Here is a 115,343-nt window from a genome sequence, read left to right as displayed (position 1 = left end):
GCCGCGAGCCGACATGCCGACCTCGCCGCCCGGTGGCTGCAGACCCAAGGCCGTGGCTACTACACGATCGCCTCGGCGGGCCACGAGGGCAACGCGATGCTGGCAACCGCGCTCCGGCCGACCGATCCAGCTCTGCTGCACTACCGCTCCGGAGCGTTCTTCATGGCGCGCGCCCGCCAGGCCGAGATGAGCCTCGACGAGGCGCTGGAGGCCTTGCTGCTCGGTGTCGTCGCCAGCACCGAGGACCCCATCTCGGGCGGGAGGCACAAGGTCATCGGCCATCAGGAGTTGGCGATCATCCCGCAGACCTCCACCATCGCCTCGCACCTGCCTCGGGCCCTAGGGGTCGCGGTGGCGATCTCCCGTGCGGACAAGCTCGATGCCGAGATCGCCTGGCCGACCGACTCGATCGTGGTCTGCTCCTTCGGGGACGCCTCGGTCAACCATTCGACGGCCGTCGGCGCGATCAACGCGAGCGCCCATGCGGCCTATCAGAGCCTTCCTCTGCCGGTGCTGTGGGTGTGCGAGGACAACGGGCTCGGCATCTCGGTGCGCACCCCTGCGGGCTGGGTGGCCCATCGGCATCGCGACAACTCCTCGGTGCGCTACTTCGAGGCGGATGGTTCGGATCCGGCCACGGCTGTCGACCGGATCTTCGAGGCCACCGACTATGTGCGGCAGCGACGCCGACCGGCCTTCCTGCACCTGCGCACCGTGCGACTGATGTCTCATGCCGGCTCCGACGTGGAGACCGCCTACCGCAGTCCTGCCAAGATCGCAGCCGACCTCGACCGCGACCCGCTGATTGCCACCGCCCGCCTCCTCTCAGCTCGCGGCAGGTTGTCCGGACGGCACATCGAGGCCCGCTACGAGGACATCCGGAGCCGGGCGATGACCATCGCGAAGGGGCTGCTCGACCACCCGACCCTGGCCAGCAGCGCCGCCGTCACCCGACCCCTCGAGCTGCCCCGGGTCGTTGTCTCTGGTCCACACCGCGCCCCGGTGCCCACGCGGGCTGCGACGTCAGGCGACGGCGCGACCCTGGCCCAGGTGATCAACCGCGGTCTCGCCACAATCCTGCGAGAGCAGCGAGACACCCTCCTCTTCGGCGAGGACGTCGCACGCAAGGGCGGGGTGTACGGCGTCACGCGCGGCCTTGCTCGCGAGTTCGGGCCCGCCCGCGTCTTCGACACCCTCCTCGACGAGCAGACGATCCTGGGTCTCGCGCTCGGGCTGGGCGTCTCCGGGCTGGTCGCGCTGCCCGAAATCCAGTACCTCGCCTATCTGCACAACGCCGAGGACCAACTCCGCGGCGAGGCCGCCAGCCTGCGCTTCTTCAGCAACGGCCAGCACCGCAACCCGATAGTGGTCCGGGTGGCCGGGCTGGCCTACCAGAGGGGCTTCGGCGGCCACTTCCACAACGACAACTCCGTGGCCGTGTTGGCCGACATCCCCGGCCTCGCGGTCGCGGTGCCGAGCCATCCGCGTGGGGCGGAGGAGCTGCTCCAGCAGTGTGTGGGCGTCGCCCGGGCCGAGGGCGCGCCGGTGGTTTTCCTTGAGCCGATCGCGCTATATCACCAACGCGACCTCTTCGATCCTGGCGACGGTCGGTGGACCGAAGCCCCGGGTCAAGCCCAGGCGACCGCCGAGACCGCACCGTTCGGCCGCAGCCTGACCTACGGCGACGGGCAGGACCTGACCCTGGTCTCCTTCGGCAACGGCGTGCCGATGAGCCTGCGGGCCGCTCGTCGACTCGGCGAGGAGCACGGGGTGGCCGCGCGGGTGGTGGATCTGCGCTGGCTCCGCCCGCTGCCCGCCGCAGACCTGCTCGCGGAGGCCTCCGCCACCGGCCGGGTCCTCGTCGTCGACGAGACGAGGAGGTCGGGCGGCGTCTCCGAGGGCATCGTCGCCGCTCTCGTCGACGCCGAGTTCGACGGGGCGGTGCGTCGGGTGACGAGCGCGGACTCCTTCGTGCCACTCGGACCGGCAGCCGACCAGGTCCTGCTCACCGAGGACCAGATCGTGGAGCAGACGCTCAGGTTGCTCAGTTGAGATCTGCCGGGTCGGTGTTCGCGCCGCAGAGGACGACACAGACCCGTTCGTCATCGGCGACCCGATAGCCGGAGGGGCTTACCAGGCCAGCGAGCGCAGTGGCGGCGGCGTGCTCGACGGCAATCCGGTAGTGGTCCCAGAGCCCCTGGCGCGCCGAGACGATCGCGTCGTCGGGCACCAGGACCGAGCGCGAGCCCGACAGGCGGGCCGCGGCGAGCGCCATCTCCGAGGCCCGGCGGGCGCCGAGCGAGTCGGCAGCGACGGAGTCGACCGTGACGTCCACGATGCGCCCGGCCTCCAGCGCTGCGTGGAGCGCTCGACAGTGCTCCGGCTCGACCGCGACGGTGGTCATCCCGTGCACCCGGGCCGCCGCCGAGACACCGGAGAACAGTCCGCCGCCACCCGTGGCGACGACCACCGTGTCGAGGTCGGGGATCTGGGCACGAATCTCGTCGAGCAGCGTGCCGGCCCCGGCAGCGATCAGCGGGTCGTCGTAGGCGTGCGAAGCCAATGCGCCGCTGCTCGCGGCGAACTCCTGGCAGGCCGCCAGCGCGTCGGCGTACTCCACACCCACCTGCCGCACGTCCGCGCCGTACGACCGCAGCCGCCCGACCTTGACCACTGGCGCCGTCTCGGGCAGGAACACGGTCGCCCGCACACCATGGCGCCGGGCCGCCCAGGCGCAGGCCAGGCCGGCGTTCCCGCCCGAGGCGATCGTGACGCCCGCCTCCGGCATGGTCCCGGCGGCACGGTGGGTCCGGACGAAGTTGAGCGCCCCGCGCGCCTTGAAGGAACCGGTGTGCTGGAGGAACTCCAACGCGAACCAGACCCGGCCGGCCAAGCTTCCGATCAGGTAGGTTCCGGTCGGCCTCCGCGACGCTCACCCGACGGACCTCGGCGTCGATCCGGGCTGCTGCCGCGCGGACATCGTCGTAGGGCAGCGCGGCGTCGGGCAGCGCGGCATCGGACAACGCTGAGTCCTGGGCGGGGTCCGGTCTCGTCGTCATGATCGCCGATCAGTGTGGCACGTGACCTCTTGCGCGGTCCGCGCACCCTGCGGCAGACTAATAGGAACCTTTCCTGTCTAATTCTCGGAGTGAAGAGCGGCAGCCCTGGCCGGCGACTCGGAGGGAGCGCACCGTGACCAGTCGCACGATCGCTTGGGTGAGCGTGGTCGCGGGCGCCGTGCCCCTCATCCTCGGCGGCCTGACCGCTCCGGCAGCTGCGGTCGCCCCGACTCGGGGAGCGCAGATCCGGGTCAACCAGGGTGGCTATCTCACCGACGAGACGAAGCCCGTCCGGTTGATGGCTCGGGCACCAGTGGCCCGCGGCACGACCTACCAGGTGCGCAACGAGGACGGCGACGTCGTGCTCACCGGCACGGTGCCGGCCAAGCCGATCGGCAGGTGGAGCAAGCGCTACCCGGCGATCTACCGACTCGACGTCAGCGACCTGCACGCCGCGGGGCGCTACCGGATCACCGTGGGTGGCGCTGTCGACGCCCGATCGCCCTGGTTCCCGGTCACCGCCGACCCCGCCGAGGTCTATCGCCCGTTGGTGACCGCGGGGACCACCTTCTTCCAGATCCAGCGGGACGGGGCCGACGTGATCCCCGGAGCGCTGGACCGCCAGCCTTCGCACCTCCTCGACCGGCGAGCCAAGGTCTACCGCTGGCCGAGGATGGAGCGTGGCTCCGACCTGATCCTCGACCGCCGTCTGCACCGAATCGGTGGGCCGATCGATGTCGAGGGCGGCTGGTTCGATGCCGGCGACTACGTGAAGTTCGTGCACACGACGGCCTACGCCGACGTCATCTTGTTCACCAGCGCCGACCTGCTGGGTGACCAGGCACCGGCCGAGCTGGAGTCGGAGGCCCGCTTCGGTCTGCGCTGGCTCTCGAAGATGTGGCGGCCACGCACGAAAGCGCTCTACTTCCAGGTCGGCATCGGGTCGGGCAACCGGGCCGGCACCTTCGTCGGCGATCACGACGTGTGGCGGCTCCCCGAGGCCGACGACACGGACACCGCCCACCTCGACCGGTTCATGACCCATCGCCCGGTGTTTCGCGCCGCCGCGCCCGGCAAGCGGATCAGCCCCAACCTGGTCGGTCGGATGTCCGCAGCGTTCGCGTTGGCGGCGCACGCCGACGCGACGACCCATCCGGTCCGCGCACGGCGTGAGCTGCGGACGGCACGCCAGCTCTATGCCCGTGCGGCGATCCGGCACCCACCGCGCCCCTTGGTGACCGCGCTGCCGCACGCGTTCTACCCCGAGTCGAGCTGGCGCGACGACATGGAGCTCGGCGCCGCGGCCATCGCCCGCGCCGCCCAGAGCCTCGGCCAGCCCGCGACGCCGTACCTGCGCGATGCCGCCCGATTCGCCCGCGACTTCATCGCCCAGCACGACCCCGACACGCTCAACCTCTACAACACCTCGGCCCTCGCCCACCTGATGCTCGCCCACGCCATGCGTGAGGTCCCTCACCGGCACCTCGCGACGACGCGCGCCACCCTGGTCCGCGACCTCGCCCGGCAGATCAAGATCGGCCGGACCCATGCCCGACACGACGCCTTCGGTGCGGGCGCACCCCCGGACGAGTACGACGTCAACTCGCACTCCTTCGCCCTGATCGCGACCGTCGCGTTCTACGACCAGCTCACCCACTCGCAACGCTTCCAGCCTTTCGCCAGCCAGGTCCGCACCTGGCTGCTCGGCGGCGATCCGTGGGGGGTCACGGCCATGGTCGGCATCGGGCAGCGCTTCCCGCTGTGCATGCAGCATCAGGTCGCCAACCTCTCCGGCGGCACGGACGGCGCTCGGCCAACTTCTCTCGGACCGATCGCCGTCGGCGCGGTCGTCAACGGCCCCAACGGAGCCTCGGAGTTCGACCGCCACCTCGGTGGCTTCCAAGACGGCATGCGGCACTGCACCACCAAGGGGCGCCACCTGCCGAGGTACGACGGTCAGGGAAGTCGCTACCTCGACGATGTGCGGGTCTGGCAGACCAACGAGCCGGCCCTCGACATGACCGGCGCAGCGATCCTCGCCGGCGCGGCCCAGCTGGCCGGGCGATGAAGGGCTGTGCGATGAAGGCCGGGCGATGAAGGCCGGGCGATGAAGGCGGGCACCCCGCGACTCCTGCGCGGCATCAACGACCGCGCGGCACTGGACGTGCTGCTGGAGCAGGGTCCCCTGTCTCGGACCCGGCTCGGCGAGCTGACCGGGCTCTCCAAGCCGACCGCGGGCCAGCTGCTGTCCCGCCTCGAGCAGGACGGCCTGGTCGTCTCCGTCGGCAGCACCGAGGGTGGTCGCGGCCCGCGCGCACAGCTCTACGCCATCAACCCGCGGGCCGCGCTGGTCGCCGGACTCGACGTCACCTCGTCCCGGGTGCTCGCAGCGGTCGCCGACATCACCGGCCGCGTCGTCGGCGAGCACGAGCTGCCCACCCCGCGCCGACCACGGCCCGACGTCGAGGCGCACGTCGAGCAGGCTGTCGCGGGAGCCTGCGCGGCCGCCGGACTGACCACCGACCAGGTGCGACACTTGGTGATCGGCACCCCTGGCGCCCTCGATCCGCGCACCCGACGGCTGCGCTACGCCCGGCACCTACCCGGCTGGCACGACCCCGAGCTCCTCCCCCGCCTGGCTGATGCCTTCGGCCACCCGGTGCAGGTCGAGAACGACGTCAACCTCGCCGCGGTCGCCGAGCGCAAGGTGGGCGCAGCACGCGAGGTCGACGACTTCCTGCTGCTGTGGGCCGACGAGGGCCTGGGTGCCGCCCTGGTCATCGACGGTCGTCTGCACCGCGGTGCGACGGGCGGTGCCGGCGAGGTCGGCTTCCTGCCGCTGCCCGGCACCCCCCTGCGCCGCGACGTACGCCGCGGCAACGCCGGCGGCTTCCAAGAGCTCGCCGGCGGCCGCCAGGTCCTCGCTCTCGCGCGATCGCTCGGCCTGCGGGCGAGCACACCCGCCGGTGCCGTCGCCGCGGCACTCACCACGCCAGGACCGGGCGACGAGCTGATCGACCAGCTGGCCGAGCGCTTCGCGGTCGGGATCGCGGCCATGGTCGCCGTCGTCGACCCGGCGCTGGTCATCCTCACCGGCGGCGTCCTGGTCGCCGGCGGAAGCCGACTGCGCGACGCCATCGACGTCGAGCTCGGCTCCCTGGCCGCCGCGCACCCCACCGTCGCCCTCTCCGGGGTCGAGGGCGACCCCGTCCTGTCCGGTGCCCTGCACACCGCCCTCGGCCTGGCCCGAGACGAGGTCTTCGACACCGTTCGCCATCCCATCACCACGTCGGGCGACGCCCGGCACGTCAGCAGGAGGTCACCATGACCGCAACCAGGAGACTTCGCCTGGCCGGCACCGCGCTCGGGGTCACCCTCGCGCTCACCACGACGGCCTGCATGGGCACGTCCCAGGGCGGCGCGAACGACAACCCCGATGCGGACGTCACCCTCACCTTCTGGCACGGGTGGAGCGCCCCGAGCGAGGTGAAGGCGATCCAGGCCACCATCGACGGCTTCGAGAAGGCCCACCCCAACATCCACGTCAAGGCTGTCGGCGGGATCACCGACGACAAGATCAACCAGGCGCTGCGCGCCGGTGGCGCCAGCGCACCGGACGTGGTGTCGTCGTTCACGACCGACAACGTCGGCCAGTTCTGCACCTCGCACGCCTTCGTCGACCTCAACCCGTTCATGGAGAAGTCGAACATCGACCCGCAGGAGACCTTCCCGGCCGCCCAACTGGAGTACACCCAGTTCGAGGGCAACCAGTGCGCGCTGCCGCTGCTCAGCGACGCCTACGGCCTCTACTACAACAAGGATGCGTTCAAGGCAGCCGGGATCACCGAGCCCCCGAAGACGCTCTCCCAGTTCGACCGGGATGCGGTGAAGCTCACCGAGGTCTCGGGGGACACCTACTCCCAGCTCGGCTTCATGCCGCTCTACCACGGCTACGAGTCTTCGATCACCCACTTCGCGACGCAGTGGTCGCCGACGTACTTCACCTCCGACGGCAAGTCCAACGTCGCCGACGACCAGCCCCTCGCTTCGGCGTACCGCTGGCAGAAGGCACTGGTCGGCAAGCTCGGTGGCTACGAGAAGCTCGAGAAGTATCGCAGCACCTTCGGCGACGAGTGGAGCAACAACAACCCGTTCATGACCGGGCAGGTCGCGATGGCCATCGACGGCGAGTGGCGGGCCGGGATGATCGACGACTCCAACAGCAAGGTGGACTACGGCGTCGCGCCGTTCCCGGTCCCCGACGGGATGGCCGATCAGTACGGCAAGGGCTACATCACCGGCACCATCGTCGGCATCGCGAGCACCAGCAAGAAGCAGAACGCCGCCTGGGAGTTCGTGAAGTACCTCACCAGCGACACCCACGCGGTCGTCAACTTCGCCAACGCGATCCACAACGTGCCGTCCACGTTGGCCGCCCTGCAGTCGCCGGATCTGAACCCGGACCCGAACTTCCAGACCTTCATCAAGATCGCGGCCAACCCGCACAGCAACACCACGCCGTCCAGCCCGAACGGCGGCGCCTACCAGCTCACCCTGCAAGACCTCGGCTATGCCTTCGAGTCCGGCAAGCAGACCGACCTGCAAGCCGGGCTCGACAAGGCTGCGGAGCAGATCGACACCGACATCGCGCAGTCCCAATGAGAATCGGCCCAGTAGGTCGGACCGAGTGAGTACGACGACCAGGAACCCCACGTTGCGGGCACGGCGACGCCGTGAAGCACTCCGCAACGTGGCGTTCCTGTCGCCATGGCTGCTGGGCACCGGGCTGTTCTTCCTCTACCCACTGATCACGACGGCGTGGCTCTCGTTCACCCACTACGACGGTTTCGCAGCACCGACCTGGGACGGGGTGAGCAACTGGCGCTACGTCTTCAAGGACTACCCGTTCTTCTGGCCGGCGCTGCGCAACACACTGTGGTTCGTCGTCGTGCTGGTGTCCCTGCGGCTGGTCATCGGTCTCGTGCTCGGCATGACGGTGATCCGGCTCCGGCGCGGGAGCTCGGTGTTCCGGACGATCTTCTACGCGCCCTACCTCGCTCCCCCGGTCGCGGCGACGTTGGCCTTCGTGTTCCTGCTCAACCCGGGCACCGGGCCGGTCAACTCCATCCTGGGCAACCTCGGCCTGCCGGAGCCGGGCTGGTTCAACGATCCGACCTGGTCCAAGCCGGCGCTGACCCTGCTGGCAGTGTGGGGCGTCGGCGACCTGATGGTGATCTTCATGGCCGCGCTGCTCGACGTACCACGGGAGCTGTACGAAGCGGCCGAGCTCGACGGCGCAGGGCCGATCGGCAGATTCCGCCACGTCACACTGCCGACGCTGCGACCGATCCTCGGCTTCGCGGTGATCACCGGCGTGATCGCCACCATGCAGTACTACACCGAGCCGATGGTGGCCGGCCAGGTCGCCAGCGGCCAGATCGGCGGATCCGGCCAACAGGTCGAACCGGGCTATCCCGGTGGATCAACGCTCACCCTGCCGCAACTGGTCTACAACCTCGGCTTCCAACGCTTCGACATCGGCGCGGCCTGCGTGATCGCGCTCGTGCTCTTCGGCCTGTCGATGGTCTTCGCGCTCTTCTTGATGAGGCGCGGCAGCGTCTTCTTGGGAGGCGACGAGTGAACCGCCAGAGCATGCTGCAGTGGATCGCGGTCCACGCCTTCGCGATCGCCGCCGCGCTGTTCTTCGTGATGCCGTTCGTCTTCGTCGGGCTCACCGCCTTGATGAGCGACCAGCAGACGCTGACCCGAGAGCTGTGGCCGACCCCGTTCGCGTGGCACAACCTGGTGACCGTCTGGCACACGCACGGCTTCGCGAGCTGGTGGCGCAACACGATCATCTACGCGACCGTCGGCACTGCGCTGACCCTGCTGTCGAGCATCCCGGTGGCCTATGCGCTGGCCTGCTTCCGCTTCCGGGGCCGCAACCTGGCGATGATGGTGATCATCGCGACGATGATGCTGCCGCCGCAGGTGGCCATCGTGCCGCTCTACCTCTTCTGGGCGCAGAATCTGCACCTCACCGGAACGCTGTGGCCGCTGATCATCCCACTGGCCTTCGGCGACGCGTTCTCGATCTTCTTGCTGAGGCAGTTCATGCTCACCGTGCCGCGGGAGTATCTCGAGGCGGCCAAGGTCGACGGCTGCAGCGACTTCCGGGCACTGTTGAAGGTGGTGCTGCCGATGACCAGACCGGCGATCGCCGCAGTGGCGCTCTTCCAGTTCTTCTACTGCTGGAACGACTACTTCGGGCCGCAGATCTACACCAGCGAGAACCCTGCCGCCTGGACGCTGAGCTATGGCCTGCAGACCTTCAAGAGCGCGCACCACACCAACTGGAACCTCACCATGGCCGCCACCGTGCTGGTGATGGCGCCGGTGATCGTCTTGTTCTTCTTCGCCCAGAAGGCATTCATCGAGGGCGTCACACTGACGGGAGTCAAGGGATGAAGCTCGCGGTGATCGGGGGCGGGTCCACCTACACCTCCGAGCTGGTCGACGGCCTCGGCCGGATGCGCGATGTGCTGCCGGTGGACGAGCTGGTGCTGGTCGATCCTGCTGCCGAACGGCTCGAGCTGGTTGCCGGCCTCGGCAGGCGGATCCTGCAGCGGCTCGATCACCCTGCCTCGCTGGTGACCAGCACCTCCCTGGCGCCTGCTCTCGACGGGGTGGATGCCGTGCTCGTGCAGCTCCGGGTCGGCGGCCAGGCCGCCCGGCTGCAGGACGAGACCTGGCCGCTGGAGTGTGGCTGCGTGGGTCAGGAGACCACCGGCGCCGGCGGGCTGGCCAAGGCGCTGCGCACGGTGCCGGTCGTGCTCGACCTCGCCGAGCAGGTCGCCGCCGCGGCTCCCCAGGCGTGGATCGTGGACTTCACCAACCCGGTCGGCATCGTCACCCGTGCGCTGCTGCAAGCGGGGCATCGCGCCGTGGGGCTCTGCAACGTGGCGATCGGTTTCCAGCGACGGTTCGCGGCGATGCTGGACGTGTCACCCGACCTGGTGGCCCTGGACCACGTCGGGCTCAATCACCTCACCTGGGAGCGCGCGGCCCGCGTCGACGGCGTCGACCGGCTGCCGGAGATCCTGGACCGGCACGTCGACGAGCTCGCCGCCGACATCGAGCTGCCGGCGGAGCTGATGACGACGCTCGGGGTGGTGCCGTCGTACTACCTGCGCTACTTCTACGCCCACGACGAGGTCGTCCGCGAGCTGATGGATGCCGAGCCGCGCGCGGCCGCGGTGGCCGCGATCGAGCAGCGGCTGTTGGCGATGTACGCCGACCCGACGCTCGACGAGAAGCCGGACCTGCTCATGCAACGGGGCGGCGCCTACTACTCCGAGGCCGCCGTGCAGTTGACTGCGGCCCTGCTCGGCCGAGACGCCGGGCCGTCGGTGCAGGTGGTCAACGTCGGCAACGACGGCACGCTGCCCTTCCTCCCTGACGACGCGGTAGTGGAGGTGCCCGCCGTGGTGGACCGTGCCGGGGTGCGGCCAGCGCCGATAGACCCACTCGCTCCGCTGTACGCCGGACTGGTCGCCGCCGTGACGTCGTACGAGCATCTGGCGCTGGACGCCGCCCTGCACGGTGGCCGGCAGCGGGTCTTCGAGGCGCTGCTCGCTCATCCGCTGGTGGGGCAGATCGACCTCGCCGAGCAGCTGACCGACCGACTCGTCGCCCACAACCACGACCATCTGGCCTGGGCCTGAGATGGACAACTCTCCACCTCGCGCCGCCGTGTTGGCGATCGACGCCGGCAACAGCAAGACCGACGTCGCCCTGGTGTCCAGCGACGGCCGGTTGCTCGGGCGGGCGCGCGGCGGCGCCTTCCACCCACACCGGATCGGAGTCGAGGCCGCCGTCGCCGAGCTCGCGCCGCTGGTCGACAAGGCCCGCATCGAGGCAGGGCTCCCCGCCGATGGCGGGCCGGTCGCAGAGCACGTGTGCGCCTGCCTGGCCAATGCCGATCTCCCGCTCGAGTGCGAGGCGCTGCACGACGCCATCGCTGCGTGGTCGTGGAGCACCACCGTGGAGGTCTTCAACGACACCTTCGGCCTGCTGCGGGCCGGCTTGGACGAGCCGCGCGGAGTCGCGGTCGTGTGCGGTGCCGGCATCAACTGTGCCGGCATGCTCCCGGACGGCCGGACCGCCCGGTTCGCGGCGGTGGGCCACATCTCGGGCGACTGGGGTGGCGGGGGCAACCTGTGGCAGGAGGCGATGTGGTGGGCGGCCCGCGCCGAGGACGGCCGCGGGCCGGACACGCGTCTGCGACAGGCACTGCCCGACCACTTCGCGCTGGACTCGATGGCAGCGCTGATCGAGGCCGTGCACTTCGCGACCCTCTCCGAGCAGCAGTGTCTCGAGCTCACTCCCGTGCTCTTCCAGGTCGCCGAGACCGGTGATCAGGTGGCCGAGGGCCTGGTGCGCCGCCAGGCCGAGGAGGTGACCGGGCTGGCCGTGGCTGCGATGCGAAAGCTCGGCCTCACCGACGAACCGGTCGACGTCGTCCTCGGTGGCGGCGTGCTCACCGCCGGTCACGCCCAACTGCTCGACGAGGTGCACCGTCTGCTCGCCGAGGCAGCCCCGCACGCGACCCCCCGAGTGGTCCGCACTCCCCCGGTCGTCGGCGCCGCCCTCCTCGGCCTGGATCTCCTCGGCGCCCCACCCGCTGCCGCCACTCGGCTCCGGGCAGCCTTCGACGCCGGCTGATCCGCCGTATCGTGACAGGGTGACATCGACTTGGACAGCGATCGACAGCCTGGACGAGCTCGTCGCGATCATCGGCGAGCCGACTGACCGAGTGCGCAACAAGGTGCGCACCCACTTGGCGGACGTCGACCGGCAGTGGCTGGCCGCCTCACCGTTCTGCGTGGTGGGCACCGCCGATGCCGACGGCACCTGCGACGTGTCACCCAAGGGCGACCCGGCGGGCCGGTTGGTGCATGTCCTCGACGACCGGACCATCGCCATCGCGGAGCGACCGGGCAACCGGCGGGTGGACGGCTATCGCAACGTCTTGCGCAACCCGCATGTCGGGCTCAACTTCTTCGTTCCCGGCCGCGGCGACACTCTTCGCATCAACGGACGCGCGCGACTGGTCAGCGAGGCGCCCTTCTTCGACGAGCTCGTGGTGAAGGGACACCGGCCGGTGCTCGCGCTCGTCGTCGAGATCGACGAGGTCTTCCATCACTGCGCGAAGGCCTTCCTCAGGTCGGGCCTCTGGGACCCGGAGACCTGGCATCCGGACGCGCTGCCGCGACGCGCTCTGATCGCCCATCAGCTCGAACCCAACGGGATGACCGTCGAGGAGCTCGACACCTACTACGGCACGCAGTACTCCGCCGGGCTCTACCAGAGCTGATCGGCGCCTGCGCGCTGTGTCTCAGCGTGACTCGAACGCCAGCCGACCCGCGAGGACGGCGAAGCTCGCGGCGAAGACCTTGCGGACGGCGTCGACCACCCGGGGCCGCCGAAGAACGTGGTCGCGGACGAGCGCGGCGCAGATGCCGTAGCCGGCGAAGACCACGAAGGTCATCACCATGAACACCGCGCTCAGGCCGAGCATCGCCGGCACCGCGTCCTGGCCGCTCGGCACGAACTGCGGGAGGAACGCGAAGAAGAAGATGGTGAGCTTGGGGTTCAGCAAGTTCACCGTGACTCCGGTGCTGAGCACTCCCCAAACCGATCCGCCGCCTCCCTGGTCCTCCACGGACAGCACTCCCCTGTCGCGCCAGGTCGCCCAGGCCATGTAGAGGAGATAGCCGACGCCGGCGTACTTCACCACCGCGAACGCGACTCCACTGGCGTGCAGCAGCGCAGCAAGACCGGTGATCGCCGCCACCATGTGCGGCAGCGTCCCCAGCGTGCAGGCGAAGGCAGCGAGCAGGCTGGCCCGTGTCCCTCGGGTCAACCCAGCAGCGATCGTGTAGAGCGCACCGGTCCCCGGGGTTGCGACGATGACCAGAGACGTCAGCAGGAACGCGATAGTCACCCGATCGATGGTAGACGACCGCGTGGTCTCCAGTCCGCCGCCGACCTCCGCTCCCTCCATTCATTTTCACGTTAATTCTCATTGATACGAAATCACCGGAGGGCGTTGACTACCGCCATGTCGACCAAGCGCCCCTACGCGATGCGGGCGCGAGCCAAGTCGGTGGAGGAGACCAGGCGCCGCATCCTCGACGCGGCGGTGCGTCTGGCGGACGACCGACTGATCGCCGACATCAGCCTCAGCGCTACCGCCGAGACAGCGGGCGTGAGCGTCCAGACGGTGCTCCGCCAGTTCGGCACCCGAGCGAGGCTGATCGAGGCCGCCACCGAGCACGCCCTCACCATGGTCGGCGAGGAACGACGGACCGTCCCGGGCGACGTGGACGCCGCCGTCTCAACGGTCCTCGCCCACTACGAGGCGCGCGGTGACGCGACGCTGCTCCTGCTCGCCCAGGAGCAGACCGACCCAGTCGTGCGACGCATCACCGACGCCGCCAAGCAGCTCCACCGCATCTGGGTCACCGATTCGTTCGCACCCCAACTGGCCGCCAACGACGACAACGAGGAGCTCGTCGACCTGCTCGTCGTCGCGACGGATCTCTACACCTGGAAGCTCCTCCGACGCGATCGCGGCCTGAGCAGACGCCGGGTCCACCAGCGCATGACTGCCCTCGTGCGCGCCGTACTCACGGCCGTGCCCACGACACAGATCGGAGAAGAAGATGGCTGACTTCCTGTTCGTCACCTGGGACGGCGGCGGCAATGTCCCGCCGGCCATCGCCGTGGCCCACGAGCTCCAGGCTCGTGGTCACCAGGTTCGCTTCCTCGGTCACGCGAGCCAAGAGAAGGCGCTCACCGAGGCGGGGATCCCCTTCGTCCGTCCCCAGCACGCTCGGCAGTTCGACGGCCGCGTCCCCCACTCCCCGCTCGAGATGATGGCCACCTTCGGCGACACGGGGATGGGGCGCGACCTGCTCGACACCCTCAAGCAGCAGCCAGCGGACCTGGTCGTCATCGACTGCCTGATGATCGGGGCGATGGACGCGGCGCGGCGGTCGGGTGTGAAGTACGCCGTCCTGGAGCACATGTACGACGAGTATGTGCGACGTGTCGTCCTCGGTGGACCGATGGGCGGCTACTTCAGGCTCAGGCGCCTACCGCCTCGCCCGGCGATTGAGGCAGCCGCGCTGAGGATCGTGGCGACCCTGCCCGAGCTGGACCCCGTCCCCGCCGACCCACGCATCGCCCAGGTCGGACCGATCGTCCCGGCAGCGACACCAGCGGAGCCCTGGGACGACCCGATGGTGTTGGTGAGTCTCAGCACGTTCGGCTTCCGTGGGATGGAGGACTGCCTCCAGCGTGTCGTCGACGCGACCGCCGACCTACCCGCCCGGGTCGTCGTCACGACCGGGCCGGTCATCGACCCTGGTTCTCTCCGACTCCCCGCTCACGCCGAGGCGCACCGGCCTGGTCGGCGTCAGCGACGCCCCGCGCTGAACGCCGCTGCGCTGTGCGAGGCCCCTCCGGTCGAGGGCCGGCTGGAGCGGCGACGCGAGCTCTTCTGGCCCGGCGACCGTTGCCCGGCAGGCTGCTTGGCCGAGGTCTTCTGCTGCTGACCGCCCGTCCCGCGCTGACCGCCCGTCCCGCGCTGACCACTCGTCCCGCGCTGGCCACTGGTCCCACGCTGACCACTCGTCCCACGCTGACCGGGCCGGCGGCGACGCCGCCCCTTGCTCCCGGACCTGTTCTCGGATCCGGTGCTGCGGGTCGGCTGAGCAGGGCTCGCGGCGGCCTCGGTCGGGTCCACGAGCAGCCGCTCGCCGGGTGCAAGCTCGGCGAGCACCGGGTGTCGCGCATCGCTGAGTCGGGTGGTGTGCGGCCGGATGCCAGCGGCCCGGGTGAGGGCTCGCACGTCGTTGACCTGCTCGCTCGTCATCAAGGTGATGACGGTGCCGCCCTTGCCGGCTCGTGCCGTCCGGCCCGATCGGTGCAGGTAGGCCTTGTGCTCGGTCGGCGGATCGGCGTGGACCACGAGCGCGACGTCGTCGACGTGGATGCCGCGCGCGGCGATGTCGGTGGCGACCAGGGTGGAGGCCCGGCCCTGGTGGAAGGCGTCGAGGTTGCGGGTGCGGGCGTTCTGGCCGAGGTTTCCGTGCAGCTCGACGGCGCGGACACCGCTGCGGTTGAGCTGTCGGGCCAGCGCCTTCGCACCGTGCTTGGTGCGGGTGAAGACCACCGTCCGACCCGGCGCGCTGGTCAGGTCGACGAGGACCGGGAGCCGATGCTCGCGCTCGATGTGCAGGACGTGGTGGGACATCGTCGCCACCGGCGCCTGCACCGAGTCGGCCTCGTGGGTGACCGGATCGACCAGGAACTGCTTGACCAGCGTGTTCACCCCGCGGTCGAGGGTCGCCGAGAACAGCAGCCGTTGGCTGCCGCGGGGCGTCTTGGTGAGCAGGCGACGCACCGCGGGCAGGAAGCCGAGATCGGCCATGTGGTCGGCCTCGTCGAGGACGGTGATCTCCACGTGGGACAGGCTGCAGTGTCCCTGGGAGATCAGATCCTCCAGCCGACCGGGGCAGGCGACCACGATGTCGACGCCGCGGCGCAGCGCGTTGACCTGTGGGTTCTGGCCGACCCCACCGAAGACGGTGCGTGAGGTCAGACCAGCGGCCTTGGCCAACGGCGCGAGGGCCTCGTCGATCTGGCCGACCAGCTCACGTGTCGGCGCCAGGATCAGGGCACGAGGTGCCTTGGCACGGGTCTGCCCACCAGAGCTGAGTCGAGCGACGAGAGGAAGGAGGAAGGCGTAGGTCTTGCCGGAGCCGGTCCGGCCACGTCCGAGGACATCGCGGCCGGCAAGAGAGTCGGGCAGCGTCGCTGCCTGGATGGGAGTAGGGGTCGAGATGCCGAGCTCGGCAAGAACGTCGACCAGGAGCGCAGGCACGCCCAGGGCTGGGAAGGTTGACATCAGGAAGTCGCAATCTGGCTAGGGGTGTCTCGCCGGCAGCCGGGATCCGATGGTCTCGGGGGCCACGCACGGAGCAGCAGTGTCAAGTGCTTCGACGTGCGGACAACTCGCGGCGAGAACTCAACGAGTTGAGGCCCTCATCCTATCTGGCCAGGCCGACGATCCCCGCATCGGCGCGCTGCATCCCCCATCTGCCGCGGTGCTGTGGTGGCTGAGAACTCGGAATACAGGGCAATTTGCCACGACAAGACCGCGGCAGACGCACGAAGACCGCGGCAGTCCGTCTCGCGGAGGCCCCGGATAGCCTGCGGACGTGGAAGGCATCCGCGGGCTGCTGCACTCGGCCAAGCTGATCGGTCCGGCCAACTCGCTGCGAGCGGTGCGGTTCGCCCGGCGCCGTGACGGTGTCGATCGGCGGCTGGCGCCGGTCCCCCGCACCCCGAGGAGGACCCCTGGGCGCCTCCGAGAGGCCCGCGTCACGGCGACCGGCACCGTCATCGACTTCGAGGACGCTCGTCTGGAGGTTCGCTTCCCTCGGGCCGGGCAGGTGTCTCTGGGGTGGGATGGCGCTCTGGACGAGCCGTCGTACGCCGTCCTCGCCGAGGCCGCCACCGACTTGCTCGACCTTCCCTCCCCCGAGCCTCCGTCGGTAAAGCTTCTCGAGACCGACGACGGCTGGCGTGTCATCGGGCCAGGAATCACCCTGGAGGTCACCGCGGCCGGGGCGGTCACCTTCCTCGACGACGACGGCAGGGTGCGCCGCAGCGACGAATCGCCCGCCTGGGACGGTGCCGGGTGGACACTGCGCACGCGGCTCACCGAGGACAACACCGTGCACGGTCTCGGCGGGCGGGCCCAGTGGGATCTGCGCGGTCGCAGGTACAGCTGCTGGAACACCGATCCTGGCGGCGCCTGGCTGCCCGAGGACGACCCGCTCTATGTGACGACGCCGGTCTATGCCGTGCTCGACGACCACGGGGCGGCGCACTGCCTGGTCGACAACCCGTGCCCCGGCACGGTCGACCTCACTCGCGACGAGCTCGTGGCCTCCTTCGAGTCCGGGCCGCTGCGGATCCACGTCTCCGTCGGCAGCCTCCCCGAGACGCTGGACGCCTACACGGCGCTCACTGGTCGGCCGACTCCCCCACCGCGGTGGGCATTGGGCTACCACCAGGCGCGCTGGGGCTACAACTCCGCGCACGCCGTCCGGGAGGTGGCGCAAGGCTTCCGCGATCGTGGTCTGCCGCTGTCGGCCATGCACGTCGACATCGACCACATGGAGCGGTTCCGCAACTTCAGCTTCGGCGAGCAAGGCTGGGCCGACCCTGCCGGACTCGTCGACAATCTCGCCGCCGACGACGTCCGACTCGTGGTGATCGTGGACGCCGGCCTCGCCCGGGACGACAGCTATCCCATCTATCGCGAGGCAGTGGCCGGGAATCATCTCTGCCGCCTTCCCGACCGCACAGGCGACGACGGACCCGTCCTGGAAGGCGTCGTCTGGCCGGGCCGGACCGTCTTCCCCGACTTCGCCCACCCCGCGGCTCGGCGGTGGTGGGGTGAACAGCTCGCGTTCTACACCGACCTCGGCGTCGCCGGCTTCTGGCACGACATGAACGAGCCCTCCTGCTTCGCCGCCTGGGGCGATCCGACCTTCCCGCTAGCGGTCCGGCATCGCACCGACGCCGGGGTCGTCGACCATCGCAAGCTCCACAACGTCTACGGCCAGCAGATGTGCCGGGCGTCGTACGACGGCCTGCGGAGGCTTCAGCCCGACCGCCGGCCGTTCCTGTTCTCCCGCAGCGGATGGGCGGGCTCCCAACGCTACGGCGGCCACTGGAGCGGCGACGTCGAGACGGCCTGGTCAGCGCTGTCTGGCTCCCTCGACCAGTGCTTGGGATTCGGCATCTCCGGAGTCGGCTACTACGGCCCCGATATCGGTGGCTTCACCGGCGAGCCCTCTCCGGAGCTGTTCACTCGCTGGTTCCAGCTGGCGTCCTTCTTGCCGTTCTTCCGAACCCACTGCGCCTGGCATCTGCCGCGGCGAGAGCCGTGGGAGTGGGGCGAGGAGGTGCTGTCCCACCTGCGCGGAGCGCTCGAGCGGCGCTATCGGCTGCTCCCCTTCTGGTACACGCTGGCGCTGGAGAACGCCCGCACCGGCGCACCGTACGTCCGGCCAATCGCGTGGTGTGACCCTTCCCGCCGGACCGAGAGCAACGCCTTCCTGCTCGGCGACGATGTCCTGGTGGCGCCGGTGCTCGAGGAGCGCGCGCGTTCGATCACCGTGAGGCTGCCGGCAGGGACATGGAGCCATGGTGAGACCGGCGAGCGGTTCTCTGGACGAATCGACCTAGCCGTCGGGCCTAGTGACACGCCGTGGTTCGTCCGCGCCGGCGCGATCATCCCGACCGAGGACGACGGTGACCTCGTCCTCCTGGTCGCGCCGCCCGATGACGAGACACCCCCTGGCGGCCACCTGCTGACCGACGCGGGCGACGGCTGGGACGAGCCTCATCACGAGCGCTACCGGGTCGCCGAGGCGGATGGCGCCCTCGTCGTCACCCGCGAGGTGATCCACCAGGGGGACTTCCCGTTCGGCGGCGTGACCGCCATGACTGTCGGCGGCGGCCAGGTCCACGTGAGCTAGCGATCTGCCAAGCGGGGAGGTATCCCTCAGGAACGCAGCCCTCGAGTCGTACGAGGAGGCGCATGTGATGGCCGACCTCGGGCGGGTTTGCGCGCACAACGGTCAGGCGACACTCGCCGGCGCCCATGACGGTGTGGACGTAGTCCAGGAGGGGGCTCGGAACCCAACCGAGGCGGGTGTCGTCTGTGGTGACCAAGACTGCGCGAGGGTCAGCCGGGTTCTCAGGCTCGGTTAGGAGCCGGAGCTCTTGCCCGGTCGATAGGTGCTCGATCTCGTCCGAAGCACCCTCGTTGTAGCGGATGCCGTGCACGAGAAACACACACTCCGTATGTCCATCGTCGGTGAGATTCGGCGTCTGGAGCAGTTCAATGGTGTCGCCTGCCCGACGACCTCCGGAGCGGGCCAGGAACTCCATTGGCGCAGCGTCCGCACCCAGGTCGAGAGCATCCAAGAGGGACAGCCGATCAGGTCGAGCCTCGTCGAAGACGCGTTCGGCGAAGATTGCGAACAAATGTGGCGCGACGTACTCCTGATCCAGGGACGAGAAGCCGAGGAAAGGCCGGAATCCTTCCAGTTCTGCTGCGCCTTCGAGGTAGCGAAAGTGATACGTGTCGCGGGTTCGCCACAGCAAGCCCACGGCGTGGTAGCGGCGGGTCTGTGGGTTCCGCCAAGTCACGAGCAACTGACTATCCGGTCGGGGCGTCGCACGCTCAGTGGCTGGGAGCGCTTGAGTGGTCACCACTAAGCAGCCTCCTTTAGTTTGTCTTTGGCAACTGTAGACAGAACCTTCGGCAGGGGTTCGACATTTCTGCGGTCTCGGAGACGATCCCCTCCCACGCGTCCGCGGTCACGGCCCGCAGCCTATCGAGCCAATACGCAGCGGTGCCCGGACTTGCCGCGGCGAGTGCTTGGAGGGCGAAGTCGACCAAGGTCACGGCACGACCGCCCTCGAAGCGATCTGCCATCCCCCGATTCGCCCAGACAACAAGCTCCCGGGTCCGACTCCAGTTGCCGCAGTCGCCGCATATCCAACAGGTTGAACCCGAGCGAATTCCCGTGGTCGTAGGACGGTGCCAACGTCACCACTCCATCCGAGCTGCGAAGGACCGCCCAATTCTCTTCGTGGCGGTCCCGATTGGCGACCAACGCGTCCAAGATCAGGTACCCACAGAACTGGTCGAACGCGGTGAACGCTCCGCCTCCCATCGCTGGCGCGGCTAGGGGGTGGAGCACCGTCCGTATGTTCGTGAGGTTGTGTCCAAGCCGCTCCTTCGCACGTGGCACCAGGCGTTGATCGATCTCACCGATGAGCACCGCACCGGTCTGCATCTCCACGCCCCGACCCGCGAGGTCGAAGGACAAGAGGCCCGGATGGCCATTGCGAGTTGCCATCTCGATACGAGCGGCCGGAACACCAATCTCATTGGCGATCTGCTCCACCGCCTTCTCGGCCCAGTCCTCACCTTGGCGGCGACCTTCCTTGGCAACGACTGGCTTGAACAGAGCGGACTCGTCCGATTCCGGGACCAGTAGCCAGACATTGGCGTCACTGCCACCGGGTTCGGGGAAGCGCACCACCCAGTCACTCACGTCGACGATCGGATGGGTGGTCACAGCGTCAACGTATCGGGAACACCGGAGCGTCCCGCTCATCTCCGTTGGCGCGATATGCGCGTCGAAAGAGGTCCCGCTCTCTAGGCACGGGCAAGAGGACGGCCGCAGGCAGCCACGCGGCTCACCGGATATGCAGGAACACGTTGTCCAGACGGCCGTTGAACTGGTCGGTGTCCGCCGCGATGCGCCCGTGCGGACCGAGCTTGCCACCCACCGACACGGTGATCTTGCGGCGGAACGACAACTCGCCCGCTGCCCCGACATCGGAGTCGACCCGGTGCACCGGGCCCCAGTGGTCGGGGTGCTCGCGCTGCCGCACCGTGAGGACCAGCCTCTCGCCGCCCTCCACGAACTGGCGGCTGCAACGGGCCCGATACCACTCGGTGGGCTTCAAGGCGACCTCGGACTCTGCCACCAGCACGCCGTCCGAGCCCTCGACCCGGCACCCGAACCGTCCGTGATCGACCTGCAGTTTGAACTGCGTCGCGTTGTTGAAGCGGCCGCGCTGCACGATGTTGTTGCCGTTGTCGTCCATGGTGCCCGTGTTGACCTCGTCGAGCTTGACGTCCGCACCGAGGCTGAACGGACGTCGGCCGGGCTCGAGGCCGTCGACCTTCCCCTTGGCACGCACGGAGATCACCGCCCTGGCGCCGTCCTCGAGGCCGTCGTACGCCGGGAACTCGGCGACCCGCGAGTGGAGTGCCCTCGCTCGACGAGCGATCACCTGCCCATCCCCGAGGGTCACCGTGGTGGAGGTGACTCGCGCGGTGCCCGCGTTGAAGGGCGACGTGATCGGGGCACCTTTCGGCACGTCGTCGAACAGCAACAACGCCTGGTCCCCAGATGGCTTGGCCACCGCGGGACCCGCGGTGACGACCACCGTCGCCACCGCGGCCACACCAGCTGCGATCCGGAGCCCGGTCTCCTTCACGGATCAGTTGATTCGGAAGAAGGCGTTGTCGACGCGGCCGTTGAACTGCTCGACTCGGCTAGGCACCGAGAGGTTGTCCTTCAGCCGTCCGCCGATGGTCAGCGGCCGCTCCTTGGCGATCTTCACGCGGCCCAGGACGGCGTTCTCGCTCACGGTCTCGACCGGGACCACGCGACCACGCTTGGTCAGCCGATTGACCGTCAGGGTCACGTCCTTGCCCGCGGCGGCCCGAGACACCGCGCAGGAGACGCGGTACCAGTACTTGGAGCTCACCGGGTCGGCGGAGCGGAGGAACACATCACCCTGGCTGCCCTTGACCCGGCACTCGATGTAACTCTTGTCCACCTGGATCTTGTACTGCGGCGCCTGACTGTAGAACCCACGCTGGATCAGGTTGTTGCCGTCGTCGCGGGGAGCGATCGCGGCCTCGTCGATCCGGAAGTCCGCGCCGAAGGCGAACGGGCGCTTGCGCGGGTTCAGCGGGTCCTTCTTGCCGCCGGGAAGGACGGCGACGACCGCACGCGGGGCGCCGCCGCCGGGGGCGTAGTTCGGGAAGTCGGCAACGCGAGACTTGGTGGGCTTCGCCTTGCGGGCGATGACCTTGCCGTGCTTGGCCTTCTTCACCGTGATCACGACACGGTGAGACTTGCCGGAGTTGACCGGGTGCTTGATCGACTTGCCCGGCTCGGTGTTATCGAAGCGCAGCCAGAGCTCGTCGGACTTCTTGGCTTGCGCCCCGGGTGCTGCCGCCAGCAGTGCTGCCAGGGCGACGGCTACGGCCACCAGCGGCCGCATGGACTTACGTGACATTCGGGATACCCCCAAGAGTGATCGCAGGTGGAGGATAGCCGTCGTCACGCCGGATTCACTCATCGCGAGAGAGGAATCTGCCCGCCCTGGCGGAAATGTCCCCTCAACTGTTGACAATCGGATGACCCCTTCCGTCACGCCGCCCCCCCAAGTCACGGTTGTCACAGTGACGTGACGACGCTAGGCCCAGAAGATCCGCTCCACCACGTCGTGCGCGCGGCGGGTCACCCGCAGGTAGTCGTTGACCATCCGATCAGACTCACCGGGTCGGTAGCCGAGCACGCTCGCGGTTGCGGCGCGCTCCCGAGCGTCGCGGGGCAGCTGGTCGGACGCCTTGCCCCGCACCAGCGTGGTCGCGTTGCGCATGTGGCTGACCGCCCGCCAGGCGGTCGCGAGGGTCTCGGCGTCGATAGACGCGACCAGCCCGGCGGCCTGGGCTGCTTCGAGCGCCTCCAGGGTCCGCGTGCTGCGCAGCGCGGCGTGGGCGCCGGCGTAGCGCATCTGGAGCAGCTGGACCGTCCACTCCACGTCGGCCAGGCCGCCGCGGCCCAGCTTGAGGTGAGTGTGCGGATCGGCCCCCCGTGGCAGCCGCTCCTGGTCGACTCGCGCCTTGATCCGGCGCACCTCGCGGACGTCGGCCTCGGCGAGCCCACCGGCGGGGAAGCGGAGCGGATCGATCAACTCGGCGAAACGCTGGCGCAGATCGGCGTCGCCCACCACCGGGTCGGCTCGGAGCAGCGCCTGGAACTCCCAGACCTTCGACCACTTCGCGTAGTAGGCGGCGTAGGAGTCCAGCGTCCTGACCAGCGGCCCCTGCTTGCCCTCGGGCCGGAGATCGGCGTCCACGAGCAGCGCCGGGTCGGTGCCGGGCAGTGCCAGCAGTCGCCGCAACTCGTTGCACACCGTCATCGCGAACACGGTCGCCTCGTGCGGGTCGGCGCCCGCGACCGGGTCGTGGACGAACATCACGTCGGCGTCACTGCCGTAGGACAGCTCGAAGCCGCCGTACCTCCCCATGGCGACGATCGCGATCCGGGTCGGCGGCTCGGGCAGACCGCGCTGCTGGACGGCCACCTGGGTCGCCACCTCGAGCGTCGTCTCCAGCGTCGCGTCGGTCACCCGTGACAGTCCGGCGCCGACCGCCTCGACCTCGACCTGGCCCAGCAGGTCGGCCGCAGCGATCCGGAACAGCTCTCGACGACGGATCCCCCGGATCATCCGCACCGCTTCCTCGGCGGACTGCTGGCGCCCCGCGGCGGCGCGCATCTCCGTGGTGATCGCCTCGGCAGTCAGCGGGTGCAGGTCCTCGCCGAGGAGCCGCACCCCCTCCGGCTCCCGCTGGAGCAGATCGGTCGCGTAGCGCGAGGTCGCCAGCAGGTGCGCCAACCGCTCGGCCACCTCACCCTCGTCGCGCAGAGTCTTCAGATACCAGTGCGTGCGGCCCAGCGACTCGCTGATCCTGCGGAAGCCGGCCAACCCGGCATCCGGATCGGGGGCATCCGCGAACCACTCCAGCAGGACCGGCAGCAGGGTCCGCTGGATCGCTGCGGTCCGTGAGACCCCACTCGTCAGCGCCTCGAGATGCCTCAGCGCAGCTTCCGGGTCCTGATAGCCCAACGCGGCCAGCCGGGCCCGGGCGGCCTCGGGCGATAGCCGCGCGTCTTCCCCGGGGATCCTGGCCACGGCGGCCAGCAGCGGCCGGTAGAAGAGCTTCTCGTGCAGCCTGCGCACCTCACGCCGGTGGTGGGTCCACTCCTTCTCGAGGGCCTCCACCGGGTCCTTCATGAAGCCCATCGAACGGCCGAGCTGGCGCAGCGACTCCTCACCGTCCGGCACCACATGAGTGCGGCGCAGCTGACGCAGCTGGATGCGGTGCTCAAGGGTGCGCAAGAAGGCGTAGGCGGCGGCCATCGCCTCGCCGTCCTCCCGACCGATGTAGCCGCCCTGGGTGAGCTCGGCGAGCGCACTGAGGGTGGTGGGTGCGTGGATCGTGTCGTCGGTGCGGCCATGCACCAGCTGCAGCAGCTGGACGGCGAACTCGACGTCGCGCAGTCCGCCGGAGCCGAGCTTCAGCTGCCGAGCGGCCTCTCGCGCCGGGATGTGATCGACGACCCGGCGGCGCATCGCCTGCACGTCCTCGACAAAGCCGTCCCGGCCGGCCACGCTCCACACCATCGCAGACACCATCGTGGTGAACTCCTCGCCCAACGCCAGGTCGCCCGCCACGGCCCGGGCCTTGAGCAGGGCCTGGAACTCCCAGGTCTTGGCCCACCGTTCGTAGTAGCCACGGTGGCTGGCCAGCGTCCGCACCAAAGGTCCGGCCTTGCCTTCTGGGCGCAGGGCAGCGTCCACGGGCCAGATGGTCCCCTCGGCGGTGTGGTCTGAGCAGACCTGGATGAGCCCGGCCGCGAGGCTGCTCGCCACGCGCAGCGCGCTCTGCTCGTCTGCGCCCTCGACAGGCTCGGCCACGAAGATGACGTCCACGTCGGAGACGTAGTTGAGCTCGTGTCCTCCGCACTTGCCCATCGCGATCACAGCCAGCCGCGCATCGTTCGCGGTGGGACCGACTCGCTCTCGGGCGATGGCGAGAGCGGCGTCGAGGGTGCCGGCAGCGAGGTCGGAGAGCTCGGCCGCCGCGTCGTCGACCCCGACATGGTGGGCTAGGTCGCGGGAGGCGAGCCGGACCAGGTGGCGGCGATACTCCACGCGGAGGGCGTCGACGGCGCCCGCACCCAGGGTGGCTGTCGGCTGGTCGTCGTGCGGGTCTGCGCCGACAGCGCGGAGCAGGGCGGCGCGGACGGCGTACGCCGCTGGGCGGGTCGCGCCCAGGTCGGGATCACGCAGCTCGGTCCACTGCTCGGGGTGACGGACCAGGTGGTCGGCGAGCGCCTGACTGGCCCCGAGGACCATCAGCAGCCGCATCGCGGTGCCTTCGTCGTCGGTCAGCGCCGTCAGCAGCGCTGCCGGGTCGGGAGCCGTCTCGGTGAGCCGGACCAGGGCTGCGAGCGCCTGATCCGGGTCAGCGGTCCGCGCCAGGATCGCCAGCAGAGGCTCGGCGGCCGAACCCAGTCGCTCCAGGCGGCTACGGGCAGCCGACGGATCCTGGAAGCCCAGCCGCACCAGGCTCTGGCGGCTCAAGACGTCGACCGAACGAGGCATCGGTGGCTCTAGCGGCTGGCGTGGATGATCTCGGCGAAGCGCTCCGCGAGCGGCCGCCAGGCCTTGTCGAGCTCAGGGCGGGCCCGGTCCACCCGGGTCAGCTCCTCCTCGGCATCGACGCCGACCCGCGCCGGTGACTCCGGGTCGTCCTCGACCCACCGGCGCAGCAGCGGCTCGTCGACCTCGGGGTGCCACTGGACTCCCCACATGGCATCGCCGTAGCGCACCGCCTGCACCTCGCCGCGAGCCGATCTCGCCAGCTCCACCGCGCCCGGTGGCAGCTCGACCACGACATCGGTGTTCCAGTGGATCCCCGGCCGAGTCGTGGCGACGCCGCTCATCAGCGGATCCTCGCCAGCGGCCTCGAGCCAGTGCACGTCGACCAGACCCACCTGGAGACCCAACGGACTGGTGTGCACCTCGCCACCGAGCGCGACCGCCGCCACCTGATGACCCAGGCAGATGCCGAGGGTGGGGACGCCGTCCTTGGCGGCCTGTCGGACCAGGTCCTTGACGCCGCTGATCCAGGCGACCTCGTCGTCGTGGTGCGCGCTCATCCAGCCGCCCATGACCAGCAGGGCATCGTGGTAGGCCAGGTCGTCGGGCAGTTCGTCGCCGGCCCAGGGCTGGCACACGTGCAGGTCGCAACCGGCATCTTGCAGCCACACGCCGAACCAGGCGGGCGGGTCGTCGGGCTCGTGCTCGATCACCAGGACTCGTGCTGACACGAGGACGAACCTACCGCGCCGATCGTGCCCCTCCGGCCCCAGCCGGTGGGAGTCAGCGGTGGAGTCGGCCGGTGACGTCAGCCTTGGGCGACGATCGCGAGCTCGGCACCGACGACGGCAGCGATGAGCAGCGCCGCCGCCCACCACCACTCACGGCGCCAGACCGCAGCCATGGCCGAGAGCACCCCGGCCAGCAGGGTCAGCGAGGGGACCAGCGAGCCCCAACCCGGGGTGAGACCGGGCTCGGCCACCGTCAGCCCACGTTGGAAGGAGCCGTAGGCGGCCCAGGCGAGGCCCACGGCAGCGAGTCCGAGCAGGCCGACCACCGCGAGTGCCACCACGCCCGGCAGCTGCTTGGGGCCGTTGGTCTCGTGGTAGCGCCAGCGGGTCAGCGACAGCGCCACCAGCAGTGCACCGGCGCCGAGGCTGCCCCAGGACAAGAAGTGCCGCAGTCCGGGGCCGAGGTTGGTGATCCCGGTCAGTCCCCAAGAGGAGATGGCCAGACCCAAGCCGGCCGCGACGGCGACACCACGGCTGGCCCAGCCGGGCTGTGCCTGCAGCGCCAGGCCGGCGCTGGCGTTGACCAGGAGGACCACAGCGAGCGCCGCGGCCACGTCGAGCATCCGTCCGTCGACGTGCACCCCGGTAGTGGTCCCGCGACGAAGGTCGAACGCGACGAAGAGCCACATCGCGCCCGCGACGAAGGCGAGCCACAGCAGTGGCTCGACCAGAGCGCGGGGGTAGCCAATTGACCTCTCCACGCCGAGTGCTGGGACGCTCATAACACCGGGAGCATACGGTCTCTTTCGTAGGCCGACACCTGAATCCGATATTCCGCCCATTCGGCTCGTTTGTTGCGCAAGAAGAACTCGAACACGTGCTCGCCCAAGGTCTCGGCCAGGAGCTCGGACTTCTCGGCGACGGCGATGGCGTCGTACAAGTTCCGCGGCAGCGGCTCGATCCCGAGGGCCTGTCGCTCGCGCTCGCTGAGCGACCAGACGTCGTCCTCGGCCTCGGGCAGCAGGTCGTAGCCCTGCTCGATGCCCTTCATGCCCGCGGCCAGCACCACCGCGAACGCCAGATAGGGGTTGCAGGCGGCGTCGATCGTGCGCAGTTCGATGCGGGTGGAGTTGCCCTTGTTGGGCTTGTACATCGGCACCCGGATCATCGCCGACCGGTTGTTGTGGCCCCAGCAGATGCCGGGAGGCGCCTCGCCGCCGCCCATCAGGCGCTTGTAGCTGTTGACCCACTGGTTGGTCAGCGCGGTGATCTCGCTGGCGTGGGTGAGGATGCCTGCGATGAACTGCCGCGCCGTCTTGGACAGCTGATACTCCGCGCCGGCCTCGAAGAACGCGTTGTGGTCGCCCTCGAAGAGGGAGACGTGGGTGTGCATGCCGGAGCCGGGATGCTCGGTGAACGGCTTGGGCATGAACGAGGCCCAGATGCCCTGGCTCAGCGCCACCTCACGGACCACGGTGCGGAAGGTCATGATGTTGTCGGCGGTGGAGAGCGCGTCGGCGTAGCGCAGGTCGATCTCCTGCTGGCCCGGGCCGCCCTCGTGGTGGCTGAACTCCACCGAGATGCCCATCGCCTCGAGCATGGTGATGGCCTCGCGCCGGAAGTCCGCTCCCTTGGACTGGGCGGTGTGGTCGAAGAACCCGCTCCGGTCCACCGGCACCGGGTCGACTCCGGGGCGCGGGTCGTCCCGGAAGAGGTAGAACTCGATCTCCGGGTGGGTGTAGAAGGTGAAGCCCAGGTCGGCAGCGGCGCCGAGGGTGCGCTTGAGGACGTGCCGCGGATCGGCGTACGACGGACTGCCGTCCGGCATCACGATGTCGCAGAACATCCTCGCCGTCGCGGGCCCCTCCTCACCGCGCCACGGGAGGATCTGGAAGGTCGACGGGTCGGGGCGGGCGAGCATGTCCGCCTCGTAGACGCGCGCGAAACCCTCGATCGCCGAACCGTCGAAGCCGATCCCCTCCGCGAAGGCGCCCTCCAACTCGGCAGGTGCCACCGCCACCGACTTCAGCGAGCCCAACACATCGGTGAACCACAGCCGCACGAACCGGACGTCGCGCTCCTCCAGCGCACGGAGCACGAAGTCTTCCTGCTTGCCCATGGGTCCACTATGGCCGAATCATGTTTCCGGCGTGTGACATGGGTCAGCGGCCGTCCGGCACCTGCTCCAGCTCGGCAAGCCAGGCCGTGGGTGCGGCGTCGGACGGCATCCGCCAGTCACCGCGCGGACTCATCGTGCCGCCGTGGCTCACCTTGGGGCCGTTGGGCAGCGCCGACCGCTTGAACTGGCTGGCGAAGAAGCGCTGCACGAACACCTCGAGCCAGTGCTTGATCTCGGCGAGGGAGTACGACGTCCGTCGGGACGCCGGGAAGCCGACCGGCCACTCCCCGAGCTCCGCGTCGTGCCAGGCGTGCCAGGCGAGGAAGGCGATCTTGCTGGGGCGGTAGCCCCGCCGGAGCACATGGAACAACGTGAAGTCCTGGAGGGCGTAGGGCCCGACCGAGTCCTCGGTGGCCTGCGGCTTGACGCCCTCCTGGTCCGGGATCAGCTCCGGGGTGATCTCCGCGTCGACGATGTCGGTCAGGGCGGCGTTGGCGGCGTCACCGAACTCGCCCGTCGCGATCACCCAACGGATCAGGTGCTGGATCAGGGTCTTGGGGACGCCCCCGTTGACGTTGTAGTGCGACATCTGGTCGCCGACGCCGTACGTGCACCAGCCGAGCGCGAGCTCGGACAGGTCGCCGGTGCCGAGCACGATGCCGCCGCGGTGGTTGGCCAACCGGAACAGGTAGTCCGTGCGCAGCCCGGCCTGGACGTTCTCGAAGGTGACGTCGTAGACGGGCTCGCCGTCGGAGAAGGGGTGGTCCAGGTCCTCCAGCATCTGCCGGGCGGCCGGGGTGATGTCGAGCTCGGCGAAGGTGACTCCGAGCGACGTGCCGAGGCGGATCGCGCGGTCCTTGCTCGCCTCGCCGGTGGCGAAGCCAGGCATGGTGAACGCCAAGATGTCCGAGCGTGGCCGGCCGGCCACGTCCATCGCGCGGGCCGCGACGATCAGCGCGTGGGTGGAGTCAAGGCCGCCGCTGACCCCGATCACGATCTTCGGCTGGCCGATCGCCCGCATCCGCTGGACTAGACCAGAGACCTGGATGTGGTAGGCCTCGTAGCAGTCCTGGGCGAGCCGGTCCGGGTCGGCTGGCACGAACGGGAAGCGCGCCACCGCTCGTCGGAGGCCGAGGTCCGCATCGGGGGGCTTCACCTCGAACGGCACCACCCGGAAGGAGCGTCCGCTGCCCTCGAGGGTCGTGATCCCCAGCGCGCGCCGGTTGTCGTCGAAGGTGCCCTGCCGCAGCCGGTCCTGCCGCAGCCGGTCCAGGTCGACGTCCGCCACGCTGCGGCGGGGGCCGCCGGGGAAGCGCTCGGACTCCGCCAGCAGCTCGCCGCACTCGTAGACCAGGGTCTGCCCGTCCCAGGACAGGTCTGTGGTCGACTCACCGCTGCCGGCCGCGGTGTAAAGGTACGCCGCCAGGCAGCGCGCACTCGCCGAGCGCACCAGCAGCCGACGGTCCTCCGCGCGGGCGATCGTGATCGGGCTGGCCGAGAGGTTGGTGATGATCGTCGCGCCGGCCAGCGCGGCCTCGGCGCTCGGCGGCACCGGCACCCACATGTCCTCGCAGATCTCGGCGAACAGACTCAGGCCCGGCACGTCGGCGGCCTCGAAGATCAGGTCCGGCCCGAACGGCACCTCCTGGCCGACCACCTCGATCCACTCCCCGCGCCGGTCGTCGCCCGGGGCGAAGTGGCGTCGCTCGTAGAACTCGCGATAGGTCGGCAGGTAGGACTTCGGCGCCACTCCCAAGACGGCGCCTCGGTGGACGACGACCGCGCAGTTGAGCACCCGGTTGCCCACCGCCAGCGGGGCGCCCACCACCAGCACCGGCATCAGCTCCGCGCTGGCCTCGACCAGCTCCGCCAGCGCACTCTCCACCGCATCCAGCAGGACGTCCTGCAAGAGCAGGTCGTCGATCGCATAGCCGCTCAGGCTGAGCTCGGGGAAGACCGCAACCGCTACGCCCTCGTCGTGGCAGGCGCGCGCCTCGCCGAGGATCGCTCGGACGTTGGCCGCTGGGTCGGCCGCGGTGACCGGCACCGTGCAGGCAGCCACCCGGGCGAGGCCGTGGGCGTAGGGCGAGAAGAAGTCCACGGACGCGATCTTGCCACCCGTGAGCGTTGGTCAGGTGGTTGCGGGCTCCGTGGCCTCGACATCAGCGACCGCCTCGGCCTCGGCGTAGACGACCTCGCCGTCCTCGCCGTCGGTGTATTCGGCCTCGTCCTCGTAGTCCGCGTCCTCGTCGTAGGTCCCGTCGTCGTACGCCGCGTCGGCCTCGGCGTCGTCGGCCTCGGCGTCGTCGTACTCCTCCTCGGCGGCCTCCGGCGCGATGGAGTCGTCGAGGGCCAACAGCCCCGCTGGCGAGACGTTGGTCAGCGTGGCCAGCATCTGGCGCACGTTGGCCAGCTGGGCGTTGATGCTGTCGCGTCGCTGAGTGGCGGCAGCCAGGGCGCGGTCGGACTCGGCCGCGATCCGGTCGGCGTGCGCTCGCGCCTGGGCGATGATCTCGCTGGCCTCGGCCTGGGCGTCCTCGACCTGGCGGCGGGCACCGATCTCGGCATCGTTGCGGATCCGCTGGGCCTCGTTGCGGGTCTCCTCGAGGTGGGCCTGAGCCTCGTCGAGCTGCCCGCGGGTGGTCTCGAACTGGACGGCGAACTCCTGCTCGACCCGGTCGCGGCGCTCCGCGAGAGTGGTCTCGAAGTCCGCGGCCGCCTGGGCCGCCTTGGCCTGCTGGCCCTCGTAGAGAGCGTCGGCTTCGGCGCGGCGGGTCTCGGCCTCGCGCTTGGTCTCCTCGAGGAGCTCGTCGGAGCGGCGGTGGGCGGCGTCGACCAGCGTCTTGGCCTCCTCGTCGGCCGACTCGCGGCGCTTCAGGGCGTAGTTGTCGGCCTCCGCCCGCACCCGCTCGGCAGTCTGCTCGGCCTCGCGCAGCCGCTCCTCGAAGTCGGCCTTCGCGTTCCCCCGGATCTCGGCGGCCTCCTCGTCGGCCAAGGCGAGGATCTGGCCGACGCGGGCACCGAGATCGGTGAAGGTAGGCGCGGCGGGCGGGTTGGGGACCTGCTCCACCGCGAGGGCCTGGGCCGCCTCCAGCTCCCGCATCCGGGTGGTCAACTCCACGATCCGCTGCTGGTTGGCGCCCGCCTGCTTCATCAGCTCGGTGATCCGCTGGTCGACCTCGGTGGGCTCGTAGCCACGCCGGACGAGCCGGAAGGACGGTTGGGGTGTGGCGGGGGGATTGTCGATCATCATTGCTGGTCCTCGAGAGGTTGGGGTGGGTGAGTGTGCTGAACGTGGTCTGGCTCGGGGACGGCCAGTGCTGAAATGACGCCCGACAAGTCGCCGAGCTCCCCCACGATCGCTTCGCGGCGCTGCTGCAGCCGGTCGACCTCGGCACGGGCCTCGTCGACGAGGTCACGGCAGGCGCGGCTGGCCTGCTCCCGCTCGCGGATGGCCTCGGCTCGGAGCCGGTCGGCCTCCTCGTGAGCGGCACCGACGATCTGCTGAGCCTCGAGCTGGGCGCGGGTCACCTCGGTGGCGACCTGCTGACGCAGGGTCTGCGCGCCCGCCTCTGCTTGGGCTTGACGCAACGCGGCGCTCTCCTCGGCCTCGGCCAGCCGACGCGCGGCCTGCTCGGCCGTGGTCGCCTCGTCCGCGAGAGCACGCTCCCGGATCCGCTCGGCCTCCTGCTCCGCGTCGACGCGCGCCCGCCTGCCGCTCTCCTCGAGCTCGCCTGCGGTCGCCTGCGCGGCGGCCACACGTTCCTTGTGTCGTTGGGCGGCGCGTTGGATCGTCTGCTGCAGCTGACGTCGTCGGGCGGCCAGCGAGGCCGCCAGCTCACGGTGGCTGACGGTTCGAGTGCGCTCGATCTCGGCGTTGGTGGCGGCCAGGAGCGACTCGATGGTCTGCTGGGTCCAGGCCGTCTGCTCTGCAGCCTCCGCGAGTTGCCTATCCGCCTCGCGGCGGGCATCGGCGAGGTGCTCGTCGGCCTGGCGGACGACCCGAGTGTGGTGGATCTCGGCGGCCGAGCGGAGCTGGGTCGCCTCCGTGTTCGCCGCTTCGACGGTGGCAGCCGCGGCGGCCTCGGCCTCGCTGCGCAACCGATTGACCTCGGCCTGCGCCTCGGCCTGCATCACCTGGATGGTGCGATCCAGCTCGGCCCGACGGGAGCGGTCGAGGTCCTCGAGCTCCGCCTCGCTCGCCACCCGAAGCGCGTCACTCTCAGCGGCGATCTGGTCGGCCTGGGCGCGAGCAGAGGTGACCAGCTGGTCGGCCGCGCGCTCGGCGTCGTGCCTGACCTGATCCCCGGCCAGCCGCTCGGCAGCGGCAGCTGCGCGCGCCTCGCTCAACAGCTGCTCGCGCTCCTGGCCAGCGGTCTTCATCAACAACGCCGCCTGCTCGCCGGCGTCCCTGATCAGCTCCTGGCCCTGCTCGGAGGCCCGCGCCAGTCGGGCCGTGGCCTCCGCGCTGTCCCGCTCGGCGACAGCATGCGCCGCCTCCGCCTCGGCCCGGAGCCTGCTCGCCTCGCGCTCGTGGGCCCGCACGCGGGCGACCATCTCGGCCGACTCCGCCTGCGCGTGGGCGATCAACTCGTCGGCGACCTGCTGGGCATGGCGAAGGGCCGCGCTGACGCTCGTCGCGGGCTGCTGCTCCACGCTCACCTACACCTCACCAACGGCTCCACCCCGCCATCATTCCAGAACCACCCGAAGCCGGGCACCCGGTTCCGACAGATAGAGGTCTCCTTCGGGCGATGAACCTCGGTCGATTAACCTCGATCGTGAGTCCGGGGACTTCAGCAGGGAGCCTCGAGATGGCGTCCTTCGGGACAGCAGGGAGCAGCACCATGACCGAGCAGTCCGCCGACACCCCCGCGCCCTACGGTTCGGGCTCCGCCCCTTCTGGATCGACCGGATCCTCTGGATCGGCCGGGGTGAAGCGGATCCGCACTCACCATCTGCGCGAGATGAAGCAGCGGGGCGAGAAGATCGCCATGCTGACGTCGTACGACATGTACACCGCGCAGATCTTCGACGAGGCCGGCATCGAGCTGCTGCTGGTCGGTGACAGCGCCTCCAACAACGTCTACGGCAACGAGACCTCACTCCCGGTGACCGTCGACGAGCTGCTCCCGTTGACCCGGGCGGTGGCGCGGTCGGCGCGGCGCGCGATGGTGATCGGCGACCTGCCGTTCGCGTCCTATCAGGCCTCGCCCGAGCAGGCCTACCACACGGCGGCACGGTTCATGAAGGAGGCGGGCGCGCACTGCGTGAAGCTCGAGGGCGGTGTCGAGATGACGCCGCAGATCGAGCTGCTCACCCGCGGCGGCATCCCGGTGATGGCCCACATCGGCTTCACTCCACAGAGCGAGCACGCCTTGGGCGGCTATCGGGTCCAAGGTCGTGGGGAGTCAGCCGAGCGGGTGCTGCGTGACGCTCGCGCGGTGCAGGAAGCCGGCGCCTTCGCGGTGGTGATGGAGATGGTGCCCGGTGAGGTCGCCGCCGAGGTGACCTCTGCCCTGGAGATCCCCACCATCGGCATCGGCGCCGGGGCCGGCTGCGACGGGCAGGTGCTGGTCTGGCAGGACGCCTTCGGACTGCGAGCGGGCCGGATGCCGCGGTTTGTGAAGCAGTACGCCGATGTGCGCGGCGTCCTGCTGGCCGCTGCCCAGCAGTACGCCGCCGAGGTGCGCGACGGGTCGTTCCCCGGGGCCGAGCAGACGTTCTAGTCCGCCGTTCGAGGAGTCAGTCCTCGTCGTTCCACTCGGGGTCGTTGTCCCACTCCTCGTTGCGCTCCTCGACCTTCTCCAGCGCGTGCTCGGCCTCTTCGGGCGTGGCATAGGGGCCCAGTCGGTCCTGATTGCGACATCCGGCCTCACCCTCGACCCGACGGTGGGTCAGGCAGAACCAGTACTCCTCGTCCGTGTCGCTCATGTCGCGAACCTAGCAGCGCGGCCGTATCCTGGGAGGCGCGGAGGGGTTGGCTGGGCGGCCGCGGCGACGTCGTACGACATCGTCGAGGAAGGTCCGGGCTCCACAGGGCGCGGTGGTGGGTAACCCCCACCCGGGGCAACCTGCGGGACAGTGCCACAGAGAACAGACCGCCGTCCGGCTCGCCGGGCGGTCAGGGTGAAACGGCGGTGTAAGAGACCACCAGCACGCCGGGTGACCGGCGTGGCTCGGCAAACCCCACCAGGAGCAAGGTCAAGAAGTCCCGGGCTTCGGCCCGGGGCGCGCGCACGTTCGAGGGCGGCCCGCCCGAGTGCGCGGGTAGACCGCACGAGGCGACCGGCAACGGTCGTCCTAGATGGATGGTCGCCCCCCGGTCAACCGGGGACAGAACCCGGCCTACACGCCAACCCCTCCGCCCACGTCGTCTGACGCGATGAGGTGCGGACCCGCGTCCCGCGTGAACGTTGTGGGACGATGCCGCTTGTGATCTGGAAGGTGCCGCACCCACTCCGCGGGCTCGTTGTGTTCCTCGTGATCTTCGCAGTCGGGTTGGCGCTGGGTGGGTTCGGCATGGGTGCACCCGAACTCCTGCTGTTGACGTTCCTGGCTGGCGCGGCCGGATACGCAGCGGCCACGCGTAGCGCTCGATGGCGGGACGACCGCTACCACGACGCCTACCTGTACAGCGTGCTCCGAGGCGACTGATCCGCATCGGCAGTCCGTGCGACACGGGCACCGATCTCGGCAACGTGATCGGCCAGCGACTCCTCGGACAGATCCGTGAACCGGCCAGCGTCCACGTCGTCCCAACCCATCTGAGCGGCAGCCCGGAACGCATCCAGTCGGGCCTGGAACTGTTGCTCGTCGCGTTCCAGCAGCCGCAGCCCCTCCCGCAGGACCTCGCTCGCGTTCTGGAACCGTCCCTCCGCCACCAGCGTCGCGATCATTGCCTCCTGATGCTCAGTCAGCACCACATTCCTCGTTGCCACCCCACCACCTCTCTATTGGCATTATCTGCCAACGGAGAGTTTGCGGCTAGAGAACCTCGGCCCATCCAGCGATTGCACACGCGGGGCCACTGCGCTCGGCGCACCTGCCATGCTTTGCCAGATGGATGCACCCGAGGAAGTGCTGCAGGCCGCCAATGCGCGAGCGCAAGCGCTTGCGACCGCGGACGCAGAGGCACTGACCAAGCTCCTCCATCCAGACTTTCGATGGGTCACGCATACCGGTCAAACCTTCGATCGTGACACCTACATCACCCGGAACACGTCGGGCACTGTTGTCTGGCGCTCCCAGAGACTCAGTCAGGTTGAGGTCATGGTGAGTGGCGACGCCGCCGTCCTCCATGCCGAGGTCACCGATGCGGTTGCTACCAACGACGGGATCGAAGAGTTCCAGATGCCCATGACTCAGGTCTGGGTCCGCGACGCCCTCCGATGGTCCTGTCTTGCGGGACATGCCGGTCCACGACGTACCTGAACCTAACGAGGCCAACTCGAACACACGGCACAGCCGGTGGCACAGTCCGCGCGCTAGGACCTCGCCTGGCTCAGGCTCAATCGAGGGTGAACTCGACCTTCCGGGCTGTCAGATCCGCCTTGCTGAGCCGGGCCTGCACGTCGGTGCCCAGCGGGAGTGGGCGGTCGGAGCGGACCGCGGCCTCGACGGCGGGCTCGTGGACGGTGACGTCGCCACGCTTGTCGTTGTCGTCGCGGACATCGACCACCACCGCATCGAAGAGCTCGCCCACTCGGTCGCGGAGGACACCGGCCTCGACCAGGTCGACGATCGCACGCTCGTAGGCGCTCGCACGACGGGTGGAGTCACGCATCAGCTCGGGCAGCTCGGCCAACCTGGACAGCACCCACTCCGGCACCTCGTGTCCAGCGCAGAGCGCGACGCAGACCTCACCGGCATAACGGTCGACCAGGCGCCGCAGCGGCGCGGTGACATGGGCATACTCCGACGACAGCGCAGCGTGCTCGGCGTTGGCTGGCACCTCTCCGTTGAAGGCGACGTAGCCGCTCCCCCGCAGCAGCCGGGTCGAGGCGACCAGCATCGCTGCGTGCGCGGGGACCTTCGGGTCGAGTGACCGGATGAAGTCGGGGTAGAGCTCCTCGGCCGGCCAGTCGATGTGCAGTGCTCGGGCCGTTCGATGCAGCCGCTTCACGTCCCGGGCCGCCGGCGGTGGCAGCGTGCGCAGCAGCCCGACCCTGGCATAGACCATCAACGAGGCGGCACCGAAACCGCAGAGCAACGAGATCTGCGCGTTCCACTCCTCGACAGGAAGGAGCGAGCGGAACTCCAGCCTCCAAGAGGCGCCGTCCATGACGATCTCTTGGTCGGGTGTGGGCAGCGAGACGCCGCCGCGCGCCGCCTCGCGCGCCAACCGCTTGCGCCCCAGCTCCCGGAGCAACTGCAGGGAGTCGTCGGCGGTCCCGTCGTCGATCATCCGCTGGGCCCCCGGGTAGTCCAGCTGAGCGCGAGAGCGCACCATCGCTCGCTCGACGTGGACGTCGGTCCCCTCCCCGGAGTCGTCGACCTGGATCGTCCACAGCAGCGCCGGGCGGGTCTGATCGGGCAACAGTGAGGCCGCGCCCTCGGAGAGCGACGTAGGGTGCAGCGGGATCTTCGAGTCCGCGCCGTAGAAAGTCTGACCGCGCCGGTGCGCCTCGGCGTCCACCGGGTCGCCAGGGGCCACGAAGGCGGCTACGTCTGCGATGGCATAGGAGACGACGTAGCCACTCCCGTTGCGCGCGATGTGGAGCGCTTGGTCCAAGTCGCGCGATCCGGCCGGGTCGATGGTCACCAACGCGAGATCGGTCCGGTCCAGGTCCGGCAAGCGCGGGGTCGCAGCGGCCGCTGCGGCCGCCCGCTCGACGTCCTCCGCGAACTGCGGGCTCACTTGCTGCTCGGTCTGGATCTCGGCGACGCCGCGGCGCAGCAGGGTTGCGTCGACGGCCTCACGCTGGTCGGGACGGACCCGCAACACGGGGTGGCTCGGCATGCGGCAAACCCTATCCACGGCGAGACTCCCCTCCACCCGCCGACCTGGGGCTGCCCTACGCTGACGCGGGTGCTGATCCTGCTGCCGCCCAGCGAGGGCAAGGCGACACCGAGACGTGGTGCGCCTATCGACCTCGACGCACTGAGCTTCCCCGCCCTCCTGCCCGCGCGCCAGCGGATCCTGGACGCCCTCGTCGAGCATTGCGCGACCGCGCCGGATCGCGCCGCGGCCACCCTCGGCCTCGGTCCGACCCAGGCGACCCTGGTCGAGCAGAACGCCGGGTTGCACACCGCCCCGACCGCCCGCGCCGATCGCATCTACACCGGCGTGCTGTACGACGCCCTCGGCCTGGCCGACATGTCCCCTGCCGGTCGTCGACGGGCGGCGACCCGGCTCGCCATCACCTCCTCCCTCTTCGGGGTGCTGCGCCCGACCGACCGGATCCCGTCGTACCGTCTCTCTGGCGACGTGTCCCTGCCCGGAGTGGGCGCGGTCGCCGGCATCTGGCGGCAGTGTCTGGGCGAGGTCGTCACCGAGACGCTCGGCCGCGGGCTGCTGCTGGATCTCCGCTCGACGACCTACGCCGCCTTCTGGCGGCCGCCGCGCGAGCTGGCCCGCCAGGTGGCCACGGTCCGGGTGCTGCACGAGGCCGGTGGGCGGCGCAAGGTGGTCAGTCACTTCAACAAGGCGACCAAGGGCCGCCTCGTCCGCGCGCTCCTGGAGGAGGGCGACGCTCCCCGCACGCCCGGCGAGCTGGCCGACGTCCTCTCTGCCCTGGGCTGGGACGTCGAGCTCGGCGACGCCGAGCGGCACGGCACCCGCGTCGACGTGATCGTGACCGAGATCGGCTGAGCCGGCTGTCGACTGTCGGTGGTCGGAGGCAGCATGGGTCACGACGTCACATCTGACCGAAGGAGCACCCCATGGACGTGATCCTCGTTCCCGGCCTCTGGCTGAACGCCTCCACCTGGGACCAGGTGGTTCCCCTGCTCGCCGACGCCGGCCATCGGCCGCACCCGCTGACCCTGCCTGGGATGGAGGCCAAGGATGCCGACCGGTCCGGCATCGCGCTGGCCGACCACGTCGGTGCGGTCGTGCAGGCGATCGACGACGCCCAGGAGCCGGCGCTCCTGGTGGGTCACTCGGCCGGCTGCGCAATCGCCTACGCCGCACTCGACGCGCGCCCTGACCGGATCGCCCGCATCGTCCTCGTCGGCGGCTGGCCCGCGGCCAATGGGACACCCCTCCTGACCGGGTTGCCGGCGCGGGACGGCGAGGTGCTGATGCCAGACTGGGCCGAGGTCGGCGAGGAGGCCAATGTCGTCGACTTCGAGCCGGCACAGCTCACTGCGTTCTACGACGCGGCCATCCCGGTGCCGGAGGCGGTGCTGACCACGCCGGTCCGGCTCGTCGACGAGCGGCGGTACGCCGTGCCGGCCACCGCCGTCTGTCCCGAATACACAGCCGCCCAGCTCCGGGAGTGGATCGACTCGGGCGAGTCGGCGGTCGCCGAGCTCACCCGGATCCGCGATGTCTCCTACGTCGATCTTCCCGGCGGTCACTGGCCCCAGCTCACCCAACCGGATCGGTTGGGTGAGGTGATCCTGACCGAGGCAGGCCGCTCCTGACCAGCAGGCCGCGCTGGCCGGTCAGCGCAGGCTGGCGCGGAACGCCTCCTCGGTGGGTCGAGCGTTGAACAGCCGCAGGCTCGCCATCGGCTGATCGCCCTCGGGACTGTCGGCGAACCACGACACCACGCTGACCGACGCCGGGGCCAGCTCCATCCGATAGACGGCATCGAGGGGAGCCTGCAGGGCGCGGGCGACCAGGGTCTTGATGGGCGTCACGTGGCTGACGACCGCCACGGTCTCTCCGGCGTGGCTGTCGATCACCCGTTGGAGCGCGGCCAGCACCCGCTGCTCCACCGTCCGGAAGGACTCGCCGTGCACGCCGGGCCGGGTGTCCAGGGAGCCGAGCCAGGCATCCAGCTCGGCTGGGTGTCGCTCGGCGACCTCGGCGAAGGTGAGGCCGTCCCAGGCGCCGAACTCCATCTCGGCGAAGCCAGCGTCGACCGCAACACCGCGACCCAGTTGCTCGGCGAGGATCTCGGCCGACTCCAACGCACGCCGCACCGGGGAGGCGACCACGGTCGTGATCTCCTCGGAGACGGGGCGGAGCCACTCCCCCGTGGCACGCACCTGGGCGCGGCCCTCCTCGCTCAGCGCGGGGTTGCTGCTGGCGAGTCCGCCAGAGAATCGCTTCTCCAGCGTGTGGGCGGTGACGCCATGTCGCACCAACAGCAGCGTGGTGGGCTGTCCGCCGGCACGCGACCACCCCCTCAGCCCTAGCGGTGAGGCGGCCGGTGGGTCACCCTCCGCAGGCTCGTCTCCGCCCTCAGAGTCGCGGCCGGCCACGGTGACCCCGTGTCGCTTTCCGTCGAGCGCCTCGTTGGCCAGCCGGTCTGCATGAGCGTTCCGCTCCCTCGGGACCCAGACATACCTCGTCCCGGGCGGGGCAAGCCGATTGGCTTCGACCGCCAGCGGTCGCATGGACGGGTGCTTCACCTTCCAGCGGCCCGACATCTGCTCCACGACGAGCTTGGAGTCCATCCGGACCTCGATCTCGGCGCCCGGAGCGAACTCCTCGGCCAGCCGCAGGCCGGCGATCAGACCGGAATACTCCGCCACGTTGTTGGTCGCCTCCCCGATGACGGTGCCGTCCTCGGCGATCACCTGGCCGGTGCGTGCGTCCTTCAACACCGCGCCGTACGCCGCCGGGCCGGGGTTGCCGCGCGAGCCGCCGTCGGCCTCGATCACGACCGAGCGGATCTCGCTCATCGCAGCCCCGACTCCGAGGTGCGGACCAGGATCCGCTGGCACTCCTCACAGCGGATCACTTCATCGGTCGCTGCCGCCTTGATGACGGCGAGTTCGGCGTTGTCCAGGGTGAGCCGACAGCCTCCACACTCACGGGCGCGGAGCGCGGCCGCACCCACGCCGCCCTTGGCGGCACGGAGCTTGTCGTAGAGCGCCAGCAGGTCGTCGGGCAGCCCCGCCACGATGGGTGCACGCTCCGCGGCCAGCGCGGCCAGATTCGCGTCGATGTCGGCGGCTTTCTCGTCTCGCGACCGCGCCAGCGCGACCAGACGTTCGTCCGCGGCGACCGCCTGCGACTCCAGGGATGCCAACGCGCCCTGGGCCTCCTCGACCTGCTCCATGATCTCGAGCTCGTCGTCCTCCAGGGCGCTGATCCGGCGCTCCAGCGTGACCAGCTCGTGACTCATCCGCTCCAGGTCCTTCGGATTGCTGATCAGGCCCTGGTCCATCCGCTGCTGGTCGCGGGCTCGACGGGCCTTGACGGACTCCACGTCGGCGTCGACCTTCTCCTGCTCGACGAGCAGATCCTCGACGCGGTCGCGGGCGGGCCCGAGCTCGGCGTCGAGTCCGGCCCGCTGTTTGCGCAGGTCTGCGATCTCGGCCAGCTCGGGAAGAGAGCCGCGTTGGTGACGCAGTTGGTCCGCGCGGGAGTCGAGCTCCTGGACGTCCAGCAGTCTCAGTTGGGCGAACGGATCGGCTTTCAGCGTCGGCTCCTCATCCATGTGCCGTGCGGGGAATGCTCGCGGCAACCGTACCGCCCGCAGCGCGAGGGCCGGCCGCGCCGGTCGGTCGTCACTGCGCCCGGAAGGTCCAGGGGTCGGTGACGATGGTGCTCACCCGGGTCTCGACCCGGTCGCCGAAGGCGTCCTGAAGCCGGGTCGCCAGCACCGGCAACCAGGTCCACTCGGCCGCCCAGTGGGCCACGTCGACCAGCGCCGGGCCACCCTTCTCGAGGAATTCGCTGGCCGGGTGGTGGCGCAGGTCGCTGGTGACATAGACGTCAGCCCCGCTCGTCGCCAACGCGTCCAACAGGAAGTCGCCGGCACCACCCACGACCGCGACCCTCGACACCGGTCGATCGGGGTCGCCGGCCACCCGCACACCATGCTCGGTCGCCGGCAGCGCCGCCGCCACCAAAGCGGCGAACTCCCGCAGGGTGGTGGGCGGCACCACTCCGACGCGCCCCGTGCCACTGCCCAGATCGGCGTCGGCGACGACGATCGGCTCCTGCTCGGCCAGCCCGAGGGCCGTGGCCAGCGCCTCCGAGACACCACCGGGCGCGAGGTCGGCGTTGGTGTGCGCGACCAGCAGCGCACAACCAGCATCGGAGAGGTGCTTGAGGGTCCGCCCCTTCGGCGTCGTCGCCGGGAAGCCATGAACCGGACGCAAGAACAGCGGATGGTGGGCCACCAGCAGGTCGGCGCCGAAGTCGGCAGCCTCCTCGGCCACCGGCCCCACTGGATCCACGGCGAGCAGGATCTTGCCGACCTCGGCCGCAGGGTCGCCGTACACCAACCCGACCGCGTCCCACTCCTCGGCCGTCGACGGTGGATACCAGCCATGGATCAGGTCGACGACCTCGCAAAGCAACGGCATAGCCGCAGGCTACGCAGTGCCGTCGAGCATCGGGAGCAGTGGGCGCAACAGGGATCGAACCTGTGACCGCTGGTTTGTAAGACCAGTGCTCTACCGCTGAGCTATGCGCCCCGTGCCACTCGGCGGGTCAGCCTACCGGCCGGCCTGGGTAGAGATGGCCGGGGTGGAAATAGGTCGAGCCGCTGGCGTCTCGGGTCACCAGCGGCTCGACAGGAAGAACGGTACACGACATCGCCGGCACATCAAGTGCTATCTCCACATTTCCCGCGGGGTTCGTGGACCGATCCCGACATCACTTCGCGCGGTTCGCGACGGAAACCGTAGGAATTCCGCGCCGAGGCCACGGCGAGGTCGGGGTCGGCACCCCTGCAGAACCCTCAGAAATGAGTCGAACCGCTGGCGTCTCGGGTCACCAGCGGTTCAACGAGACCAACAGTAGCCCGGACGTCGGGCCGACGCCAAGCATTCCCGCCGAATCCGGCGAAAAATCTCCGATGTGGTCCAGACCACTCCGATTCAGGACCTCGAGCGACGCTCCAGGACAGCGCTTCAGGACAGCGCCTGTAGCTGCGTCAGGTGCTCGCCTAGGTCGCGGCCGTCGGGCATCGCGTTGTGCACCGACCAGCGCACGATCCCCTCCTTGTCCAGGATGTACGACGACCGCTGGGCGCAGCCGACCCGCTCGTCGAAGACGTCGTACGCCTTCGCCACGCTGCCGTGCGGCCAGAAGTCGGAGAGCAGCGAGAAGTTCAGCCCGTCGGCGTCAGCGAAACTGCGCAGAGAGTAGATCGGGTCGCAGGAGACGGCCACGGCCTCGGTGTCGAAGGTGATGAACTCGTCGAGTCGGTCGCGAATGCCCGACATCTCCCCGGTGCACACCCCGGAGAAGGCGAACGGGAAGAAGAAGATCACCACGGCCTTCGACCCGCGGAACGACGACAACGTGACGTCCTGCCCGAACTGGTCGCGCAGCGTGAAGTCGGGCGCCGGTCCGCCGATGGTCAATCCACTCATGGATGGCATCTTGTCAAAGCGACGGTCAGGAGCTCGGCGGCAGGTCGACCTTGCGCACCTTGCCCGTGGCGTTGCGGGGCAGCTCGTCGAGGAAGACGACACGACGCGGCACCTTGTAGCGCGCGAGGTTGGCCCGCACCCAGTCGCGCAGCTCCTCCTCGGTGACCTCGGGGTCGGTGAGCACGACATAGGCCACCAGTCGCTGGCCATAGGCGTCGTCCGAGACGCCGACCGCCGCCGCCTCGTCCACGCCGGGATGGCGCGCCAAGCAGCGCTCGACCTCGGACGGGAAGACGTTCTCTCCCCCGGAGACGATCATCTCGTCGTCTCGGCCCTCGACGTAGAGGCGACCGTCGAGCCCGATCCGACCGATGTCGCCGGTCTCCACCAGCCCGTCGAGCATCTGCTTGCTGCCCCCGCCCGTGTAGCCGTCGAACACCTGCGAGTTCCCGACGAAGATACGTCCGGGCACTCCGGGCGGCAGGCGCTCACCGTCCTCGTCGACGATCCGCACCACCGTCCCGTGCGGCGACCGGCCGGCAGACGCCGGCGCCATGCGCAGGTCATCCGGGGTGGCGATGCTGCCATAGGCGACCTCGGTCGAGCCGTAGACGTTGTAGAGGTTCTCGCCGAAGCGGCCCATCCACTCCGTCGCCAGCTCGCCCGGCAGCGCGGAACCCGAGGCCACCACGGCGCGAAGGCAGCTGACGTCGTGCAGGTCGAGCACGTCGTCGGGCAGACCGAGGATCCGTTGCAGCATCACCGGCACCACGATCAGGCCCGCACACTGCTCGTCCTCGATCGCCCGCAGGCAGTCGACGGGGTCGAAGTGCCGGCGCAGCACGATCGGCGAGCACAACAGCATCCCGAGACCCATGTTCGCCAGCCCCCAGGTGTGGAACAGCGGGGCGGCCACATGGAGCCGCCAGCCGTAGCGCAGGGGGATCCGGTCGAGGAGCGCCACGGCGGCGCCGATGCCGACCTCGTCGCGGGCTGCCCCCTTGGGCTCGCCGGTCGTGCCGGAGGTCAAGATGACGAACCGTGCGGCCCTGCTCGGTGGGGCCAGATCGTCGGTGAGGTACGACGACGCGACGGCGCCGAGACCGTCGTGATCGCCCTCCTCGCGCCACGCCACGAGCGTCGCGCCCATCTCCGCCCCGGCGAGCAGGTCGGCGAACTCCTCGTCGTGCACCACCACCGTCGGGTTCTCCCGCTCGATCACGCCGGCGAGCTGCGGGCCGGCGAAGCCGGTGTTGAGGAAGAGCACATCCGCGCCCAGCTTGGCGGCGGCGATGGTCGCCTCCACGAAGCCGCGGTGGTTGCGGCACAGCAGCGCCACCCGACCGCCGCCGTCGACCCCTCGCGCGGCGAGGGCACGCGCGAGGGCATTGCTGCGCGTGTGCAGCTCGGCATAGGTCAGCTGGCCGATCTCGTCGATCAGGGCGACAGCGTCGGGTGCTCGCAGGGGCAGGGTGGCGAAGCCTCCGGCGGGGCCGGTCCCCCAACGCAGCAGCGCCGTGCTCATCGCCGCCAAGGTGAGCGGGTTGGTCGGTCGAATGACCCGGGACTCGGTGAGCACCTTGGCGGTGACGCCGACCGTCACTGCCCGTCCCAGCAGACCGTCCAGGGTGAACCGGCCCGAGGGCAGTGAGGGCAGCGGCATCGAGCGGCCGCCGTCAGCCCTGCGTCTTCGGCGCGACCAGACGGGTGGCGCCCCAGTCCTTGCTGACCGCAGCGGTGGTGGTCAGGGCCAGCCCGGCGATCTGGGCTGCTTCGGTGATGTCGGCCGCCTCGATCGCGCCCGATCGGCCCACCTTGGGGGTCAGCAACCAGATCACGCCGCCGCCTACCAGGTCGGTCAGCGAGTCGACCAGTCCGTCGACGAGGTCGCCGTCCTCGGCTCGCCACCACAGCAGCACGGCGTCCACGACGTTGCCGTAGTCGCCGTCGACCATGTCGGCGTCGAGGGCATCCTCGACGGCCATCCGCAGATCGTCGTCGGTGTCGTCGTCCCAGCCCAGCTCCTGGACCACCATGGCGGGCTTGAACCCCAGCCTGGCCCCGGGACCCGCCAGCCCGTTGGGTCCTGCTCCGCCCGCCTGTGCGGAGCCTCCACCCACCGTGGCGCTCACTGCGACACCTCCTGCCCCGCCGCCTCCGCGGGCCTGCTCAACATCACTGCGCACGCCGGTCGGCAGCGCATCGGTGGCAGTAGTCCACCGGAGAACCCTGCCCGTGCGCAAGGCCCGTTGGGCTCCCGGCCCGACCGTGGGACGATGTGGCGGTGACCAACCACAGCGCCTCCCACCACAGCCCGGGCCGCACGGTCATCCACCAGGGGATGCCCACCCAGCTGCCTGACATCGATCCGGACGAGACCCACGAGTGGGTCGACTCCTTCGACGCGATGGTCTCCGATCGTGGTCGGGACCGGGCTCGCTACGTCATGCTGCGCCTCTTGGAGCGAGCCCGGGAGCAGCAGGTCGGCGTGCCTGCGTTGAGCAGCACCGACTACATCAACACCATCCCGCCGGAGCGGGAGCCGTGGTTCCCCGGCGACGAGGACATGGAGCGGCGGATCCGACGGCTGGTCCGCTGGAACGCCGCCGTGATGGTCTCCTCGGCCAACCGCAAGGGTCTCGAGGTCGGCGGTCACATCGCGTCCTATCAGTCGGCTGCCTCTCTCTACGAGGTGGGCTACAACCACTTCTTCCGGGGCAAGAATCACCACGGCGGTGGCGATCAGCTCTATATCCAAGGTCATGCCGCGCCGGGCATATATGCCCGCGCCTACCTGATGAAGCGGCTCACCGCCGAGCAGCTCGGTCACTTCCGGCAGGAGGTCCAGCACGGCCGCGGGCAAGGCCTGTCGTCGTACCCTCACCCCCGGCTGATGCCCGACTTCTGGGAGTTTCCGACGGTGTCGATGGGGCTGACCGCCCTGAACTCGATCTATCAGGCGAGGTTCAACCGCTACCTGCACAACCGCGGCATCAAGGACACCTCCCAGCAGCACGTCTGGGCGTTCTTGGGCGACGGCGAGATGGGCGAGCCGGAGTCGCTGGGCGCGATCGGTCTGGCCGCCCGCGAGGAGCTGGACAACCTCACCTTCGTCATCAACTGCAACCTGCAGCAGCTCGACGGTCCCGTCCGCGGCAACGGCAAGATCATGCAGGAGCTCGAGGCGTTCTTCCGGGGCGCCGGGTGGAACGTCGTCAAGATCGTCTGGGGTCGGCAGTGGGACGACCTGCTCGCCCGCGACGTCGACGGCGTGCTGGTCAACCGGATGAACAGCACGCCAGACGGTGAGTTCCAGACCTACTCCGTGGAGTCTGGCGCCTACATCCGTGAGCACTTCTTCGGCGGAGACGCCCGGCTGCGCACGATGGTCGAGCACCTCACCGACGAGCAGATCGAGGCTCTCCCGCGGGGTGGCCACGACTACCGCAAGGTGTACGCCGCGTTCCATGCCGCCACGCAGCACGTCGGCCAGCCGACGGTGATCTTGGCCCACACCGTCAAGGGGTGGACCATCGACGCGCTGGCGGGCAAGAACGCCACCCACCAGATGAAGAAGCTCGACACCGGCGCACTCAAGCAGTTCCGCGATCGACTCGAGCTCCCCGTCAGCGACCGCGAGATCGACGAGGCCTACGAGGCTGACGGCTCGGCGCCGTTCTACCACCCCGGCGAGCCCAGCGACGTGCTGGAGTATCTCCGCGACCGCCGCCGTGAGCTCGGCGGCCCGGTGCCCGAACGCCGCGTCAACCCACGGCCGCTCAAGCTGCCCGGCGACGAGGTCTATGCCGAGTTGAAGAAGGGCTCCGGCAAACAGAAGGTGGCCACCACGATGGCCTTCGTTCGTCTGCTCAAGGAGCTGATGCGCGATCCGGAGATCGGACAGCGCATCGTGCCGATCGCCCCGGACGAGTTCCGCACGTTCGGCATGGACGCGATGTTCCCGACCGCGAAGATCTACAACCCGCACGGGCAGACCTACGAGTCGGTCGATCGCAAGCTGCTGCTGGCCTGGAAGGAGTCCGCCCAGGGCCAGTTGCTCCACGAGGGCATCTCCGAGGCCGGATCGGTGTCCTCCGCGATCGCCGCCGGGTCGTCGTACGCCACCCACGGCGAGCCGATGATCCCGGTCTACATCTTCTACTCCATGTTCGGGTTCCAACGCACCGGTGACTCGATCTGGGCGATGACCGACCAGCTGGCCCGAGGGTTCCTGATCGGAGCGACCGCCGGTCGCACCACGCTGACGGGAGAGGGGCTGCAGCATGCCGACGGACACTCGCCGCTGCTGGCGGCGACCAACCCGGCCGTCGTGCACTACGACCCGGCGCTCGCCTACGAGGTCTCCCATATCGTCCAGGACGGGCTGCGGCGGATGTACGGCTCCTCGCAGGAGCATCCCCACGGTGAGGATGTCGTCTACTACCTGACCGTCTACAACGAGCCGATCTCGCAGCCGGTGGAGCCCGAGAACCTCGATGTCGACGGGCTGCTGCGCGGCCTCTACCACGTGGCCGTGCCGCCTGCGGGTCTCCCCGACGGCGCCCCGCGGATCCAGCTGCTAGCAAGCGGCATCGGCTTCTCCTGGATCCAGCAGGCGCAGCAGATGCTCGCCGACGAGTGGGGGGTCGCGGCGGACATCTGGTCGGTCACTTCGTGGAACGAGCTGGCCCGCGACGGTGGCGCCGTGGAGAAGTGGAACCTGCTCCACCCCGACGAGCCGCGCCGCACGCCGTACGTCAGCACCAAGCTGGCCAACGTCGAGGGCCCGGTCGTGGCCGTCTCCGACTACATGACCGCGGTCCCCATGCAGATCGCCCGCTGGGTGCCCCGCGACTACCGCGTCCTCGGGGCGGACGGCTTCGGCTTCGCCGACACCCGCGCCGCCGCGAGGCGCTTCTTCAACATCGATGCCGAGTCGGTCGTCGTCCAGGCCCTCCAGGCCCTCGCCGACGCCGGCGAGGTCCCCGCCGAGGTCGTCAGCAAGGCCTTCACGCAGTACCGCATCGACGACCCCACCGCCGTCCGTGGTGTTGCGCAGGAAGGTGGCGACGCCTGACCCGGGTCGGGCCAGCCGACGGATGAGCACCGCCGTCGCCCGTCGGGGCAGGTGGGTGGTGGCTGCCGCGGTGTTACTGCGTCTCCCGCGGTCCTATGGTGGCAAAGTGGCCCGTATACCGGCCCCTCGCCCACGACAACACCGCGGCAGACGGGACCGGAGCGGCGGCGCAGAGTCCGTCACTCCGCGGGAGCGACGCGGCGGAGCTGGGCGAGGTCGTGCAGGTCCTGCTCGCGCGGTGGATAGCCGCCGTGCAGCAGGCGCTGGTGCGCCACGGTGAGACAGGGGACGTCACGGTCGCGGATGTGGCCGATGGTGAAGACCGAGGCGGGATAGTCGTACGTCGTGTCGTCGGGGCCGGCTTGGACGCCGTTGCCCTCCTCGTCGAGGACGACCGGGTGCACGTCGACCCAGCGGCCATGGCCGGCCGCGAGCTCGAGCCGCACCGGGAGCCAGTCGGTCTCGGGGAGGTAGCCGAGCTCGGTGAGGAGGTCGAGGCAACGCTGCATCGCCTCGGCATCCACGAGCAGGTCCAGGTCGCGGTGCTCCCGGGTCTGCCGGCCCACCAGGGCGGCCACGCCCCAACCTCCGGCGGCCCAGTAGGTCACCCCACGCTCGGAAAGACCGTCCAGCACGATCCGCACGTCGGCCCAGCGCATCGTCAGGCCGTCGGGACGTGGTCGAGCGGCTGCACGGGCGCGTGGCCCGCTTGGGCACGGTGCAACTCGATGTCGCCACCGCGGCGCAGATGCGCGCGCCACTCGTCCCGGTCGAACTGCGCCGGTCGGGTCCGTCGGACGAAGTCGCCCAGGATCTTCACGAACCGTTGGGGATGGTCCCGGTGAGGGAAGTGGCCGGCGTTGGGCACCAGCGCCACCGTCGCGTGTGGAGCAAGGGTCCGTGCCGTCTCGGCGTGCTTCGCGGGGATCACCCGGTCCTGCTCACCCCAGATCACGCACATCGGGATGTCGTCGGTCAGGTAGGCCCGATCGCTGGTCGTGATGATCTGACCCCGCCAGTCCACCACCGCCCGCGCCACGTGCCGGATCGCGGTGCGGGTGCGCGCGTCCTTCATCGAGTCGAAGATGGTCGCGACCTCGCCCAAGTCACGGGCGCCCGCCAGTCCCGAGCCAGCAAGGACGCGCAAGCCGTGCACGCCGACATGACGCAGCCCCGGCAGGGTCAACAGACCGGCGACCTGGTGGAACCCCGGCGTGGTGACGACACGCAACGCCGCGGTGACCTCGGGGCCGAACCCACCGGGCGCGACCAGGACCAGTCGCTCGACGAGCTCGGGGTACTGATACGCGAACTGCATCGCGACGCCCCCGCCGAGACTGTGCCCGACGACCGTCGCGCGCTCGATCTCGAGCAGCGCGAGCAGATCCCGCATGCCGTTCGCATAGCCCCCGACGCTGTAGTCGGCCCGCGGTTTGGCCGACTGACCGTGACCGAGCAGATCGGGAGCGATGACGGTGAAGCGACGAGCCAGCGACTCGACGACCGGCGCCCAGGTGGTGTGATCGCAGCCGAGGCCGTGCAGCAACAGCAGCGCCGGACCCGAACCGGCTCGCACGTAGGCGCGGCGGTGCCCGTGCACGGTCGCAAAGCGCACCTGCCCGGTGGCCTGCTCGGCGGCACAGCCCACGCTCGACCCCCATGATCTGACGCCGGATCCGCTGACCCGTCGTGAAGTGGCGTCAGTCAATCACGCTGCCCTCGCCGTCCGACAGCGGCCCGCCGACTCTTGTAGCCTTCCCACGTGTCCGCAGACCCCGTCGCGCCCTCTCGCGAGCGTGCCGCGACGGCGCTGCAGCGGGCTGTCGGAGCCCTCAGCACGACCGCGATGACCCGGATGCACACCGAGATGACCTGGTTCCGCTCGCTGTCCGCCGAGGAGCGCTCCTGGGTGGGCCTGATCGTCCAGGCCGGCATCAAGAGCTTCGTGGACTGGTATGTCCACGAAGCGGGCTCGCCAGGCGATCGCGCCATCGCGGCGACTGTCTTCGGCGCCGCACCGCGGGCGCTGACCCGGGTGATCACGCTGCAGCAGACCGTGGACCTGATCCGGCTCAGCATCGAGGTCGTCGAGAACAACGTCGACGGCATCGTGGAGGTGGCCGACGCTCCGGACGTGCATCGTGCGATCTCCGGCTATGCCCGTGAGGTCGCCTTCGCCACGGCGGAGGTGTACGCCCGGGCGGCCGAGGTGCGCGGCGCGTGGGACGCCCGGCTGGAGGCCCTCGTCGTCGACGCGGTGCTGCGCTCGGAGACCGACGAGGGCGTGCTGTCCCGCGCCTCCGCGCTCGGCTGGACGGCCGACGGGTCGGTCGTCGTCGTCCTCGGCCCGACGCCGGTGCAGCGCGCTGCGACGGACATCTTCGACGAGGTACGACGTCTGGCACGGCAGCTGGACATGGACGCGCTCTGCGCCATCCAGGGCGACCGGCTCGCCGTGGTGCTCGGCGGGGTGGTGGACCCCCTCGTCGCGGCGCGGACCGTGGTCGACCTGTTCGGCCCTGGACCGGTGGTGGTGGGGCCGCTGGCCGACGACCTCCAGAGTGCGCACGTGTCCGCGCGGTCGGCCGTGGCGGCGTACCGCGCCTCCGCCGGTTGGCCCGAGGCACCGCGGCCGGTGCGCAGCGACGAGCTGCTCCCCGAGCGCGCCCTGGCCGGTGATGGTCACGCCCGGCGACATCTGGTCGACGAGGTCTATCTGCCGCTGGTCAGCGCTCGCGGTGCGTTGGCAGGCACGCTGGGGGCGTACTTCCGCTCTGGCGCCACCATCGAGGGCACCGCCCGGGCACTGTTCGTGCACCCCAACACCGTGCGCTATCGCCTGCGTCAGGTCGCCGATCTGACCGGCCTCTCTCCGACCGATCCACGGGCGGCGCTGACCTTGCAGATCGCACTGGTGCTGGGCCGCCAGTCGGGCCGCTCCCCGGAGGACGATGTTTTGTAGGGTTCCTACAAAGATCTAGGGCCGCCTTCGTGCGTCTCGCAGTCCGCCTCCTTCCCCGAGGTTCGGCACAGTGGACTCGTGCTCGTGATCGTTGCGCCCGGGCAGGGCGCCCAATCCCCCGGCTTCTTGATTCCCTGGCTCGAAGATCCCGTCTTCGCCTCCCGGATGGAGTGGCTCTCGACCGTGGCGGGGCTCGACCTCGCCCACTACGGCACCGAGGCCGACGCCGACACCATCCGCGACACCCAGATCGCCCAGCCGCTGCTGGTCGCCACCCCGCTGCTCGCCGCGCTGGAGCTGTTCCCGCACCCCGCGGACGCCTTCAGCAAGATCGGTGGCGTGGCCGGACACAGCGTCGGCGAGCTTGCCGCCGCGGCCGGCGCCCGAGTGATCACCGCCGAGCAGGCGATGGTGCTGGTCCGCGAGCGCGGCAAGGCGATGGCCCAGGCCGCTGCGGCCACCCCCACCGGGATGACGGCGGTGCTGGGCGGTGACCGCGAAGACGTGTTGGCCACCATCGAGCGGCACGGCCTGACCGCGGCCAACGACAACGGCCCCGGACAGGTGGTGGCCGCCGGGACCCTTGAGCAGCTCGCGGCACTCGCCGAGGACCCGCCGACCAAGGCACGGCTGGCACCGTTGAGCGTCGCCGGCGCCTTCCATACCCGACACATGGAGCCGGCCGTCGGCCACCTCGCCCGTCTGGCGCGCTCGGTGTCGACCCACGATCCGCGCACCCCGGTGATCTCGAACAAGGACGGTCAGGTCGTCCACGACGGCCGTGAGGTGGTTGCGCGGATCGTCGGGCAGATCGCCAACCCCGTCCGCTGGGACCTGTGCATGGAGACGATGCTGGACCTCGGTGTCACCGGCCTGCTGGAGATGCCGCCGGCCGGGACCCTGACCGGCATCGCCCGCCGCGCGATGAAGGGCGTGGAGACCTTCGCGCTCAAGACCCCCGACCAGCTCGACGACGCGCGCGCCTTCTGCGAGCGGCACGGCGAGCCGTCGGTCATCGACACCACCCCCACCTGGCGGATGGTGGTCTCACCCGCCAAGGGCACGTTCCGCCTCGACGACACCGCGCGTGAGCAAGATGTGCTGCCTGCCGGTGCCATAGTGGGCTCCGTGGCCAGCCTCCGCGACCAGACCAAGGTCCTTGCCCCCCACGGCGGGCAGGTCGTCGAGTGGCTGGTCGAGGACGGCGACCTGGTCTCACCAGGCCAGCCGCTGGTCCGCCTGCACCCGGAGGGAACCGCCTGATGACCACCATCACTCCCCAGGTGGGCGCGCCGCACGCCGCGATCCTCGGCATCGGCACCTATCGGCCCTCCCGCGTGATTCCCAACTCCGAAGTGATCGACGCGATCGACTCCAGCGACGAGTGGATCCAGCAGCGCTCCGGCATCAGGCAGCGCCGGTGGGCCACCCCGGAGGAGACCGTGCAGATGATGTCGGTCGCTGCCTCGCGCATCGCGCTCGAGCGCGCCGGAGTCAGTGCCGAGCAGATCGACTGCGTGATCGTCGCGACAGTCAGCCACCTGCTCCAGACCCCCGCCGTAGCCACCGCGATCGCCCACGAGCTGGGCACCAACCAAGCCGCGGCCTTCGACATCTCGGCGGCCTGTGCCGGCTTCTGCCACGGCGTCGCGATGGCCTCGGACCTGATCCGGGGCGGCAGCGCCGGGCACATCTTGGTGATCGGCGTCGAGCGGCTCTCCGACCTCACCGACGTCTACGACCGGGGCACCGCCTTCATCTTCGCCGACGGCGCCGGGGCTGCGGTCGTGGGGCCGAGTGAGACCCCCGGGATCGGCCCCGTCGTGTGGGGCTCCGACGGCGAACAGTTCGACCTGATCCGGCAGCGAGAGGACTGGCGTGACGTCGTCGGCACCCCCGAGCAGCCCGGATCGGGCCAGATGCCGCACCTGATCATGGAGGGCAACCCGGTCTTCCGCTGGGCGGTCTTCACGATGGCCAAGGTCGCCCAGCAGGCGCTGGATCGAGCCGGCGTCTCTGCCGACGACTTGGACGTCTTCGTCCCCCACCAGGCCAACATGCGCATCATCGACGCCATGGCCAAGGCGATGAAGCTGCCCGAGGGGGTCCGCATCGCCCGCGACATCGCCGAGCAGGGCAACACCTCAGCCGCCTCCATCCCGCTCGCCCTCGACCGGATGATCGCCGACGGCGAAGCCAAGAGCGGCGACCTCGCCCTGTTCATCGCGTTCGGCGCCGGCTTGGCGTACGCCGCTCAGGTCGTCCTCGTCCCCTGACCACCCCAGATCGACCACCCAAATCGACCACCGACAGATCACCCACCACAGAAAGAGAAGGAAGCCACATGGCCACCACCGAAGAGATCCGCTCAGACCTCGCCGAGATCGTCAACGAGGTCGCGGGAATCGACGCCGACGACGTCCAGCTCGACAAGTCGTTCGTGGACGACCTCGACGTCGACTCGCTCTCCATGGTCGAGGTCGTCGTTGCGTGCGAGGAGAAGTTCGGCGTCTCCATCCCCGACGACGAGGTGAAGAACCTCAAGACCGTCGGTGACGCCGTCGCCTTCATCGAGAACGCCCAGGGCTGACCGCACCTCCGCTGGTGGCGGCGGGAGTCCCGCCGCCACCACACCCCTCACCACCTCACGGATCGGACACCAGTCACCCATGACCTCTCGCCGAGCAGTCGTCACCGGCCTCGGCGTCACCTCGCCCGTCGGCGGTGACGCCCCCAGCACCTGGCACGCACTTCTCGCTGGCACCTCCGGTGTCCGGCACCTCACCGACGAGTGGGCCGCCGACCTGCCCGTCCAGATCGGCGGTCGGGTTGCTGTCGAGCCCACCGAGATCCTCGAGCGGGTCAAGGCACGCCGCCTCGACCGCTCCTCCCAGTTCGCCATGGTCGCCGCACAGGAGGCCTGGGCCGACGCGGGCCTCGATGGCGCCGATGTGGTGCCCGAGCGCCTCGCCGTGAGCATCGCGTCGGGCATCGGTGGTGTCACCACCTTGCTCGGCAACTACGACGCGCTCCGAGACAAGGGACCCCGCCGGGTCTCGCCGCTCGCGGTGCCGATGCTGATGCCCAACGCCCCGGCCGCCAACGTCTCACTGGCCTACACCGCGCGCGCCGCCGTACACGCTCCGACCTCCGCGTGCGCCTCGGGCAACGAGGCGATCGCGATGGCCATCGACATGATCGCGCTCGGCCGCGCCGACGTCGTCATCGCCGGCGGGACCGAGGCGGCCATCCACCCGCTGCCGATGGCCGCCTTCGCCAACATGATGGCGCTCTCGAAGAACCAGGGCGACCCGACCACCGTGTCCCGGCCCTGGGACGTCGCACGCGACGGGTTCGTGCTGGGCGAAGGCGCCGGCGTGCTGGTCCTCGAGTCCGAGGAGCACGCCCGCGCCCGAGGCGCCCGGATCTACGCACTCGCGCTCGGCGCCGGCATCAGCAACGACGCCCACGACATCGCCCAACCCGACCCGGAGGGCCGTGGCGGCACGCGCGCCATCAGGCAGGCCATCGAGGCAGCCGGCATCGCGCCCTCCGACGTCCGCCACGTCAACGCGCACGCGACGTCGACCCCGCAGGGCGACATCGCCGAGGGGCTGATGCTGCACCACGTGCTCGGTGCCGCGGTCGACGACTGTGTGGTCACGAGCACCAAGTCGATGACCGGGCACCTGCTCGGCGGCGCCGGTGCGTTGGAGGCGATCGCCACCGTGCTCGCCCTCCGCGACCGCACCAGCCCGCCCACCATCAACCTGGACAATCTCGACCCAGCGGTGGAGCTGGACATCCCGACCGAGGCCCGCCCCCTCCCGGAGGGCGACATCGCGGCCCTGAACAACTCCTTCGGGTTCGGCGGCGCCAACGTCGCCGTCGCCTTCGGGAGCGTGTGATGACCGCGACCGCCACCGACCAGGAGGTCCCCGCCCCTCGCCCGGCCAAACTGCCCCGCGAGCAGGACCCACGCAACCCCCGGCACCGACTGGCCGCGCTCCTGGACCCGGACACGCTGGAGCTGATCACCCCGGACGACGACTCGGGCATGCTCGCCGCTGTCGGGCGGGTCAACGGCACCCCGGTCGTCGCCTTCTGCTCCGATGCGACCGTGATGGGCGGCGCCATGGGCGACCAGGGCTGCGCTGTGGTCGTCGACGCCTACCACCGGGCGATGACCGACGGCGTTCCGATCATCGGTCTGTGGCACTCCGGCGGCGCCCGCCTCGCCGAGGGGGTGCTCTCGCTGCACGCCGTCGGCCGGGTCTTCCAGGCGATGACCCAGGCGTCGGGCCGCATCCCGCAGATCTCGGTGGTGCTCGGCCCGGCCGCGGGTGGTGCGGCCTACGGCCCCGCCCTGACCGACATCGTCATTCTCGGCCCGGACGGGCGGATCTTCGTGACCGGCCCCGATGTGGTGCGCTCAGTCACCGGCGAGGATGTCGACATGCTCCGCTTGGGCGGACCCGAGCCGCACGGCCGTCGCTCCGGGGTCGTGCACGTGCTCAGCGACAGTGAGGCCGACGCTCTGCAGCGGGCTCGTGATCTTGCCTCGCTGCTAGGCGCCCAGGGCAGCCTCGACGTGGTCGCGGTGGTCGACCGTGACCTGGCGGCCTACCTCCCCGAGTCCCCCAAGCGCGCCTACGACGTCCACCCGCTGGTCGACGCGGTGCTCGACGAGGGCACCATGCAGGAGCTGCACCAGCGCTGGGCCCCCAACATCGTCACCGCTCTCGGGCGCTTCGGCGGCCGCACCGTGGGCGTCGTCGCCAACAACCCGCTCCGGCTCGGCGGCTGTCTCGACTCGCTCTCCGCCGAGAAGGCGTCCCGGTTCGTGCGGATGTGCGACGCGTTCGGCATCCCGCTCATCGTGCTGGTCGACGTGCCCGGCTATTTGCCCGGGGTCGGCCAGGAGTGGGACGGAGTCGTACGACGTGGCGCGAAGCTGCTGCACGCCTTCGGCGAGTGTGTGGTGCCCCGGGTGAGTCTGGTGACCCGCAAGACGTACGGCGGCGCCTACGTCGCGATGAACTCACGCGCGCTGGGCGCCACCAAGGTGTTCGCCTGGCCGGGCGCCGAGGTGGCCGTGATGGGCTCGGTGGCTGCGATCCGCATCCTGCACCGGCGTCGCCTGGCCGAGGTCTCCCCCGACCTGCGACCGCAGGTGGAGGCGGAGCTCGCGGCGGAGCACGAGCGGATCGCCGGTGGTGTGGAGAAGGCCGTCGAGATCGGTGTCGTCGACGAGGTGGTGCAGCCCACGCAGACCCGCGCAGCGATCGCCCACGCCATCCACGACGCCATCCAAGCCCAAGGCGTCCGCCGCGGCGCGCACGGGAACATCCCGCTCTAGGACCTCCCGCGAGAAGAGCGGTTCAGACGACCTGGTGCAGCCACCGCACCGGGGCGCCCTCACCGGCGTGCCGGAACGTCTCGAGCTCGTCGTCCCACGGCTTGCCGAGCAGCTTGTCGATCTCGCCCGCCAGCGTTCCCTCGCCCAGCGCGGCCCGCACGACCGCGGCCTTGAGCCGGTCTTCGGGGATCATGATGTCCCCGTGCAGGCCGGTGACGGCGTGGAAGACGCCGAGGTCCGGCGTGCAGGAGAAGCGGGCTCCCTCGCTGCCCGGCGTGGGCTCCTCGGTCACCTCGAAGCGCAGGTGGCTCCAGCCGCGCAGCGCTGAAGCGATCGCGGCGGCGGTGCCGGCGCCTCCGCTCCAGGAGAGCTCGGCTCGATAACTGCCGGACTGGGCGGGCTGCGGTGTCCAGTGCATGCTCGCGGCCATGCCGAGGACGCCGCCGACGGCCCACTCGATGTGTGGGCACAGCGCCGACGGCGCGGAGTGCACGTAGAGAACGCCCCTCGTCGTCGGACGAACAGCTGCGCTTGCGGTCACCGAGACCTCCTTCATCACCAGCGCGGAGATGCGCCTTCCCCAGCGGTCTCGTGCGGTGACGAACGATCGTCAAGTGACACATATGACGTTGTGTGCATCATTGTGACGCATGTGGCCCGGGAATGCCAGCGGTGTGACTCTCTCGGCTACCCGCGAGTGCAGGACCGTCAGTGCAGAGCAGAGCCCTGGCGGTAGTCGGCGAACGAGAGGTTCCAGTCGCCGTACCCGTTGGTCAACGTCATCCACCGATCGGTGCCGGTGTATTCAACGACGTCGCCCCGCTTGGACATGGCATAGAGCCAGCCGGCATTGGCCGTGGACATGCCGGTGCAGCCATGGCTGACGTTGGCGTAGCCCTGGGAGCCGACCGACCACGGTGCGGCGTGGATGAACTCACCGGAGTAGGTCACCCGCATGGCGTATTCGACGTCGTCGATGTCGTAGGCGTCGGCGCTGCCCTGGGGGATCCCGACGGTCTCGGAGTTCATCCGCTTGGTGCGGTACTTCTCGATGATCACCTTGGTGCCGGAGCGGGTGGTGAACCCGGGCTTGCCGGTGGTGATCGGGATGGTGCGCAGCAGCTTGCCGTTGGAGAAGACCTTCATCTGGTCGGTCTGGGCGTTGACCTGGTAGATGTTGGCCGCACCGACGTTGAACTCGACGTCGCGGTCCTCTTGGCCGTAGATCCCGTTGCCGGCCGGGACACTGTTGACGTCGACGTGCACGCTGACCTTGGTGCCGGCCTTCCAGTACTTCGCCGGGCGCCAGTGTGCCTCGTTGTCGCTGATCCAGCGCCACGAGCCGCGCTGGGCGGGCGTGCTGGTGACCGTCATGTGCTTCTCGAAGGCCGCCTTGTTGGTGACCGGCACATCGAAGGTCACGATCACCGGCATGCCGACGCCGACGGTCTCGCCCTGGAGCGGTGCCACCGATGGATAGGTCTGCTGGTCCAGGGTCAACGCCTCGCTGTGGAAGCGGGCGGTAGACCGGCGGACCTTGCCGTCGGCGTTGCGGGCCACGGTCTGGACGACATAGGCCTGGGCCGGCTCCAGCCGGCCGGTAGCCGACCAGGAGGTGTGGTCATTGGAGAGCTCGCCTGCCACCACCGACTTGCCGGAGCGCACGGAGACCCGCTGCAGCGTGCCGTGGTGGGCGCTGACCCGCACCATCTTCGAGACCGGCACCGCGGAGGCGGCCGCCCCGATGTTGGTGCTCACCCGCACCGGCGGCGCCGGATCCGGCGTGGCCGAGGAGCTGTCTCCCGAGCCGGCAGGCTCTGCCGAGCTCGTGGGAGTGCTCCCCTGGCAGGCCGACAACAACAGCGCGGCCCCGGTCACGCCGACCAGGCCGAGCACGGGCAGGCCGCGCCTCCCGAGCGCACGTCGCACCAGCGTCACGATGAGAGTCCCCCTTGGATGGTCACCGACCCCCCAGAGTACCGACCTCGGAGGCTCGCACCCAAGACGCCGCACCGGCACCGACGCCGGGTCACGCCGTCTGAGCCTGGAGTCAGGCTCAGTGAGCGTGCTCGCCGCGGTAGTACTCGAAGACGAAGCCGCTCAGCGCGACAACACCGAAGCCCGCACCGATGATGAACAGCCACCACGCATGCATCGCGACGGCGAAGACCATCACGCCGAGGCAGACCGAGCACCACAACGGCCACCAGGAATACGGCGGGAAGAAGCCCAGCTCACCCGCGCCATCGGCGATCTCGGCGTCCCTGGAGTCCTCCGGTCGGGCGTCCATCTTCCGCGCGTGGAAGCCGAGGTAGACGGTGATCATCAAGCACAGGAGCGTGGTCATCGCGAGGGCGGTGAAGCCGGTCCAGTCACCCTTGCCGTCGAGATAGCCGCCGTACGCGGTGGCGATCCAATAGATCGGCGTCACCAGGACGAAGAAGGCGGTCGTAGCGCCGAACACCCATGTCTCGGCCTTCACCGCTCGACCTCCTTGAGTTGGGAGTCCTCGTCGAGTTCCATCGCCGCGATCTCAGGATGGTGCAGGTCGAAGGCCGGCGACTCCGACCGGATCCGCGGGAGTGAGTGGAAGTTGTGCCGCGGCGGCGGGCAACTGGTCGCCCACTCCAGGGACCGACCCCAACCCCACGGGTCGTCGCTGTCGACCATGGGCGCCGAGCGTGCCGTCCGGTAGACGTTGTAGAGGAACGGCAGCATCGCGGCGGCCAGCACGAAGGCGCCGATCGTCGAGATCTGGTTGAGGGTGGTGAACCCGTCGGAGGGCAGATAGTCGGCGTACCGCCGCGGCATGCCCTCCACACCGAGCCAGTGCTGGATCAAGAAGGTGGTATGGAAGCCGACGAAGGTCAGCCAGAAGTGAATCTTGCCGAGCCGCTCGTCCAGCATCTTCCCGGTGAACTTCGGCCACCAGAAGTAGAAGCCGGCGAACATCGCGAACACCACCGTGCCGAAGACGGTGTAGTGGAAGTGCGCGACCACGAAGTAGCTGTCGGAGACGTGGAAGTCCAACGGTGGCGAGGCCAAGATCACGCCGGTCAGCCCACCGAAGAGGAATGTGGTCAAGAACCCGAAGGTCCACAACAGTGGGGTGTCCAGCGAGATCGACCCGCCCCACATCGTGCCTATCCAGTTGAAGAACTTCACACCGGTCGGCACTGCGATCAAGAACGTCATCCCCGAGAAGAAGTCCAGGTCCACGGCGCCGGTGACGAACATGTGGTGCGCCCACACCGCGACCGACAGCATCGCGATCAGCAGGGTCGCACCGACCAGACCGATGTAGCCGAAGATCGGCTTGCGACTGAACACCGGGATGACCTCGGTGACGATGCCGAAGAACGGCAGCGCGATGACGTAGACCTCGGGATGCCCGAAGAACCAGAACAGGTGCTGCCACAGGATCGGTCCGCCATGGGACGGGTCGAAGACGTGTGCCCCGAACTGTCGGTCGGCCTCCAGCGCCAGCAGTGCAGCGGCGAGGATCGGGAAGATGATCAGCACGAGCAGGCTGGTGACCAGCGTGTTCCAGGTGAAGATCGGCATCCGGAACATGGTCATGCCGGGTGCACGCATGCAGATGATCGTGGTGACGAAGTTGACCGCACCGAGGATCGTGCCCAGACCGGCCATCCATAGACCCATCACCCACAGGTCGCCGCCGGCTCCCGGTGACGCGATGCCGTCGCTGAGCGGCACGTAGGCGAACCAGCCGAAGCTGGCGGCGCCACCCCGGGTGAGGAAGCCCGAGGCGGTGATCAGTCCGCCGAACAGGTAGAGCCAGTAGCTCAGCATGTTGAGCCGCGGGAACGCGACGTCGGGGGCACCGATCTGCAGCGGCATGATCGCGTTGGCGAACCCGAAGAACAGGGGGGTCGCGAACATCAGCAACATGATCGTGCCGTGCATGGTGAAGAGCTGGTTGTAGACCTCGTCGGAGACGATCTGGTTGCCCGGGAAGGCCAGCTCGGAGCGCATCAGAAGCGCCATGATGCCGCCGACGATGAACCAGAGCACCGAGGTGGTGAGGTAGAGCTTGCCGATCAGCTTGTGATCGGTGGTGGTCATGATCCGCACGAGCTCCTTGCCCAGGGGCTTGCGAGCCTCCGTGACGCTGCTGGGCTGTGCTGCGGTGGCGGTCACTGGTCGGCCTCCTCGGATTCGCCGTTCTCGAGACCTGCCTGGGTGGTCGTGTGCTTGTTGCCGAGCAGTGGTTCCTCGGAGACCTTGCCCTTGGCGATCTGTTGCTGGAGGTACGCCTCGTAGTCGTCCTGCGAGACGACCTCGACGTTGAAGAGCATGCGCGAGTGGTAGGCGCCGCACAGCTCAGCGCACTTGCCCTGATAGGTGCCGATCCGGTCCGGGGTCACCTGGAACACGTTGACCCGGCCAGGAATGACGTCCTCCTTGTAGAGGAATCCGGTCACCCAGAAGGAGTGGATCACGTCGGGCGAGTGCAACTCGAACTGGATGGTCTGGTCGACCGGCAGCACCAGGGTCGGGATGTAGGACCCGTCGCCGCCCTCCCAGACGTTCCGCCCGTCGGTGCCGGGCTCGCCGGACCAGGAGCCGTCCGCCTCACGGTTGCCGGGGTAGTTGAACGTCCAGGACCACTGCTGCGCGGTGACGACGATGGTGTGGTCGGGGTCGGGGTCCAACTTCTTCAGGTCGTGCTGGAGACCCACCGTGTTGGCGAAGAAGACGATCACGATGATGACCGGCGCCACGGTGTAGAGGATCTCGAGGGGGAGGTTGTAGCGGGTCTGGACCGGGATGTCCTTGTCGCTGCGCCTGCGGTAGCGGACCACGACCCAGCCCATCAGGCCCCACATGAAGACGCCCACGATCATCGCGGCGACCCAGGACCAGCGCCAGAAGTAGAAGATCTGCCAGGCTTCCTCGGTCCCGGGCTCCGGCATCGCCAGCCGCTTCCACTCCTCAGTGGTCTCGGCCGAACATCCACTCAGGAGCAGGACACCTGCCACCAGCGTCAGCCCGATGCCCCAGCGCAGCAGGGGCGTGCCAACGCGCTTGGTGAGCCTTGCACTCACGAAAGGGGCCCTCTCTCTCGACGCCACGCTAGATCGAACACTAGCGGAAGACGACGGCCTTGCTGCGGCGGGGCACTCGCTGATCTCCCGGTCGAGTTCACCACCGGTCGGCGACCTCGGTGCCCGCCTGCTCGCCGTACTCCTTGGCGACCCGGACGGCGAACTCGTCCGGGGTGAAGTCGTAGTCCTGGGTGCCGACGGTCTCGAGGACGTACGCCGCCAGCACGCAGCCCACCTGGGCGGCCCGCTCGAGGCTCAGGTCTCGGGCCAAGGCACCGAGGAACCCGGCCCGGAAGGCGTCCCCGACACCGGTCGGCTCGACCGGCTCCACCCCCGTGACGGCGGGCAACTCGAAGTCGTCGATGTCACGGCCGCGCACCTGCACTCCACGGGCACCCAGCGTGGTCACCTGGATGCCGACTCGACCGAGGATGTCCTCGGTCGACCAGCCGGTCTTGGCCTCGATCATGTGCGATTCGTACTCGTTGGAGAACAGCAGAGCGGCGCCCTCGATCAGGTCACGGATCAGCTCACCGTCGCTGTAGGCCAGCTGCTGGCTGGTGTCGGCGATGAAGGGGTAGCCCCGCTGACGACACTCGTGGGTGTGCTGCCGCATCGCCTCGGGATCGTCGGCACCGATGAGGACGTACTCCGGCTCCCCGACCCGCTCCACGATCGGCGCCAGCTCGATCAGCCGGGCTTCAGTCATCGCACCGGCATAGAAGGTGGCGAACTGCGCCATCGCGGTGTCGGTGGTGCACATGAAGCGGGCGGTGTGCCGGGTCTCCGATATGTGCACGGAGGCACAGTCGACGTTGTGCCGCTCCAGCCAGGAGCGGTAGTCAGTGAAGTCCTCCCCCGCTGCCCCGACCAGCACCGAGCGTAGGCCCAACCGGCCCAGACCGAAGCACATGTTGGGAGCCACCCCACCTCGACGGATCTCCAGATCGTCGACCAGGAAGGACACCGACAGCTTGTCGAGCTGGTCGACGACGAGGGAGTCGGAGAACTTGCCGTTGAAGCTCATCAGGTGGTCGGTGGCGATGGAGCCGGCGATCAGCAGCGACATGACACCGAAGACTACTGAGCCGTAGCGCTAGGACTACCTCCGAGTAGTCACTAGCGTCGTGTTCATGGTCGTCTCCCCCGCCCGAGCAGTGCGGCCCGCCTCGCGGCTCTCCCACGCCGAACTCTCCAGTCCGACGGAGATGTACGCCGATTGCGAAGTCGTCGAGCAGCGGCTGAGCCGTCTCGCGCAGGCACCGTCGTTGCGCTACGAGGACTATCCGCGTGAGGTGCCGAAGCAGGAGATCAGGGTCAGCGACGCCGCGGCCCGGTTGGCCGCGGCCCTACACCTGCATCTGGACTGATCTGGATCAGCGGCCCGGATCAGTGGCCCGGATCAGTGGCCCGGGTTAGTGAAACGAGTCGCCGCAGGCGCAGGAGCCGGTGGCGTTGGGGTTGTCGATGGTGAAGCCCTGCTTCTCGATCGAGTCGACGAAGTCGATCATGGCGCCGTTGAGGTAGGGCACGCTCATCCGGTCCACCACGACCGCGACCCCGTCGAAGTCGCTCACGACGTCTCCGTCGAGGGTGCGCTCGTCGAAGAAGAGCTGGTAGCGCAGCCCGGAGCACCCACCCGGCTGCACCGAGATGCGCAACTGCAGGTCGTCGCGGCCCTCCTGGTCGAGGAGGCTCTTCACCTTCGCGGCTGCCACGCTGCTGAGGTTGATCTGGTCGCTGCGTCGCTCGAAGGTGGTGTCCACCTGCTCGGTCATCGTCTCTCCCGGTGCGTCGTGAGGCGCGGTGCTACCGCGGGTCGTCATCGGTCCAATGGTCGCACAGACCCCGAATATTCCCGATCCGATCGCTCGTGTGCTCACCGCGACCAGGTCCGCGCGGTCTGCTCCGCGAGCGCGGTGAGTGCGCCGGCCGCGTCGGACAGTGCGCGCTCCTCCCCCACCAGGTCGACCAGCGCGTACGCGGACTCGATGCCGAGGGTCCGCATCTCGCGGCTGCCGAGCAGCACCTGGCCGGCCAGCGCGATGCAGGGCCGGAGCGCCTCGCGCGCGACCTCCGCGACGCCGTACGGCACCTTGCCAGACCGGCTGGAGAAGTCGAAGGCGCCCTCACCGGTGATCACCAGATCGGCCGATCGGGCGCGATCCGGCAGCCCGAGGGCCTCGGCCACCAGCTCGACGCCCGACTGCCGGGTGGCGCCGAGCACCAGCAGGCCGTAGCCGATCCCACCCGCGGCTCCGGCGCCCGGCTCCAGGGCCACCCGACGGCCGACGACGTCCGCCCAGCCCTCGAGGACCAGATCCACCGCCGGCAGCCTGCCTTCGTCGAGGCCCTTCTGCGGACCGTAGATGCGAGCCGCACCGAAGAGGCCGGTGAGTGGATTGTCGACGTCGGTGGCGACGATCAGTTCGACCGCACCGGTGCGAGCGACCGCAGCGCCGAGGTCGACCTCGGTCACGCCGGCGAGCCCGGCCGGCCCGGCATCGAGCGGCACGTCGGCGGTGGCCCCGAGCGCGGCTAGCAGACCGGCGCCGCCGTCGGTGGTGCCCGAGCCGCCGAGGCCGACGACGACCCGCCGAGCCCCCGTCTCCAGGGCGCGGACGAGGAGCTCGCCGACGCCGAGGCTGGTGGACTCCTCGGGGCGCCTCCGGTCGGTGAGCTGGAGGCCGCACGCCTGAGCGCACTCGACGTAGACCGTGTCGCCGACGACCAGGAGGGTGGCCGGCACCGGTTCGCGGAACGGTCCCGAGACCGTGACGGCGTGCAGCGCACCGCCCAGCGCGGCATGCAGCACATCGACGAAGCCCGGGCCGCCGTCAGACATCGGCGCCAGGTCGAGCAGGTCGTCGGGCGCCTGTTGGTGCCAGCCCTCGGCGATCGCCTGGGCCGCTTCGACGGCAGTGAGTGTGCCGGCGAACTTGTCGGGGGAGATCAGGACGCGCATGGCTGCATCTTGCCCGCTCCCGGGCGGGTTCTGCTCACGAGGTCATACGATCGGGTCGCCATGGCGAGCGAAGGGTACGACGTCTTGATCAGGCCGATGACGGTCTGCGATGTCGACGCCGCCGAACGGCTCAGCTCGGCGGCCTATCTGGAGGTCGATCGGAGCAGCCTTCCGCGAAGCTGGGCCGAGCCGACCGGACGGACGCCGGATCGTGCCGAGAACTGGCGCGCCCGCACCCGGCATCTGCTCGGCACCGATCCTGGCGGCTGCTGGGTAGCCGACCGTGACGGCGACATCCTCGGCTTCGCCACCTCGCTGGTGCGTGAACAGCTGTGGGTCCTGTCGTCGTACGCCGTCACGCCGGCCCACCAGGGCGCGGGCATCGGGCGGCAGCTGCTGGCGGCCGCGGCGGAGCATGGCCGGGGCTGCCTGCGCGGGATGTTGAACGCCTCGCCGGACCCGCGTGCGCTGCGGCTCTACGCGGCGGCCGGCTTCGCCCTGCACCCCCAACTGCTGCTGTGGGGGCGGGTGCGCCGGGCCGACCTGCCGGTGGTCCGGCACGTGCGCGACGGCGGCGCCGACGACTTCGATCTGACGGACAGCCTCGACCGCGCCCGGCGCGGCGCCGGGCACGGCCCCGACCACGCCCTGCTGGCAGGCATGTTCCGACTGCTCGTCACCGACCGACCGGCCGCCTCCGGCTACGCCTACGTCGACGACCACGGTGGCGTCGTCACCCTGGCCGCCAGCCACCGCAAGGCGGCCCGGGCGCTGCTGTGGGAGGCGCTGGCGAGCTCCGACCCCGAGGTGCCGGTCGAGATCGGACACGTGTCGGCGGCCAACCAGTGGGCGATCGAGGTTGGCCTGGCGGCCCGGCTCGACGTCTACAACCGCGGCTTCTTGGCCCTGCGCCACCTCCGCGAGCCGGCGCCGTACCTTCCCCACCCGACCTTGCTCTGAGGTTCAGCCCCTCCAGACTCAGCCCGCCACACTCAGCCGTCTAATCCGGGGGCACCCCAGACCGCCAGCCACCGGGAGAGGTCCTGCTCCATCGGCAACTCGCCGGACAGCTGGTCGCGCACGGTGATCTCGAGCAGGTTGTCCCGGCGCTGCTCGCCCTGCGGCGCGAAGGCATAGAAGGTGCCCTGCTTGTAGAGGTAGACCAGGCCGAAGCGGCGCCCGGAGGAGTCCGCGAACGGCACCAGCGTGCAGAGCAGGCCGCCGTCGAAGCCCTGCTCGACCAGCGCGGTGTTCACGGCGTGCAGGTCGGTGCACAGCCCGGCGACATCGGTGGGGTCGTCGTGGACTGTCAGCCAGGTGTAGCCGTACTCGTCGGTGGTCACCGACACCTCGGGTGCCTGCGGATCGGCTCGGATCAACGCGATCACGTCGGTCTGCATCTGGTGGAACGCCTCCCCCGCCGCGGAGCGGAAGCACACCGAGCCGACCCCGGTCGGGCGGAAGCCCGCGGCGGTCTCCAGCGTGATGGCCGCGCTCGGGATCGCGAACAAGGAGTCGAGATTCGGCTTCTTGACCCGGCTCCGCCCGGTCACCGCCTCCCACAGGCCCATCCGAACGACTCAGTCGGCGGGTCGGCTGAGCTCGGCCTGGATCCGGGCCAGCTGCTCGAGGCGCTGCTCCAACGAGGGGTGCGTGGAGGTCAGCGTGCGCAGTGTGGCGCCGCTGATCGCGGGCGCGATGAAGAACGCGTTCATGGCGCTGGAGGCACGCAGGTCCTTCTGCGGGATGGTCGAGATCTCCCCCGAGATCTTCTGCAGCGCGGAGGCCAGCGCGGCCGGCTTCATGGTCAGGTAGGCGCCCGAGCGGTCGGCGCACAACTCGCGGTAGCGCGACAGCAGCCGAGTGAGGAAGAAGCTGACGGCATAGACGACCAGGGAGAGGCCGAGCACGATCAGGAACGCCGGCACGCCGCCGTTGTCGTTGCGCCTGCCCCCGATCGCGCCCCACTGTGCCCCGCGGCTGAGCATGCCGGCGATGATGCCCGCGGTGGACGCGATGGTCATCACCAGCACGTCTCGGTGCGCCACGTGCGACAGCTCGTGGGCCAGCACGCCTTCGAGCTCCTCGGCTGTCAGCATGCCCAAGATGCCGGTCGTGACACAGACGACCGCCCGGTCGGGGGACCGGCCGGTGGCGAAGGCGTTCGGCATGTCCAAGTCGGCGACCCCTACCCGAGGCTTGGGCATATCGGCGACCGCGCAGAGCCGGTCGATCATCGCGTGCAGCTCGGGTGCTTGCTCCGGGGTGACCTCACGGGCTCGCATCGCCTTCATGGCGAGCGTGTCAGAGGACCACCATTGGAAGAACGCGATGCCGATCCCGATCAGGCCGATGATCGGGGTGTACTGCACCGGCAGGACATACATCAAGGTCACCACGAGAGCCACGAACAAGCCCCCGAGCAAGAACATGACCGAGGTCATCCGGAGGGTCAGTCCGGTGTCCTTGATGAAGCGGGTGTGAGCCATCGCAGCTCAGTCCGATGCCGTGTGGGGATCGTTCACGCCTGCTCCTCCTCGGCCTGTTCCACCACGGCCGGCGCCGGCGCGGACTCGACCGGCGTCGCCTCGGCGGGCTCGTCAGCGGCCTCAAGGGCCTGCGGACTGGCCGCCCCCTTGAGTCTGGCCAGCTCGGCCTCGACGTCGGCCTGGGAGCTCATCTGCTCCAGCTCGCGACTGATGTCGTCACCTGCGTTGAGCGCGCTGACATCGTCCAAGGCGCCGGAGGCGATCAGCTCGTCGATCGCACCGGCACGTGCCTGCATCGCCGCCGTCTTGTCCTCGGCGCGCTGGATGGCCGCACCGACGTCGCCCATCTCGTCACCGATGCCCGACATCGCCTCGTTGATCCGGGTCTGTGCCTCCGCTGCGGTGTAGCTGGCCTTGATCGTCTCCTTGCGGGTGCGGAAGGCCTCGACCTTGGCCTGCAGCCGTTGCTGGGCCAAGGTGAGCTTCTCCTCCTCACCCTGCAACTGTGCCTGTTGGGTCTTCAGGTCGGCGATCTGGCTGGTCAGACCGGACTTGCGGGTCAGCGCCTCGCGGGCCAAGTCCTCGCGACCCATCTCGATGGACTTCTCGGCCTGTCCTTGCAGCTTGCTGGCCTGCTGCTCGAGCTGGCTGACCTGGATCTCGACGCGCTTGCGGCTGGTCGCGACGTCGGCAACGCCGCGGCGTACCTTCGTCAGCAACTCCTGCTGCCTGGCATAGCTGTAGTCCAGCGTCTCGCGTGGATCCTCGGCTCGGTCCAAGACCTTGTTGGCCTTGGACCGGAAGATCATGGTGAAGCGCTGCCAAAGACTCATCGGGTCTGGCCCCTTCTCGTGACTGGATCACCCCGCGGTGAGCTCTTCTCCACACCCTAGTCGAGACTTCCCAGACGGCCCGCGCCCGCGGATGCTGCGCGGGATCCCAGCCGGTAGGGTTGGTCACCTCCCGACAACGGGAGCGAGCCAGCCCAAGTCAGCATCGTCCCCGAGAAGCACGCAGAAGGTCGCCGTCCGTGTTCCGCCGCAGCAAGTCCGAGCCAGAGGTCCCCGAGACGCCCGCAAAGGAGGGCGGCAAGGGGCGGCCGACGCCGAAGCGACGTGATGCCGAGGCGGCCGCGAAGGCGCGGGCCAAGGTGCCGCGAACCCGCAAGGAGCAGGCTGCCGCCGAGCGCGCCGCGCGATCCGACGCCACTCAGAAGGCGCGCGCCGGCTTCCGTGCGGGCGATGACCGCTTCCTGCCCGCCCGCGACCGCGGCCCGATGAAGCGCTTCGTCCGCGACTTCGTCGACTCCCGCTTCCAGTTCATCCAGGTGATCTTGCCGGTGCTGCTGTTCGCCTTGGTGATCCCCTGGGTCAGCGGCGGCAACCCGACCGCCGTCTCCTTCGCCAACCTGCTCACCATCACCTCGGTGCTGCTGGTGATCTACGACGTCGTGATGCTGCGCCTCCGGTTGCGTCGCCAACTCACCGCCAGATTCCCCGGCCAGTCGACCAAGGGCACCACGTTGTACGCCATCATGCGGTCGATGCAGTTGAAGTTCAGCCGGATGCCCAAGCCACAGGTCAAGCTGGGCGAGGCCCTCCCCGACGTCTACCGCTGACGTGCCGACCGGAGATGAGCGTCCGGCCGCCGATCTGTCCGTGCGAGTCGCCTGGGCCGACGACGCGGCGGGCATCGCCCGCGTCCAGCTCGCGGTCTGGCACGCCGACCACGGGCTGGCCGACGATCCCGGGCTGACGGCTGCGCTCCCCTCCCTCGAGGAGGTCGCCGCAGCCTGGCACCGGTCGCTTCAGGCGCCAGGCGATGCACGCAACAGGGTGCTGGTGGCGCTCGAACAGAACATCGTGCAGGGCTTCGTCGTCTGCCAGCCGTCCGGCGACCCCGACTCCGATCCGGTAGCCGACGCCGAGATCAGCGAGCTGGCCGTCCTCGCCGAGCATCGTCACCGCGGCCACGGCTCACGTCTGCTGCAGGCAGCGGCCGACACCTTGCATGCCGACCGGTTCACCCGGGCGACCTTCTGGCTCACCACGGACGACGACGCGCTGCGCGCCTTTCTGACCGGTGCCGGGTGGGCGCCCGACGGAGCACATCGGACCCTCGACCTGGATGGCACCGGCACCACCTTGGTCAAGCAGGTGCGGCTGCACACCGCACTCGGCTAAGACAGCCTGGATCCGACGACCGGTTTACCCACCAAGTCAAGGGTTGATTTCTGCGCCTTCCGGAGCACGATGGAGAGATCACACCGATCCAGGTGTCAGGCGAAGGGGGTTCGAGCGATGTTCGGTCGGCTACCCAAGATCTACCGATGGCGGACAGCGGCAGTAGTGATGGTCCTCAGCATCCTCGCCGGCGGTTGGCTCGCCCGCGGCCTGCATCCCAGCGGGGCGAGCCTCGGAGTCCTCATCGGCGCCCTGGCCGGCCTCGCCCTGACCTACCTGGCCTTGCACCAGTTCCACTCCAGCCCCCGCCCGATCCGGATCCGGATCCGCGACTGACGCGCCACTAGAGTCCTCGGGTGGCTCTCTCTGACGCGCTGCCCCAGGCATGGCCGGAGGAGCGCAGGCGCATCGTCCGTGACTCGATCGCGGTCGGCGTCGCCACCGGAACCTACGGGGTGTCCTTCGGTGCGGTCTCGGTGGCGGCCGGGCTCTCGGGGCTGCAGACCTGCTTGTTGTCACTGGTGATGTTCACCGGCGCCTCGCAGTTCGCGCTGGTCGGGGTGCTGGCTGCCGGCGGGACGCCCGCTGCGGGCGCCGTCACCGCGTTGCTGTTGGGCACCCGCAACACGCTCTACGGGCTCCGGCTGGCTCCGCTCCTGGGCTGGACGGGATGGCGCAAGGCAACCGTCGCGCAGTTGGTGATCGACGAGTCGACGGCGATGTCGGTGACCCGCGACCATCGCGCCGCCGCACGGGTCGGCTTCCTGACCACCGGAGTGGCGGTCTTCGCCGGATGGAACGCAGCGACGGCGATCGGTGCCCTGGTCGGCAACACCATCGGCGATCCCCAGACCTACGGCCTGGACGCTGCGGTCGGCGCTGCGTTCTTGGCCCTGCTCTGGCCCCGCCTGAAGGACCGACGCAACCAAGTCGTCGCCGTGGGCGCGGTGGCGGTCGCGCTCGGCCTGGTGCCGGTGACCGTGGCAGGCGTGCCCGTTCTGGCGGCGGGCGGTGTGGCCCTGCTCGCCGGCGTACTCTCTCGGCGCCAAGACCCCACCGAGGTGCCATGGCCGGACGACGTCGGAGGCGGCCGATGACGCCATGGGGTGCGGTGATCGTCGGCAGCCTCGGCTGCTATCTGCTCAAGCTGGCCGGAGTCTCGGTGCCGTCGCGGGTCCTCGACCACCCGCTGATCGAGCGGGTCGCCGACCTGATCCCGGTCGCCCTCCTGGCCGCGCTGGTCGCCGTCCAGGTCTTCGCGGGGCAGGGACGGCTGGAACTGGACGCTCGAGCAGCCGGGTTGGCGTTCGCCGTCGTGGCGCTCCTCTTCCGGGCCCCGTTCCTCGTCGTGGTTTTCGGCGCCGCGGTGGTGGCCGGTCTGCTGCGGCTGTGGTGGGGCTGAGCCGTCAGGTACTAGAGATCCCAGCGTCCAAGAGATCCGGCCGCTAGAGATCCAGATAGTGCTCCAGGCCGACGGTCAGGCCGGGGTGGTCGGCGACCCGACGCAACCCGGTGAGCACGCCGGGCACGAAAGAGACCCGGTCGAGCGAGTCGTGTCGGATGGTCAACGTCTCCCCCGGCCCTCCGAGCAGCACCTCCTGGTGGGCCAGCAGGCCCCGCGCCCGGATGCTGTGGACGTGTACACCGGCCACCTCCGCACCACGCGCACCAACCAGGGCGCTGGTGGTGGCATCCGGCATCGGCTCCGCTGCCGCGGCTGCGCGGGCCTCCGCGATCAGCTCGGCGGTGCGTCGTGAGGTTCCCGAGGGTGCGTCCATCTTGTTCGGGTGATGCAGCTCGACGATCTCGACCGATTCGAAGTACGGCGCTGCGACGGCGGCGAATCGCATCATCAGCACAGCACCGATCGAGAAGTTCGGGGCGATCAGCACCCCGGTCGCCGGCGAGGAGGCCGACCATTCGCGCACCGTGGCGTAGCGGCCGTCGTCGAAGCCGGTGGTCCCGACCACACAGTGCAGGCCATGCCCGATGCAGAACTCCAGATTGTCCATCACGACATCGGGGCGGGTGAAGTCCACCACGGCTTCTGCGCCCGCGGACACCAGCCCGTCAAGCGGGTCACCGGCGTTCAGGGAGCAGACGAGCTCGAGGTCGGTGGCGGCCTCAACCCCCGCACACACCACGCTGCCGACCCGTCCGAGCGCGCCGAGGACACCGACCTTGAGCGGAGAACCCATGCCCCGCAGCGTAGTCGGAGAATCGACGCGTGCCGTGCCGGTCGCTGACTCAGGGCCGAGGAGGTGGCACTCTTGGGTCCATGCCACGACAGCCGATTCCGCCCCGGATCAAGTGGGCCGTCGACGTGATGGACGTGCGACCGGATGACCACATCCTCGAGATCGGCTGCGGGCCGGGTGCCGGTGCGGAGCTGATCTGCTCGCGCCTGGAGACCGGCAAGCTGTTCGCCATCGACCGGTCCGAGTCTGGCGTCGACCGCACCCGTCGACGCAATCAGGCCTTCATCGATGCGGGCCGGCTTACGGTCAGGCAGATCGATCTGGCCACGTTGCGTGTGCCGGTGAAGCGGCTGACCAAGGTGTTCGCATTCAACGTCAACCTCTTCTGGGTGCGCGCCTGCGCCGACGAGATCGCGCTGCTGCACCAGCGGGTCGTGCCCGGCGGTGCCGTGTTCTTGTTCTACGAGTCGAACCCACCCGAGCTGGTGCCCAACATCGTCACCAAGGCGTCCCAGGCGCTCACCGAGGGCGGCTTCCGAGTCTCGGTGGTCGAGCAGAAGGCGCCCCCGGTGATCGGGCTGATCGGCCGTCGCTAACGACCGAAGGAGCTAGCCGAGGGCGGGGCCGACGACGGCCAGGATCTCTGGCTGGTCGAAGAGTCGGGCCGAGAGCTCTTGCACGTCACGGAGCTCGACCTCGTTGATGCGGCGTAGCACCTCGTCGATCGAGCGCAGCCCGTCCTGCACCAGCTCGGCCTTGCCCAGCCTGGACATCCGAGCGGCGGTGTCCTCCAGGCCGAGCACCAACCCACCACTGAGCTGGCCCTTCCCACGGACGAGCTCCTCTGCCGAGATGCCGTGGCGCGCCACGCGGGCCAGCTCGGCCCGCACGGTGTGCAAGACAGCGTCGAGCTTGCCCGGCAGGCAACCGACCGAGACGCCGACCAGCCCGGCGTCGGCGTGGTGTGCGGCGAAGGAGTAGACCGAGTAGGCCAGCCCGCGTTGTTCGCGCACCTCCTGGAAGAGGCGGCTCGAGGTGCCGCCGCCGAGTGCTGTGTTCAGCACCCCCAGGGCGAAGCGTCGATCGTCACTGCGGGTCAGCCCGTTGACCCCGAGAATGACGTTGACCTGTTCCAGCGGACGCACGGCGCTGGCCACACCGGGGGCTACCCGGCGAGCACGAGAGCCGGTGCGCCCGCTCACGGGTGCCGCCTCGGAGTCGAGGAAACCCTGGCGGCCGAAGGCCTTCCGCACCAGGCGGACCAGGCCAGCGTGATCGAGGTTGCCGGCCGCGGCGACCACCATCTGCTCGGGCCGATAGTGGCGTCGATAGAACCGGGCCACCTGCTCGCGAGTGAGCCGGGTGATCGAGTCGGCGGTGCCGGCGATCGACCGACCCAGAGGCGAGTCACCCCAGGCCTGAGCGGCGAAGAGGTTGTGCACGACGTCGTCGGGGTCGTCGTCGTGCATCGCGATCTCGTCGAGGATGACCTCCCGCTCCGCCTCGACATCGTCGGCGAGCAGCAGGGAGCCGGTGATCATGTCGCCGATCACGTCGACGGCCAACGGCAGGTGCTCGTCGAGCACCCGCGCGTGGAAGCAGGTGTACTCCTTGGTGGTGAAGGCGTTGAACTCTCCCCCGACGGCGTCGAGCTCGGCGGAGATGTCCAGCGCACTCCGCTCCGGGGTGCCCTTGAAGAGCAGGTGCTCCAAGAAGTGCGAGCAGCCGTGGAGGGTGGGTGTCTCGTGCCGGGAGCCGACCCCGACCCAGACTCCGACCGCGGCCGAGCGGACGCCGGGGATCTCCTCAGAGATCACCCGCAGTCCGCTCGGCAACACGGTGCGGCGCACTCGCGAGGTCAACTGACCGTTGGCACCGCGCTCGGTGTGGACCGTGCGGGTGCGCGCCGAGGGCGCAGTCACTCGGCGGCTGCCGCCTCGTCAGCGGACTCGGTGGACTTCTCCTCCACCACGGGGACGAGCGAGAGCTTGCCACGGTCGTCGATCTCGGCAATCTGCACCTGGATCTTCTGGCCGACCGAGACGACGTCCTCCACGGCCTCGACCCGCTTGCCGTCGGCGAGGGCACGCAGCTTGCTGATGTGCAGCAGGCCGTCCTTTCCGGGCAGCAGCGAGACGAACGCGCCGAAGTTGGTGGTCTTCACGACGGTGCCGAGGTAGCGCTCGCCGACCTCGGGCATGGTCGGGTTGGCGATCGCGTTGACGGCCTGCTTGGCCGCCTCGGCTGCCTCACCGTTGGTGGCGCCGATGTAGATCGTGCCGTCGTCCTCGATGGTCAGCTGGGCACCGGTGTCGTCCTGGATCTGGTTGATCACCTTGCCCTTGGGGCCGATCACCTCACCGATCTTGTCGACCGGGATCTTGATGGTGATGATGCGCGGGGCGTGGACCGACATCTCCTCGGGCGCGTCGATGGCCTCGGCCATCACGTCCAGGATGGTCAGTCGGGCGTCCCGGGCCTGGGTCAGCGCCTGGGCCAGCACCTCGGCGGGGATCCCGTCGAGCTTGGTGTCCAACTGCAGCGCGGTGACGAACTCGCGCGTGCCGGCGACCTTGAAGTCCATGTCGCCGAACGCGTCCTCGGCACCGAGGATGTCGGTCAGAGCGACGTACTGTGTCGTGCCGTCCAACTCACCGGAGATCAGGCCCATCGCGATGCCGGCGACGGGGGCCCGCAGCGGGACACCTGCCTGCAGCAGCGACAAGGTGGACGCGCACACCGAGCCCATCGACGTCGAGCCGTTGGAGCCCATCGCCTCGGAGAGCTGACGGATGGCGTAGGGGAACTCCTCGCGCGTTGGCAGCACCGGCAGCAGCGCCCGGCGGGCCAGCGCGCCGTGTCCGACCTCGCGGCGCTTCGGCGAGCCCACCCGACCGGTCTCACCAGTGGAGAACGGCGGGAAGACGTACTTGTGCATGTAGCGCCGCGTCTTCTCCGGGGACAGCGTGTCCAGCTTCTGCTCCAAGGTGAGCATATTGAGGGTGGTCACGCCCAGGATCTGGGTCTCACCACGCTCGAACAGGGCCGATCCGTGCACCCGCGGGATGACTCCGACCTCGGCGTGCAGCGGCCGGATGTCGGCCAGACCGCGGCCGTCGATGCGGATCTTGTCGCGGAGCACGCGCTCGCGCACGAGGGACTTGTTCAGCGAGCGGAAGGCAGCACCGATCTCCTTCTCGCGGCCCTCGAACCGGGCGCCGAGCTGGTCGAGCAGCGAGCCCTTGATCTCGTCGAGCCGCTCCTCGCGTTCCTGCTTGCCGGCGATGGTCAGCGCCGCGGCGGTGTCGTCCTTGACCGCAGCCTCCACCGCCTCGTAGACGTCGTCCTCGTAGTCGAGGAAGATCGGGAACTCGGCGACCGGCTTTGCGGCCACCTTGGCCAGCTCGGCCTGGGCCTCGCACAGTTGCTTGATGAAGGGCTTGGCCGCGTCGAGCCCGGTGGCGACGACCTCCTCGGTCGGCGCCTGCGCACCCGACTGGACCAGGTCCCAGGTCGTCTCGGTGGCCTCGGCCTCGACCATCATGATGGCCACGTCACCGGTCTCGGTGACCCGACCGGCCACCACCATGTCGAAGACGGCGTCCTCGAGCTGGCTGTGGTTGGGGAACGCCACCCAGTTGCCCTCGATGAGGGCCATCCGGACACCGCCGACGGGACCCGAGAAGGGCAGGCCGGACAGTTGGGTGGACAGCGAGGCGGCGTTGATCGCCAACACGTCGTAGGGGTGGTCGGGGTCCAGCGCCATCACCGTGATGACGACCTGGACCTCGTTGCGCAGACCCTTCTTGAAGGTGGGTCGCAGGGGACGGTCGATGAGGCGGCAGGTGAGGATCGCGTCCTCACCCGGGCGGCCCTCACTACGGAAGAACGAGCCGGGGATCTGCCCCGCGGCGTACATCCGCTCTTCGACGTCGATGGTGAGGGGGAAGAAGTCGAAATGGTCTTTGGGCTGCTTGCCGACCGTCGTGGCCGACAACAGCATCGTCTCGTCGTCGAGGTAGGCGGTCACGGATCCGGCCGCCTGCCGGGCCAGCAGGCCGGTCTCGAACTTGACGGTCCGCTTGCCGTACTTGCCGTTGTCCAAGACGGTCTCGACGGCGGAAATGGTGGGTTCCACTCTCTCGTGGTCCCTTTCTCTTCGCGGAGCGATCCGCGAACGCCTCGTCTCGACAAGTCGCAGGCCGGTCTTCGATCGAGACCCGCGGCCGGCTGGCCGGTGTGGCACAGCCTCCGAAGGTCACTACCGAGGACCGGGCCAGACGTGGCGGGTCGCTCCTGGTGTGATGGATGTGCAGTTGTGTCTGCGTTCGAGACTAGCGCCCCGAACGGGGTGGGAATGCCACAGAGCGGCCGCCCCGACGGGCAGCCGCTCTGGTAGTCATCGACGCAGGCCGAGACGCTCCACGATGGAGCGGTAGCGGTCGATGTCGTTCTTCTGGAGGTAGTTGAGCAGTCGACGGCGCTGGCCGACCAGCAACAGCAGCCCACGACGACTGTGGTGGTCGTGCTTGTGCTGCTTGAGGTGCTCGGTGAGGTGGGCGATGCGGTGACTCAGCAACGCGATCTGGACCTCGGGGGAGCCGGTGTCGCCCTCGGTGGTGGCGTACTCGGCGATGATCTTCTTCTTCGTCTCGGTGTCGGTACCGATGGACAATGCGACTCCTCGTCGACTCTCGTTGCGCGGCGCCCCGGGGCCTGTTCACCCGGGCACTCTCGATCCGCGGCCGTTTCACGGCAACCGAAGAAGGCTACCAGCGCGTTCGACCGGGCCCCAAAACGAGGGCGCCCGTGGTGGCCAGCGGGTCACGCTGGCCACCACGGGCTTGGGGGTTCCGTCACTAGGGCTGTCGGAACCCCGTGAGTCGGGAGGTCACGACGTGCCCTCCAAGATCGCCACGACCTCCTCGGCCGACTGTGCGCTGCGGAGCCGCGCGACCTGGTCGGCGTCGACGAAGACGCCGGCGACCTTGCCGAGCAGAGCCAGGTGCTCCTTGCCTGCGCCGGCGATGCCGATCACGAACTCGGCTGGCTTGCCGTTCCAGTCCACCGGGCTGTCGTAGCGGACGAAGGACAGCGCCGTGCGATGGATGCTGTCCTTGGCCTCGTTGGTGCCGTGCGGGATGGCCAGACCGTTGCCCATGTGGGTGGACACAGAGGTCTCCCGCTCGTGCATCGAAGCGACGTACGCCGGGTCGACCGCGCCGACATCGACGAGCAGGTTGCCCGCCTCGGCGATGGCGTCGTCACGACTCCGCGCGGTGCCGTGCAAGACCACTGCGGACGGCTGGAGCAGCCCCGCAGAGGACGCCTCCTCCGCCACTGCCGCCCCGCCCTCGTGGGCGTTCGGGTCGTTGGTCCGCCGCAGCAGCTCGACAATCTCGTCGTAGCGGGGGCTGCCCATGAAGTTCTCGACCGACACGTGCACCGCTGACCCCGTCTGCTGCCGGGCCCGTTCGGTGAGGTCCTGGTGGGTGACCACCAGGTCGTAGGTGTCGGAGAGGTTCGAGATCGCCTGGTTGACCACCGTGACGTCGGAGAAGCCCGCCTGCTGAACCTTCTTGCGCAGCACCGAAGCACCCATCGCCGACGAGCCCATGCCCGCGTCGCACGCGAACACGATGCTCTTGATGGGCTTGGTGGCCACTGCGGTCGCCGTACCACCACCGGTGAGCACGGAGGCCACCGAGGACTTCTTCCCCTTCATGTCCTCCATGGACGCGGTCGCGGCCGCGAGGTCTCCGTCGTCCTCGGAGCGATCCAGCCTGAGCAACACTGCCGCGACCAGGAAGGTGACGACGAGGGCGGTGGACCAACAGAGCGTGACACCGACCACGCTGCCCTTCGCCATCGACGAATAGACCGCGAAGATCGAGCCGGGCGCCGCCGGAGCCACCAGACCGGAGTCGTTGATCACGTTCATCAGCGTGCCGGTGGCGCCACCGCAGATCAGCGCCAGGATCAGCCGCGGCTTGGCCAGCACGTAGGGGAAGTAGACCTCGTGGATGCCGCCGAAGAACTGGATGACGAAGGCACCCGGAGCGGTCGCCTTCGAGACGCCGCGGCCGAAGACCATGTAGGCGAGCAGAAGCCCAGCACCGGGCCCAGGGTTGGCCTCGAGCAGGAACAGGGCGGAGTGGCCGGCCGACTTGGCCTGGTCCAGGCCGAGCGGGGTGAGCACGCCGTGGTTGATGGCGTTGTTGAGGAACAGCACCTTGGCCGGCTCGATGATGACGGCCGTCAGCGGAAGGAGGTTGTGGTTGACGAGGTACTCGACCGCGTTCCCGAGCCCTTCCATGACCGCTCGCAGGACCGGCCCGAGCAGGAACATCGAGGCGATCGCCATCAGCGCGGCAGAGATGCCGGCCGAGAAGTTGTTGACCAGCATCTCGAAGCCGGGCTTGATCTTGCCGTCCCACAGCCCGTCGAGGCGTTTGATCACATAGGCCCCGAGCGGCCCCATGATCATCGCGCCCAGGAACATCGGCGAGCCACCGGTGTCTGCGTAGACCGGATCGAAGAGAGGCGAGCTGGTCGCCATGATGATGCCCATCGTCGACGTCGCACCGACCACGCCACCGCGCAGCTTGTAGACGTTGTAACCGCCCGTGTAGGCGATCAGGAGCGGCAGCAGGTAGTAGATGCCTGGGCCGACGATCGTGGCGATCTTTTCGTTGGGGGTCCAGCCGACCGGAATGAAGAAGGCCGTGATCAGACCCCAGGCGATGATCGCGCCGATGTTCGGCATGACCATGTTGGACAGGAACGTGCCGAACCTCTGGATATGAACTCTGGTCGAGGTCCGGGGATCGGTTGCGGTGTCTGTCGCCATGCTGATCCTTTCGTGACGCCCAGCCCGAGGGGCGGGGCGGACAAATCACCCTTGATCTGCGAATTTCTTTATAGTGACCCGTTCCTGCCCGAGTCAAGGGGTGTTGTCCGACCAATTGCCAACTAATCGGGCCCGGAGTACCGTCCGGTTCAGGCCCCGATCACCCCCGTTCGTCGATCAGAAGGAGTTCCCATGAAGGCGCTGAGGTTCTATGCACCAGAGGACGTGCGTCTCGAGGAGGTCGAGGAGCCGACCTGCGGCTCCGACGAGATCAAGCTCCGCGTGCGGAACTGCTCGACGTGCGGCACCGACGTGAAGATCTTCTACAACGGACATCAGAACCTCACTCCCCCGCGCATCACGGGGCATGAGATCGCCGGCGAGGTCGTCGAGGTGGGCGCGGACGTCAATGCGACGTACGGCTCCAACTGGCAGGTCGGTGACCGCGCCCAGGTGATCGCCGCGGTCCCGTGCGGCGACTGCTACGAGTGCCGGAAGGGCTGGATGGCGGTCTGTCAGAACCAGACCTCGGTGGGCTACCAGTACGACGGCGGCTTCGCGGAGTACATGACCGTGCCGCGCGAGGTGCTCAAGGTCGACGGGCTCAACCGGATCCCCGAGAACGTGGGGTACGACGAGGCGTCAGCCGCCGAGCCCTTCGCCTGTGCGATCAACGCCCAAGAGCTCCTGGGCATCGAGCCAGGTGACACGGTCGTCGTCTTCGGCGCGGGCCCGATCGGCTGCATGCACATCCGGATCGCCCGCGGCGTCCACCAGGCCGGCCCGGTCTACCTCGTCGACCTCAACGCCGAGCGGCTCCAGATGTCCGCCGACGCCGTGCACCCCGACGAGGTCATCAACGCCGCCGAGACCGACGTCGTCGAGCGGGTCTTGGAGCTGACCGGCGGCCGCGGCGCCGATGTCGTGATCACGGCGACCGCGGCGAATGTCACCCAGGAGCAGGCGATCTCGATGGCCGCCCGCAACGGCCGGATCTCCTTCTTCGGCGGGCTGCCGAAGAACGACCCGTTCATCACGTGCGACTCCAACCTGGTGCACTACCGCCAGCTGCACATCCACGGAGCCAACGGCTCCGCTCCCGAGCACAACAAGCGCGCCCTGGAGTACATCTCCACCGGCCAGGTCCCGGTCAAGGACCTGATCACCGAGCACATCCCCCTCGACCGCGTCCTGGACGCCTTCCAGATCGTCAAGAACGGCGAGGCGATCAAGGTCACCGTCGAGCCCTGATCTGGTGCGTCTGCCGCGGTGTTCTTGCGTCTGCCGCGGTCTTGTCGTGGCAAAGGGTCCGGTATACCGGACCCTCACCCACCACAGCACCGCGGGAGATGGGGCGGCGAGCAACCCCTCGCCCAGCGCAGGTTGGCGGCGGAGGATCAGCGATCGAGGCAGGCGCGGACGGCGGCGCGGGCGGAGAGCGGGTCGTCGGCGGCCAGGGCTGCCTCGGCAACTTCGACACAGGTGGTCATCGACACCTTGTCCAGCTGAGCGCCCACCGCGCGGACAGCGGCCGGCGCCATGGACAACGAGGTGACGCCCAGGCCGACGAGCACACAGGCCAGGGCAGGGTCCGCGGCCGCCTCACCACACACGCCCACCGGCTTGCCGTTGGCCCGGCCGGCCGACGCGGTGATCGCGATCAGCTGGAGGACAGCGGGCTGCCAGGGGTCGGTGAGGTGGGCCAGGTCTGTGGCCATCCGGTCGGCGGCCATGGTGTATTGGGTGAGGTCGTTGGTGCCGATCGAGACGAAGTCGACCACCTCGAGCATCCGGTGGGCCAGCAGCGCGGCGCTGGGAACCTCGATCATGATGCCGGGCTTGAGCCCTCGCGCACGCACCTTCTCCGCGAACTCCTTGGCCTCCTCCACGGTGGCCACCATCGGAGCCATCACCCAGGTCTCCGTGCCGGTGCGTTGGGCCGCACCGGCAACGCCGTCGAGCTGATGGTCGAGTAGGGCGGGATTGTCGAAGGAGAGCCGGAGGCCACGCACGCCGAGGGCGGGGTTCTCCTCGCCCTCGTGGGTGGCGAAGGCGATCGGCTTGTCCGAGCCGGCATCCAGGGTGCGGATGACGACGTACTGACCCGGCCGGGAGAAGGCCTCCAGCACCTCGGCGTAGATGTCGGCCTGTTCCTCCCGGTCCGGTTCGTCCTGGCGGTTCAAGAAGCACAGCTCGGTGCGGAACAGCCCCACGCCCTCGACCGGCGACCCGGAGGCCTGCCGCGCGGACTCACCGTCGGCCACGTTGGCCAGCAGCTTGACGTGGGTGCCGTCGAGGGTCTTGGCTGGGCCGCTCCAACTCTCGAGCTCAGCGCGTGCGGCGCGGTCACGGTCGACCCGCGCGATCGACTCGGCTCGGTCAGGATCGATCTCGATGCTGCCGAGCGTGCCGTCCACGAGCAGCGCAGTGCCGCCGCTCAGGCCGGTGGCGCCGGCGACGCCGACCACGCAGGGGATGCCTAGCTGCCGCGCGATGATCGCGGTGTGACTCGTCGGCCCACCGCGCTCGGTGACCAAGGCGACGATCAGCGTCGGGTCGAGACCGGCGGTGTCGGACGGGGCGAGGTCCTCGGCGACCAGCACGGAGGCGTTCTCGGGTGTGGGCACGCCCGGCTCCGGCTCACCGACCAGGTGCGCAATCACCCGGCGCTCGATGTCGCGCAGGTCGGTGGCCCGCTCGGCCATCAGACCGCCCATCGCGGTGAAGACGTCGACGAACTGGTTGGCAGCCAACTGGACGGACTCGATGAGTCCGGTGCCGGCCGTGAGGTTCTTGGCCACCGCCCCGCGAAGGCCCTTGTCGCGCGCAAGCCCCGCGCTGGCGGTCAACACCTCGGCGGATGCCCCGGACACCTTGTCGGCCTTGCGCGCGAAGCCCTCCGCCACTGTGCCGGCAGCGTCGTCGAACGCGGCCAACGCCGCATCGGGGTCGGAGAACCCGCCGTCGCCATAGCGGGCGATGGCCTCGGCCGACACCTCCCCCGACACGCGGAGGGCCGGGCCGAAGGCCAGGCCCGGAACGACAGGTGTTCCCGACAACGACTCTGCAGTGACCATGGCCACAGTCAACCGCTTGCACCCCTTGACAGTCAACACATTCGGCACTAAAACAATACAAACAAAGATTGCGGTTGGCCGCCCACGGTGACCGACCACAGGAAGCCGGATCGGGGGTCGCTATGTATGCCGAGGAACGGCAACAGGCGATGGCCGAACTGGTGACCCGTCGCGGTCGGGTCTCGGTCGTCGAACTGGCGAAGACCTTCGAGGTCACCACGGAGACGGTTCGCCGTGATCTTTCCACACTCGAGGGACACGGTCTCCTCCGCCGTGTCCACGGCGGCGCGCTACCCCCCGATTCGGTCACCTGGCTGGAGGCCCGCCTCAGCGACCGCGACCTGGCCAACACCGCCGAGAAGGAGCGCATCGCCAGAGCTGCTCTGCAGTTCCTCCCCCAGCGCGAGGCGACCCTGATCCTCGACGCGGGCAGCACCACGATCCGACTCGCCGAGATCCTTCCGCAAGACCACCGACTCACCGTCTTCACCCATGCGGTGCCGATCGCGTCCCGGCTGGCCGAGCAGGAGGTCGAGCTGCATCTCCTGCCGGGCCGGGTGCGCAGTCGCACACTCGCCGCCGTCGGGGTGGACACCATCGCAGCCCTCGACCGGGTCCGCGCGGACCTGGCCTTCGTCGGCACCAACGGCATCGGCCTCTCCCACGGGTTGTCCACCCCGGACCACGAGGAGGCGGCCACCAAGTCCGCATTGATCGCCGCAGCAGCACGGGTGGTGGTCCTGTGTGACTCGAGCAAGATCGGAGTGGAGCGCACCATGCAGTTCGCCAAGCTGTCCGATGTCGACGTGCTGGTCACCGACGACCAAATCACGCGCGCCCAGCGCAAGGAGCTCGAGTCCACCGGTCTGGAGGTCGTGGTCGCATGATCGTCACCCTGACGCCCAACCCGAGCGTCGACCGCACCGTCACCTTGGACGGACCCCTGGTGCGCGGCGCGGTCCAGCGCGTGGCGTCGGTGACCTCGGTCGCGGCTGGCAAGGGGGTCAACATCTCGCGCGCCGCGGTCGCCGCCGAGATCCCGACGGTCGCGGTGCTCCCTGCCGCGGACGACGATCCCTTCGTCCACGAGCTGCTCAGCGCCGGGATCGACGCTCGCCCGGTGCCTCCGGCAGGAGATGTCCGGGTGAACCTCGCGATCACCGAGCCGGACGGCACCACGACCAAGCTCAACAGTCCCGGCGCCACGGTGACCGCGCCGGTACTGGACGCCATGGCCAAGACGATGCTGGCGCGAGCCGAGACCGCATCGTGGGTGGTGCTGGCCGGCTCCCTCCCTCCGGGCGCTCCGGTCGGGTGGTACGCCGACCTGGTGACCGCCCTGCGAGAGACGCCCGCCAAGGTCGCTGTCGACACCAGTGACACTCCCCTGGCCGCGCTGGTGGCGGCACTCCCCGCAGCCGCTCCCGACCTGATGAAACCCAACGGGGAGGAGTTGGCGTCGTTCACCGGCGCCGACGCCGAGGAGCTCGAGTCCGATCCGCGAGCGGCGGCCCGGGCCGCGACCTACCTCGTCGACCGGGGTGTCTCCACGGTGCTCGCGACGCTGGGCGGCGCTGGAGCCGTCCTCGTCACTGCGGAGGAGGCGTGGTACGCGCCCTCCCCACCCATCGATGTCGTCAGCACCGTCGGTGCTGGGGACTCCAGCCTGTTCGGCTACCTCCTCGGGGAGGTGCGGGGGCTCGCCCCCGCTGAGCGGCTGGCTCTCGGGGTCGCCTACGGCAGTGCTGCCGCGGGTCTTCCCGGCACAACCATCCCCAACCCCTCGCAGACTCGGCCGGACCTGGTCCGGGTGAGCCCGCTCAACCCCACACCGGAGAAATCATGACCGACATGATCACCGCCGAGCTGGTGCGGCTCGACGCGGACCTGGGCTCGGAGAAGTCCCAGGTCATCAACCAGTTGGCGACCGTGGTCGCCGCGGCGGGACGCACCGGCTCGCAGGAGCAGCTCGTCGCCGACGCCATGGCTCGGGAGGCGACGTCCAACACCGGCCTGCCGGGCGGCATCGCCATCCCGCACTGCCGCACAGCGGCGGTCGAGGTGCCTACCCTCGCCTTCGCCCGGCTCTCCCCCGCGGTCGACTTCGGCGCCAAGGACGGCCCGGCCGATCTGGCCTTCCTGATCGCTGCTCCCGAGGGCGGCGACGCCACCCACCTGAAGGTCCTCACCATGCTCGCGCGGGCCCTGGTCAAGCCAGACTTCGTCGCCGGCCTTCGCTCGGCGACCACTCCGGAGGAGGCGGTGGCGGTCATCCAGAGCGAGGTCTCCGAGCCCGAGCCAGCAGCTGGAGGAGCCCACGCCGCCAGCACCCCCGCTCCCGCCGCTGGCGCCGCGGCCTCGTCCGGGGCAGCCCACAGCCTGGTCGCCGTGACCGCATGCCCGACCGGCATCGCCCACACTTACATGGCGGCCGAAGCTCTCGAGCGGGCAGCCGAGGCAGCGGGCGTCGAGATCCACGTGGAGACCCAGGGCTCGGCCGGAGCCAAGCCGCTCGACCCAGCGATCATCTCCGCGGCCGACGCAGTCATCTTCGCCGTCGACGTGGGCGTGCGTGATCGGTCCAGGTTCGCCGGCAAGCCGATGGTCAGTTCGGGAGTCAAGCGCGCCATCGACGACGGTGACGGCATGGTGGCTGAAGCTCTCCGCTACGCCGCAGACCCGGGTTCCGCGCCGAAGGTCGAGGGCAGTGCTGCTGACGGCGCCGCGTCGACCGGTGGAGGCGAGGGTGAGAGCTGGGGCGGACGCACCCGTCGCGTGCTGATGACCGGTGTGTCGTACATGATTCCGTTCGTCGCCGCGGGCGGGCTGTTGATCGCGCTCAGCTTCCTGCTCGGTGGCTACGAGATCGCCGGGCCGTACGGCGACATCGCCGTCCACAACACGCTGTTCAACCCACCCAACGCCGGTGACCTCGGGCTCGACCACGCGCTGTTCAGCTCCGGCTTCTTCGCCTATCTGGGTGCGATCTTCTTCATCATCGGCAAGACAGCGTTCATGTTCTTCGTGCCGGCGCTGGCCGGCTACATCGCGTTCGCCATCGCCGACCGACCGGGGATCGCGCCCGGGTTCGTGATGGGTGGCCTGGCCGCGAACATCTTCGGCGTCACTTCGAGCAGCGGCGTCGCCTTGCCCGCCACGGGCTTCCTCGGGGCCATCATCGGCGGCGTGCTAGCAGGCATCGTCGCGCACTGGATCGCCTCGTGGGCGGTGCCGAGCTGGGCCCGGGGGCTGATGCCGGTCATGGTGATCCCGCTGCTCACCTCGCTGATCTGCGGCGTGCTCATGATCATCGTCCTCGGCAAGCCGATCGCCTGGCTGATGGACAAGCTCAACGACGGGCTGAACTCCATGAGCGGCAGCAGCGCGGTCCTCCTCGGCGTCGTGCTCGGCCTGATGATGGCCTTCGACATGGGTGGACCGCTGAACAAGGTCGCCTACAGCTTCGCGGTCGCCGGCATCGGCAGCGCCTCGCTCGCCAGCAACGCCCCGCAGCTGCGGATCATGGCGGCCGTCATGCTCGCCGGCATGGTGCCGCCGATCGCGTTGGCGCTGGCCACCGTCGTGCGGCCGCATCTGTTCACCCCGGCCGAACGTGAGAATGGGAAGGCCGGCTGGCTGATGGGCGCATCGTTCATCACCGAGGGCGCGATCCCGTTCGCGGCAGCCGATCCGCTGCGGGTCATCCCGCCGATCATGCTTGGTAGCGCCCTCACCGGCGGTCTGGCCGAGGCGATGCATGTGGCGTCGCGAGCACCACATGGCGGCATCTTCGTGCTCTTCGCGGTCAGCAACATCTTGGGCTTCTTCATCGCCCTGATCGCCGGCACCCTCGTGGGGGCAGCAGGCGTGATCCTGCTCAAGTCCATAGGCAAGTCCGATCCGGAGAACATCACCATCGCCGTCTGAGGCGGCGACGTCTCGGATATCGTCCGGGTGGCTGGCGCGCCAGTCACCCGGACGGCATCATGTCTCGCAGCACACCCAGCCACGAAGGAGTCCCATGCCCAGCAAGTCCGTCGTCGTCGGTTCGTCCGTCGGCCTGCACGCTCGTCCTGCCGCTGTGATCGCCGAGGCTGCCGGTGAGCTCGATGCCGAGGTGACCATCAACGGCGTCGACGCCAGCTCCGCGCTCCTCTTGATGACGCTCGGCGCCTCGTGCGGTGACAGCGTCGAGGTCGCCAGCGAAGACGAAGCCGCCCTCGAGCAGATCGCTGCCCTCGTCGAGAAGGACCTCGACGCCTGACGAGTCGGCGTCTGCCGCGGTGTTTTTGCGTCTGCTGCGGTCTTGTGGTGGCAAAGTGGCCTGTATACCGGGTCCTCAGCCACCACAGCACCGCGGGAGACAGGCCCCGGCGGTCAGCAACCCGAGGCGACCGGCAACCCAGTGCCCAGGCTCAGGACACCAGTTCCCTGGTCCGCTGCACGTCGCGGCCCATCTGCTCGATGAGTTCGTCGACCCCGGCGAACCGCTCCATGCCGCGCAGTCTGGCGACGAAGGCGACCTCGACCTCGACGCCGTAGAGCTCGAGGTCGGTCCGGTCCAGCGCATAGGACTCCACCCGACGTTCCCGGGTCCCGTCGAAGGTCGGATTGGTGCCCACCGAGACGGCAGCCGGGAACACCTCGTCGGTGTCGAGGCGCCGTAGCCTGCCGGCGTACACGCCGTCGGCGGGAACCGCTGCCATCTCCGAGGTCGGCAGATTGGCGGTGGGGAAGCCCAGCTCGCGACCCCGATGGTCGCCCTCGACGACCACGCCACGCACCGAGAGCGGCCGGCCCAGCGCCTCGGCCGCACCCTCGACGTCACCGGCTGCCAGGCAGGTCCGCACGTAGGTCGAGGACCAGACCTGTGGCCCGCCGTCCAGCGCCACGCCCTCCACCGTGAAGTCGCGAGAACGCCCGGCCTCCTCAAGCAGGCTCACGTCGCCAGCAGCCTTGTTGCCGAAGCGGAAGTTGGCGCCGACTACCACGGCCGCGGCGTGCAACGCACCGGCCAACACCCGGTCGATGAACTCCTCAGGCGACCAACCGGCCACGTGTCGGTCGAAGGGGAGCACCAGCACTGCGTTGGCTCCGGCCGCGTCGAGAAGCTCGATCCGGTCCGGGATGCTGGTCAAGATGAGCGGGGCGTGCTCAGGCCGCAGCACCGCGAAGGGGTGCGGGTCGAACGTCACGGCCACCACGGTGTCGACCTGTCGCTCGGCGGCGACGTCGCAGGCTCGACGGATGACCTGCTGGTGGCCGAGGTGGACACCGTCGAAGTTCCCGACCGTGACAACAGTTCTCCCGAGCTCGGTCGGGACCTCCTCGATGGTTCGCCACACACGCACGACGGAGAGTTTTTCATAGGCCCATCTGGCCCCGACAACCTCATCCCCCGCGGTCACCCGGGCTAGGACGTGGTCGGGCAGAAGACGGCGATCGGCCGGGCTCCGGAGGATCGGGGCTGGTAGAGGGCGAGGAAGGTCCCGTCGGGGGCGAACACGGCCACCGGCGCGGTGTCCGAGCCATCGCCTCTGCCGAGGTCAAGGTCGAGAGGTCGACCGAATCCGGCATCGCGGGCCTGGATGCCGGTGAGGTCGACCGCCCTGAAGCAGCGGCGGGCGGCGACCTCGAGGGGGATGAGCGCGAAGGAGGCTTGTAGCTCGGGAAGGGTCCGGGCGTCGGCCAGATCGAAGACACCGACGGCGGTACGCCGCAGCGCAGTCAGATGGCCACCGACGCCGAGGACTGCACCCAGATCGCGCGCGATGGCGCGGATGTAGGTCCCACTCGAGCAGCGCACGGAGACTCGCACGTCCAGTGCCTCATCGACGTGTGCGATCTCGTGCACGACGATCTCGTGGATGCTCACCCGTCGCGCACTGAGCTCCACCTGCTCACCGTCGCGGACCCGCTGATAGGCCCGCTTGCCGGCCACCTTGATGGCTGACACGGCCGAGGGCACCTGGTCGACCTCACCGACGAGGGCCGCCAATCCAGCACGGGCCTCGGCCTCGGAGAGATCGCCGACAGCGGTGGTGGTCACCACCTCGCCCTCCGCGTCGTCGGTGGTCGTCGACATGCCGAGCCGGATGGTCGCGTCGTAGCCCTTCTCGGTCAGCATCAGGTGGCCGAGCAGTCGGGTCGCCCGGTTGACCCCGAGCACGAGGACCCCGGTGGCCATCGGATCGAGCGTGCCGGCATGACCGACCTTCCGCGTCCCCGCGAGTCGGCGCACCCGGGCGACGACATCGTGGGAGGTCTGGTCACCGTCCTTGTCGACGATGACCAGACCCGATCCGACGGGCCGGCCGGACACCGACTGGGCAGGATCAGTCATCGACGCCGAGCGCCGCGTCATCCTCCAGGTCCGCATCGACGGGCTTCTTGTAGGGGTCGGGCTCGCCGGCGTACGCCGCTCCCTCACGCCGTGCGGCCACCTCCTCGTCGGACTGACGGGCACGCGCCAGCACCTCGTCGAGGTGACGGGCCGTCTCCGGCAGCGCGTCGTGAACGAAGGTGAGCGTGGGAGCGTGCCGCATGCCGAGCTGCTTGGCGACCTCCGAGCGCAGCAGGCCCTTGGCGGACTCCAACGCAGCAGCGCTGCTGGTCAAGGCGTCGTCCTCATCGCCCAGCACGGTGTAGAAGATGGTCGCCTGCTGGCCGTCGCCGGTGAGGCGTACGTCGGTCACCGTCACGAAGCCGAGCCGCGGGTCCTTGATCCGACGCTCAAGCATCTCCGCGACGATCACCTGGATCCGATCGGCGATCTTGCGCACCCGTGGGTTGGTCATAGCTGCCTCCTGAGCAGACGCGGACGGGCTCAGCCGCGCGGGATCTCCCGCATCTCGAAGAACTCCACGATGTCGTCGATCTTGATGTCCTGGTAGTTGCGGAGCACCAGACCGCACTCGAAGCCCTCACGGACCTCGGTGACGTCGTCCTTCTCGCGACGCAGCGAGGCCACGTCGAGGTTCTCGGCGACCACGGCACCGTCGCGGATGAGTCGAGCCTTGGCGTTGCGGCGGATCGTGCCCGAGACGACCATGCATCCGGCGATGTTGCCGATCCGGGAGCTGCGGAAGATCTCACGGATCTCCGCCTGGCCGAGGACAGACTCCTCGAACTCCGGCTTGAGCATGCCCTTGAGCGCTGCCTCGATCTCGTCGATCGCCTGGTAGATGACCGAGTAGTAGCGGATCTCGACACCCTCACGCTCGGCCAGCTCGGTCGCCTTGCCCTGCGGGCGAACGTTGAAGCCGATGATGATGGCGTCCGACGCGGCAGCCAACATCACGTTGGTCTCGGTGATCGCACCGACACCGCGGTCGATGACCCGTAGCGACACCTCGTCGCCCACGTCGATCTTGGCCAGCGAGTCCTCGAGTGCCTCGACCGAACCCGACACGTCGCCCTTGAGGATGAGGTTGAGCTCCTGGCTCTCGCCCTTCTCCATGGACGCCATGAAGTCCTCGAGGGTGCGGCGCACCCGACGCTGCGCCTGCATCGCGGCGCGCTCGCGCGCCTCCCGCTTCTCAGCGATCTGACGGGCGATCCGGTCATCCTCGACGACCAGGAAGTTCTGCCCCGCACCCGGCACGGCGGACAGGCCGAGAACCATCGCGGGACGGGACGGATCCGCCTCGTCGATCGGCTCGCCGAACTCGTCGAGCATGGCGCGCACACGGCCATGGGCCGGTCCGGCCACCAGCGAGTCGCCGACTCGCAGCGTGCCGCGCTGCACCAGCACGGTCGCCACCGGGCCGCGGCCCTTGTCCAGGTGAGCCTCCACGACCAGACCCTGAGCGTCCTGGTCGGGGTTGGCCCGCAGGTCGAGCGAGGCGTCCGCGGTCAACACGATCGCCTCGAGCAGCTTGTCGAGGTTGAGCTCCGACTTCGCCGACACGTCGACGAACATGGTGTCGCCGCCGTACTCCTCCGGAACCAGGCCGTACTCGGTCAGTTGGCCGCGGACCTTGGTCGGGTCGGCCTCGGGCTTGTCGATCTTGTTGACGGCGACCACGATCGGCACCTCGGCGGCCTTGGCGTGGTTGAGCGCCTCGACCGTCTGGGGCATCACGCCGTCGTCCGCGGCCACGACCAGCACCGCGATGTCGGTGGCTTGCGCACCACGCGCACGCATGGCCGTGAATGCCTCGTGACCGGGAGTGTCGATGAAGGTGATCCGGCGGTCCGCGCCGTCGACGTCGGTCGCCACCTGATAGGCGCCGATGTGCTGGGTGATCCCACCGGCCTCCTTGGCGACGACGTTGGCGTCACGCAAGGCGTCGAGGAGCTTGGTCTTGCCGTGGTCGACGTGGCCCATCACGGTCACGACCGGCGGACGAACCTGCAGGTCGCCCTCGACCCCTTCGTCCTGGCCGAACTCGAGGTCGAAGGACTCCAACAGCTCGCGGTCCTCGTCCTCGGGCGAGACCACCTGGACGGTGTAGTTGAGCTCCTCACCGAGCAGCTCGAGGGTCTCGTCGTTGACCGATTCGGTCGCCGTGACCATCTCGCCGAGATGGAACAGCATCTGCACCAGCTGCGCCGGCTCGACGTTGATCTTCTCCGCGAAGTCGGTCAGCGACGCGCCGCGGGCCAGGCGCACGATCTCGCCGTTGCCCTTGCGGACCCGGATGCCGCCGATCGTCGGCGCTTCCATGTTGTCGAACTCTTGGCGTCGCTGCCGCTTGCTCTTGCGGCCGCGCCGAGACGGACCACCCGGGCGCCCGAAGGCACCCTGGGTCGTGCCGCGGCCGCCCGGACGTCCTCCAGGACGACCACCGCCGGACGGGCCGAAGCCGCCAGGAGCGCCGCCACGACCGGGGGCGCCAACACCACCGCGGCCGGGCGCTCCGCCACGGCTCGGGGCGCCGCCACGACCCGGTGCGCCGGGCCTGCCCGGCGCGCCTCCGCGGCCCGGACCGGCGCCGAACGCAGCCGGCGACTTGGGCATCATCGCGGGGTTGGGGCGCGGCATGCCGGGGCGACCGCCCGAACCACCTTCGCGGGCAGCCGGGGGACGCGGCACGCCTGCGCTGGGCTCCGTCGGGCGACGGCCCATGCCCTGCGAGGACGCGAACGGGTTGTTGCCGGGGCGCGGTGTGCCCGGGCGACCGACCGGTCGGGGGGCTGGCGTCTTCGGCGCTGGAGAGCTGGTCTGCGCCGGTGGCTCAGGAGCGGCCGGCGGCGGGGTGGGCTCCGGCTCTGTCGGAGCCGGAGCAGCGGGCGCCTTCGGGGCGGGCCTGGGGGCCGGCTTGGCGGCCTTCTCGACCGAGGCCACCGTCTCGGCGGCGGGTGGGGTCGGCTCGGCTGGCGCCGCGGACTTCTTGGCGGGTGCAGGAGCGGCGGTCGCCATCTTCGCCTCGAGGTCGGCGCCGAAGCGGTCCTCGAACTTCTTGACGGCGGGCAGCTCGATGGAGGAGGAGGCAGTTTTGACGAACTCGCCCAGCTCGCCGAGCATCGAGATGACCTCGCTGCTCTTGACGCCGTACTTCTTGGCGAGTTCTGAAACTCGGGTCTTGGCCACGGTGGTGCGGTGCTCCTTCTGGCCGGACCCGAGGGTGGGTCAGACCTTAGTGGTGGGCTGGCTCATCGTGAGGTACTCATCGAGTGCTCATGAGCTGTTGCTCCAGTTCCTGGTCGGCTCGTGCTGGTCAAGTGCTGCCGAGCGAGGAGAGGTACTCCCCCAGCGGCACGGTGGTGAGCTCGCCGACCCGAAGGGCACGACCGAAGGCTCGCCGTCGTACTGCGAGGTCGTAACACTCGGTCGTGGGGTGCAGGTGCGCACCTCGCCCGGGTGTGCTGGCTGCTGGATCGGGGACGACGGCCGGCTGACCGAACGCATCCGAGCCGGCGACCACGCGCAACAACTCGCTCTTGGCGGCACGCTCCCGACATCCCACACAGGTCCGGATCGGACCCGAAGACATGCTGTCGCGCACCACCGAAGGGAAAGCCTACCCCGAACCGCCAGCGGATTCCGAACCGGTGGGCGCAGGCTCCTCGTCGCTGCGGATGTCGATGCGCCACCCGGTCAGCCGGGCCGCGAGCCGGGCGTTCTGGCCCTCCTTGCCGATCGCGAGCGACAGCTGGAAGTCAGGGACCACGACGCGCGCCGACCTGGCATCGGCGGAGACCACCTCCACGCTGCTCACCTGCGCCGGGGAGAGCGCGTTGGCGACCAGCTGAGCGGGATCGTCGGACCAGTCGATGATGTCGATCTTCTCGCCGTGCAGCTCGGCCATCACGTTGCGCACGCGTTGTCCCATCGGCCCGATGCACGCTCCCTTGGCATTCACGCCTGGCACCGCCGAACGCACCGCGATCTTGGTGCGGTGGCCGGCCTCCCGGGCGATCGCGGCGATCTCGACCGTGCCGTCGGCGATCTCGGGGACCTCCAGGGCGAACAGCTTCTTGACCAGGTTGGGGTGGGATCGAGACAGGGTGATCTGCGGCCCGCGCAGACCCTTCCGCACGCTCACCACCAGGCACTTGATCCGGGTCCCGTGGTCATAGGACTCACCGACCACCCGCTCGCCCAGCGGCAGCAGTGCCTCGAGCTTGCCCAGGTCGACCAGCACGTCGTCGGGGTTGCGGCCCTGCTGGATGACGCCGGAGATGATGTCGCCCTCCTTGCCGGAGAACTCGCCGTACTTGATCTCGTCCTCGGCGTCCCGGAGCCGCTGCAGCATGATCTGCTTGGCGGTGGTGGCCGCGATCCGGCCGAAGCCCTCCGGCGTGTCGTCGTACTCCCCGATCTTGGTGCCCTCGTCGTCCAGCTCCGCAGCCAGCACGGTGACGTGCCCGGTCTTGCGGTTGAGCTCCACCCTGGCGTCGTCCTTCGCGCCGGGCGACTTGTGGTACGCCGTCAGCAGCGCCTGCTCGATGGCCTCCACCAAGATGTCGAAGGAGATGCCCTTCTCGCGCTCCAGCATCCGCAGGATGCTCAGGTCGATGTCCATCAGGAGACCTCCTCGCGGCGGTTGAACTCGATCTGCACGATGGCCTTCTCGACGTCGTCGTAGTCGACCACTCTCGGTGCTCCCCCGACCTCGACCGTCGCCGAGGCCTCCCCGGTCGGGCCTACCCTTCCGGTGAGCGTCTCGCCTCCGGCCAGCGAGATCCGCACCAGGCGGCCCTCGTTGCGGCGCCAGTGCCGCGGCAGGGTGAGCGGACGGTCCACGCCGGGCGAGGTCACCTCGAGGGTGTACGGCGCGTCGCCCATCACGTCGGTGGCGTCGAGGGCGTCCGAGGCGACCCGGGAGGCAGCCACGAGATCCTGGTCGCGGACGCCGCCGTCCTGGTCGACGGCCACCCGGAGCAGCCGGCGTCGACCCGCAGAGGACAGCTCGACGGTCTCGACATCCAGTCCGAGAGCTGCCAGCGGATCCGTCAGCGTCTCGAAGATCCGAGCCCGGACCGGGTCATGACCGGCCCGGCTGTCCGTAGGGCTCATCGCGATGGACCTCCTGTGCTGTTGTCGGACCCAACGATAGCGGCTCGTCTCGGAGAGCCGCTGCCACGGCGGGTAGGGTCGCGGCCATGCTCGTGGCAGGGTCGGATCCGCGGCGACCGCTGCTGTCGCGTCGCACTGTGATCAGACTGGGCGCGCTCTCGACCACGGTCCTGTTGGTCGGTTGCGATGCGGCGGGTCGCAACCCCTCAGAGCCGGGGACGACATCGCCCTCCTCGGCCGGCTCGATCGCCGGGACTGCGACGAGCAGCCCCGACCGGCTGACGTTGCTCGCCCTGGCGGAAGAGACGGCGAGCCTGCGAGCGCAGCTCGGTGAGTTGGCCCGCCGACGGGCAGAGACACGACGCTCGAGCCGGGCACTGCGACGCACCCACGACGCGCAGCTCGCCGCGCTCCAGCAACTGACCGGAACGACCGCATCGCCCACACCCTCACCCCGCTCCCCCGGCTGGCAGCGACTCCTGGCAGCGGAACACGACCACTTCCACCGGTTGGCCTCCGCAGCCGACGAGATCGAGGACGGTCCCGTGGCCTGGCCGATCGCCAGCATGGCGGCTGGCCAAGCGATCGCCTGGGAGACAGCCGCGGGGAAGACCACCACCCCTGTCGACACTGGACCCCCCGCCGCCGACCAGGACGCCCTCCAGGAGGTGCTGGCTGCCGAGCACGCGGCGATCTACGTCTATGGCGTCCTCGGGGGGCGGACGTCCCAGGCCGGCCAGCCGGCCCTCTTCGAGGAGCTCCTGGCGGGCTATCTCGTCCACCGGGGGCGTCGCGACGCGCTGACCCAGATGCTCCGCAGCCAGGGCGCCGACCCCGTGGCGGCCGAGCCGGCGTACGACGTCGCCGGGCCTCCGTCGACGCCCGCTCAGGTCCGCGCCGGTGCGGCGGCGCTCGAGGAGGCCGCCGCCCAGCAGTACGCCGCCCTCGTGGCCGCCGCTCCGGCCGGCTCCCGCTCGTGGGCTGTCGCCGCCCTGGTAGATGCCGCTCGTCGCGCCGTGGCCTTCGGCGACGCCCCTACGCCGTTCCCCGGAGCTCCCGAACTCGGCTGACTCGCCGGCGCCCCCATCGGGGCTGACCGGTGGCTCCGCGGCCGTCGGTCGGCTTGCTGGCCCCGAAATGCACAGCGGCCCGCGGACTTGGCTTCCGGGGAAGTCCCGAGATCCCCCCCGGTGGAGCCAAGACCGCGGACCGATGTGCTGGGATTGTCAGCCGATCCCGAGGTTTCCTCCGACCCGAGCTCTTCGGCCGCCTCTGTGCACGATTCTGCAACGTCTTGGGCAAACTGCCAGTCAAACGGCACTTCACAATGTGGCGTTGCATGAAGTTGCAACATGTGATCCGCTCCGAAGACAGCGAGCGGATCGCAATGATTCGTCGCCGCACCGGGGCCCGGAGCAGCTCGATCGAGGGCCCAGACGATCAAGGGTTTCCGGCTCTCGACATCGCGTTGGCCACGGAATCCTGCATGAAAACGCCCGATGTGCGCGGAATCCGCCGCTTCTGGCCCGACTCGCCACGCCGCCAAGAACCACCGATGCCACCCCCCGCACGTCCACGACAAGCACCCTCAGGGGTCATACATGGCCACCAGCATCACCGAGGGCGCGACGACCAAGCCACTTTGCTGGTATAGACCGCGGCCGCCTTCAGCCGCGCACGAGGGTGGTCAGATGGGCCGCAGCGTCCGCGACAGGGACGTCGATCCGGTCCCCAGTGGCGCGGTCCTTGACCTCCACCACCCCGTCGATGAGCTTGCGGCCGACGACCACGATGGTCGGCACCCCGATCAACTCGGCGTCCTTGAACTTCACGCCGGGCGAGACCTTGGCACGGTCGTCGTACAGCACCGCCACACCTGCCGCGGACAACTGCTCGGCCAGGGCGGCAGCCGCCTCGAAGACCGCTTCGTCCTTGCCGGTGGCAACCAGATGGACGTCGGCAGGCGCCACCTCGCGTGGCCAGCACAGGCCGAGGTCGTCGAGTGTGTTCTCGGCGATGGCCGCCACCGCGCGGGACGGACCAATGCCATAGGAGCCCATCGTCACGGTGACAAGCTTGCCGTTCTCGTCGAGAACCTGCAGGCCCAGCGCATCGGCGTACTTGCGACCGAGCTGGAAGATGTGGCCCATCTCGATCCCGCGTGCAGCGTGCAGCGTGCCACCCTCCTGACCGGGACCCCCGCAGCGTGGACAGGGGTCGCCCTCGAACACCTCGGCGGCCTCGATGGTGCCGTCCGGGGTGAAGTCGCGGCCGACCACCAGGTCGAGCACGTGTCGACCGGGCTCGTTGGCGCCGGTGACCCAGGCAGTGCCCTCGACGACCCGGGGATCGACCACGAAGCGGATCCCGGTGCTGCCGTCGAGGCCGAGCGCTCCAGGCCCGATGTAGCCCTTGACCAGGGTAGGGAACTGCCTCATGTCCTCGTCGGTCATCGGTTCGACCTCGATCGGCTCGAGCTGTCCGCCGAGGCGTCTGAGGTCGACCTCGCGGTCGCCCGGCACGCCGATCGCGAGCGGCTCTCGGGTGCCGTCGGGGTGCTTGAGCACGAGGAGGACGTTCTTGAGGGTGTCGGCCGCCGCCCAGGCGCGATCGGCGCGTGGGTGGGCGGCGTCGAGATGGTCGACCAGGGTCTGGATGGTCGGCGTGTCCGGGGTGTCCTCGACGTGCGCGGCGACCGCGTCGTCGAAGGCGAGCGCGGCCGGCGGCTGCACCTCGACCGCCTCGACGTTGGCCGCATAGTCGCACCGCGAGCAGCTGACGTAGGTGTCCTCCCCCACGTCGGCGCGGGCAAGGAACTCCTCCGACTTCGAGCCGCCCATGGCACCGGAGGTCGCCTTGACGATGACGTACTCGAAGCCGAGGCGGTCGAAGATCCGGATGTAGGCCTCCCGGTGGGCGGCGTACGACGCGTCCAGTCCGGCATCGTCGATGTCGAAGGAGTAGGAGTCCTTCATCACGAACTCACGCCCGCGCAGCAGCCCGGCGCGGGGCCGAGGCTCGTCGCGATACTTCGTCTGGATCTGATAGATCCACAGCGGGAGGTCCTTGTAGGAGGAGTACAGGTCCTTGACCGCGAGGGTGAACATCTCCTCGTGGGTAGGCCCGAGCAGGTAGTCGGCCTCCTTGCGGTCCTTGAGGCGGAAGATGCCGTCGCCGTACTCCGTCCAGCGGCCGGTCGCCTCGTAGGGCTCCTTGGGCAGCAGCGCCGGGAAGAGCATCTCCTGCGCGCCGATGGCGTCCATCTCGTTGCGGATGATCTGCTCGATCCGACGCAGCACCCGAAGGCCCAACGGCAGCCAGCTGTAGATGCCCGGCGCGGCGCGCCGGATGTAGCCCGCGCGGACCAGCAGCCGGTGGCTGGGCACCTCGGCATCGGCTGGGTCGTCGCGCAGGGTGCGCACGAACAACGTGGACATGCGAAGGATCATCGGGCTCCCCTGGAGTCGGTCACTGCCGGTGACGAGGTTACTGGTGGTCAGAACCCAGATGCGACGGGGTTATCGGGCACGGGATCAGAACATCACCGTGGTGAACCGCGCGGTCTCGACGAAGCCGACCCGCTCGTAGGCGCGGCGCGCAGCCTCGTTGAAGTCGTTGACGTAGAGCGAGACGACCGGTGCGATGTCGCGACGCACCGCCCGCACCACCGCAGCCATCCCACGGGTGGCCAGGCCTTCTCCCCGCCGGTCCGGCGGCACCCAGACGCCCTGCACCTGCGCGGCAGCCGGCGTCACGCAGGCGACCTCGGCCTTGAAGACGACACGACCCTCTTCGAAGCGCGCAAACGACCAGCCTCGGCTGATCAGCTGCCGCACCCGGGTCCGATAGAGATCGGCTCCGCCGTTGATCTCCGGAGAGACGCCGACCTCCTCGGTGTACATGGCGACACACGCGGGATAGACGGCGTCGAGGTGGGCCGTCGTCGAGGCGATCACCGCTGGATCGGGGTCGATGTCCGGCGAGCGCTGGATGACCAGATGGGGCTGGCCGCGCCGGATCTCGCGGGGCCGGATCCAGCGGTGGCTCACCGCTTGCCAGAATGCCTCGACCGGCTCCTCCGGCCCCACGATGGTCGTGGTCAACCGACCCAGCTTGAGCAACCTCGCCGCAAACGCCTCCGCATCTTGCGGGGTGCACTGGACCGGCACCAGGTTGGCGCCGACGTGGCAAGCAGCGGTCAGCTCGCCGTCGCTGAATCTGCCCCACATCTCTCCGCCCAGCCAGCGCGGCTCCAGGTTGGTAGTGCGGGCGCGATAGTCGGCGAACACGTTGACGACCGGGTCCTGCTCTGCCAGCCGGAGAAAGGCGGGGAGGTCCGCCCGTCCCAGGGTCCGGAGCTGTTGGCGGGAGGTGAGCATGGGCCGGGCCGACGAGTCAGGAGACCGAGACGCTCGGCTCGGCACCGTCGATGGGCTCCATGTCCTCGGCGATCCGCATCGCCTCTTCGATCAGTGTCTCGACGATCTGAGACTCCGGGACGGTCTTGATGACCTCTCCCTTGACGAAGATCTGGCCCTTGCCGTTGCCCGACGCCACCCCGAGGTCGGCCTCACGAGCCTCTCCCGGACCGTTCACGACGCAGCCCATGACGGCGACCCGGAGCGGGACCTCCATCCCTTCCAGGCCGGCGGTGACCTGGTCGGCGAGCTTGTAGACGTCGACCTGGGCCCGCCCGCACGACGGGCAGGAGACGATCTCGAGCCTGCGCGGCCGAAGGTTGAGCGACTCCAGGATCTGCAGACCGACCTTGACCTCCTCGACCGGAGGCGCCGACAGGGAGACCCGGATGGTGTCGCCGATCCCCTTCGACAGCAGCGCACCGAAGGCCACGCCGGACTTGATGGTCCCTTGGAAGGCAGGACCGGCCTCGGTCACGCCGAGGTGAAGCGGCCAGTCGCCGCGCTCGGCGAGCATCTCGTAGGCCCGCACCATGACGACCGGGTCGTTGTGCTTGACCGAGATCTTGAAGTCGTGGAAGTCGTGCTCCTCGAAGAGGCCGGCCTCCCACACCGCCGACTCGACCAGCGCCTCCGGGGTGGCCTTGCCGTACTTCTCCAGCAAACGCTTGTCGAGACTGCCGGCGTTGACGCCGATCCGCAGGGAGGTGCCGCGGTCCTTGGCCGCCTGCGCGATCTCCTTGACCTGGTCGTCGAACCGTTTGATGTTGCCGGGGTTGACGCGTACGGCGGCGCAGCCCGCGTCGATCGCCGCGAAGACGTACTTGGGCTGGAAGTGGATGTCCGCGATCACCGGGATCTGAGAGTGCTGCGCGATCTCTGGCAGTGCCTCGGCGTCGTCGGCACTCGGACAGGCCACTCGGACGATGTCGCAACCAGCGGCGGTGAGCTCCGCGATCTGTTGCAGGGTGCTGTTGACGTCCGCAGTCAGCGTCGTCGTCATCGACTGGACCGAGATGGGGAAGTCGCTGCCGACGCCGACCTTGCCCACCTGGATCTGCCGCGTCGGGCGGCGAGGGGCAAGGACCGGGGGCGGGAGGGCAGGCATGCCCAGTCCGATGGACGTCATGACGTCCAGACTACTGGCGATGCCGGGCGCAACAGTCGCTGCTTCCGGTCGCTATCTCGCGGTGGGGAAGTGGAAGCTCGCCTCACTGGCCTGCGCCACCTGCGGCCACCGGGTGGTGACCACCTTGGCCCGGGTGTAGAACGAGACGCCCTCGGGGCCGTGGACGTGCTTGTCACCGAAGAGCGAGTCCTTCCAGCCGCCGAAGGAGTAGAACGCCATCGGGACCGGCACCGGCACGTTGATCCCGATCATGCCGACGTGCACGCCCCGCTGGAAGCGACGTGCGTGCTCACCGGAGGAGGTGAAGATCGCGGTGCCGTTGCCGTAGGGGTTGGCGTTGACGAGAGCGATCGCCTCGTCCACGTCGTCGGTCCGGACCACGCTGAGCACCGGACCGAAGATCTCTTGCTGGTAGACGTCCATCTCGGTCTGCACCTGGTCGATGACGGTCGGGCCGACCCAGAATCCGTCCTCGTGGCCGGCGACGGTGAAGCCGCGGCCGTCGACCGCGACGGTTGCGCCCTGCTGCTCGCCGGTGTCGATCAGTCCGAGGATGCGCTCTTGTGCCTGCTTGGTGACGACCGGACCCATCTCGGCGCCCGCGGAGCGACCCGGGCCGACCTTGACGGCGCGAGCGCGCTCACCGACCGCCTCGACGACACGGTCGGCAGCCGCTCCGACGGCGACGGCCGCGGAGATCGCCATGCATCGCTCCCCCGCGGAGCCGAAGGCGGCGGCCGCCAGGTGGTCCGCCGCGAAGTCGACATCGGCGTCCGGCAGCACGATGGCGTGGTTCTTGGCCCCACCGAGAGCCTGCACCCGCTTGCCGGCCGCGCTGGCCCGCTCGTGGATGTAGCGGGCGATCGGCGTCGAGCCGACGAAGGAGACGGCAGCGACCCTGGGCGAGTCCAAGATGGCGTCGACGGCCTCCTTGTCACCGTGCACCACGTTGAAGACGCCGTCCGGCAGTCCGGCCTGCTGCCAGAGCTCGGCCAAGATGACCGCCGCCGAGGGGTCACGCTCACTGGGCTTGAGGACGAAGGTGTTCCCGCAGGCGATCGCGACGGGGAACATCCACATCGGCACCATCGCCGGGAAGTTGAACGGGGTGATGCCGGCGACCACACCGAGTGGCTCTCGGAACGAGAAGGTGTCGACGCCGGTCGAGACCTGGTCGGAGTAGTCGCCCTTGAGCAGGTGCGGGATCCCGCAGGCGAACTCGACCACCTCAAGGCCGCGCTGGACCTCCCCCTTGGCATCGCTGAGCACCTTGCCGTGCTCGTCGGTGATCGCCTCGGCCAGTCGGTCCGCGTTGGCGTTGACCAGTTCACGGAAGGCGAACAGCACCTTGGCTCGGGCGCTGAGCGACGTCTGCGACCAGGCCGGGAAGGCATCCCACGCGGCTCCGATGGCCGCGTCCACATCGGCGGTGGACGCGAGCAGGACCTCGGCCTGAACTGCGCCGGTAGCGGGGTTGAAGACTTCGGCGATCCGAGCGGATCCACCGGAGGACGGCGCCCCGGCGATCCAGTGCTGGACAGTTCTCACGACGTGCCTCCCGGCGTGGCTGGTGGGTCTCGGCTCACGATAGCGGCACACGCTGGAACTACTGAATCGGTGTCAATCCCTCACACAAACCGACGATATGCACAGTCCCAACCGCCTCGATATGGCATAACCAGCAGTGGGGCTCGATCATCACGTCACATGCAAGGGCCGGACGATGTCGGCCACGATCAGCACGACCCCCATCACCAGGAGCATCGCGCCCACGACGTAGGCGACCGGCAGCAGTTTCGCGACGTCGACATAGCCGGGATCGGGCAGCCCGCGGAGTCGGTAGAGGCTGCGGCGCAACGCCTCCCAGAGCGCACCGGCGATGTGGCCACCGTCCAGCGGAAGCAGCGGGATCAGGTTGAACATGCCGACGAAGAAGTTGAATCCACCGACCAGCGCCACCAGCATCGCCGCCTTGTCGGACAGAGCGATGTTGTCCGACGCGGTGACCTCACCAGCGATCCGGCCGCCGCCCACGATGCTGACCGGGCTGTCGACCGCACGCTTCTCCACCCCCGCGATCGACAAGGCGACGTGCCACACCTTCACCGGGAGTCGGACCAGAGCATGGACCGTGTCGACGGTCATCGAGCCCATCTGCTGAGCCGTGTAGATCGGCCCACCGGTGACTTGATGTGCCGTGGCGACCACGCCGAGGAAGCCGACGTCGACGAGCTTGCTGTCCGCATCCTCGGGTGAGGCCGGCAGCGCGGTGACCGTGGTGTCGGTGTGGATGGTCAACTCCTCGCCATCGCGCAGGATGGTCAGCGTCACCTTCCCGTCCTTGATCGCCCGGATCTGCTCGGTGGCCTTCTCCCAAGAGGTGACGGGGACGCCGTCGACCGCCAGGAAGCGGTCGCCCACCTCGATCCCGGCCTTCTTGGCTGGCGTGACCTCGTCGTCGGGGGTGCAGGTGCGACCGCTCTCGGCGTACGGCACGACGCAGCCAAGCACCTCGCTCACCACCGGCTCGGTCTTGCTGTCCATCGGGTTGCCGTAGGTCGCGTAGAGGCCCCAGAACAGGCCGAACGCGATGACCAGGTTCATCGTCGGCCCACCGGCCATCACGATGACCTTCTTCCACCAGGGCAGGCGGTAGAAGAGCCGGGGCTCGTCCTCGGGCGAGATCAGCTCCCACTCTGCCGCCCGGGCGTCCGAGATCAACTGGGTGAACAGCCCGGTGCTAGAGCCACGGACGGTGACCACCTTGTTGCCGTCGGCGTCCACCTCGACCTGCGGCGGTCCCTCCGGGCCCGGTGGCAGCATCCCGACGATCTTGACGTAGCCCCCGAGCGGGACGGCCTTGACGCCGTACTCAGTCTCGCCGACCCGCTTGCTCCAGACCGTGCGCCCGAACCCGATGAAGTACTGCGGCACCTTGCACCCGAAGCGCCGCGCCGGGACCATGTGGCCGATCTCGTGCAACCCGATCGAGGCGAGGATCGCGACGAAGAAGCCGACCAAGCCGACGGCGTACCACAGAGCAGTCATCAGAGCCGGACTACTTCCTCAAGATCAGCCGGGCGGCCTCGGCTCGGGCCCAGGTGTCCGCCGCAAGAACGTCGTCCACGGTGAGTCCCTGCGGAGTCAAGGGTACGTCGTGCTCGGCCAGCACGGCCGCGATCGTGGGCACGATGTCGACGAAGCGCATCCGACCGTCGAGGAACTCGCGCACGCAGACCTCGTTGGCAGCGTTGTAGACCGCTGGCGCGGTGACACCGCGCTCCCCCGCCTCACGGGCCAGTGCGACCGCCGGGAAGGCGTCGTCGTCGAGAGGGAAGAACTCCCACGTCACCGGCTCGGTCCAGTCCATCGGCAGTCCCGCGTCCGGCACCCGCTCGGGCCAGCTGAGTCCGAGCGCGATCGGGATCATCATCGTCGGTGGGCTCGCCTGAGCGAGGATGGAGCCGTCGGTGAACTCGACCATCGAGTGCACCACCGAGGTCGGATGGACCACCACCTCGATGCGGTCGAAGGGCAGCCCGAAGAGCAGGTGCGCCTCGATCACCTCGAGACCCTTGTTGACCAGGGTCGCCGAGCTCACCGTGATCACCGGGCCCATGCTCCAGGTCGGGTGCGCGAGCGCCTGGGCCGGGGTGACGTCGACCAGCTGCTCGGCGGTGCGCCCCCGGAACGGCCCACCCGATGCTGTCAACACCAGGCGCCGGACCTCGCTGTCCCCGGCGCCACGGAGGCACTGCGCGATCGCCGAGTGCTCGGAGTCGACGGGCACGATCTGGCCCGGCGCGGCCAATCGGGTCACCAGCGGGCCGCCGATGATCAAGGACTCCTTGTTGGCCAGCGCCAACGTGTTGCCGGCCTCCAGCGCCGCGAGAGTGGGGCGCAGCCCGACCGCCCCAGTGATGGCGTTGAGGACGACGTCGCACTCCATCCCGGCCGCAGCCACCGACTCCTGCTCACCCAGTCCGCTCCGCGTGGGGTCGAACTCGGCGACCTGCTTGTCGAAGAGCTCCTCGTTGCTTCCTCCCGCCGTCAGCCCCACCACTCGGAAGCGATCGGGGTTGAGCCGGATCAGGTCGAGTGCCTGGGTGCCGACCGACCCGGTCGAGCCGAGGATGACCACGTCTCGTCGTCCCATGGCCTCATCCTGACACCGCACCGCCCTCCTCGGGGCGCAACACGGGGCGGAGTCGGTCGAGCACGGCCTCGTCCTCGATGGTCGAGGGGACCGGGCTGTCCTTGCCGTCTGCGATCTCGCGCATCGTCTTGCGCAGGATCTTGCCGGAGCGGGTCTTGGGCAGCCCGCCGACGACGGTGACCTCGCGAAACGACGCCACCGCGCCGATCTCCTCGCGGACCATCCGCACCAGGTCGGCCCGGATCTCCTCGGGATCGGCCTCCACCCCCGCCTTGAGGACCACGAACCCGCGGGGCAGCTGGCCCTTGAGGCTGTCGGCGACGCCGATGACCGCGCATTCGGCCACGGCAGGGTGTTGAGCGATCACCGCCTCCATCCCACCCGTGGACAGGCGGTGGCCGGCGACGTTGATGACGTCGTCGGTCCGCCCCATCACGTAGAGGTAGCCGTCGGCGTCCAGGTAGCCACCGTCACCGGAGAGGTAGTGGCCCGGGAAGGCCGAGAGGTACGACGACACGTAGCGGTCGTCGTCTCCCCACAGCGTCGGCAGCGTGCCGGGCGGCAACGGCAGCCGCAGGCAGATCGCGCCCTCGGTCTCCGCTCCGACCGGGTCGCCGTGCTCGTCGAGGATGGCCACGGCATAGCCAGGGACCGGCACCGAGGGCGAGCCGGGCTTGATCGGCATCGGCTCGAGGCCGCGCAGGTTGGCCGCGATCGGCCATCCAGTCTCGGTCTGCCACCAGTTGTCGATGACCGGGACATCGAGCCTGCCGGTGGCCCACGCATAGGTGTCGGGGTCCAACCGCTCGCCGGCGAGGAACAAGGTGGCGAGCCCGGCGAGGTCATACCCGCTGAGCAGTCTCCCGTCGGGATCTTCCTTCTTGATGGCCCGGATCGCTGTGGGCGCGGTGAACAGCGCCTTCACTCCATGCTCGGCGATCACTCGCCAGAACGTCCCGGCGTCCGGTGTGCCGACGGGCTTGCCTTCGAACAGCACGGTGGTGGCGCCACAGATCAGCGGGGCGTAGACGATGTAGGAGTGGCCGACCACCCAGCCGACGTCCGAGGCGGCCCACCAGACATCGCCCGCGCCGCAGCCGTAGATGTTCGGCAGCGACCACGCCATCGCCACGGCGTGGCCGCCGTTGTCGCGCACGATCCCCTTGGGCTTGCCCGTGGTGCCAGAGGTGTAGAGCACATACAGCGGGTCGGTGGCCGCCACCTCGACGCACTCGGCCGGGTCCGCTCGACCCACCCGCATGGCGTCGTCCCAGTCGACGTCGCGGCCCTCGACCATCGACGCCGGCACCTGTGGCCGCTGCTTGACCACGACGGCGGCGGGCTGGTGCTCGGCCAGTTCGAGAGCCTTGTCGACATAGGGCTTGTACTCGATCGTGCGGCCCGGCTCGATCCCGCAGCTCGCTGTGACCAGCACGCTCGGCTCGGCATCGTCGATGCGCACCGCCAGCTCGTGGGGAGCGAAGCCGCCGAACACGACCGAGTGCACGGCGCCGATCCGCGCACAGGCGAGCATCGCGACGACGGCTTCGGGGATCATCGGCAGGTAGATCACCACGCGGTCACCTCGAGCCACCCCCAGCTGGCGCAAGGCGCCCGCGAAGGCCGCCACGTCCGCGAGCAGCTCCGCGTAGGTGTATCGCGTCTGCACGCCGGTCACGGCGGAGTCGTAGATCAACGCGGTCCGGTCCGCCGCTCCCTTGGCGACATGCCGGTCCAAGGCGTTGTAGCAAGTGTTCAGAGTCGCGCCGGGGAACCATCGGTAGAACGGCGGCCTGCTGTCATCGAGGATCTGCTCAGGCCGCTTGATCCAGTCCACCAGGCGCGCGGCCTCGGCCCAGAAGCCTTCGGGATCGGCGAGGGAGCGGTCGTACGTCGCGCGGTAGCTGCCCATGGTGGCTACCTTGCCGCTACGACGCCGCTCCGTCCACCACGTGGCAGTGTGATGCTCGTCCGGTCGTCTGGGGGAGCGCTGATCAATAGTGCGATTGCGAGCGTCGCGAGGCGAGCGGTTTCGGTTGCCCAAACGGGAGCCCACGGTGGTATCGCGCCGTGCCTGGCCCTAGGCTCGGCCCCATGATCGAAGCACCCCTCGGCGGCCCCTCGCTTCCCCAGCAGCGCCGCCTCGTCACCGACATCCCCGGCCCGGAGTCACAGGCCCGACTCGCCCGCAAGAAGCAGTACGTCGCCGACGGCGTCGCGGCCGGGCTGCCCGTCTTCATCGTCGCCGGTGGTGGCGGCGTCCTAGTCGACGCCGACGGTAACTCGCTGATCGACATGGGCTCGGGCATCGCGGTGACGACGGTCGGAAACGCCGCGACCGCGGTGGCCGAGCGGGTGAGCGACCAGGTGCACCGGTTCACGCATACCTGTTTCATGGTCACGCCGTACGACGGCTACGTCGACGTGGCCGAGGCGCTGGCCGAGGTGACCCCCGGCGACCACGCGAAGAAGTCGGCGCTGTTCAACTCGGGTGCGGAGGCGGTCGAGAACGCCGTCAAGATCGCCCGGGTGCACACCAAGCGCGACGCCGTGGCGGTCTTCGATCACGCCTACCACGGCCGCACCAACCTGACCATGGCGATGACGGCGAAGAACATGCCCTACAAGCAGGGCTTCGGACCATTCGCGTCCGAGGTCTACCGGGCGCCGATGTCCTACCCCTTCCGAGAGACCGCTGGCGTCAAGGGCGAGGACGCCGCTCGCCGCGCCATCGACGTGCTCGACAAGCAGGTCGGCGCGGACAACCTGGCGTGCCTGGTGATCGAGCCGATCCTCGGCGAGGGCGGCTTCGTCGTGCCGGCGGAGGGCTTCTTGCCCGTGCTCGCGGCCTGGTGCCGAGACAACGGGATCGTCTTCATCGCCGACGAGATCCAGTCCGGCTTCTGCCGCACCGGCGAGTGGTTCGCCGTGGATCACGAGGGGGTCGTCCCCGACCTGATCACCACGGCGAAGGGCATCGCCGGCGGCCTGCCGCTGGCTGCGGTGACCGGCCGCGTGGAGATCATGGATGCCGTCCACCCCGGTGGCCTGGGTGGCACCTACGGCGGCAACCCGATCGCCTGCGCGGCAGCGCTCGGCGCCATCGAGACGATGAGGGGCCAGGACCTGCCCGCCCGAGCCAGGGCACTGGAGTCGATCATGCGTTCGCGATTGGAGCAGATCCAGGCCGCCCACCCCGTCATCGGCGACATTCGTGGCCGCGGGGCGATGATGGCCATCGAGCTCGCCGAGCCCGGGACCATCACTCCCGATGCCGCGCGCGCCGCTGCCGTCAACGCCTACTGCCACTCCCAGGGCGTGGTGACGCTGACCTGCGGCACCTGGGGCAACGTCTTCCGCTTCCTGCCGTCCCTGGCCATGCCCGACGAACTCCTCGGCGAGGCGATGGACGTGGTCGCGGCAGCCTTCGACGCCACCGCCTGAGCTTCCCGGACCGTCGACGGCGCGGGCTGTGGTGGCCCAGACCAATCTGCCGCGGTGCTGTAGTGGCTGAGGACCCGGTACGGGGGCCGCTTTGCCACCACAAGACCGCGGCAGATCGGCGACCACAGGCGACCAGCAACCCGGCAGCGGGCCGAGACCACCGCGAGGCTCGCCCGGCGCGCCGGCCGCGGTCAGGCCCGGTCCATCTCCCGTTTGCCCCACGGGGCGCCGTACTCGGTGAGCAGGTCGAGGAAGGGCACGGCGTCGAAGGCCTCGGGACCGAGGACGCCGACACCCGTCCACACTCGGCGCGACACGAGCTCCAGCGCCACGACCGGGTTGACCGCGGTCTGCCAGACCACGCACTGGTGGCCGTACTCCGCCATCGACCACTCGTTGTCGATCACCTGGTAGTAGTACGTCGACCGCGGTGCGCCGTCCTTGCCGGTGCCGGTCACCCAGAGTCCCGCGCAGGTCTTGCCCGTCATCCGCGGGCCGAGCTCGGCAGGATGGGGCAGGCAGGCGGCCACCACGTCTCGCGGCGAGACCTCGACACCACCGACCGTGACCTTCTCGGTCCGGTCCAACCCGAGTTTGTGGAGCACCTTGAGCACCTCGATGAACTCGTCACCGAGGCCGTACTTGAAGGTGGCCCGCTTGCAGTCCACCCACCGAGGCATGAGGAGGACCTCCTCGTGCTCGACGTTGACGCACTCGACCGGACCGATGCCCTCGGGGAAGTCGAAGACCTCGGGCTCGCTGAACGCGGGCGTGGTGAACCAGCGACCAGGGCCGTCGCCGTCCCGCTCCCAGATCACCGGCGGGTTGAGACACTCCTCGATGGTGGTCCAGATCGAGAACGACGGCGCGAAGTCGTAGCCCTCCACCGACAGGTTGGCGCCGTCACGGGTGCCCAGTTCGTCGATCTCGGCGAAGTCGTGGTCTGCCGCATAACGCGCGAAGACATCGGACAGCCCGGGCTCGACGCCGATGCCCACCAACGCCAGCCGGCCGGCGTCGGCCCAGGCACCCGCCTTCGCGAACTGTTCATCGCCGAGCTTGACGCCACACTCGGAGTACGGCGCGGTGGGGTGCGGCGCGGACAGCGACATCGCCATGTCGAGGTAGTCGGCGCCAGCCTCCAGGGCGCCGTCGAAGATCGGCATCACGAAGCGCGGGTCCACCGCGTTCATCACATGGGTGATGTCGTGCTCACGGCACAGTGCGACGACGGAGTCCGCGGACGAGGCGTCCACCCGTGCGGCGGAGAACCGTGCGTCGATCGACGCGGCGGCCTCTGCTCGCTCGAGGTCATAGTCGGCGACCACGAGAGCGTCGTAGAAGTCACGACGCGCAGCGATCGCTGCGAACGCAGCACCCACACCCCCGGCGCCGATCACCAAGATGCGCATGGCCTACTCCCCGATGTAGGACATCACGTGCTTGACGCGCGTGTAGTCCTCCAGGCCGTACATCGACAGGTCCTTGCCGTAGCCGGAGTGCTTGAAGCCTCCGTGCGGCATCTCCGAGACGAACGGGATGTGGGTGTTGATCCACACCACGCCGAAGTCCAACTTGCGCGACATCCGCAGCGCCCGGGCATGATCGCCGGTCCACACGCTGGACGCCAAGCCGTACTGCACGCCGTTGGCCCAGCGCAGTGCCTCGGCCTCGTCGGTGAACTTCTGCACGGTCATCACCGGGCCGAAGATCTCGGTCTGGATCTGCTCGTCGTCTTGGTGCAGCCCGGACAGCACGGTGGGCTCGTAGAAGTAGCCCCGGTCGCCCTTGCGCACACCGCCGGTCTGGACACTGGCATGGTCGGGCAGCCGATCCACCATGCCGGCGACCCGGTCGAACTGCGCCTGGTTGTTGAGCGGTCCGAAGTAGGTGTCCTCGTCGTCGGGTGCGCCGGTGGGCAGCTCCTTGGCGGCCTCGGTGAGCGCGGCGACGAACTCGTCGTGGATGCCAGGCCCGGCCAGGACGCGAGTCGCGGCAGTGCAGTCCTGTCCGGCGTTGAACAGGCCCGCCCCGGCAATGCCCTCGGCAGCCCGCTCCAGGTCGGCGTCGTCGAAGACGATCACTGGCGCCTTGCCGCCGAGCTCGAGGTGGACCCGCTTGAGATCCGCGGAGGCCGCTTCGGCGACCTGCATGCCGGCTCGCACCGACCCGGTGATCGCCACCATCTGCGGGGTCTTGTGCGCGACCAGCGCACGACCGGTGTCCCGGTCGCCACAGACGACGTTGAGCACACCCGGGGGCAGGAACTCCTGGCACAGCTCGGCCAGCATGACCGAGCTCGCCGGCGTGGTGTCACTGGGCTTGAGCACGATGGTGTTGCCGGCAGCCAGCGCGGGCGCGATCTTCCAGATCATCATCATCAGCGGGTAGTTCCAGGGGGTGACCTGACCGACGACACCGATCGGCTCGCGCCGGATCCACGACGTGTGGTCGGGCAGATACTCCCCCGCCGAACGGCCCTCGAGGAGCCGCGCCGCACCCGCGAAGAAGCGGAAGTGATCGGAGGCGTAGGGCATCTCCTCCGACATGGTCAGCGCCACTGGCTTGCCGGTGTCCTTGCACTCGACCGCATTGATCTCCTCGATCCGCGCCTCGATCGCCTCGGCGATCTTGAGCAGCGCCCGCTGCCGGTCCCGAGGAACCAAGTCGGCCCAGCCTTCGAACGCTGCGTCCGCCGCCTGGTAGGCCCGGTCGACGTCCTCGGCACCGGACATCGCCGCCTGTGCGTAGACCTCGCCCGTCACCGGGTCGACGACGTCGTAGGTCTCACCGGAGACAGCGTCGACGACCTCACCGTTGATGAGGTTCCGGAACACCTTGTCCGCCATGCCTGGCCCTCCTGCTCCCTGTTGTCTGTCCCTGCTTCTTCGCACGCTCCCAGCGAGCGGCCCGTGCCGGCTCTAGTGTGGCCGATCTAGTGGACTTGCTGCCCGGCCACCCAGGTAGCGCGCACCTGGGTCGCGCCGATCTCGCCGGTAGGCCCGGCGAACGGGTCCCGGTCGAACACGACCAGGTCAGCCACTGCACCGGGACGGATCACTCCGGCGTCGTCGCGGTGGCACACCCGGGCCGAGCCTGCGGTGTAGGCCGAGAAGGCGACCTCCAGCGGCAGGGCCTGCTCAGGCAGCAGCGGCCGCTCGCCGCCGACGCCGGACACGCCGTACGCCGTCCTGTTCACCGCCACGTGGATCGCCTCGAGCGGCTGGGGCGGGGACACCGGCCAGTCGCTGCCCATCGCGAGGGGGGCACCCACCCGGTGCAGATCGCCGAACGGGTATTGCCAGGCCGCCCGCTCCTCACCGAGGAACGGGATCGTCAGCTCGACCATCTGGTCGTCGTAGCAGGCCCACAGCGCCTGCATGTTGGCGGCCACGCCAAGCTGTGCGAAGCGTGGGACGTCGTCGGGGTGGACGACCTGGAGGTGGGCGATGTGATGCCGGAGGTCACCAGGCCCGCGATCGCGGGCACCCTCGAACGCGTCGAGTGCCTCCCGGACACCGCGGTCGCCGATCGCATGCACGTGCACCTGGAATCCCGCATCCGCGAGGGCGGCGACCCCCTCCCGCAGTGCGCCAGCCTCGACGAAGGAGTGCCCGCTGTTGCTGGTCGCGTGGCCACACCTGTCGAGGTACGGCGTCTCGAGCGCCGCGGTGTGGTTCTCCAAGACGCCGTCCTGCATGATCTTGACCGTCGTCGCCCGCAACGCGCCGACGGCGTACTTCTCGCGGCGCTCGATCAGGCCGGGCAGCTGCTCGACGCCTTGATCACGCTCCCACCACAACGCGCCGACGACCTGGCTCACCAGGGCACCGCTGCGCGCGGCACGAAGGTAGGCCTGGGACGGATCGGTGATGCCGGCGTAGTCGCCCAGGATGGCGTCCTGCCACCCGGTGACGCCGACCGAGTGCAGGTAGGTCTGGGCCGCCATCAGCGCACGGTCATACTCCTCGTCAGTGGTCGGCGGAACCAACCGTCCGACCAGCTCCATCGCTCCCTCGTGCAGGGTGCCGGTCGGACGACCGTCGGCGTCCCGCTCGGCGTACCCGTCCGACGGGTCGGGCGTGCGCGCGTCGACGCCGGCGAGCTCGAGCGCCCGAGAGTTCACCCACGCCCCGTGGTGGTCTCTGTTGGGGAAGAACACCGGACGGTCGGACACGACCTGGTCCAGCTCAGCTGCCGTGGGTGTGCCACCGGGGAACTCGGCCATCGACCAACCCCCGCCGAGGATCCACTCCGCATCCGGGTGCTCGGCCGCGTAAGTCCGGATCACCTCCAGATAGCCCTCGCGGCTGGAGGCCTGGGTCAGGTCGCATCGGATCCGCTCCAGCCCACCCTGGCCGGCATGGATGTGCGAGTCGATGAAGCCGGGAGCCAGCAGACCGCCGTCGAGGTCGACCACGTCGATCGGGCCGGCGGCTGCCTCGCGCACGGTCGCCTCGGCGTCCCCTTCCGTGTCGGTCGCGACCGCAACGATCCGCCCACCCTCGACCAGGACGGCACCGCGGCCGCGGTGCTGGTGCCCGTCGAAGATCGTGCCGCCGCGGTAGAGGGTGGCCATGGCTTCCTCCCGAAGAGTCATGGGAGATTCCTATCAGGCCAGCGATAGCGCCGTCACGCAACGAAATCCGCAACACAGCCCGGACGCTGCCACGGATTCACTTGCTGCCCGCGGTTCGACCGGGCAGGATGGTGACACCTGCGACGAAGAGGCGATATCCATGGACACCGACCACATGCTCGATGCGGTCGAGCGCGACCGGCTGCAAACTGCGGCCCGCGACCATCTCTGGCTCCATTTCTCCCGGCACTCGGTCTACGAAGAGGGCGAGATGCCCATCATCGTGCGCGGCGAGGGTGCCTACATCTGGGACGCGGAGGGGCGTCGCTACCTCGACGGGCTCGCCGGACTCTTCGTCAACCAGCTCGGGCACGGCCGCACCGACCTCGCCGAGGCCGCCGCGGCGCAAGCCAGCACGCTGGCCTTCCATCCGCTGTGGTCCTACGCGCACCCGACGGCGATCGAGTTGGCGGAGAAGCTGGCGTCGTACGCTCCCGGCGACCTCAACCGGGTCTTCTTCACCACCGGTGGTGGCGAGGCGGTGGAGTCGGCCTGGAAGCTCGCCAAGCACTACTTCAAGCTCACCGGCCAGCCGACCAAGCACAAGGTGATCAGCCGCTCGATCGCCTACCACGGCACCCCCCAGGGCGCGTTGTCCATCACCGGCATCCCGGAGATGAAAGCGCCGTTCGAGCCGCTCGTGCCCTCGACGTTCCGCGTGCCCAACACCAACTTCTACCGCGCCCCCGAGCACGGCGATGATCTAGAGGCCTTCGGCCGCTGGGCCGCCGACCGGGTCGCCGAGGTGATCGAGTTCGAGGGCCCCGCCACCGTGGCCGCGATCTTCCTCGAGCCGGTGCAGAACTCCGGTGGCTGCTTCCCGCCGCCGCCCGGCTACTTCCGGCGGATCCGCGAGATCTGTGACGAGTACGACGTGTTGATGGTCTCCGACGAGGTGATCTGCGCCTACGGCCGGCTTGGCCACATGTTCGGCGCCGAGCGCTACGGCTACCAGCCCGACATCATCACCAGCGCCAAGGGCCTCACCTCCGGCTACTCCCCCCTCGGCGCGATGATCGCCTCCGACCGACTGATGGAGCCGTTCCGCCAGGGCCACAACTCCTTCCTGCACGGCTACACCTTCGGCGGCCACCCGGTGTCGACGGCGGTCGGCCTGAAGAACCTGCAGATCTTCGAGGACGAGAAGATCAACGAGCACGTGCGTGCCAACGAGACCGCCTTCCGCAACACCCTGGAGAAACTGCTGGACCTGCCCATCGTCGGCGACGTCCGCGGCGACGGCTACTTCTACGGCATCGAGCTCGTCAAGGACAAGGCCACCAAGACGACCTTCGACGACGACGAGTCCGAGCGGTTGCTTCGAGGCTTCTTGTCCAAGGCGCTCTACGACGCCGGGCTCTACTGCCGCGCCGACGACCGGGGCGACCCGGTGATCCAGCTCGCTCCCCCGCTGATCTGCGACCAGGAGCACTTCGACGAGATGGAGCAGATCCTGCGCGCTGTCCTCGACAAAGCCTCGACGATGCTCTGATCGGCCGCTGACGGAGCGGCCGGCTCGGGGCCGTTCCGGATCGCCGTGCTCGGGTTCTGGTCGCTGTCCGGGTTGCTGGTGGTCTGGGGTGCTGGCCGACGGGGCGGCGACCGGGACAGCGGTGCTGGGCTTCTGACCGTTGTCCGGGTTGCTGGTCGGCTGTGGTCACTCCTGTCGCTGCTTTCACAAGGTATCTGGATGGGCCTGCACTTCTCATTGCGTGTTCGCCGTGAGAGGTGACGCTTCATCCACTTACCTTGATGAAGCAGCGACGCGTGTGGCCCCTGGGGCCAGGACGGCTCCTCGCCCGGGATGGGTGCGTCGATTGGGCCGTAGCTGCACCCGCCCCATCTGCCGCGGTGCTGTGGTGGCCCTGACCCATCTCCCGCGGTCGTGTAGTGGGTTGGGACCCGGTATACGAGGCACTTGCCACCATAGGACCGCGGCAGACGCAACAAGACCGCGGAAGACGCCCGCCGCACCCGCGAGAGCCAGGCAGCACCAGCGACCCGGCCAGCAACCCGGGCCACCCGCCGCTCTCCGGTCGCTGCGCTATCGGCCAGCACCACCTTCGGTCAGCCGCCCGGCAGCGAGCCACGACCACGGCGGAGCCCACCAGCCAGAGCTGCCAGGCCCCTCAGGAGTCGAAGCCGAGGCCCATCCGGTCGAGTGTGCGGAGCCAGAGGTTGCGGCGGCCGGCGCGGTCGTCGGCGCGACCGAGGGACCAGCGGGTCAGGTTGATGCCGATGGCGCGGGCCGGCTCGGGCGGGAAGGGCAGTGGGCGCTCGCGCACCATTTCCAGGCGGGTGCGCTCGGTGTCCTCGCCCTGGAGCAGGTCGAGCATGACGTCGGCGCCGAACCGGGTAGCGCCGACCCCGAGGCCGGTGTAACCGAGCGCGTAGGCGACCCGGCCTGCATAGGCGGTGCCGAAGAATGCCGAGAAGCGCGTGCAGGTGTCGATCACGCCGCCCCAGCGGTGGCTGAAGCGGACGTCTTCGAGTTGGGGGAAGGTCTCGAAGAAGTGTCGGGCGAGCAGTTCGTGGGTGCGGTCGTTCTGCTCCAGCGCCGGCGCGATCTTGCTGCCGTAGTGGTAGACGGCGTCGTACCCACCCCACACGATCCGGTTGTCTCGAGTGAGCCGGTAGTAGTGGAACAGGTTGGCGGAGTCGCCGACTCCCTCGCGGCCGGTCCAACCGACGGCGGCCATCTGCTCGTCGGTGAGCGGCTCGGTAGCAAGCACGTGGTCGTAGACCGGCACGGTGTAGAGCCGGAGCCGTCGTAGCAGCGGAGGGAAGGCGTTCGTGGCGAGAGCGACCCACCGCGCCCGCAGCGTGCCGGTGTCGGTCGAGAGCTCGAGGTGCTTGCCGTCGTCGGAGAGATCGCGGACGAGGGTCTGCTCGTGGATGACGACTCCCCGGTCGAGGCACGCCTGTCGCAACCCCCAGGCCAGCCGGGCCGGCTCGACCAAGGCGGTGCCCTCCCGGTCGACCAGGCCGGCGAGGTACGTCGGCGAGTCGACCAGGCGACGCGTCGCGGCGGCATCCAGCAGTTCGACGTCGTAGCCCGCCTCACGCATCTCGGCGGCGCCCTCGGCCAGCTCCTCGACCTGGTGCGGGCGGGTGGCGACATCCAGAGCGCCGGTGCGCTCGAAGTGGCAGTCGATCCCGTGCTCGGCGACCGTGGCCTCGATCGCGTCGAGGTTCGCCGCGCCGAGTCGGTCCAGCTCGGCCAACTCGTCGGGCCACCGCTCACGGCCGTTGAAGAACCCGTGCGTCAGCGACGCCGCACAGAACCCTCCGTTGCGTCCCGAGGCCTGCCACCCACAGTCCCCCGCCTCGACCAGGTGGACGTCCAACTCGGGGTAGCGCTCCTTGGCTCGCAGCGCGGTCCATAGACCGGTGTAGCCACCGCCGACGACCGCCAGATCCGTGGTGACCTGACCGCGAAACGGCTCGAGCGGGGCAGGACGGGTGGGGTCGTCCAGCCAGAGAACGCTGGGCCGAGCCCCGGCCAGCGCGGCTGCTACATCCATCTCGCTCCGGTCAGTTGGCCGCGAGCGCTCGGGCTTGGCGACGGTTGCGATACTCCCCGCCCAACACGATCGCGATCGAGACGAGCAGCATCACGGTGCCGATCACGTTGACCTGCATCGGCACCGTCTTGCGAGAGACGCCCCAGACATACATCGGGAACGTGGTGGTGTTGCCCGCGTTGAGGTTGGTGATGATGAAGTCGTCGAACGACAGCGAGAACGCCAGCAAGGCGGCGCCCAAGATGCCTGGGAAGACCAGCGGGAAGGTCACCTTCCAGAAGGTCTCCCGGGGCGTGGCATAGAGGTCCATCGCAGCCGCCTCCAGCGTGTCGTTCATGCCGGCCAACCGTGCCCTGACCGTGACGACGACGAAGGACAGACAGAACATGATGTGGGCGATCAGGATCGTCCAGAAGCCCAGCTGTCCGGCGAAACCGGCTGCCACGAAGAGCGCCAGCAAAGAGGAGCCCATCACGATCTCGGGCGAGGCCATCGGCATGAAGATGAGCAGGTTCATCATCGAGCGGCCCGCGAACTCGTGCCGCACCAGCGCGAAGGCGAGCAGCGTGCCCAAGATGGTGGCGACCAGCGTGGCGAGAAGCCCGATCGAGATGCTTCGACCCAACGCCGCGCACATGCTGGGGTCGTTGCACGGGTGCAGCCAGTTGTCCAAGGTGAAGGCCTCGAAGCGGTAGAGCTTGGACTGCTCGCTCTTGGGCTTGTTGAAGCTCATCAGCACGACCACCCCGATCGGGATGAACGTGTAGACCAGCACCGCCAGCCCGAGGATCAAGACGATGCGCTCGCGCAGCCACCTCACAGCAGTTCCTCCGTCCCGGCCCGGCGGACGTAGAGCAACACCATCCCGATGATCAGGATCATCAGCATCACCGACAGCGCGCTCGCCGCCGGGTAGTCGTTGGCCTCGGTAAACAGACTCTGGATCACCGAACCGATCATCCTGGTGCTGGTGCTGCCCAGCAGCTCGGCGTTGATGTAGTCGCCGACCGCGGGGATGAAGGTGAGCAGCGTGCCCGACACCACGCCCGGAAGCGACAGCGGCCAGGTCACCTTGAAGAAGCCGACCACCGGGTTGGCATAGAGGTCGTTGGAGGCCTCGATCAGGCGGTAGTCGATCTTGTCGATGCTGGCGAACAACGGGAGCACCATGAACGGCAAGAAGTTGTACGTCAGTCCGGTCACGACCGCCACCGGGGTCGCGAGCAGGTGCCCGTCCGAGCCGAGGACGTGCAGGAACTGCAAGGTGTTCACGATCCAGCCGTCGTCGGCGAGCAGCAGCTTCCACGACAGCGTCCGGATCAGGAAGCTGGTGAAGAACGGCGCGATCACCAAGACCAGCATCAGGTTCTTCCAGCGACCCGCCTTGAACGCGATGGCGTAGGCGAGCACGTAGCCCATGACCAGACAGAAGAACGTCGCCAGACCGCCGTACACCAACGACCTGATCAGCGGGCTCCAGTCGGCCGGCGCCCAACCGTCCGGCTTGCCGTACTGCACCAGGGCGTCCCAGTAGTTCCCCCAGTGATAGGTCATCTGGTAGCCGTCGATATCGGACCCGGACGGGTCGTAGAGGCTCGCCGCCACCAGGGAGTAGAACGGGATCAGGAAGAAGACGAGCAGCCAGATCACGCCTGGCAGCATCAGCAGATAGCCGGTGCGCCCCTTCCGTCGCGCATTGTCGCTCACAGCTCGTCCTTCTTCTGTGCCCCCGCATCGGCGTCTTGGGCGTGGTCGAGCAAGAACGCATAGTCCGGGCGCCAGGACAGCTCGACCGGCTCGCCGGTGCTGTAGAGCCGCCGGTGACCCGTGTTCTGCTGGAACACCTGGA

General features: G+C 69.3%; 103 protein-coding genes, 1 tRNA gene, 1 other RNA gene and 1 pseudogene (2 of these 106 cut by a window edge). 42 read left to right on the top strand and 64 right to left on the bottom strand.

Going from position 1 to position 115,343, the window contains the following annotated elements:
- Window positions 1–2,052, top strand: partial view of a transketolase C-terminal domain-containing protein gene (locus QM714_RS02055; RefSeq protein WP_415097125.1) — the 3' portion only. Its footprint begins 123 nt before the window's first position; the window shows 2,052 of its 2,175 coding nt (coding positions 124–2,175); its start codon lies beyond the left edge, outside the window; the stop codon is at window positions 2,050–2,052.
- Here the strand turns inward: QM714_RS02055 and QM714_RS02050 are convergent.
- A complete protein-coding gene (locus QM714_RS02050) occupies window positions 2,045–2,893 on the bottom strand; it encodes a threonine/serine dehydratase (RefSeq protein ID WP_415097123.1) in 849 nt (282 codons plus the stop codon). The genes QM714_RS02055 and QM714_RS02050 overlap by 8 nt on opposite strands.
- A gap of 299 nt (window positions 2,894–3,192) precedes the next feature.
- On the opposite strand from QM714_RS02050, the gene QM714_RS02045 reads away from it, so the two are divergent.
- The 8 genes from QM714_RS02045 to QM714_RS02010 are packed head-to-tail and all read left to right on the top strand — an operon-like array spanning window position 3,193 to window position 12,435.
- Window positions 3,193–5,127: a glycoside hydrolase family 9 protein gene (locus QM714_RS02045; protein ID WP_415097121.1), complete on the top strand. Its 1,935-nt coding sequence runs from the start codon at window positions 3,193–3,195 to the stop codon at window positions 5,125–5,127.
- Between the two features lie 39 nt (window positions 5,128–5,166).
- Entirely contained in the window at window positions 5,167–6,387 is a 1,221-nt protein-coding gene (locus QM714_RS02040; protein WP_415097119.1) for an ROK family protein, read from the top strand.
- Complete coding sequence (locus tag QM714_RS02035; protein ID WP_415097117.1) at window positions 6,384–7,721, top strand: ABC transporter substrate-binding protein; 1,338 nt, start codon at window positions 6,384–6,386, stop codon at window positions 7,719–7,721. The genes QM714_RS02040 and QM714_RS02035 overlap by 4 nt, the downstream gene beginning before the upstream one ends.
- 25 nt (window positions 7,722–7,746) lie before the next feature.
- Window positions 7,747–8,700, top strand: a complete 954-nt coding sequence (locus QM714_RS02030; protein ID WP_415097115.1) for a carbohydrate ABC transporter permease — start codon at window positions 7,747–7,749, stop codon at window positions 8,698–8,700.
- On the top strand, window positions 8,697–9,527 hold the full coding sequence (locus QM714_RS02025; RefSeq protein WP_415097113.1) for a carbohydrate ABC transporter permease: 831 nt from the start codon (window positions 8,697–8,699) through the stop codon (window positions 9,525–9,527). Before QM714_RS02030 ends, QM714_RS02025 begins: the two co-directional genes overlap by 4 nt.
- Entirely contained in the window at window positions 9,524–10,783 is a 1,260-nt protein-coding gene (locus QM714_RS02020) for a 6-phospho-beta-glucosidase (protein ID WP_415097111.1), read from the top strand. The genes QM714_RS02025 and QM714_RS02020 overlap by 4 nt, the downstream gene beginning before the upstream one ends.
- Before the next feature lies 1 nt (window position 10,784).
- Entirely contained in the window at window positions 10,785–11,783 is a 999-nt protein-coding gene (locus QM714_RS02015) for an N-acetylglucosamine kinase (RefSeq protein ID WP_415097109.1), read from the top strand.
- Window positions 11,784–11,802: 19 nt separating this feature from the next.
- Window positions 11,803–12,435 carry a pyridoxamine 5'-phosphate oxidase family protein gene (locus QM714_RS02010; protein WP_415097107.1) on the top strand — a complete coding sequence of 211 codons (633 nt, stop codon included), beginning with the start codon at window positions 11,803–11,805 and terminating at the stop codon, window positions 12,433–12,435.
- A gap of 21 nt (window positions 12,436–12,456) precedes the next feature.
- Here QM714_RS02010 and QM714_RS02005 read toward each other — a convergent pair whose 3' ends face one another.
- On the bottom strand, window positions 12,457–13,065 hold the full coding sequence (locus tag QM714_RS02005) for a LysE family translocator (RefSeq protein ID WP_415097105.1): 609 nt from the start codon (window positions 13,063–13,065) through the stop codon (window positions 12,457–12,459).
- A gap of 117 nt (window positions 13,066–13,182) precedes the next feature.
- Between QM714_RS02005 and QM714_RS02000 the strand changes: the two genes are divergently transcribed.
- Both QM714_RS02000 and QM714_RS01995 read left to right on the top strand, forming a co-directional pair.
- Window positions 13,183–13,794, top strand: a complete 612-nt coding sequence (locus QM714_RS02000; protein ID WP_415097103.1) for a TetR/AcrR family transcriptional regulator — start codon at window positions 13,183–13,185, stop codon at window positions 13,792–13,794.
- Window positions 13,787–13,933: pseudogene (locus QM714_RS01995) on the top strand (glycosyltransferase); the annotation flags it as partial. The gene QM714_RS02000 and the pseudogene QM714_RS01995, both read left to right, overlap by 8 nt.
- Window positions 13,934–14,541: 608 nt before the next feature.
- Here QM714_RS01995 and QM714_RS01990 read toward each other — a convergent pair.
- Window positions 14,542–16,035, bottom strand: coding sequence for a DEAD/DEAH box helicase (locus tag QM714_RS01990; protein WP_415097101.1), 1,494 nt, complete (start codon window positions 16,033–16,035; stop codon window positions 14,542–14,544).
- A gap of 313 nt (window positions 16,036–16,348) precedes the next feature.
- Between QM714_RS01990 and QM714_RS01985 the strand changes: the two genes are divergently transcribed.
- Window positions 16,349–18,682 carry a glycoside hydrolase family 31 protein gene (locus tag QM714_RS01985; protein WP_415097099.1) on the top strand — a complete coding sequence of 778 codons (2,334 nt, stop codon included), beginning with the start codon at window positions 16,349–16,351 and terminating at the stop codon, window positions 18,680–18,682.
- Here the strand turns inward: QM714_RS01985 and QM714_RS01980 are convergent.
- Entirely contained in the window at window positions 18,594–19,097 is a 504-nt protein-coding gene (locus QM714_RS01980; RefSeq protein ID WP_415100941.1) for an HIRAN domain-containing protein, read from the bottom strand. The two genes, QM714_RS01985 and QM714_RS01980, sit on opposite strands and share 89 nt — an antisense overlap.
- Here QM714_RS01980 and QM714_RS01975 point away from each other — a divergent pair.
- A complete protein-coding gene (locus tag QM714_RS01975; RefSeq protein ID WP_415101090.1) occupies window positions 19,011–19,427 on the top strand; it encodes a hypothetical protein in 417 nt (138 codons plus the stop codon). The two genes, QM714_RS01980 and QM714_RS01975, sit on opposite strands and share 87 nt — an antisense overlap.
- A 116-nt stretch (window positions 19,428–19,543) precedes the next feature.
- Here the strand turns inward: QM714_RS01975 and QM714_RS01970 are convergent, their stop codons facing one another.
- From QM714_RS01970 to QM714_RS01925, 10 genes are all read right to left on the bottom strand, one after another.
- Window positions 19,544–20,296 carry a HipA domain-containing protein gene (locus tag QM714_RS01970; protein WP_415097097.1) on the bottom strand — a complete coding sequence of 251 codons (753 nt, stop codon included), beginning with the start codon at window positions 20,294–20,296 and terminating at the stop codon, window positions 19,544–19,546.
- A 121-nt stretch (window positions 20,297–20,417) separates the two neighbouring features.
- Window positions 20,418–21,227, bottom strand: a complete 810-nt coding sequence (locus QM714_RS01965; RefSeq protein WP_415097095.1) for a hypothetical protein — start codon at window positions 21,225–21,227, stop codon at window positions 20,418–20,420.
- Window positions 21,228–21,230: 3 nt separating this feature from the next.
- Complete coding sequence (locus tag QM714_RS01960) at window positions 21,231–22,037, bottom strand: hypothetical protein (RefSeq protein ID WP_415097093.1); 807 nt, start codon at window positions 22,035–22,037, stop codon at window positions 21,231–21,233.
- 180 nt (window positions 22,038–22,217) lie between these two features.
- Window positions 22,218–25,196: a bifunctional [glutamine synthetase] adenylyltransferase/[glutamine synthetase]-adenylyl-L-tyrosine phosphorylase gene (locus tag QM714_RS01955; protein ID WP_415097091.1), complete on the bottom strand. Its 2,979-nt coding sequence runs from the start codon at window positions 25,194–25,196 to the stop codon at window positions 22,218–22,220.
- A gap of 8 nt (window positions 25,197–25,204) precedes the next feature.
- Window positions 25,205–25,924 carry a type 1 glutamine amidotransferase gene (locus QM714_RS01950; protein WP_415097089.1) on the bottom strand — a complete coding sequence of 240 codons (720 nt, stop codon included), beginning with the start codon at window positions 25,922–25,924 and terminating at the stop codon, window positions 25,205–25,207.
- A gap of 77 nt (window positions 25,925–26,001) precedes the next feature.
- Window positions 26,002–26,706, bottom strand: a complete 705-nt coding sequence (locus tag QM714_RS01945) for a hypothetical protein (protein WP_415097087.1) — start codon at window positions 26,704–26,706, stop codon at window positions 26,002–26,004.
- Window positions 26,703–28,043, bottom strand: coding sequence for a glutamine synthetase family protein (locus tag QM714_RS01940; protein WP_415097085.1), 1,341 nt, complete (start codon window positions 28,041–28,043; stop codon window positions 26,703–26,705). The genes QM714_RS01945 and QM714_RS01940 overlap by 4 nt, the downstream gene beginning before the upstream one ends.
- A gap of 43 nt (window positions 28,044–28,086) precedes the next feature.
- Entirely contained in the window at window positions 28,087–30,144 is a 2,058-nt protein-coding gene (locus tag QM714_RS01935) for an NAD(+) synthase (protein WP_415097083.1), read from the bottom strand.
- 30 nt (window positions 30,145–30,174) lie between these two features.
- Complete coding sequence (locus QM714_RS01930) at window positions 30,175–31,293, bottom strand: hypothetical protein (RefSeq protein ID WP_415097081.1); 1,119 nt, start codon at window positions 31,291–31,293, stop codon at window positions 30,175–30,177.
- Complete coding sequence (locus QM714_RS01925) at window positions 31,293–32,705, bottom strand: hypothetical protein (protein ID WP_415097079.1); 1,413 nt, start codon at window positions 32,703–32,705, stop codon at window positions 31,293–31,295. The genes QM714_RS01930 and QM714_RS01925 overlap by 1 nt, the downstream gene beginning before the upstream one ends.
- 185 nt (window positions 32,706–32,890) lie before the next feature.
- On the opposite strand from QM714_RS01925, the gene panB reads away from it, so the two are divergent.
- Window positions 32,891–33,772: a 3-methyl-2-oxobutanoate hydroxymethyltransferase gene (gene panB / locus QM714_RS01920; protein WP_415097077.1), complete on the top strand. Its 882-nt coding sequence runs from the start codon at window positions 32,891–32,893 to the stop codon at window positions 33,770–33,772.
- 16 nt (window positions 33,773–33,788) lie between these two features.
- Here panB and QM714_RS01915 read toward each other — a convergent pair whose 3' ends face one another.
- Window positions 33,789–33,977, bottom strand: coding sequence for a hypothetical protein (locus tag QM714_RS01915; RefSeq protein WP_415097075.1), 189 nt, complete (start codon window positions 33,975–33,977; stop codon window positions 33,789–33,791).
- A gap of 42 nt (window positions 33,978–34,019) precedes the next feature.
- On the opposite strand from QM714_RS01915, the gene rnpB reads away from it, so the two are divergent.
- Window positions 34,020–34,410, top strand: an RNA gene (rnpB, locus tag QM714_RS01910) — RNase P RNA component class A.
- A gap of 59 nt (window positions 34,411–34,469) precedes the next feature.
- Window positions 34,470–34,700, top strand: a complete 231-nt coding sequence (locus tag QM714_RS01905) for a hypothetical protein (protein ID WP_415097073.1) — start codon at window positions 34,470–34,472, stop codon at window positions 34,698–34,700.
- Here the strand turns inward: QM714_RS01905 and QM714_RS01900 are convergent.
- Window positions 34,670–34,984, bottom strand: a complete 315-nt coding sequence (locus QM714_RS01900) for a type II toxin-antitoxin system ParD family antitoxin (RefSeq protein WP_415097071.1) — start codon at window positions 34,982–34,984, stop codon at window positions 34,670–34,672. The two genes, QM714_RS01905 and QM714_RS01900, sit on opposite strands and share 31 nt — an antisense overlap.
- Window positions 34,985–35,105: 121 nt before the next feature.
- Between QM714_RS01900 and QM714_RS01895 the strand changes: the two genes are divergently transcribed.
- Window positions 35,106–35,477, top strand: coding sequence for a nuclear transport factor 2 family protein (locus QM714_RS01895; RefSeq protein WP_415097069.1), 372 nt, complete (start codon window positions 35,106–35,108; stop codon window positions 35,475–35,477).
- 76 nt (window positions 35,478–35,553) lie between these two features.
- On the opposite strand, the gene QM714_RS01890 is transcribed toward QM714_RS01895, so the two are convergent.
- Window positions 35,554–37,005 (bottom strand): RNB domain-containing ribonuclease, encoded by a 1,452-nt coding sequence (locus QM714_RS01890; RefSeq protein ID WP_415097067.1) that lies wholly within the window; start codon window positions 37,003–37,005, stop codon window positions 35,554–35,556.
- Between the two features lie 69 nt (window positions 37,006–37,074).
- Between QM714_RS01890 and yaaA the strand changes: the two genes are divergently transcribed.
- Window positions 37,075–37,857, top strand: coding sequence for a peroxide stress protein YaaA (gene yaaA / locus QM714_RS01885; RefSeq protein WP_415097065.1), 783 nt, complete (start codon window positions 37,075–37,077; stop codon window positions 37,855–37,857).
- A 71-nt stretch (window positions 37,858–37,928) separates the two neighbouring features.
- Window positions 37,929–38,633: an alpha/beta fold hydrolase gene (locus QM714_RS01880; protein ID WP_415097063.1), complete on the top strand. Its 705-nt coding sequence runs from the start codon at window positions 37,929–37,931 to the stop codon at window positions 38,631–38,633.
- A gap of 21 nt (window positions 38,634–38,654) precedes the next feature.
- On the opposite strand, the gene QM714_RS01875 is transcribed toward QM714_RS01880, so the two are convergent.
- The 7 genes from QM714_RS01875 to QM714_RS01845 form a co-directional block, all read right to left on the bottom strand.
- Window positions 38,655–39,842 (bottom strand): bifunctional RNase H/acid phosphatase, encoded by a 1,188-nt coding sequence (locus QM714_RS01875; RefSeq protein WP_415097061.1) that lies wholly within the window; start codon window positions 39,840–39,842, stop codon window positions 38,655–38,657.
- A complete protein-coding gene (locus QM714_RS01870) occupies window positions 39,839–40,603 on the bottom strand; it encodes a zinc ribbon domain-containing protein (RefSeq protein ID WP_415097059.1) in 765 nt (254 codons plus the stop codon). Before QM714_RS01870 ends, QM714_RS01875 begins: the two co-directional genes overlap by 4 nt.
- Before the next feature lie 70 nt (window positions 40,604–40,673).
- Window positions 40,674–41,477 carry a Nif3-like dinuclear metal center hexameric protein gene (locus QM714_RS01865; RefSeq protein ID WP_415097057.1) on the bottom strand — a complete coding sequence of 268 codons (804 nt, stop codon included), beginning with the start codon at window positions 41,475–41,477 and terminating at the stop codon, window positions 40,674–40,676.
- A gap of 39 nt (window positions 41,478–41,516) precedes the next feature.
- Window positions 41,517–41,588 (bottom strand) — tRNA-Val (locus tag QM714_RS01860).
- Window positions 41,589–42,026: 438 nt separating this feature from the next.
- Window positions 42,027–42,491, bottom strand: a complete 465-nt coding sequence (locus QM714_RS01855; protein ID WP_415097055.1) for a peroxiredoxin — start codon at window positions 42,489–42,491, stop codon at window positions 42,027–42,029.
- Between the two features lie 25 nt (window positions 42,492–42,516).
- Window positions 42,517–44,154 (bottom strand): AMP-binding protein, encoded by a 1,638-nt coding sequence (locus tag QM714_RS01850; protein WP_415097053.1) that lies wholly within the window; start codon window positions 44,152–44,154, stop codon window positions 42,517–42,519.
- 13 nt (window positions 44,155–44,167) lie between these two features.
- Window positions 44,168–44,623: a DUF3052 domain-containing protein gene (locus tag QM714_RS01845; RefSeq protein WP_415097051.1), complete on the bottom strand. Its 456-nt coding sequence runs from the start codon at window positions 44,621–44,623 to the stop codon at window positions 44,168–44,170.
- 146 nt (window positions 44,624–44,769) lie between these two features.
- Here QM714_RS01845 and aceE point away from each other — a divergent pair, with 146 nt between their 5' ends.
- Window positions 44,770–47,568 (top strand): pyruvate dehydrogenase (acetyl-transferring), homodimeric type, encoded by a 2,799-nt coding sequence (gene aceE / locus QM714_RS01840; protein WP_415097049.1) that lies wholly within the window; start codon window positions 44,770–44,772, stop codon window positions 47,566–47,568.
- A gap of 179 nt (window positions 47,569–47,747) precedes the next feature.
- On the opposite strand, the gene QM714_RS01835 is transcribed toward aceE, so the two are convergent.
- Together QM714_RS01835 and QM714_RS01830 are read right to left on the bottom strand one after the other, a co-directional pair.
- On the bottom strand, window positions 47,748–48,227 hold the full coding sequence (locus QM714_RS01835) for a nucleotidyltransferase domain-containing protein (protein WP_415097047.1): 480 nt from the start codon (window positions 48,225–48,227) through the stop codon (window positions 47,748–47,750).
- Between the two features lie 2 nt (window positions 48,228–48,229).
- Window positions 48,230–49,216, bottom strand: coding sequence for an alpha/beta fold hydrolase (locus tag QM714_RS01830; protein WP_415097045.1), 987 nt, complete (start codon window positions 49,214–49,216; stop codon window positions 48,230–48,232).
- Between the two features lie 114 nt (window positions 49,217–49,330).
- On the opposite strand from QM714_RS01830, the gene QM714_RS01825 reads away from it, so the two are divergent.
- The 6 genes from QM714_RS01825 (at window position 49,331) to QM714_RS01800 (ending at window position 55,889) form a co-directional block, all read left to right on the top strand.
- Complete coding sequence (locus tag QM714_RS01825) at window positions 49,331–50,530, top strand: PucR family transcriptional regulator (protein WP_415097043.1); 1,200 nt, start codon at window positions 49,331–49,333, stop codon at window positions 50,528–50,530.
- A gap of 78 nt (window positions 50,531–50,608) precedes the next feature.
- Entirely contained in the window at window positions 50,609–51,793 is a 1,185-nt protein-coding gene (locus QM714_RS01820; RefSeq protein WP_415097041.1) for an acyltransferase domain-containing protein, read from the top strand.
- Window positions 51,793–52,806, top strand: a complete 1,014-nt coding sequence (locus QM714_RS01815) for a beta-ketoacyl-ACP synthase III (RefSeq protein ID WP_415097039.1) — start codon at window positions 51,793–51,795, stop codon at window positions 52,804–52,806. The genes QM714_RS01820 and QM714_RS01815 overlap by 1 nt, the downstream gene beginning before the upstream one ends.
- Before the next feature lie 68 nt (window positions 52,807–52,874).
- Entirely contained in the window at window positions 52,875–53,120 is a 246-nt protein-coding gene (locus tag QM714_RS01810) for an acyl carrier protein (RefSeq protein ID WP_415097037.1), read from the top strand.
- A gap of 79 nt (window positions 53,121–53,199) precedes the next feature.
- Window positions 53,200–54,438, top strand: coding sequence for a beta-ketoacyl-[acyl-carrier-protein] synthase family protein (locus tag QM714_RS01805; RefSeq protein ID WP_415097035.1), 1,239 nt, complete (start codon window positions 53,200–53,202; stop codon window positions 54,436–54,438).
- Complete coding sequence (locus tag QM714_RS01800) at window positions 54,438–55,889, top strand: acyl-CoA carboxylase subunit beta (RefSeq protein ID WP_415097033.1); 1,452 nt, start codon at window positions 54,438–54,440, stop codon at window positions 55,887–55,889. Before QM714_RS01805 ends, QM714_RS01800 begins: the two co-directional genes overlap by 1 nt.
- Before the next feature lie 22 nt (window positions 55,890–55,911).
- On the opposite strand, the gene QM714_RS01795 is transcribed toward QM714_RS01800, so the two are convergent.
- The 6 genes from QM714_RS01795 to QM714_RS01770 form a co-directional block, all read right to left on the bottom strand.
- On the bottom strand, window positions 55,912–56,445 hold the full coding sequence (locus QM714_RS01795; protein WP_415097031.1) for a DUF3145 domain-containing protein: 534 nt from the start codon (window positions 56,443–56,445) through the stop codon (window positions 55,912–55,914).
- Between the two features lie 152 nt (window positions 56,446–56,597).
- Window positions 56,598–57,827, bottom strand: a complete 1,230-nt coding sequence (locus QM714_RS01790; RefSeq protein ID WP_415097029.1) for a L,D-transpeptidase — start codon at window positions 57,825–57,827, stop codon at window positions 56,598–56,600.
- Window positions 57,828–57,945: 118 nt separating this feature from the next.
- Window positions 57,946–58,371, bottom strand: a complete 426-nt coding sequence (locus QM714_RS01785) for a cytochrome c oxidase subunit 4 (RefSeq protein ID WP_415097027.1) — start codon at window positions 58,369–58,371, stop codon at window positions 57,946–57,948.
- Window positions 58,368–60,050 carry a cytochrome c oxidase subunit I gene (gene ctaD, locus QM714_RS01780; protein ID WP_415097025.1) on the bottom strand — a complete coding sequence of 561 codons (1,683 nt, stop codon included), beginning with the start codon at window positions 60,048–60,050 and terminating at the stop codon, window positions 58,368–58,370. The genes QM714_RS01785 and ctaD overlap by 4 nt, the downstream gene beginning before the upstream one ends.
- On the bottom strand, window positions 60,047–60,958 hold the full coding sequence (gene coxB, locus QM714_RS01775) for a cytochrome c oxidase subunit II (RefSeq protein ID WP_415097023.1): 912 nt from the start codon (window positions 60,956–60,958) through the stop codon (window positions 60,047–60,049). The genes ctaD and coxB overlap by 4 nt, the downstream gene beginning before the upstream one ends.
- 97 nt (window positions 60,959–61,055) lie before the next feature.
- Entirely contained in the window at window positions 61,056–62,027 is a 972-nt protein-coding gene (locus tag QM714_RS01770; RefSeq protein WP_415097021.1) for a carbohydrate kinase family protein, read from the bottom strand.
- 64 nt (window positions 62,028–62,091) lie between these two features.
- Between QM714_RS01770 and QM714_RS01765 the strand changes: the two genes are divergently transcribed.
- Window positions 62,092–62,328, top strand: a complete 237-nt coding sequence (locus tag QM714_RS01765; RefSeq protein WP_415097019.1) for a hypothetical protein — start codon at window positions 62,092–62,094, stop codon at window positions 62,326–62,328.
- Window positions 62,329–62,373: 45 nt separating this feature from the next.
- Here QM714_RS01765 and erpA read toward each other — a convergent pair whose 3' ends face one another.
- A complete protein-coding gene (gene erpA, locus QM714_RS01760; protein ID WP_415100939.1) occupies window positions 62,374–62,736 on the bottom strand; it encodes an iron-sulfur cluster insertion protein ErpA in 363 nt (120 codons plus the stop codon).
- Between the two features lie 101 nt (window positions 62,737–62,837).
- Window positions 62,838–63,923 carry a glycerate kinase gene (locus QM714_RS01755; protein ID WP_415097017.1) on the bottom strand — a complete coding sequence of 362 codons (1,086 nt, stop codon included), beginning with the start codon at window positions 63,921–63,923 and terminating at the stop codon, window positions 62,838–62,840.
- 60 nt (window positions 63,924–63,983) lie between these two features.
- Between QM714_RS01755 and QM714_RS01750 the strand changes: the two genes are divergently transcribed.
- Window positions 63,984–64,883, top strand: a complete 900-nt coding sequence (locus QM714_RS01750) for a GNAT family N-acetyltransferase (RefSeq protein ID WP_415097015.1) — start codon at window positions 63,984–63,986, stop codon at window positions 64,881–64,883.
- A gap of 32 nt (window positions 64,884–64,915) precedes the next feature.
- Here QM714_RS01750 and pspAB read toward each other — a convergent pair whose 3' ends face one another.
- From pspAB to QM714_RS01735, 3 genes are read right to left on the bottom strand one after another with little or no spacing between them, the layout of a single operon-like run.
- The gene (gene pspAB / locus QM714_RS01745; RefSeq protein ID WP_415097013.1) at window positions 64,916–65,494 is read right to left on the bottom strand and encodes a PspA-associated protein PspAB; all 579 of its coding nucleotides are present in this window, start codon (window positions 65,492–65,494) and stop codon (window positions 64,916–64,918) included.
- Window positions 65,495–65,503: 9 nt separating this feature from the next.
- Complete coding sequence (htpX, locus tag QM714_RS01740) at window positions 65,504–66,412, bottom strand: zinc metalloprotease HtpX (protein WP_415097011.1); 909 nt, start codon at window positions 66,410–66,412, stop codon at window positions 65,504–65,506.
- A gap of 32 nt (window positions 66,413–66,444) precedes the next feature.
- Complete coding sequence (locus tag QM714_RS01735; RefSeq protein ID WP_415097009.1) at window positions 66,445–67,245, bottom strand: PspA/IM30 family protein; 801 nt, start codon at window positions 67,243–67,245, stop codon at window positions 66,445–66,447.
- A gap of 197 nt (window positions 67,246–67,442) precedes the next feature.
- Between QM714_RS01735 and QM714_RS01730 the strand changes: the two genes are divergently transcribed.
- From QM714_RS01730 to QM714_RS01710, 5 genes are all read left to right on the top strand, one after another.
- Complete coding sequence (locus QM714_RS01730; protein ID WP_415097007.1) at window positions 67,443–68,030, top strand: DUF3043 domain-containing protein; 588 nt, start codon at window positions 67,443–67,445, stop codon at window positions 68,028–68,030.
- 1 nt (window position 68,031) lies between these two features.
- Window positions 68,032–68,595 carry a GNAT family N-acetyltransferase gene (locus QM714_RS01725; protein WP_415097005.1) on the top strand — a complete coding sequence of 188 codons (564 nt, stop codon included), beginning with the start codon at window positions 68,032–68,034 and terminating at the stop codon, window positions 68,593–68,595.
- Between the two features lie 168 nt (window positions 68,596–68,763).
- Window positions 68,764–68,931 carry a hypothetical protein gene (locus QM714_RS01720; protein ID WP_415097003.1) on the top strand — a complete coding sequence of 56 codons (168 nt, stop codon included), beginning with the start codon at window positions 68,764–68,766 and terminating at the stop codon, window positions 68,929–68,931.
- 20 nt (window positions 68,932–68,951) lie between these two features.
- Complete coding sequence (locus QM714_RS01715) at window positions 68,952–69,692, top strand: AzlC family ABC transporter permease (protein ID WP_415097001.1); 741 nt, start codon at window positions 68,952–68,954, stop codon at window positions 69,690–69,692.
- Window positions 69,689–69,997: an AzlD domain-containing protein gene (locus QM714_RS01710; RefSeq protein WP_415096999.1), complete on the top strand. Its 309-nt coding sequence runs from the start codon at window positions 69,689–69,691 to the stop codon at window positions 69,995–69,997. The genes QM714_RS01715 and QM714_RS01710 overlap by 4 nt, the downstream gene beginning before the upstream one ends.
- Window positions 69,998–70,040: 43 nt before the next feature.
- On the opposite strand, the gene dapB is transcribed toward QM714_RS01710, so the two are convergent.
- A complete protein-coding gene (gene dapB / locus QM714_RS01705) occupies window positions 70,041–70,793 on the bottom strand; it encodes a 4-hydroxy-tetrahydrodipicolinate reductase (RefSeq protein ID WP_415096997.1) in 753 nt (250 codons plus the stop codon).
- An 80-nt stretch (window positions 70,794–70,873) separates the two neighbouring features.
- On the opposite strand from dapB, the gene QM714_RS01700 reads away from it, so the two are divergent.
- A complete protein-coding gene (locus QM714_RS01700) occupies window positions 70,874–71,389 on the top strand; it encodes a class I SAM-dependent methyltransferase (protein ID WP_415096995.1) in 516 nt (171 codons plus the stop codon).
- A 12-nt stretch (window positions 71,390–71,401) separates the two neighbouring features.
- Here QM714_RS01700 and QM714_RS01695 read toward each other — a convergent pair whose 3' ends face one another.
- The 4 genes from QM714_RS01695 to QM714_RS01680 all read right to left on the bottom strand — a co-directional run bounded on the left by QM714_RS01695 (window position 71,402) and on the right by QM714_RS01680 (window position 77,643).
- On the bottom strand, window positions 71,402–72,715 hold the full coding sequence (locus QM714_RS01695; protein ID WP_415096993.1) for a M16 family metallopeptidase: 1,314 nt from the start codon (window positions 72,713–72,715) through the stop codon (window positions 71,402–71,404).
- Complete coding sequence (locus QM714_RS01690) at window positions 72,712–74,931, bottom strand: polyribonucleotide nucleotidyltransferase (RefSeq protein ID WP_415096991.1); 2,220 nt, start codon at window positions 74,929–74,931, stop codon at window positions 72,712–72,714. Before QM714_RS01690 ends, QM714_RS01695 begins: the two co-directional genes overlap by 4 nt.
- A 261-nt stretch (window positions 74,932–75,192) precedes the next feature.
- A complete protein-coding gene (rpsO, locus tag QM714_RS01685; RefSeq protein ID WP_415096989.1) occupies window positions 75,193–75,468 on the bottom strand; it encodes a 30S ribosomal protein S15 in 276 nt (91 codons plus the stop codon).
- Between the two features lie 216 nt (window positions 75,469–75,684).
- Window positions 75,685–77,643 (bottom strand): PTS mannitol transporter subunit IICBA, encoded by a 1,959-nt coding sequence (locus tag QM714_RS01680; RefSeq protein ID WP_415096987.1) that lies wholly within the window; start codon window positions 77,641–77,643, stop codon window positions 75,685–75,687.
- 192 nt (window positions 77,644–77,835) lie between these two features.
- Here QM714_RS01680 and QM714_RS01675 point away from each other — a divergent pair, with 192 nt between their 5' ends.
- Window positions 77,836–78,894 (top strand): zinc-dependent dehydrogenase, encoded by a 1,059-nt coding sequence (locus tag QM714_RS01675; RefSeq protein WP_415096985.1) that lies wholly within the window; start codon window positions 77,836–77,838, stop codon window positions 78,892–78,894.
- Between the two features lie 146 nt (window positions 78,895–79,040).
- On the opposite strand, the gene ptsP is transcribed toward QM714_RS01675, so the two are convergent.
- Window positions 79,041–80,720 (bottom strand): phosphoenolpyruvate--protein phosphotransferase, encoded by a 1,680-nt coding sequence (gene ptsP / locus QM714_RS01670; RefSeq protein WP_415096983.1) that lies wholly within the window; start codon window positions 80,718–80,720, stop codon window positions 79,041–79,043.
- A 74-nt stretch (window positions 80,721–80,794) separates the two neighbouring features.
- Between ptsP and QM714_RS01665 the strand changes: the two genes are divergently transcribed.
- The 4 genes from QM714_RS01665 to QM714_RS01650 all read left to right on the top strand — a co-directional run bounded on the left by QM714_RS01665 (window position 80,795) and on the right by QM714_RS01650 (window position 84,984).
- Window positions 80,795–81,607, top strand: coding sequence for a DeoR/GlpR family DNA-binding transcription regulator (locus tag QM714_RS01665; protein ID WP_415096981.1), 813 nt, complete (start codon window positions 80,795–80,797; stop codon window positions 81,605–81,607).
- On the top strand, window positions 81,604–82,566 hold the full coding sequence (locus QM714_RS01660; RefSeq protein ID WP_415096979.1) for a 1-phosphofructokinase family hexose kinase: 963 nt from the start codon (window positions 81,604–81,606) through the stop codon (window positions 82,564–82,566). The genes QM714_RS01665 and QM714_RS01660 overlap by 4 nt, the downstream gene beginning before the upstream one ends.
- Entirely contained in the window at window positions 82,560–84,647 is a 2,088-nt protein-coding gene (locus QM714_RS01655) for a fructose-specific PTS transporter subunit EIIC (RefSeq protein ID WP_415100937.1), read from the top strand. Before QM714_RS01660 ends, QM714_RS01655 begins: the two co-directional genes overlap by 7 nt.
- A 94-nt stretch (window positions 84,648–84,741) precedes the next feature.
- On the top strand, window positions 84,742–84,984 hold the full coding sequence (locus tag QM714_RS01650; protein WP_415096977.1) for an HPr family phosphocarrier protein: 243 nt from the start codon (window positions 84,742–84,744) through the stop codon (window positions 84,982–84,984).
- Between the two features lie 151 nt (window positions 84,985–85,135).
- On the opposite strand, the gene QM714_RS01645 is transcribed toward QM714_RS01650, so the two are convergent.
- The 7 genes from QM714_RS01645 to rimP form a co-directional block, all read right to left on the bottom strand.
- On the bottom strand, window positions 85,136–86,071 hold the full coding sequence (locus tag QM714_RS01645) for a bifunctional riboflavin kinase/FAD synthetase (protein ID WP_415096975.1): 936 nt from the start codon (window positions 86,069–86,071) through the stop codon (window positions 85,136–85,138).
- Between the two features lie 62 nt (window positions 86,072–86,133).
- Entirely contained in the window at window positions 86,134–87,063 is a 930-nt protein-coding gene (truB, locus tag QM714_RS01640; RefSeq protein ID WP_415096973.1) for a tRNA pseudouridine(55) synthase TruB, read from the bottom strand.
- Window positions 87,056–87,517: a 30S ribosome-binding factor RbfA gene (gene rbfA, locus QM714_RS01635; protein WP_415096971.1), complete on the bottom strand. Its 462-nt coding sequence runs from the start codon at window positions 87,515–87,517 to the stop codon at window positions 87,056–87,058. The genes truB and rbfA overlap by 8 nt, the downstream gene beginning before the upstream one ends.
- Before the next feature lie 29 nt (window positions 87,518–87,546).
- Window positions 87,547–90,255, bottom strand: coding sequence for a translation initiation factor IF-2 (infB, locus tag QM714_RS01630; RefSeq protein ID WP_415096969.1), 2,709 nt, complete (start codon window positions 90,253–90,255; stop codon window positions 87,547–87,549).
- A 127-nt stretch (window positions 90,256–90,382) separates the two neighbouring features.
- Window positions 90,383–90,658, bottom strand: coding sequence for a YlxR family protein (locus QM714_RS01625; RefSeq protein WP_415096967.1), 276 nt, complete (start codon window positions 90,656–90,658; stop codon window positions 90,383–90,385).
- 27 nt (window positions 90,659–90,685) lie between these two features.
- Complete coding sequence (nusA, locus tag QM714_RS01620) at window positions 90,686–91,690, bottom strand: transcription termination factor NusA (RefSeq protein WP_415096965.1); 1,005 nt, start codon at window positions 91,688–91,690, stop codon at window positions 90,686–90,688.
- Window positions 91,690–92,184, bottom strand: a complete 495-nt coding sequence (gene rimP / locus QM714_RS01615) for a ribosome maturation factor RimP (RefSeq protein ID WP_415096963.1) — start codon at window positions 92,182–92,184, stop codon at window positions 91,690–91,692. Before rimP ends, nusA begins: the two co-directional genes overlap by 1 nt.
- A gap of 86 nt (window positions 92,185–92,270) precedes the next feature.
- Here rimP and QM714_RS01610 point away from each other — a divergent pair, with 86 nt between their 5' ends.
- On the top strand, window positions 92,271–93,254 hold the full coding sequence (locus QM714_RS01610) for a ferritin-like domain-containing protein (protein ID WP_415096961.1): 984 nt from the start codon (window positions 92,271–92,273) through the stop codon (window positions 93,252–93,254).
- A gap of 597 nt (window positions 93,255–93,851) precedes the next feature.
- Here the strand turns inward: QM714_RS01610 and QM714_RS01605 are convergent.
- The 7 genes from QM714_RS01605 to QM714_RS01575 form a co-directional block, all read right to left on the bottom strand.
- On the bottom strand, window positions 93,852–95,633 hold the full coding sequence (locus QM714_RS01605) for a proline--tRNA ligase (protein ID WP_415096959.1): 1,782 nt from the start codon (window positions 95,631–95,633) through the stop codon (window positions 93,852–93,854).
- An 84-nt stretch (window positions 95,634–95,717) separates the two neighbouring features.
- Window positions 95,718–96,563, bottom strand: a complete 846-nt coding sequence (locus QM714_RS01600; RefSeq protein ID WP_415096957.1) for a GNAT family N-acetyltransferase — start codon at window positions 96,561–96,563, stop codon at window positions 95,718–95,720.
- 16 nt (window positions 96,564–96,579) lie between these two features.
- A complete protein-coding gene (ispG, locus tag QM714_RS01595) occupies window positions 96,580–97,731 on the bottom strand; it encodes a flavodoxin-dependent (E)-4-hydroxy-3-methylbut-2-enyl-diphosphate synthase (protein ID WP_415096955.1) in 1,152 nt (383 codons plus the stop codon).
- Window positions 97,732–97,782: 51 nt separating this feature from the next.
- A complete protein-coding gene (locus QM714_RS01590) occupies window positions 97,783–99,279 on the bottom strand; it encodes a CoA-acylating methylmalonate-semialdehyde dehydrogenase (protein ID WP_415096953.1) in 1,497 nt (498 codons plus the stop codon).
- Between the two features lie 150 nt (window positions 99,280–99,429).
- Window positions 99,430–100,779, bottom strand: coding sequence for a M50 family metallopeptidase (locus QM714_RS01585; protein ID WP_415096951.1), 1,350 nt, complete (start codon window positions 100,777–100,779; stop codon window positions 99,430–99,432).
- 10 nt (window positions 100,780–100,789) lie between these two features.
- On the bottom strand, window positions 100,790–101,887 hold the full coding sequence (gene dxr / locus QM714_RS01580) for a 1-deoxy-D-xylulose-5-phosphate reductoisomerase (protein WP_415096949.1): 1,098 nt from the start codon (window positions 101,885–101,887) through the stop codon (window positions 100,790–100,792).
- 4 nt (window positions 101,888–101,891) lie between these two features.
- Window positions 101,892–103,799 carry a propionyl-CoA synthetase gene (locus QM714_RS01575; protein ID WP_415096947.1) on the bottom strand — a complete coding sequence of 636 codons (1,908 nt, stop codon included), beginning with the start codon at window positions 103,797–103,799 and terminating at the stop codon, window positions 101,892–101,894.
- 182 nt (window positions 103,800–103,981) lie between these two features.
- Between QM714_RS01575 and gabT the strand changes: the two genes are divergently transcribed.
- Window positions 103,982–105,331: a 4-aminobutyrate--2-oxoglutarate transaminase gene (gene gabT / locus QM714_RS01570; RefSeq protein ID WP_415096945.1), complete on the top strand. Its 1,350-nt coding sequence runs from the start codon at window positions 103,982–103,984 to the stop codon at window positions 105,329–105,331.
- Between the two features lie 191 nt (window positions 105,332–105,522).
- Here gabT and QM714_RS01565 read toward each other — a convergent pair whose 3' ends face one another.
- The 3 genes from QM714_RS01565 to QM714_RS01555 form a co-directional block, all read right to left on the bottom strand.
- The gene (locus tag QM714_RS01565; protein ID WP_415096943.1) at window positions 105,523–106,743 is read right to left on the bottom strand and encodes a saccharopine dehydrogenase family protein; all 1,221 of its coding nucleotides are present in this window, start codon (window positions 106,741–106,743) and stop codon (window positions 105,523–105,525) included.
- 3 nt (window positions 106,744–106,746) lie between these two features.
- Window positions 106,747–108,180 (bottom strand): gamma-aminobutyraldehyde dehydrogenase, encoded by a 1,434-nt coding sequence (locus tag QM714_RS01560; protein ID WP_415096941.1) that lies wholly within the window; start codon window positions 108,178–108,180, stop codon window positions 106,747–106,749.
- Between the two features lie 86 nt (window positions 108,181–108,266).
- A complete protein-coding gene (locus QM714_RS01555) occupies window positions 108,267–109,931 on the bottom strand; it encodes an amidohydrolase (protein WP_415096939.1) in 1,665 nt (554 codons plus the stop codon).
- 139 nt (window positions 109,932–110,070) lie between these two features.
- Between QM714_RS01555 and QM714_RS01550 the strand changes: the two genes are divergently transcribed.
- Window positions 110,071–111,462, top strand: coding sequence for an aspartate aminotransferase family protein (locus QM714_RS01550; protein ID WP_415096937.1), 1,392 nt, complete (start codon window positions 110,071–110,073; stop codon window positions 111,460–111,462).
- A gap of 637 nt (window positions 111,463–112,099) precedes the next feature.
- On the opposite strand, the gene QM714_RS01545 is transcribed toward QM714_RS01550, so the two are convergent.
- The 4 genes in view from QM714_RS01545 to QM714_RS01530 are tightly spaced (at most 10 nt apart) and all read right to left on the bottom strand, a layout consistent with a single transcriptional unit that may run on beyond the window.
- A complete protein-coding gene (locus QM714_RS01545) occupies window positions 112,100–113,494 on the bottom strand; it encodes an NAD(P)/FAD-dependent oxidoreductase (protein ID WP_415096935.1) in 1,395 nt (464 codons plus the stop codon).
- A 10-nt stretch (window positions 113,495–113,504) separates the two neighbouring features.
- Window positions 113,505–114,314 carry an ABC transporter permease gene (locus tag QM714_RS01540; protein ID WP_415096933.1) on the bottom strand — a complete coding sequence of 270 codons (810 nt, stop codon included), beginning with the start codon at window positions 114,312–114,314 and terminating at the stop codon, window positions 113,505–113,507.
- Window positions 114,311–115,201: an ABC transporter permease gene (locus QM714_RS01535; RefSeq protein ID WP_415096931.1), complete on the bottom strand. Its 891-nt coding sequence runs from the start codon at window positions 115,199–115,201 to the stop codon at window positions 114,311–114,313. Before QM714_RS01535 ends, QM714_RS01540 begins: the two co-directional genes overlap by 4 nt.
- Window positions 115,198–115,343, bottom strand: the 3' end of a protein-coding gene (locus QM714_RS01530) for an ABC transporter ATP-binding protein (RefSeq protein WP_415096929.1). 1,024 nt of this gene lie beyond the right edge of the window; only the last 146 of its 1,170 coding nucleotides appear in the window; its start codon lies off the right edge, out of view; it ends in the stop codon at window positions 115,198–115,200. Before QM714_RS01530 ends, QM714_RS01535 begins: the two co-directional genes overlap by 4 nt.

Source organism: Nocardioides sp. (assembly GCF_047602075.1).
In the GTDB taxonomy this organism is placed as follows: domain Bacteria; phylum Actinomycetota; class Actinomycetes; order Propionibacteriales; family Nocardioidaceae; genus Nocardioides.
The sequence above is the reverse complement of the archived record's forward strand: the minus strand, read 5'-3'. Positions and strand labels throughout refer to the sequence as shown.

Bases quoted from the DNA above. Each gene is read 5' to 3' on its own strand.
- QM714_RS01990 (WP_415097101.1), bottom strand. From the start codon at position 16,035: ATGTCAACCTTCCCAGCCCTGGGCGTGCCTGCGCTCCTGGTCGACGTT.
- QM714_RS01895 (WP_415097069.1), top strand. From the start codon at position 35,106: ATGGATGCACCCGAGGAAGTGCTGCAGGCCGCCAATGCGCGAGCGCAA.
- QM714_RS01675 (WP_415096985.1), top strand. From the start codon at position 77,836: ATGAAGGCGCTGAGGTTCTATGCACCAGAGGACGTGCGTCTCGAGGAG.
- QM714_RS01795 (WP_415097031.1), bottom strand. From the start codon at position 56,445: ATGAAGGAGGTCTCGGTGACCGCAAGCGCAGCTGTTCGTCCGACGACG.
- pspAB (WP_415097013.1), bottom strand. From the start codon at position 65,494: ATGGGCCTGTGGGAGGCGGTGACCGGGCGGAGCCGGGTCAAGAAGCCG.
- QM714_RS02000 (WP_415097103.1), top strand. From the start codon at position 13,183: ATGTCGACCAAGCGCCCCTACGCGATGCGGGCGCGAGCCAAGTCGGTG.
- QM714_RS01960 (WP_415097093.1), bottom strand. From the start codon at position 22,037: ATGTCACGTAAGTCCATGCGGCCGCTGGTGGCCGTAGCCGTCGCCCTG.
- QM714_RS01945 (WP_415097087.1), bottom strand. From the start codon at position 26,706: ATGAGCGTCCCAGCACTCGGCGTGGAGAGGTCAATTGGCTACCCCCGC.
- QM714_RS01710 (WP_415096999.1), top strand. From the start codon at position 69,689: ATGACGCCATGGGGTGCGGTGATCGTCGGCAGCCTCGGCTGCTATCTG.
- QM714_RS01855 (WP_415097055.1), bottom strand. From the start codon at position 42,491: ATGAGTGGATTGACCATCGGCGGACCGGCGCCCGACTTCACGCTGCGC.
- QM714_RS01600 (WP_415096957.1), bottom strand. From the start codon at position 96,563: ATGCTCACCTCCCGCCAACAGCTCCGGACCCTGGGACGGGCGGACCTC.
- QM714_RS01560 (WP_415096941.1), bottom strand. From the start codon at position 108,180: ATGGCGGACAAGGTGTTCCGGAACCTCATCAACGGTGAGGTCGTCGAC.
- QM714_RS01765 (WP_415097019.1), top strand. From the start codon at position 62,092: ATGGTCGTCTCCCCCGCCCGAGCAGTGCGGCCCGCCTCGCGGCTCTCC.
- QM714_RS01955 (WP_415097091.1), bottom strand. From the start codon at position 25,196: ATGCCTCGTTCGGTCGACGTCTTGAGCCGCCAGAGCCTGGTGCGGCTG.
- QM714_RS01800 (WP_415097033.1), top strand. From the start codon at position 54,438: ATGACCGCGACCGCCACCGACCAGGAGGTCCCCGCCCCTCGCCCGGCC.
- QM714_RS01870 (WP_415097059.1), bottom strand. From the start codon at position 40,603: ATGGATGAGGAGCCGACGCTGAAAGCCGATCCGTTCGCCCAACTGAGA.
- QM714_RS01585 (WP_415096951.1), bottom strand. From the start codon at position 100,779: ATGACTGCTCTGTGGTACGCCGTCGGCTTGGTCGGCTTCTTCGTCGCG.
- QM714_RS01890 (WP_415097067.1), bottom strand. From the start codon at position 37,005: ATGCCGAGCCACCCCGTGTTGCGGGTCCGTCCCGACCAGCGTGAGGCC.
- QM714_RS01865 (WP_415097057.1), bottom strand. From the start codon at position 41,477: ATGCCGTTGCTTTGCGAGGTCGTCGACCTGATCCATGGCTGGTATCCA.
- QM714_RS01805 (WP_415097035.1), top strand. From the start codon at position 53,200: ATGACCTCTCGCCGAGCAGTCGTCACCGGCCTCGGCGTCACCTCGCCC.
- QM714_RS01930 (WP_415097081.1), bottom strand. From the start codon at position 31,293: ATGATCGACAATCCCCCCGCCACACCCCAACCGTCCTTCCGGCTCGTC.
- QM714_RS01650 (WP_415096977.1), top strand. From the start codon at position 84,742: ATGCCCAGCAAGTCCGTCGTCGTCGGTTCGTCCGTCGGCCTGCACGCT.
- QM714_RS01810 (WP_415097037.1), top strand. From the start codon at position 52,875: ATGGCCACCACCGAAGAGATCCGCTCAGACCTCGCCGAGATCGTCAAC.
- QM714_RS02020 (WP_415097111.1), top strand. From the start codon at position 9,524: ATGAAGCTCGCGGTGATCGGGGGCGGGTCCACCTACACCTCCGAGCTG.
- QM714_RS01980 (WP_415100941.1), bottom strand. From the start codon at position 19,097: ATGGAGTTCCTGGCCCGCTCCGGAGGTCGTCGGGCAGGCGACACCATT.
- QM714_RS01975 (WP_415101090.1), top strand. From the start codon at position 19,011: ATGTCCATCGTCGGTGAGATTCGGCGTCTGGAGCAGTTCAATGGTGTC.
- QM714_RS01880 (WP_415097063.1), top strand. From the start codon at position 37,929: ATGGACGTGATCCTCGTTCCCGGCCTCTGGCTGAACGCCTCCACCTGG.
- QM714_RS01735 (WP_415097009.1), bottom strand. From the start codon at position 67,245: ATGAGTCTTTGGCAGCGCTTCACCATGATCTTCCGGTCCAAGGCCAAC.
- QM714_RS01625 (WP_415096967.1), bottom strand. From the start codon at position 90,658: ATGTCTTCGGGTCCGATCCGGACCTGTGTGGGATGTCGGGAGCGTGCC.
- truB (WP_415096973.1), bottom strand. From the start codon at position 87,063: ATGACTGATCCTGCCCAGTCGGTGTCCGGCCGGCCCGTCGGATCGGGT.
- QM714_RS01750 (WP_415097015.1), top strand. From the start codon at position 63,984: ATGGCGAGCGAAGGGTACGACGTCTTGATCAGGCCGATGACGGTCTGC.
- QM714_RS02040 (WP_415097119.1), top strand. From the start codon at position 5,167: ATGAAGGCGGGCACCCCGCGACTCCTGCGCGGCATCAACGACCGCGCG.
- QM714_RS01575 (WP_415096947.1), bottom strand. From the start codon at position 103,799: ATGGGCAGCTACCGCGCGACGTACGACCGCTCCCTCGCCGATCCCGAA.
- QM714_RS01700 (WP_415096995.1), top strand. From the start codon at position 70,874: ATGCCACGACAGCCGATTCCGCCCCGGATCAAGTGGGCCGTCGACGTG.
- QM714_RS02015 (WP_415097109.1), top strand. From the start codon at position 10,785: ATGGACAACTCTCCACCTCGCGCCGCCGTGTTGGCGATCGACGCCGGC.
- dxr (WP_415096949.1), bottom strand. From the start codon at position 101,887: ATGGGACGACGAGACGTGGTCATCCTCGGCTCGACCGGGTCGGTCGGC.
- QM714_RS01875 (WP_415097061.1), bottom strand. From the start codon at position 39,842: ATGAGCGAGATCCGCTCGGTCGTGATCGAGGCCGACGGCGGCTCGCGC.
- nusA (WP_415096965.1), bottom strand. From the start codon at position 91,690: ATGGACATCGACCTGAGCATCCTGCGGATGCTGGAGCGCGAGAAGGGC.
- QM714_RS01605 (WP_415096959.1), bottom strand. From the start codon at position 95,633: ATGATCCTTCGCATGTCCACGTTGTTCGTGCGCACCCTGCGCGACGAC.
- ptsP (WP_415096983.1), bottom strand. From the start codon at position 80,720: ATGGTCACTGCAGAGTCGTTGTCGGGAACACCTGTCGTTCCGGGCCTG.
- htpX (WP_415097011.1), bottom strand. From the start codon at position 66,412: ATGGCTCACACCCGCTTCATCAAGGACACCGGACTGACCCTCCGGATG.
- QM714_RS01915 (WP_415097075.1), bottom strand. From the start codon at position 33,977: ATGAGCGACACGGACGAGGAGTACTGGTTCTGCCTGACCCACCGTCGG.
- QM714_RS01720 (WP_415097003.1), top strand. From the start codon at position 68,764: ATGGTCCTCAGCATCCTCGCCGGCGGTTGGCTCGCCCGCGGCCTGCAT.
- panB (WP_415097077.1), top strand. From the start codon at position 32,891: ATGACCGAGCAGTCCGCCGACACCCCCGCGCCCTACGGTTCGGGCTCC.
- rbfA (WP_415096971.1), bottom strand. From the start codon at position 87,517: ATGACCAACCCACGGGTGCGCAAGATCGCCGATCGGATCCAGGTGATC.
- QM714_RS01555 (WP_415096939.1), bottom strand. From the start codon at position 109,931: ATGACTCTTCGGGAGGAAGCCATGGCCACCCTCTACCGCGGCGGCACG.
- QM714_RS01755 (WP_415097017.1), bottom strand. From the start codon at position 63,923: ATGCGCGTCCTGATCTCCCCCGACAAGTTCGCCGGCACACTCACTGCC.
- QM714_RS01835 (WP_415097047.1), bottom strand. From the start codon at position 48,227: ATGCGCTGGGCCGACGTGCGGATCGTGCTGGACGGTCTTTCCGAGCGT.
- QM714_RS01680 (WP_415096987.1), bottom strand. From the start codon at position 77,643: ATGGCGACAGACACCGCAACCGATCCCCGGACCTCGACCAGAGTTCAT.
- QM714_RS01770 (WP_415097021.1), bottom strand. From the start codon at position 62,027: ATGTCGCTGCTGATCGCCGGCTCCATCGCCACCGACCACCTGATGAGC.
- QM714_RS02035 (WP_415097117.1), top strand. From the start codon at position 6,384: ATGACCGCAACCAGGAGACTTCGCCTGGCCGGCACCGCGCTCGGGGTC.
- dapB (WP_415096997.1), bottom strand. From the start codon at position 70,793: ATGGGTTCTCCGCTCAAGGTCGGTGTCCTCGGCGCGCTCGGACGGGTC.
- QM714_RS01905 (WP_415097073.1), top strand. From the start codon at position 34,470: ATGCCGCTTGTGATCTGGAAGGTGCCGCACCCACTCCGCGGGCTCGTT.
- QM714_RS01815 (WP_415097039.1), top strand. From the start codon at position 51,793: ATGACCACCATCACTCCCCAGGTGGGCGCGCCGCACGCCGCGATCCTC.
- erpA (WP_415100939.1), bottom strand. From the start codon at position 62,736: ATGACCGAGCAGGTGGACACCACCTTCGAGCGACGCAGCGACCAGATC.
- QM714_RS01610 (WP_415096961.1), top strand. From the start codon at position 92,271: ATGCTCGTGGCAGGGTCGGATCCGCGGCGACCGCTGCTGTCGCGTCGC.
- QM714_RS01550 (WP_415096937.1), top strand. From the start codon at position 110,071: ATGGACACCGACCACATGCTCGATGCGGTCGAGCGCGACCGGCTGCAA.
- QM714_RS01565 (WP_415096943.1), bottom strand. From the start codon at position 106,743: ATGCGCATCTTGGTGATCGGCGCCGGGGGTGTGGGTGCTGCGTTCGCA.
- gabT (WP_415096945.1), top strand. From the start codon at position 103,982: ATGATCGAAGCACCCCTCGGCGGCCCCTCGCTTCCCCAGCAGCGCCGC.
- QM714_RS01850 (WP_415097053.1), bottom strand. From the start codon at position 44,154: ATGCCGCTGCCCTCACTGCCCTCGGGCCGGTTCACCCTGGACGGTCTG.
- QM714_RS01940 (WP_415097085.1), bottom strand. From the start codon at position 28,043: ATGGGCAAGCAGGAAGACTTCGTGCTCCGTGCGCTGGAGGAGCGCGAC.
- rimP (WP_415096963.1), bottom strand. From the start codon at position 92,184: ATGAGCCCTACGGACAGCCGGGCCGGTCATGACCCGGTCCGGGCTCGG.
- QM714_RS01660 (WP_415096979.1), top strand. From the start codon at position 81,604: ATGATCGTCACCCTGACGCCCAACCCGAGCGTCGACCGCACCGTCACC.
- QM714_RS01545 (WP_415096935.1), bottom strand. From the start codon at position 113,494: ATGGATGTAGCAGCCGCGCTGGCCGGGGCTCGGCCCAGCGTTCTCTGG.
- ispG (WP_415096955.1), bottom strand. From the start codon at position 97,731: ATGACGTCCATCGGACTGGGCATGCCTGCCCTCCCGCCCCCGGTCCTT.